General features: G+C 43.6%; 90 protein-coding genes, 5 tRNA genes and 3 rRNA genes (2 of these 98 running past the window's edge). 41 read left to right on the forward strand and 57 right to left on the reverse strand.

Annotation, left to right across the window (positions count from 1 at the left end; genetic code table 11):
- Window positions 1-865 carry the 3' end of a glutamine--fructose-6-phosphate transaminase (isomerizing) gene (gene glmS / locus MusilaSJ_RS13790; RefSeq protein ID WP_274985555.1) on the forward strand. It extends 971 nt beyond the left edge of the window, so only the last 865 of its 1,836 coding nucleotides appear in the window; its start codon lies beyond the left edge, outside the window; its stop codon occupies window positions 863-865.
- Window positions 866-959: 94 nt separating this feature from the next.
- Window positions 960-1,730, forward strand: a complete 771-nt coding sequence (locus MusilaSJ_RS13795) for a TerC family protein (protein WP_274985556.1) — start codon at window positions 960-962, stop codon at window positions 1,728-1,730.
- Between the two features lie 299 nt (window positions 1,731-2,029).
- Here MusilaSJ_RS13795 and MusilaSJ_RS13800 read toward each other — a convergent pair whose 3' ends face one another.
- Window positions 2,030-4,351 carry a glycoside hydrolase family 31 protein gene (locus MusilaSJ_RS13800; RefSeq protein ID WP_274985557.1) on the reverse strand — a complete coding sequence of 774 codons (2,322 nt, stop codon included), beginning with the start codon at window positions 4,349-4,351 and terminating at the stop codon, window positions 2,030-2,032.
- Window positions 4,352-4,950: 599 nt separating this feature from the next.
- Here MusilaSJ_RS13800 and MusilaSJ_RS13805 point away from each other — a divergent pair.
- Both MusilaSJ_RS13805 and MusilaSJ_RS13810 read left to right on the forward strand, forming a co-directional pair.
- Complete coding sequence (locus MusilaSJ_RS13805; protein WP_274985558.1) at window positions 4,951-5,307, forward strand: ISAon1 family transposase N-terminal region protein; 357 nt, start codon at window positions 4,951-4,953, stop codon at window positions 5,305-5,307.
- Window positions 5,300-6,283, forward strand: a complete 984-nt coding sequence (locus MusilaSJ_RS13810) for an ISAon1 family transposase (protein WP_446725115.1) — start codon at window positions 5,300-5,302, stop codon at window positions 6,281-6,283. Before MusilaSJ_RS13805 ends, MusilaSJ_RS13810 begins: the two co-directional genes overlap by 8 nt.
- Window positions 6,284-6,425: 142 nt before the next feature.
- On the opposite strand, the gene rrf is transcribed toward MusilaSJ_RS13810, so the two are convergent.
- The 5 genes from rrf to MusilaSJ_RS13835 form a co-directional block, all read right to left on the reverse strand.
- Window positions 6,426-6,537 (reverse strand): 5S ribosomal RNA (rrf, locus tag MusilaSJ_RS13815).
- A 245-nt stretch (window positions 6,538-6,782) separates the two neighbouring features.
- A 23S ribosomal RNA gene (locus MusilaSJ_RS13820) occupies window positions 6,783-9,662 on the reverse strand.
- A gap of 244 nt (window positions 9,663-9,906) precedes the next feature.
- Window positions 9,907-9,983, reverse strand: a tRNA-Ala gene (locus MusilaSJ_RS13825).
- A gap of 98 nt (window positions 9,984-10,081) precedes the next feature.
- Window positions 10,082-10,156 (reverse strand) — tRNA-Ile (locus MusilaSJ_RS13830).
- 213 nt (window positions 10,157-10,369) lie between these two features.
- Window positions 10,370-11,890 (reverse strand): 16S ribosomal RNA (locus MusilaSJ_RS13835).
- Together the 16S, 23S and 5S rRNA genes with 2 tRNA genes alongside form the textbook arrangement of a ribosomal RNA operon.
- Before the next feature lie 997 nt (window positions 11,891-12,887).
- Here MusilaSJ_RS13835 and MusilaSJ_RS13840 point away from each other — a divergent pair.
- The 3 genes from MusilaSJ_RS13840 (at window position 12,888) to MusilaSJ_RS13850 (ending at window position 16,220) form a co-directional block, all read left to right on the forward strand.
- Window positions 12,888-14,603 carry an IlvD/Edd family dehydratase gene (locus MusilaSJ_RS13840; protein WP_274985559.1) on the forward strand — a complete coding sequence of 572 codons (1,716 nt, stop codon included), beginning with the start codon at window positions 12,888-12,890 and terminating at the stop codon, window positions 14,601-14,603.
- A 285-nt stretch (window positions 14,604-14,888) separates the two neighbouring features.
- Window positions 14,889-15,656: an SDR family NAD(P)-dependent oxidoreductase gene (locus MusilaSJ_RS13845; RefSeq protein WP_274985560.1), complete on the forward strand. Its 768-nt coding sequence runs from the start codon at window positions 14,889-14,891 to the stop codon at window positions 15,654-15,656.
- A 105-nt stretch (window positions 15,657-15,761) separates the two neighbouring features.
- The gene (locus tag MusilaSJ_RS13850) at window positions 15,762-16,220 is read left to right on the forward strand and encodes a hypothetical protein (RefSeq protein ID WP_274985561.1); all 459 of its coding nucleotides are present in this window, start codon (window positions 15,762-15,764) and stop codon (window positions 16,218-16,220) included.
- A 54-nt stretch (window positions 16,221-16,274) separates the two neighbouring features.
- Here the strand turns inward: MusilaSJ_RS13850 and MusilaSJ_RS13855 are convergent, their stop codons facing one another.
- The 7 genes from MusilaSJ_RS13855 to MusilaSJ_RS13885 form a co-directional block, all read right to left on the reverse strand.
- Entirely contained in the window at window positions 16,275-17,126 is an 852-nt protein-coding gene (locus tag MusilaSJ_RS13855) for an NAD-dependent epimerase/dehydratase family protein (RefSeq protein ID WP_274985562.1), read from the reverse strand.
- A 3-nt stretch (window positions 17,127-17,129) separates the two neighbouring features.
- The gene (locus MusilaSJ_RS13860; RefSeq protein WP_274985563.1) at window positions 17,130-17,429 is read right to left on the reverse strand and encodes a GNAT family N-acetyltransferase; all 300 of its coding nucleotides are present in this window, start codon (window positions 17,427-17,429) and stop codon (window positions 17,130-17,132) included.
- 58 nt (window positions 17,430-17,487) lie between these two features.
- Window positions 17,488-18,975 (reverse strand): alpha-amylase, encoded by a 1,488-nt coding sequence (locus MusilaSJ_RS13865; protein WP_274985564.1) that lies wholly within the window; start codon window positions 18,973-18,975, stop codon window positions 17,488-17,490.
- Window positions 18,976-19,222: 247 nt separating this feature from the next.
- Window positions 19,223-20,056 carry a universal stress protein gene (locus MusilaSJ_RS13870; protein ID WP_274985565.1) on the reverse strand — a complete coding sequence of 278 codons (834 nt, stop codon included), beginning with the start codon at window positions 20,054-20,056 and terminating at the stop codon, window positions 19,223-19,225.
- An 86-nt stretch (window positions 20,057-20,142) separates the two neighbouring features.
- Window positions 20,143-21,102, reverse strand: a complete 960-nt coding sequence (locus MusilaSJ_RS13875; RefSeq protein ID WP_274985566.1) for a zinc-dependent alcohol dehydrogenase family protein — start codon at window positions 21,100-21,102, stop codon at window positions 20,143-20,145.
- A gap of 255 nt (window positions 21,103-21,357) precedes the next feature.
- Complete coding sequence (locus tag MusilaSJ_RS13880) at window positions 21,358-23,796, reverse strand: TonB-dependent receptor (RefSeq protein WP_274985567.1); 2,439 nt, start codon at window positions 23,794-23,796, stop codon at window positions 21,358-21,360.
- A 188-nt stretch (window positions 23,797-23,984) separates the two neighbouring features.
- Complete coding sequence (locus MusilaSJ_RS13885; RefSeq protein ID WP_274985568.1) at window positions 23,985-25,721, reverse strand: SWIM zinc finger family protein; 1,737 nt, start codon at window positions 25,719-25,721, stop codon at window positions 23,985-23,987.
- A gap of 88 nt (window positions 25,722-25,809) precedes the next feature.
- On the opposite strand from MusilaSJ_RS13885, the gene MusilaSJ_RS13890 reads away from it, so the two are divergent.
- The gene (locus tag MusilaSJ_RS13890; protein ID WP_274985569.1) at window positions 25,810-26,250 is read left to right on the forward strand and encodes a UPF0158 family protein; all 441 of its coding nucleotides are present in this window, start codon (window positions 25,810-25,812) and stop codon (window positions 26,248-26,250) included.
- Between the two features lie 15 nt (window positions 26,251-26,265).
- Here MusilaSJ_RS13890 and MusilaSJ_RS13895 read toward each other — a convergent pair whose 3' ends face one another.
- The 6 genes from MusilaSJ_RS13895 to MusilaSJ_RS13920 all read right to left on the reverse strand — a co-directional run bounded on the left by MusilaSJ_RS13895 (window position 26,266) and on the right by MusilaSJ_RS13920 (window position 29,754).
- The gene (locus tag MusilaSJ_RS13895) at window positions 26,266-26,697 is read right to left on the reverse strand and encodes a cupin domain-containing protein (protein WP_274985570.1); all 432 of its coding nucleotides are present in this window, start codon (window positions 26,695-26,697) and stop codon (window positions 26,266-26,268) included.
- A 112-nt stretch (window positions 26,698-26,809) separates the two neighbouring features.
- A complete protein-coding gene (locus tag MusilaSJ_RS13900) occupies window positions 26,810-27,136 on the reverse strand; it encodes a type II toxin-antitoxin system RelE/ParE family toxin (RefSeq protein WP_274985571.1) in 327 nt (108 codons plus the stop codon).
- Window positions 27,126-27,341 carry a hypothetical protein gene (locus MusilaSJ_RS13905; RefSeq protein WP_274985572.1) on the reverse strand — a complete coding sequence of 72 codons (216 nt, stop codon included), beginning with the start codon at window positions 27,339-27,341 and terminating at the stop codon, window positions 27,126-27,128. The genes MusilaSJ_RS13900 and MusilaSJ_RS13905 overlap by 11 nt, the downstream gene beginning before the upstream one ends.
- 173 nt (window positions 27,342-27,514) lie before the next feature.
- Window positions 27,515-28,393, reverse strand: a complete 879-nt coding sequence (locus MusilaSJ_RS13910) for a sulfotransferase (protein ID WP_274985573.1) — start codon at window positions 28,391-28,393, stop codon at window positions 27,515-27,517.
- Window positions 28,394-28,400: 7 nt separating this feature from the next.
- Window positions 28,401-28,964, reverse strand: a complete 564-nt coding sequence (locus MusilaSJ_RS13915; protein WP_274985574.1) for an adenylyl-sulfate kinase — start codon at window positions 28,962-28,964, stop codon at window positions 28,401-28,403.
- A 175-nt stretch (window positions 28,965-29,139) separates the two neighbouring features.
- Window positions 29,140-29,754 carry a class I SAM-dependent methyltransferase gene (locus MusilaSJ_RS13920; protein WP_274985575.1) on the reverse strand — a complete coding sequence of 205 codons (615 nt, stop codon included), beginning with the start codon at window positions 29,752-29,754 and terminating at the stop codon, window positions 29,140-29,142.
- Between the two features lie 104 nt (window positions 29,755-29,858).
- Here MusilaSJ_RS13920 and MusilaSJ_RS13925 point away from each other — a divergent pair, with 104 nt between their 5' ends.
- A complete protein-coding gene (locus MusilaSJ_RS13925) occupies window positions 29,859-30,185 on the forward strand; it encodes an MmcQ/YjbR family DNA-binding protein (protein ID WP_274985576.1) in 327 nt (108 codons plus the stop codon).
- 17 nt (window positions 30,186-30,202) lie between these two features.
- On the opposite strand, the gene MusilaSJ_RS13930 is transcribed toward MusilaSJ_RS13925, so the two are convergent.
- Window positions 30,203-30,388 (reverse strand): hypothetical protein, encoded by a 186-nt coding sequence (locus tag MusilaSJ_RS13930; protein ID WP_091176516.1) that lies wholly within the window; start codon window positions 30,386-30,388, stop codon window positions 30,203-30,205.
- A 121-nt stretch (window positions 30,389-30,509) separates the two neighbouring features.
- Window positions 30,510-31,511: a tRNA (adenosine(37)-N6)-threonylcarbamoyltransferase complex transferase subunit TsaD gene (tsaD, locus tag MusilaSJ_RS13935; RefSeq protein WP_274985577.1), complete on the reverse strand. Its 1,002-nt coding sequence runs from the start codon at window positions 31,509-31,511 to the stop codon at window positions 30,510-30,512.
- Between the two features lie 206 nt (window positions 31,512-31,717).
- Between tsaD and MusilaSJ_RS13940 the strand changes: the two genes are divergently transcribed.
- Window positions 31,718-36,148 carry a translocation/assembly module TamB domain-containing protein gene (locus MusilaSJ_RS13940; protein WP_274985578.1) on the forward strand — a complete coding sequence of 1,477 codons (4,431 nt, stop codon included), beginning with the start codon at window positions 31,718-31,720 and terminating at the stop codon, window positions 36,146-36,148.
- Window positions 36,149-36,293: 145 nt separating this feature from the next.
- Here the strand turns inward: MusilaSJ_RS13940 and MusilaSJ_RS13945 are convergent, their stop codons facing one another.
- From MusilaSJ_RS13945 to MusilaSJ_RS13955, 3 genes are all read right to left on the reverse strand, one after another.
- Window positions 36,294-37,499, reverse strand: coding sequence for a bifunctional 3,4-dihydroxy-2-butanone-4-phosphate synthase/GTP cyclohydrolase II (locus MusilaSJ_RS13945; protein ID WP_274985579.1), 1,206 nt, complete (start codon window positions 37,497-37,499; stop codon window positions 36,294-36,296).
- Between the two features lie 134 nt (window positions 37,500-37,633).
- Entirely contained in the window at window positions 37,634-39,088 is a 1,455-nt protein-coding gene (locus MusilaSJ_RS13950; RefSeq protein WP_274985580.1) for an LptF/LptG family permease, read from the reverse strand.
- A gap of 107 nt (window positions 39,089-39,195) precedes the next feature.
- Window positions 39,196-39,576 carry an START-like domain-containing protein gene (locus tag MusilaSJ_RS13955; RefSeq protein WP_090534561.1) on the reverse strand — a complete coding sequence of 127 codons (381 nt, stop codon included), beginning with the start codon at window positions 39,574-39,576 and terminating at the stop codon, window positions 39,196-39,198.
- A 163-nt stretch (window positions 39,577-39,739) separates the two neighbouring features.
- On the opposite strand from MusilaSJ_RS13955, the gene MusilaSJ_RS13960 reads away from it, so the two are divergent.
- Window positions 39,740-39,813: transfer RNA gene (locus MusilaSJ_RS13960), tRNA-Met, on the forward strand.
- Between the two features lie 84 nt (window positions 39,814-39,897).
- Here MusilaSJ_RS13960 and MusilaSJ_RS13965 read toward each other — a convergent pair.
- From MusilaSJ_RS13965 to MusilaSJ_RS13975, 3 genes are all read right to left on the reverse strand, one after another.
- Window positions 39,898-40,197, reverse strand: coding sequence for a helix-turn-helix transcriptional regulator (locus MusilaSJ_RS13965; protein ID WP_342457032.1), 300 nt, complete (start codon window positions 40,195-40,197; stop codon window positions 39,898-39,900).
- Window position 40,198: 1 nt separating this feature from the next.
- On the reverse strand, window positions 40,199-41,581 hold the full coding sequence (locus MusilaSJ_RS13970) for an ATP-binding response regulator (RefSeq protein WP_274985581.1): 1,383 nt from the start codon (window positions 41,579-41,581) through the stop codon (window positions 40,199-40,201).
- Between the two features lie 111 nt (window positions 41,582-41,692).
- Window positions 41,693-42,166 (reverse strand): SgcJ/EcaC family oxidoreductase, encoded by a 474-nt coding sequence (locus MusilaSJ_RS13975; RefSeq protein ID WP_274985582.1) that lies wholly within the window; start codon window positions 42,164-42,166, stop codon window positions 41,693-41,695.
- Between the two features lie 242 nt (window positions 42,167-42,408).
- Here MusilaSJ_RS13975 and MusilaSJ_RS13980 point away from each other — a divergent pair, with 242 nt between their 5' ends.
- Window positions 42,409-43,275 (forward strand): NmrA family NAD(P)-binding protein, encoded by an 867-nt coding sequence (locus tag MusilaSJ_RS13980; RefSeq protein ID WP_274985583.1) that lies wholly within the window; start codon window positions 42,409-42,411, stop codon window positions 43,273-43,275.
- On the opposite strand, the gene MusilaSJ_RS13985 is transcribed toward MusilaSJ_RS13980, so the two are convergent.
- The 7 genes from MusilaSJ_RS13985 to MusilaSJ_RS14015 form a co-directional block, all read right to left on the reverse strand.
- Window positions 43,262-43,411 (reverse strand): hypothetical protein, encoded by a 150-nt coding sequence (locus MusilaSJ_RS13985; protein WP_090534531.1) that lies wholly within the window; start codon window positions 43,409-43,411, stop codon window positions 43,262-43,264. The two genes, MusilaSJ_RS13980 and MusilaSJ_RS13985, sit on opposite strands and share 14 nt — an antisense overlap.
- A 158-nt stretch (window positions 43,412-43,569) precedes the next feature.
- Window positions 43,570-44,718, reverse strand: a complete 1,149-nt coding sequence (locus tag MusilaSJ_RS13990; RefSeq protein ID WP_274985584.1) for an FAD-dependent oxidoreductase — start codon at window positions 44,716-44,718, stop codon at window positions 43,570-43,572.
- Window positions 44,719-44,748: 30 nt separating this feature from the next.
- Complete coding sequence (locus MusilaSJ_RS13995) at window positions 44,749-45,504, reverse strand: helix-turn-helix domain-containing protein (protein ID WP_274985585.1); 756 nt, start codon at window positions 45,502-45,504, stop codon at window positions 44,749-44,751.
- A 70-nt stretch (window positions 45,505-45,574) separates the two neighbouring features.
- Entirely contained in the window at window positions 45,575-49,282 is a 3,708-nt protein-coding gene (locus MusilaSJ_RS14000; protein WP_274985586.1) for an ATP-binding protein, read from the reverse strand.
- Between the two features lie 110 nt (window positions 49,283-49,392).
- Window positions 49,393-50,280 (reverse strand): ACP S-malonyltransferase, encoded by an 888-nt coding sequence (gene fabD / locus MusilaSJ_RS14005; protein WP_274985587.1) that lies wholly within the window; start codon window positions 50,278-50,280, stop codon window positions 49,393-49,395.
- A gap of 125 nt (window positions 50,281-50,405) precedes the next feature.
- Window positions 50,406-51,047, reverse strand: coding sequence for a GTP cyclohydrolase I FolE (gene folE, locus MusilaSJ_RS14010; protein ID WP_274985588.1), 642 nt, complete (start codon window positions 51,045-51,047; stop codon window positions 50,406-50,408).
- Window positions 51,048-51,056: 9 nt separating this feature from the next.
- A complete protein-coding gene (locus MusilaSJ_RS14015) occupies window positions 51,057-51,473 on the reverse strand; it encodes a 6-pyruvoyl trahydropterin synthase family protein (RefSeq protein WP_274990455.1) in 417 nt (138 codons plus the stop codon).
- A gap of 75 nt (window positions 51,474-51,548) precedes the next feature.
- On the opposite strand from MusilaSJ_RS14015, the gene mqnB reads away from it, so the two are divergent.
- From mqnB to MusilaSJ_RS28100, 4 genes are all read left to right on the forward strand, one after another.
- A complete protein-coding gene (gene mqnB / locus MusilaSJ_RS14020; RefSeq protein ID WP_274985589.1) occupies window positions 51,549-52,169 on the forward strand; it encodes a futalosine hydrolase in 621 nt (206 codons plus the stop codon).
- A gap of 12 nt (window positions 52,170-52,181) precedes the next feature.
- Window positions 52,182-53,051: a menaquinone biosynthesis family protein gene (locus tag MusilaSJ_RS14025; RefSeq protein WP_274985590.1), complete on the forward strand. Its 870-nt coding sequence runs from the start codon at window positions 52,182-52,184 to the stop codon at window positions 53,049-53,051.
- 82 nt (window positions 53,052-53,133) lie between these two features.
- Window positions 53,134-53,367, forward strand: a complete 234-nt coding sequence (locus tag MusilaSJ_RS14030) for a hypothetical protein (protein WP_274985591.1) — start codon at window positions 53,134-53,136, stop codon at window positions 53,365-53,367.
- Window positions 53,368-53,654: 287 nt separating this feature from the next.
- Window positions 53,655-53,816 (forward strand): PIN domain-containing protein, encoded by a 162-nt coding sequence (locus MusilaSJ_RS28100; protein WP_446725145.1) that lies wholly within the window; start codon window positions 53,655-53,657, stop codon window positions 53,814-53,816.
- Between the two features lie 55 nt (window positions 53,817-53,871).
- Here MusilaSJ_RS28100 and hflX read toward each other — a convergent pair whose 3' ends face one another.
- Window positions 53,872-55,056, reverse strand: coding sequence for a GTPase HflX (gene hflX, locus MusilaSJ_RS14035; RefSeq protein WP_274985592.1), 1,185 nt, complete (start codon window positions 55,054-55,056; stop codon window positions 53,872-53,874).
- 207 nt (window positions 55,057-55,263) lie between these two features.
- Between hflX and MusilaSJ_RS14040 the strand changes: the two genes are divergently transcribed.
- From MusilaSJ_RS14040 to ruvC, 4 genes are read left to right on the forward strand one after another with little or no spacing between them, the layout of a single operon-like run.
- Entirely contained in the window at window positions 55,264-57,243 is a 1,980-nt protein-coding gene (locus MusilaSJ_RS14040; protein WP_274985593.1) for a DUF3858 domain-containing protein, read from the forward strand.
- 38 nt (window positions 57,244-57,281) lie between these two features.
- Entirely contained in the window at window positions 57,282-59,186 is a 1,905-nt protein-coding gene (locus tag MusilaSJ_RS14045; RefSeq protein WP_274985594.1) for a DUF3857 domain-containing protein, read from the forward strand.
- An 11-nt stretch (window positions 59,187-59,197) separates the two neighbouring features.
- Window positions 59,198-59,836: a leucyl/phenylalanyl-tRNA--protein transferase gene (gene aat, locus MusilaSJ_RS14050; protein WP_274985595.1), complete on the forward strand. Its 639-nt coding sequence runs from the start codon at window positions 59,198-59,200 to the stop codon at window positions 59,834-59,836.
- Window positions 59,837-59,855: 19 nt separating this feature from the next.
- Window positions 59,856-60,446 carry a crossover junction endodeoxyribonuclease RuvC gene (gene ruvC / locus MusilaSJ_RS14055; RefSeq protein WP_274985596.1) on the forward strand — a complete coding sequence of 197 codons (591 nt, stop codon included), beginning with the start codon at window positions 59,856-59,858 and terminating at the stop codon, window positions 60,444-60,446.
- 402 nt (window positions 60,447-60,848) lie between these two features.
- On the opposite strand, the gene MusilaSJ_RS14060 is transcribed toward ruvC, so the two are convergent.
- From MusilaSJ_RS14060 to MusilaSJ_RS14075, 4 genes are all read right to left on the reverse strand, one after another.
- Complete coding sequence (locus tag MusilaSJ_RS14060; RefSeq protein WP_274985597.1) at window positions 60,849-63,194, reverse strand: glycoside hydrolase family 3 protein; 2,346 nt, start codon at window positions 63,192-63,194, stop codon at window positions 60,849-60,851.
- Between the two features lie 60 nt (window positions 63,195-63,254).
- Window positions 63,255-65,639, reverse strand: a complete 2,385-nt coding sequence (locus MusilaSJ_RS14065; protein WP_274985598.1) for a glycoside hydrolase family 3 C-terminal domain-containing protein — start codon at window positions 65,637-65,639, stop codon at window positions 63,255-63,257.
- A gap of 907 nt (window positions 65,640-66,546) precedes the next feature.
- Window positions 66,547-67,272, reverse strand: a complete 726-nt coding sequence (gene recO / locus MusilaSJ_RS14070) for a DNA repair protein RecO (RefSeq protein ID WP_274985599.1) — start codon at window positions 67,270-67,272, stop codon at window positions 66,547-66,549.
- A complete protein-coding gene (locus MusilaSJ_RS14075) occupies window positions 67,262-67,630 on the reverse strand; it encodes a diacylglycerol kinase family protein (protein ID WP_274985600.1) in 369 nt (122 codons plus the stop codon). The genes recO and MusilaSJ_RS14075 overlap by 11 nt, the downstream gene beginning before the upstream one ends.
- A gap of 414 nt (window positions 67,631-68,044) precedes the next feature.
- Between MusilaSJ_RS14075 and MusilaSJ_RS14080 the strand changes: the two genes are divergently transcribed.
- The 5 genes from MusilaSJ_RS14080 to MusilaSJ_RS14100 all read left to right on the forward strand — a co-directional run bounded on the left by MusilaSJ_RS14080 (window position 68,045) and on the right by MusilaSJ_RS14100 (window position 74,594).
- The gene (locus MusilaSJ_RS14080; RefSeq protein WP_274985601.1) at window positions 68,045-70,381 is read left to right on the forward strand and encodes an efflux RND transporter permease subunit; all 2,337 of its coding nucleotides are present in this window, start codon (window positions 68,045-68,047) and stop codon (window positions 70,379-70,381) included.
- Window positions 70,382-70,444: 63 nt separating this feature from the next.
- Window positions 70,445-70,954 (forward strand): DUF1801 domain-containing protein, encoded by a 510-nt coding sequence (locus MusilaSJ_RS14085; protein ID WP_274985602.1) that lies wholly within the window; start codon window positions 70,445-70,447, stop codon window positions 70,952-70,954.
- 152 nt (window positions 70,955-71,106) lie between these two features.
- On the forward strand, window positions 71,107-72,165 hold the full coding sequence (locus MusilaSJ_RS14090; protein WP_274985603.1) for a sensor histidine kinase: 1,059 nt from the start codon (window positions 71,107-71,109) through the stop codon (window positions 72,163-72,165).
- Window positions 72,162-72,860, forward strand: coding sequence for a LytR/AlgR family response regulator transcription factor (locus tag MusilaSJ_RS14095; RefSeq protein ID WP_274985604.1), 699 nt, complete (start codon window positions 72,162-72,164; stop codon window positions 72,858-72,860). The genes MusilaSJ_RS14090 and MusilaSJ_RS14095 overlap by 4 nt, the downstream gene beginning before the upstream one ends.
- A gap of 30 nt (window positions 72,861-72,890) precedes the next feature.
- Window positions 72,891-74,594 carry a CocE/NonD family hydrolase gene (locus MusilaSJ_RS14100; RefSeq protein ID WP_274985605.1) on the forward strand — a complete coding sequence of 568 codons (1,704 nt, stop codon included), beginning with the start codon at window positions 72,891-72,893 and terminating at the stop codon, window positions 74,592-74,594.
- Between the two features lie 154 nt (window positions 74,595-74,748).
- Here MusilaSJ_RS14100 and MusilaSJ_RS14105 read toward each other — a convergent pair whose 3' ends face one another.
- From MusilaSJ_RS14105 to MusilaSJ_RS14130, 6 genes are all read right to left on the reverse strand, one after another.
- Window positions 74,749-75,507 carry a 3-keto-disaccharide hydrolase gene (locus MusilaSJ_RS14105; RefSeq protein WP_274985606.1) on the reverse strand — a complete coding sequence of 253 codons (759 nt, stop codon included), beginning with the start codon at window positions 75,505-75,507 and terminating at the stop codon, window positions 74,749-74,751.
- 25 nt (window positions 75,508-75,532) lie between these two features.
- Window positions 75,533-77,248 carry a GMC oxidoreductase gene (locus MusilaSJ_RS14110; protein WP_274985607.1) on the reverse strand — a complete coding sequence of 572 codons (1,716 nt, stop codon included), beginning with the start codon at window positions 77,246-77,248 and terminating at the stop codon, window positions 75,533-75,535.
- A gap of 151 nt (window positions 77,249-77,399) precedes the next feature.
- Window positions 77,400-78,128 (reverse strand): glucosamine-6-phosphate deaminase, encoded by a 729-nt coding sequence (locus tag MusilaSJ_RS14115; protein WP_274985608.1) that lies wholly within the window; start codon window positions 78,126-78,128, stop codon window positions 77,400-77,402.
- A 3-nt stretch (window positions 78,129-78,131) separates the two neighbouring features.
- On the reverse strand, window positions 78,132-79,217 hold the full coding sequence (locus MusilaSJ_RS14120) for a Gfo/Idh/MocA family protein (protein ID WP_274985609.1): 1,086 nt from the start codon (window positions 79,215-79,217) through the stop codon (window positions 78,132-78,134).
- 370 nt (window positions 79,218-79,587) lie between these two features.
- The gene (locus MusilaSJ_RS14125) at window positions 79,588-79,833 is read right to left on the reverse strand and encodes a hypothetical protein (RefSeq protein ID WP_274985610.1); all 246 of its coding nucleotides are present in this window, start codon (window positions 79,831-79,833) and stop codon (window positions 79,588-79,590) included.
- A 270-nt stretch (window positions 79,834-80,103) separates the two neighbouring features.
- Window positions 80,104-82,644, reverse strand: a complete 2,541-nt coding sequence (locus MusilaSJ_RS14130) for an OstA-like protein (protein WP_274985611.1) — start codon at window positions 82,642-82,644, stop codon at window positions 80,104-80,106.
- An 87-nt stretch (window positions 82,645-82,731) separates the two neighbouring features.
- On the opposite strand from MusilaSJ_RS14130, the gene tilS reads away from it, so the two are divergent.
- Window positions 82,732-84,069 (forward strand): tRNA lysidine(34) synthetase TilS, encoded by a 1,338-nt coding sequence (gene tilS / locus MusilaSJ_RS14135; protein WP_274985612.1) that lies wholly within the window; start codon window positions 82,732-82,734, stop codon window positions 84,067-84,069.
- On the forward strand, window positions 84,066-84,548 hold the full coding sequence (locus MusilaSJ_RS14140) for a hypothetical protein (RefSeq protein ID WP_274985613.1): 483 nt from the start codon (window positions 84,066-84,068) through the stop codon (window positions 84,546-84,548). Before tilS ends, MusilaSJ_RS14140 begins: the two co-directional genes overlap by 4 nt.
- 198 nt (window positions 84,549-84,746) lie before the next feature.
- Here MusilaSJ_RS14140 and MusilaSJ_RS14145 read toward each other — a convergent pair whose 3' ends face one another.
- Window positions 84,747-85,628, reverse strand: coding sequence for a LysR substrate-binding domain-containing protein (locus MusilaSJ_RS14145; protein WP_274985614.1), 882 nt, complete (start codon window positions 85,626-85,628; stop codon window positions 84,747-84,749).
- Window positions 85,629-85,770: 142 nt separating this feature from the next.
- On the opposite strand from MusilaSJ_RS14145, the gene MusilaSJ_RS14150 reads away from it, so the two are divergent.
- Complete coding sequence (locus tag MusilaSJ_RS14150) at window positions 85,771-87,009, forward strand: MFS transporter (RefSeq protein ID WP_274985615.1); 1,239 nt, start codon at window positions 85,771-85,773, stop codon at window positions 87,007-87,009.
- 445 nt (window positions 87,010-87,454) lie between these two features.
- Here MusilaSJ_RS14150 and MusilaSJ_RS14155 read toward each other — a convergent pair whose 3' ends face one another.
- Window positions 87,455-88,417: an isopenicillin N synthase family dioxygenase gene (locus MusilaSJ_RS14155; protein ID WP_274985616.1), complete on the reverse strand. Its 963-nt coding sequence runs from the start codon at window positions 88,415-88,417 to the stop codon at window positions 87,455-87,457.
- Between the two features lie 204 nt (window positions 88,418-88,621).
- Here MusilaSJ_RS14155 and MusilaSJ_RS14160 point away from each other — a divergent pair, with 204 nt between their 5' ends.
- The 5 genes from MusilaSJ_RS14160 to MusilaSJ_RS14180 all read left to right on the forward strand — a co-directional run bounded on the left by MusilaSJ_RS14160 (window position 88,622) and on the right by MusilaSJ_RS14180 (window position 92,860).
- A complete protein-coding gene (locus tag MusilaSJ_RS14160) occupies window positions 88,622-90,253 on the forward strand; it encodes a DUF6600 domain-containing protein (protein WP_274985617.1) in 1,632 nt (543 codons plus the stop codon).
- Between the two features lie 84 nt (window positions 90,254-90,337).
- Window positions 90,338-90,784 (forward strand): thioredoxin family protein, encoded by a 447-nt coding sequence (locus MusilaSJ_RS14165; protein WP_274985618.1) that lies wholly within the window; start codon window positions 90,338-90,340, stop codon window positions 90,782-90,784.
- Window positions 90,785-92,149: 1,365 nt separating this feature from the next.
- Entirely contained in the window at window positions 92,150-92,467 is a 318-nt protein-coding gene (locus MusilaSJ_RS14170) for a hypothetical protein (RefSeq protein ID WP_090535036.1), read from the forward strand.
- Window positions 92,468-92,569: 102 nt separating this feature from the next.
- Window positions 92,570-92,644 (forward strand) — tRNA-Val (locus tag MusilaSJ_RS14175).
- Window positions 92,645-92,785: 141 nt separating this feature from the next.
- Window positions 92,786-92,860 (forward strand) — tRNA-Val (locus tag MusilaSJ_RS14180).
- Window positions 92,861-92,961: 101 nt separating this feature from the next.
- Here MusilaSJ_RS14180 and MusilaSJ_RS14185 read toward each other — a convergent pair.
- From MusilaSJ_RS14185 to MusilaSJ_RS14220, 8 genes are all read right to left on the reverse strand, one after another.
- Entirely contained in the window at window positions 92,962-93,963 is a 1,002-nt protein-coding gene (locus tag MusilaSJ_RS14185; RefSeq protein WP_274985619.1) for an NADP-dependent oxidoreductase, read from the reverse strand.
- 36 nt (window positions 93,964-93,999) lie between these two features.
- Window positions 94,000-94,767, reverse strand: coding sequence for an SDR family oxidoreductase (locus MusilaSJ_RS14190; protein ID WP_274985620.1), 768 nt, complete (start codon window positions 94,765-94,767; stop codon window positions 94,000-94,002).
- Between the two features lie 213 nt (window positions 94,768-94,980).
- A complete protein-coding gene (locus MusilaSJ_RS14195; protein WP_274985621.1) occupies window positions 94,981-95,571 on the reverse strand; it encodes a TetR/AcrR family transcriptional regulator in 591 nt (196 codons plus the stop codon).
- A gap of 268 nt (window positions 95,572-95,839) precedes the next feature.
- On the reverse strand, window positions 95,840-96,679 hold the full coding sequence (locus tag MusilaSJ_RS14200; protein ID WP_274985622.1) for an endonuclease/exonuclease/phosphatase family protein: 840 nt from the start codon (window positions 96,677-96,679) through the stop codon (window positions 95,840-95,842).
- An 18-nt stretch (window positions 96,680-96,697) separates the two neighbouring features.
- Window positions 96,698-98,491, reverse strand: a complete 1,794-nt coding sequence (locus MusilaSJ_RS14205) for a RagB/SusD family nutrient uptake outer membrane protein (protein WP_274985623.1) — start codon at window positions 98,489-98,491, stop codon at window positions 96,698-96,700.
- A gap of 35 nt (window positions 98,492-98,526) precedes the next feature.
- Window positions 98,527-102,063, reverse strand: a complete 3,537-nt coding sequence (locus MusilaSJ_RS14210) for a SusC/RagA family TonB-linked outer membrane protein (RefSeq protein ID WP_274985624.1) — start codon at window positions 102,061-102,063, stop codon at window positions 98,527-98,529.
- A gap of 114 nt (window positions 102,064-102,177) precedes the next feature.
- Window positions 102,178-103,134 (reverse strand): FecR family protein, encoded by a 957-nt coding sequence (locus tag MusilaSJ_RS14215; protein ID WP_274985625.1) that lies wholly within the window; start codon window positions 103,132-103,134, stop codon window positions 102,178-102,180.
- Window positions 103,135-103,206: 72 nt separating this feature from the next.
- Window positions 103,207-103,815 carry an RNA polymerase sigma factor gene (locus tag MusilaSJ_RS14220; protein WP_274985626.1) on the reverse strand — a complete coding sequence of 203 codons (609 nt, stop codon included), beginning with the start codon at window positions 103,813-103,815 and terminating at the stop codon, window positions 103,207-103,209.
- A 221-nt stretch (window positions 103,816-104,036) separates the two neighbouring features.
- Between MusilaSJ_RS14220 and MusilaSJ_RS14225 the strand changes: the two genes are divergently transcribed.
- Window positions 104,037-105,338 carry a leucine-rich repeat-containing protein kinase family protein gene (locus MusilaSJ_RS14225; RefSeq protein ID WP_274985627.1) on the forward strand — a complete coding sequence of 434 codons (1,302 nt, stop codon included), beginning with the start codon at window positions 104,037-104,039 and terminating at the stop codon, window positions 105,336-105,338.
- 538 nt (window positions 105,339-105,876) lie between these two features.
- Here the strand turns inward: MusilaSJ_RS14225 and MusilaSJ_RS14230 are convergent.
- Window positions 105,877-106,071, reverse strand: a complete 195-nt coding sequence (locus MusilaSJ_RS14230) for a hypothetical protein (protein ID WP_091173572.1) — start codon at window positions 106,069-106,071, stop codon at window positions 105,877-105,879.
- 72 nt (window positions 106,072-106,143) lie between these two features.
- On the opposite strand from MusilaSJ_RS14230, the gene ileS reads away from it, so the two are divergent.
- Genes ileS through MusilaSJ_RS14245 form a run of 3 tightly spaced genes read left to right on the forward strand, consistent with a single transcriptional unit; the run spans window position 106,144 to window position 110,516 of the window.
- Window positions 106,144-109,527, forward strand: coding sequence for an isoleucine--tRNA ligase (ileS, locus tag MusilaSJ_RS14235; RefSeq protein ID WP_274985628.1), 3,384 nt, complete (start codon window positions 106,144-106,146; stop codon window positions 109,525-109,527).
- The gene (locus MusilaSJ_RS14240; RefSeq protein ID WP_090533802.1) at window positions 109,527-109,910 is read left to right on the forward strand and encodes a TraR/DksA family transcriptional regulator; all 384 of its coding nucleotides are present in this window, start codon (window positions 109,527-109,529) and stop codon (window positions 109,908-109,910) included. Before ileS ends, MusilaSJ_RS14240 begins: the two co-directional genes overlap by 1 nt.
- Entirely contained in the window at window positions 109,911-110,516 is a 606-nt protein-coding gene (locus MusilaSJ_RS14245; protein WP_274985629.1) for a lipoprotein signal peptidase, read from the forward strand.
- Window positions 110,517-110,757: 241 nt separating this feature from the next.
- On the opposite strand, the gene MusilaSJ_RS14250 is transcribed toward MusilaSJ_RS14245, so the two are convergent.
- Window positions 110,758-111,789 carry a hypothetical protein gene (locus MusilaSJ_RS14250; protein WP_274985630.1) on the reverse strand — a complete coding sequence of 344 codons (1,032 nt, stop codon included), beginning with the start codon at window positions 111,787-111,789 and terminating at the stop codon, window positions 110,758-110,760.
- A 419-nt stretch (window positions 111,790-112,208) separates the two neighbouring features.
- On the opposite strand from MusilaSJ_RS14250, the gene MusilaSJ_RS14255 reads away from it, so the two are divergent.
- From MusilaSJ_RS14255 to MusilaSJ_RS14270, 4 genes are all read left to right on the forward strand, one after another.
- A complete protein-coding gene (locus MusilaSJ_RS14255) occupies window positions 112,209-113,264 on the forward strand; it encodes an AAA family ATPase (RefSeq protein WP_274985631.1) in 1,056 nt (351 codons plus the stop codon).
- 106 nt (window positions 113,265-113,370) lie between these two features.
- Complete coding sequence (locus MusilaSJ_RS14260) at window positions 113,371-114,252, forward strand: DUF58 domain-containing protein (RefSeq protein ID WP_274985632.1); 882 nt, start codon at window positions 113,371-113,373, stop codon at window positions 114,250-114,252.
- 5 nt (window positions 114,253-114,257) lie between these two features.
- Complete coding sequence (locus MusilaSJ_RS14265; RefSeq protein ID WP_274985633.1) at window positions 114,258-115,220, forward strand: hypothetical protein; 963 nt, start codon at window positions 114,258-114,260, stop codon at window positions 115,218-115,220.
- A protein-coding gene (locus tag MusilaSJ_RS14270; RefSeq protein ID WP_274985634.1) for a vWA domain-containing protein crosses the window boundary here: on the forward strand, window positions 115,217-115,343 show its start. The gene runs 878 nt beyond the window's last position; 127 of the gene's 1,005 nt are visible here — the first part of the coding sequence; the start codon lies at window positions 115,217-115,219; its stop codon lies off the right edge, out of view. Before MusilaSJ_RS14265 ends, MusilaSJ_RS14270 begins: the two co-directional genes overlap by 4 nt.

Raw genomic sequence — 115,343 nt, forward strand, 5'->3', positions numbered from 1 at the left:
GGTAGAAGTTGAATATGCCTCCGAGTTCAGGTACCGCAACCCAATCATTACTGAAAAAGACCTGGTGATAGCCATTTCCCAATCGGGCGAAACAGCCGATACCATGGCCGCCATAGAACTGGCTAAGGAAAAAGGCGCTACCATTTTCGGCATTTGTAATGTGGTAGGTGCATCTATTCCGCGTTTAACACATGCGGGTGTGTATACCCATGCCGGGCCCGAAATTGGCGTAGCATCCACCAAAGCCTTCACCGCCCAGGTAAGCGTACTAACGCTGATAGCTTTTTACATAGCCCAGCAGCGGGGTAAAATCACCCAAAGCAAAATGGTTGAATATTTAACCGGCTTAAACGAGATCCCGAACCTGGTACAGGAGGCGCTGAAATCAAACGAACATATCCGGCAAATTGCAGCCCGGTTTAAAGATTCGACCAATTGCCTGTTCCTGGGCAGGGGCAGCTCATTCCCTGTAGCGCTGGAAGGCGCTTTAAAGCTCAAGGAGATCTCCTACATCCATGCCGAAGGTTATCCTGCCGCTGAGATGAAACATGGCCCTATCGCCTTAATTGATGATGAAATGCCGGTGGTGTTCATCGCCACCAAACATTCATCATACGAAAAGGTGATCAGTAACATACAGGAAGTAAAAGCCCGCAAAGGCCACGTCATTGCCATTGTTTCCGAAGGCGATACCGAAGTAAAAGGCATGGCCGATTATGTGATAGAGATCCCGCAAACCAATGAGGCATTTGTACCGTTAGTGGCAACTATCCCGCTGCAGTTACTGGCTTATCACATAGCTGTAATGCGCGGCTGTAACGTTGATCAGCCCCGTAACCTGGCCAAGTCGGTTACTGTTGAATAAGGTTTTGTTAATAATAAAATCTGATTTTTACCAGCCCCTGCCAATAACGGCAGGGGTTTTGTTATTTTTGGGCAAAAACAAATACCTGCTACCTATGAGTTTTGAAATGTTTGCCCAGGCCGAGTCCTGGATCTCCCTGATCACACTTACGCTTTTGGAGATCGTTTTAGGGATCGACAACGTGATATTTATCTCCATCCTGTCTGATAAATTGCCTGCCGCCCAGCAAAGCAAGGGCAGGCGGATTGGTTTGGGCATGGCCATGATCACCCGCATCCTGCTGTTGTTATCCATTAGCTGGGTAATGACGCTTACCGCCCCCCTGTTTAACCTGAGTTCGGTTTTGAGTATTACCAGCCCGGAATGGGTTGAAAAACTGGCTATCTCCGGCCGCGACCTGATCCTGATCATCGGCGGCCTGTTCCTGATCTATAAAAGTACTGCCGAGATCCATCATAAAATTGAGGGTGAAGAAGAAGACGGAGGAACCATAAAAAAACATTCGTTCTGGGGCACAATCATCCAGATCATGCTGCTGGATATCGTTTTCTCGCTCGACTCGGTGATCACCGCGGTAGGAATGGCCAGCCACGTGGAGATCATGATCCTGGCGGTTGTTATAGCCGTAGGCATTATGATGTGGGCATCAAACGGGGTAGCCTCATTTGTAAACAAGCACCCAACCGTAAAAATGCTGGCGCTATCATTCCTGCTGCTGATCGGCGTTTCGCTCCTGGCAGAAGCTTTTGAACAGCATATCCCTAAAGGGTATATCTATTTTGCCATGGCATTCTCTGTTTTGGTAGAGATGCTGAATTTGAAAATGAAAGCAAATAAGGGAAAGAACGTGGTGAAGAAAGGATAATAAAAAAACATCTCAATGTGAGTATTTAAAATCCGGTTACCCCTGAAGGAGAAATGACAAAGGGGTCTGTCAGTCTGAGCCCGTCGAAGACTCGCGCGCAGAGGCCTGCCCACCATGCTTCGAGAACCTCAGCATGACACCTCTTCTTTTATTATGTCATGGATAGATAACGCGTTAGCCCCCTTTAAGTCTCCCCAAAAAAGGGAGACTTAAAAAGCGGAATTTTTTAAAGTCCTCTCCTTTGGAGAGGGTTTGGGTGCGGCTAACTCGATCAATGACCCAATGACTCAAATGACGCACTATAGCGCCACTACCATCGCTTTACCTGTATATTTAACAACCTTATCAGCCTTGGCTGTTAAAGCTACATCCGAACCATGAACACCTTTAACCATCACAATATTAAACGTGCGGCTTTTCAGCTGGCCGGGGAAATGCCCCTTGGTATCTGATATGGTAAGCTTACGGGTTTTATCATTCCAGTTCAGGTTAAATGTAGCTGATTGTCCTTTCTCGTAATTGTAGTTATCGTTTTCATCTTCGTAAAACTTAAATGAAGCATCAGCGCCGGGATAGATGCGAAGCTCAATATTGCTGTTTGGTTTTTCGGTTGCGTATTCAACATCCGGGCCCATTGGTATAATTGAACCTGCTTTTACATATAACGGCAAAATCTCGATAGGTGCCGCAGCGCTAATGGTTTGGCCGCCGTCAAGCAGTTCGCCTGTCCAGAAGTTATACCATTTGCTGGCGGCAGGCAGGTAAACCTGGCGCGCCTTGGCTTTTTTATCTGCATCACTTGAAGTATATAGTTGTTCGGTTACCGGGTTAACCATAAAGGCCGGCCCGAACATATACTGGTCAGGAATGCCGTAAACCTTGCTGTCGCCGCGGTAATCAAACGCCAGCGAACGCATAATGGTATAATTATCATTAGTTACACGACCTGCCAGTGAATAAATGTATGGCATCAGGCGGTAACGGAGCTTATCAAAATTAAGCAGGATCGACCTTGTATTTTCATCCCAGTTTTTGCTGAAGATGGCTCGCTCACCTTTACCGTGGATGCGGAAAATAGGGCAAAATGTACCGAACTGGAACCAGCGGGTAAACAACTCGCGCTTATCCGGCTGCGACCAATCGGCAGGTTTCCAGTGGTAATGATAACCGCCGATGTCTGACGTCCAGTAAGGGATGCCAGAGGTACAGGCATTAATACCTTGTGGTACCTGATCTTTAAAATCATGAAAAGTACACTCAATATCGCTCGACCATAATGTAGAGGCGTTGCGCTGCTCACCGGCAAAGGACTGCCTTACCAAAAAGAAAGCACGTTTACCCGGGATATCCCTGCGCCAGCCTTCGTAAACGCCTTTTGTATGCTGTAAAGAGTAGGTATTAAAATAATCAATGCCTTTACCGATAGCAAAATTGCTTTGACGACGGGCGTCAAGTAAAGCACCATTATCCGGCTCACACTGGTCAATCCACCAGGCATCCCAGCCGTAACGTTTAATGAGGCTGTCGCGGGCCTGGTCCCAGTAAAGCTCACGGGCTTTAGGGTTATGGGCATCATAATAAGTATCAAAAGTGTGGGTAACCACGTTATCCCAGGTGATATCGGTTAAACCTCCCATTTTGTTCAGCGCGTCATAATTAGGGGTGCCTTTACCAAAAACCGGCCAGATAGAGATCATGGCGTGGATATTGGCCGCGTGCAGGGCATCAACCAGTTTTTGCGGATGCGGGTAACGTTCCGGTTTCATTACATGTGAGCCTATTGGCAATGGGTCCCAGTAGTACCAATCCTGCACAATCACGTCAACCGGGATATGGTTATTGCGGTAATTATCCTTTACGGTAAGGATCTCGTCCTCGCTCAGGTACCTGTCCTGCGACTGAAACAAGCCATAAGCCCATTTACCGAACATCGGCGCCTTACCGGTAGCGGTTCGATAAAGATCGATGATATGGTCAAAGCCCGGCCCGTAAAAAAAGAAATAATCAACCTGCTTACCGCTTTCGGATACATATTTAAATTTAGTGTTGTCCGCTTCGGCACCATAAAAATTACTGGCCGAATAGTTATCCCACATCAAGCCATAGCCTTTTGTTGACAACAGTACTGGGATAGCGCCGGTAAGATATTTAATAGCCAGGTCCTGGTTACGGCCTTTATAATTGATCGACATGGAATCTAAAGGATGGCAACCTAAACCGAACAGGGCCTCATCTTTAGGCGACGCAAATTGTGTAGTAACGTTATAAGTGCTGATCCCCGCGATGGTTGCCGGAGTAATGGATTTATTGTCGCTGTCTTCGGCAGTGATCACGTTACCCTTCAAATCGGTATAGGTGATAGCATTGGTAGCTTTATTGATCTTTACTTTCAGCTTTGCCGTAGTAATAACCACCTCGGTTTTCCCATCAGTAACCTGGTACGCTGAGTGCTGAACCCATTTATTATTTACAACCAATGATGGCTTGGTCTCAAAAGCATCAAAGATGGTATATTTTACTTCAACGATATCGTCCCTGCGGATAAGCACTTTCATCAAACCTTTGTCGAGCGTGAAAGTAACGCCATCAGCCGCCTTTTTGAAAGATTTAATAACTGCCATAGCCGGCATGGCAGACATGCCAGCCAAAAGAAAAATGAACCACGCAATCGATTGCCTAACTTTTGCGCCTTTATGAGATAACTGTTTAAACATCATGACTATCACTGATTTGGTTTATACTGAGTGTGAGATTAACACTTAATTTGACACCGTGAATATAGCGTACTTTTTTTAATTGGAGTAATTTTTTATGTCGAATTATTAGTTAGCTACTATAAGCCCCGGATATTGAAAATATCTTGAAAGTGATACAATTTACCACGCGTTTTTAAGCAAAATGGTGGTACGATATAGTTAGTGTGCCAATTTTAAAACAGGGTGCTCCGCTCACGGAATGACGTTTATAACTTGCAGTTATCAATACCAGTCTGTTAATGCCAGTTGTAAGGAGATTTTGGCAGGATTATAACCAACTGATTATCATATACAATTACCCTGCAGGGCTTAACAAGTGTTCACACCTATAAAAATGGGACCTGGGTTCCACCCGGGTCGGTGCCTGCGGCCGGGCTATTGGGCGAATAGGGATCAAGCAGAAAAATTGTGGGGGAGAAAAAAAAGTGTTTGCTTTGTGGATATAATAATCAACACGCGTCCACTTGTCATCAGCCCACGAAACCCTTGTCCATTTAATCTTACCAAAAGGCCTTTTAGACTATTTTGAACTTACCGATGTCCGTTCATCAGAGAATGGAGCGTTGAACATTTATCTGGAGGAGAAGAACCTTGCTCCATCAGGTTATGATAAGTCACAGTTAGAGTCAAAAGGCTTTTTACCAGAGACAGCTATTCAGGATTTTCCTATCCGCGGCCATAAAGTAGCCTTATGTATAAAAAGGCGCAGATGGGAAGTTAAAGCGAGTGGTGAGCTTATCACAAGAGACTGGGATTTAGTAAGAAAAGGGGCGCGAATGACAACGGAATTCGGCACTTTTTTAAAAGGAATATTTGGATAATCACCCGATCAGCAGCCATTTATTAGGCCGGTTATACCAGGTAGATGGCAAGCAGCTCGGTCAGCAATACAAAGATCACCTAAGTGATTTTCATAGCTGGAGCCAAAAGGACCATGCGGAAGACCTGATGCTGTTTGCAGATAACACAGGCCCTTATCTGAGTATAGATGAAACCGCGTTAAGCAATGGGGAACTCTATACCATTGTTACCAACAAACAAGCCAAAGGGAATAAAAAAGCCATAGTGGCGATGATCAAAGGCACACAGTCTGAACAAATCATCGCTGTACTGGAGAAAATACCCTTAAGGTCAAGGAATAAAGTAAAGGAGGTAACGATGGACATGGCGGCAAACATGATCAAAGCTATACGCAGATGTTTTAGCAATGCTGTGCGGGTCGTGGACCGATTCCATGTACAAAAGCTGGCTTATGACGCTGTTCAGGAAGCAAGAATAAAATATCGCTGGGAAGCTCTTGATGCGGAAAGTAAGCTGATTGAACAGGCCCGGAAAAACAAACAATCCTATCAGCCCGAAGTGCTCAGTAATGGCGATACTTTAAAACAATTACTCGCCGGAAGCAGATACTTGCTGTTCAAGCATCGATCTAAATGGACGCTATCACAAAAGGAAAGGGCTGATCTGCTTTTTTCAAGATATCCGGAACTGCTCAAAGCTTATAATCTTGCTATCAGCTTAGGTAATATATTCACTAATTGTAAAACCAAAGTGATCGCCTTTAAAAAACTGGCTATATGGTATAATGAGGTGGAAGACTCTGGTATTAATGCTTTTAAAACCGTTGCAAGGTCCGTTCAGCAACATTATGAATCTATCTTGAACTTCTTCGATAACAGAAGTACAAACGCATCTGCAGAATCTTTCAATGCTAAAGTTAAAGCTTTCAGAGCTACTCTCAGAGGTCTAAGAGATACTTCATTCTTTCTATTCAGACTTGCTAAAATCTATGCTTAAACTTTCATCCCCCCAACTTTTCCCCTTGATCCGCGAATAGTAGCGTGGCAGGACAGACAGGCTACTGAAAAGCCTATCAACGCAAAAAGCCTTAGTGATTAGCTAAGGCTTTTGCATTTGTAGCACTATTGAAAGTGATAAAGGGTGGCACCGACCTACTCTCCCACGTTTTACCGCAGTACCATCGGCTCTGGCGGGCTTGACTTCTCTGTTCGGAATGGGAAGAGGTAGACACCGCCGATATAGGCACCTGAATTTCTTTTGAGCTTAATGCTCAAGGCTGAAAGCTCAAAGCTTTTTTGCCAATTCTTTTATTATTTTATTTGTTTCGCATCCCCGCTTTAAGCTTTACGCCTTTAGCTTTTTGCTCAACAATGACATATTATTGAAAGAAGTGATTGAAGTTAAGAGAAAACAACAGATCATTGTTATTTATCTGTTTTTTTCGCGGATCAGAGGTAGCGACTAATCTCTTAATCTCTAACCTCTGATCTCTGATACGAAGAAAGCTTCGGGCAATTAGTATTACTCGGCTATGATGTCACCACCTTTATACCTGTAACCTATCAACGTAGTAGTCTCCTACGACCCTCTATGGAAGTCTCATCTTGTGGCTAGTTTCGCACTTAGATGCTTTCAGCGCTTATCTATTCCCAACGTAGCTACTCTGCAGTACACCTGGCGGCATAACAGATTCACCAGAGGTTAGTCCAACCCGGTCCTCTCGTACTAAGGTCAGCCCCACTCAAACTTCCTGCGCCCACAACAGATAGGGACCGAACTGTCTCGCGACGTTCTGAACCCAGCTCGCGTGCCACTTTAATGAGCGAACAGCTCAACCCTTGGGACCTTCTCCAGCCCCAGGATGTGACGAGCCGACATCGAGGTGCCAAACCTCCCCGTCGATATGAGCTCTTGGGGGAGATCAGCCTGTTATCCCCAGCGTACCTTTTATCCTTTGAGCGATGGCCCTTCCATGCAGAACCACCGGATCACTATATCCGTCTTTCGACCCAGCTCGACTTGTCTGTCTCACTGTCAAGCAAGCTTTTGCTATTGCACTCCGCGTACGGTTACCAAGCGTACTGAGCTTACCTTTGAAAGCCTCCGTTACCTTTTTGGAGGCGACCACCCCAGTCAAACTACCCGCCAAACAATGTTCTCCACATCGTAGAGTTAGACACCAAATACAGAAAGGGTGGTATTTCAACGTTGACTAACCAACTCCTAGCGAAGCTGGATCACAGTCTCCCACCTATCCTACACATCCTGTATCCGATATCAATGTTAAGCTATAGTGAAGGTGCATGGGGTCTTTCCGTCCCGTTGCGGGTAACCGGCGTCTTCACCGATACCACAATTTCACCGAGCTCATGGCTGAGACAGCGCCCAGATCGTTACACCATTCGTGCAGGTCGGAACTTACCCGACAAGGAATTTCGCTACCTTAGGACCGTTATAGTTACGGCCGCCGTTTACTGGGGCTTCGATTCAATGCTTCGCCTTGCGACTAACATCCCCTCTTAACCTTCCAGCACCGGGCAGGTGTCAGGCCATATACGTCATCTTGCGATTTTGCATAGCCATGTGTTTTTGTTAAACAGTCGCCTGGGCCTTTTCACTGCGGCTGACATTGCTGCCAGCGCCCCTTCTCCCGAAGTTACAGGGCCATTTTGCCGAGTTCCTTAGCCATGATTCACTCGAGCACCTTAGGATTCTCTCCTCGACTACCTGTGTCGGTTTACGGTACGGGTTTTTATTACCTGAAGCTTAGCGGGTTTTCTTGGAAGTCTGATTACCTGAACTATCACCTTGTCCGAAGATTCGGTGTACTATCAGCTTTCAGCAAAGTCTGCGTACTTAACTACAAACTCTATACCTACAGCCTTTAACGAACTATTCCGTCAGTTCGCGTCAGTGTCACTACTCCGTCACCGCATCGCAGTAATAAAAAGTACTGGAATATTAACCAGTTGTCCATCGGCTACGCCTGTCGGCTTCACCTTAGGCCCCGACTAACCCTGATCCGATTAGCGTTGATCAGGAAACCTTAGTCTTTCGGTGGGCGGGTTTCTCTCCCGCCTTATCGTTACTTATGCCTACATTTGCTTTTCTATTCCCTCCACAGTCAGTTACCTTCCTGCTTCTCCGACAAATAGAATGCTCCCCTACCAGTCATATTAATATGAATCCATAGCTTCGGTATACTGCTTGATGCCCGTTTATTATCCATGCCCGATCGCTCGACTAGTGAGCTGTTACGCACTCTTTAAATGAATGGCTGCTTCCAAGCCAACATCCTAGCTGTCTGTGCAATCGGACCTCGTTAGTTCAACTTAGCAATAATTTAGGGACCTTAGCTGATGGTCTGGGTTCTTTCCCTCTCGGCCATGGACCTTAGCACCCATAGCCTCACTCCAGCGTATATTATAAAGCATTCGGAGTTTATCTGGATTTGGTAGGATTTGACTCCCCCGCACCCAATTAGTAGCTCTACCTCTTTATAACTCAACCGCCAGGCTGTTCCTAAAAACATTTCGGGGAGTACGAGCTATTTCCCAGTTTGATTAGCCTTTCACCCCTACCCACAAGTCATCCGGAAACTTTTCAACGTTTATCGGTTCGGTCCTCCAGTACCTGTTACGGCACCTTCAACCTGCCCATGGGTAGATCACAAGGTTTCGCGTCTACCTCCCCTGACTATACGCCCTTTTCAGACTCGCTTTCGCTTCGGATCCGTGTCTTAAACACTTAACCTTGCCAGGGAAGAGTAACTCGTAGGCTCATTATGCAAAAGGCACGCCGTCACAGATTACTCTGCTCCGACCGCTTGTAAGTACACGGTTTCAGGTTCTATTTCACTCCCCTGTTCGGGGTTCTTTTCACCTTTCCCTCACGGTACTGGTTCACTATCGGTCTCTCAGGAGTATTTAGCCTTACCGGATGGTGCCGGCAAATTCCCACAAGGCGTCTCCGACCTCGCGGTACTCAGGATACCACTATCCTACTATTCATTACCCGTACGCAGCTCTCATGCTCTATGGCCGGGTTTCCCACCCCGTTCCGGTTCTGTTTAGTATTCATGTTGTGGTCCTACAACCCCCATACTGCCGTAACAGTATAGGTTTGGGCTTCTTCCATTTCGCTCGCCACTACTCTGGAAATCACTTTTGTTTTCTCTTCCTCTGCTTACTTAGATGTTTCAGTTCGGCAGGTTAGCGCATTTATGCAGTTAGTCTTCAACTAACTAGGTTTCCCCATTCGGAAATCTGCGGATCAAATCATATTTGCTAATCCCCGCAGCTTATCGCAGCTTATCACGTCCTTCTTCGCCTCTGAGAGCCAAGGCATCCCCCGTGTACCCTTTCTTACTTTCTTCTACTCTTGCGCCTTTTGCGCCGCAAGGTATGTCTTTATTTTAGTTAGTTGATTCGTTCATTTGTTCACTCGTTCATTTGTCCAAGCAGTATTGCTACCAATGAACTAATTTACTAATGAACCATTGAACTGAAAAAACTTCCTATCTGTTGTTTTCTCTTGTTTTCAATTACTTCTTCCAATATGTCAAAGAACGTTAGTTTTCATCTGTAGCGTAACCTATATTATAGTTACTGTAGAATACTTGGTGGAGAATAACGGATTCGAACCGTTGACCCCCTGCGTGCAAGGCAGGTGCTCTAGCCAGCTGAGCTAATCCCCCGAAGGATGCGATCAATTAGTGATTTAGTGATTTTTTGAATTAGTGATCCTTTTCAATTCACTAACTCACTCATTCTCTAATTCGCTAATTGCCTCTTGTAGTCCCGAGCAGATTTGAACTGCTGACCCCTACATTATCAGTGTAGTGCTCTAACCAAGCTGAGCTACAGGACTATTTGTTTTTAGTTGCAGTTATCAGTTGCAGTTTGCAGGACTTTTCTGCCTACTGCTGCTGCCACTGCTTACTGCCACTTGTCCTGTGCCTACTTTCGTTTGCACATTCCACAGATGGCTTCATCTTCTGGGTTTCCTTTTGTCTTTTTGTTTGTGTTTTAAGAAATTATCATGTAGCGAACAGTTCCGAGTCACTCAGAGATACTGCTCCAGAAAGGAGGTATTCCAGCCACACCTTCCGGTACGGCTACCTTGTTACGACTTAGCCCCAGTTACCGACTTTACCCTAGGACGCTCCTTGCGGTTACGCACTTCAGGCACTTCCAGCTTCCATGGCTTGACGGGCGGTGTGTACAAGGCCCGGGAACGTATTCACCGCGTCATTGCTGATACGCGATTACTAGCGAATCCAACTTCACGGGGTCGAGTTGCAGACCCCGATCCGAACTGTGAATGGCTTTAAGAGATTGGCATCCTGTTGCCAGGTAGCTGCCCTCTGTACCATCCATTGTAGCACGTGTGTAGCCCCGGACGTAAGGGCCATGATGACTTGACGTCGTCCCCTCCTTCCTCTCTATTTGCATAGGCAGTCTGTTTAGAGTCCCCACCTTAAATGCTGGCAACTAAACATAGGGGTTGCGCTCGTTGCGGGACTTAACCCAACACCTCACGGCACGAGCTGACGACAGCCATGCAGCACCTAGTTTCGTGTTCCGAAGAACTGTGACGTCTCTGTCACATTCACTAACTTTCAAGCCCGGGTAAGGTTCCTCGCGTATCATCGAATTAAACCACATGCTCCTCCGCTTGTGCGGGCCCCCGTCAATTCCTTTGAGTTTCACCCTTGCGGGCGTACTCCCCAGGTGGAACACTTAACGCTTTCGCTTAGACGCTGACCGTATATCGCCAACATCGAGTGTTCATCGTTTAGGGCGTGGACTACCAGGGTATCTAATCCTGTTTGATCCCCACGCTTTCGTGCCTCAGCGTCAATCATACTTTAGTAAGCTGCCTTCGCAATTGGTGTTCTGTGACATATCTATGCATTTCACCGCTACTTGTCACATTCCGCCTACCTCAAGTACATTCAAGCTCTTCAGTATCAAGGGCACTGCGATAGTTGAGCTACCGTCTTTCACCCCTGACTTAAAAAGCCGCCTACGCACCCTTTAAACCCAATAAATCCGGATAACGCTTGGATCCTCCGTATTACCGCGGCTGCTGGCACGGAGTTAGCCGATCCTTATTCTCAAGGTACATTCAACTTCTTACTCGTAAGAAGGTTTATTCCCCTGCAAAAGCAGTTTACAACCCGTAGGGCCGTCTTCCTGCACGCGGCATGGCTGGTTCAGACTTCCGTCCATTGACCAATATTCCTTACTGCTGCCTCCCGTAGGAGTCTGGTCCGTGTCTCAGTACCAGTGTGGGGGGTCATCCTCTCAGATCCCCTAAACATCGTCGCCTTGGTATGCCGTTACCACACCAACTAGCTAATGTTGCGCATGCCCATCTTAGTCCTATAAATATTTGATTATCCTGCGATGCCACAGCATAATGTTATGCGGTCTTAATCTCTCTTTCGAGAGGCTATCCCCCTGACTAAGGTAGGTTACATACGTGTTACGCACCCGTGCGCCACTCTCATGAAGGGCAAGCCCCTCAATCCCGTCCGACTTGCATGTATTAGGCCTGCCGCTAGCGTTCATCCTGAGCCAGGATCAAACTCTCCATTGTAAAATGTTTTGTTTAACCACTGACCCTATTATTAATTAATAGAATCTGTATTATATATCTTTATACAGTCTCTCTTCTTTTTTTGTAACTCTTCAATCTCCCTTCGCCTTAGCTTTGGTTGATCTCCCGTTACGCTACATGATTTCCATTTCTTAAAAGAACTTCCTCGCTTCCCTATCCAGTTCAGCTATTATGTTGTCGCAATTTACATCGCTTAACTTGTCAGTTTGTTTCCCCGAAAATCGCTTTCGGCTCTCTTGATTCCGATGGCCTAAAACCCTCATCCTCTTTTCTTTAGAAGCTTTTAAACTTCTCTCCCGCTTGGGGCTGCAAAGGTAGAAACCTTTTCTTTATTTCCAAAACTTTTTTTTATTTATTTTTTAAAGTTTCAGCCCCGCTTCCCTCTCGTCTTTTCCTCATTTGCGGGCTGCAAAGGTGTGGATTTTTTTTCATTCCCACAAAAAAGATTTTAATCTTTTTTTCCTTTACTTTTCTATCCTTTTAATGTACTAACCCGCTAACTCATTTCCTCGTTTGCGGGCTGCAAAGGTAGCCACTTTTATGCCCTCTCCAAATTATTTCTACCTATTTTCTCCTATCTTCCTATAACTCCCTATTCTTCAATAAGAAAAAGTTATACAAGCCTCGAAAACCAGCGTTAGGGATAGCAGCGGGTACCGGCCAACGAGCGCAAAGCCTGCAGGCGTATGAGCGAATAGCCCGGCCGAAGGCAACGCCCTCATTCAACTTGCTGTTTTGAGCACACAATTAATACTTACAAAAATCACGAGTCATCAACATCCGGGCTATAGATAACTTATCCAGTTGCAAACCTCCACTATATACTTAGGAAGACAACCGCCGGAAACTCTGCCAACGATGACTTGTCTACCTCCGGCATACTATTTCTCTAACTTTTCATTTACAATGCCTAAAACGATTTATAGAAATCTATATTTGTTAAACAACCAATTCAAAACACAACGCATCTTATATAATGGAGGAAAAACCGCTGCGGAGCCGGCAATGGTTTGGTAAAAAAGGCAAGGATGGCTTCATATACCGCGCCTGGATGAAAAACCAGGGCATCCCGGCACATCAGTTGCAGGGGAAGCCGGTGATCGGCATCTGCAATACATGGTCGGAGCTTACACCCTGCAATGCCCATTTCCGGGAATTAGCCCAATCTGTAAAAAACGGCATTTATGAAGCCGGTGGATATCCCGTTGAATTCCCGGTGATGTCATTAGGCGAAACTTTGGTTAAACCTACTGCCATGCTATACCGAAACCTGGTAAGTATGGATGTGGAAGAGAGTATCCGCGCAAATCCGCTTGATGGCGTGGTGCTGCTTTGCGGCTGTGATAAAACCACGCCTGCACTGGTAATGGGAGCCTGCAGCGTAAATATTCCAACCATAGTAGTATCGGGCGGGGCTATGTTAACAGGGAAATACCGGGGCCGGGATATCGGCACATCGGATATCTGGCGTTTTTTCGCCGATCATCAAACCGGGCAAATGAACGATGAAGACCTTTATACTGCCGAAGCCTGCATGGCCCGGAGCCAGGGACATTGTGCAGTAATGGGCACGGCATCAACCATGGCTTGCATGGTTGAATCACTGGGGCTTTCACTGGCCGAGAACGCTGCTATCCCTGCGGCCGACTCTCGTCGTAAAGTATTGGCGCACCTATCAGGCAATCGCATTGTTGATATGGTGCATGAAGATCTGAAACCTTCAGACATCCTGACCCGGCAGGCTTTTGAAAATGCCATCACCGTTAATGCGGCTATTGGCGGCTCTACCAATTTTATTATTCACCTGCTGGCCATAGCGGGCCGGATCGGGGTTGATTTAAATATGGACGATTTCAATACTTCGGCCCGTAAAATACCGCTGCTGGCCAATCTACAGCCGTCTGGTAAATATTTTATGGAGGACTTTTATTATGCAGGAGGTTTGCCGGCCTTAATGAAAGAACTTCATGAGCAATTAAACAGCGATACTATAACCGTAAGCGGGCATCCCATCTTACGCAACTATGAAAACAGCGAATGTTTTAACCGTGAGCTAATAGCATCTGTTGATAATCCCTTTAACCCGGCAGCGGGCATTACCGTACTAAAAGGTAACCTTTGCCAAAACGGGGCGGTGATCAAGCCATCGGCGGCAAGCCCCCATTTACTGCAGCATACCGGTAAGGCCGTGGTATTTGAAAATATAGAGGATTTTAACCATCGTATCAATGATCCGGAACTTGATGTGGATAAAGACAGCATGCTGGTATTAAAAAATGCAGGACCAAAAGGCTACCCCGGTATGCCCGAAGTTGGCAACATGCTTATTCCTAAAAAATTGGCGGATCAGGGTATTACCGATATGGTACGCATCTCGGACGGGCGGATGAGCGGTACCGGCTTTGGCACGGTAATACTGCATGTATCGCCCGAAGCTGCAATCGGGGGAACATTGGCTATAGTACAGGATGGCGATATAATTAAACTTGATGTACCCGCCGGTACACTGCACCTTGAGGTTAGTGATGAAGAAATTGCCGAAAGAAAATCAAAGCTGGCATTAAATAACAATATCAGCAAACGCGGATATACTTATTTATACCAAACGCATGTAGAGCAAGCACATCTGGGGGCTGATCTTGATTTTTTAAGAGGGAGCTCGGGGAGTGAGGTTTTGAGGGATTCGCATTGAGAGAGACAAAATAACAAATAAGCTTTGAGCGAGGGCTTGTCAGTCTGAGTGTTTAAATCCAGCGGCCTCTGAAGGGGAAATGACAAAAGAGGGCCTGTCAGTCTGAGCCTGTCGAAGACTCGTGCGGAGAGGCCTGCCCGCCATACTTCGACGAGCTCAGTATGACACCCGTTTGAAGTTGTCATGGGTAGCCTGTCGGAGACTCGCGCGCAGAGGCCCGCCCACCATGCTTCGACATGCTCAGCATGACAGCCAGTAATTAGTTAACCAACCATCAACCTAAAAATGATAACTGATAAATTTAACGGACAGGTAGCTGTAGTAACCGGTGCCGGGCAAGGGATAGGTTTTGAAATAGCTAAACAGCTAAGCCTTGCCGGTGCGGCTGTATTATTGAATGATTTGAGTGAGGAACTGGCTGTTCAGGCATCCGATACCATTAACGGGCTCGGCGGTAATTGTTACCAGATAGCCGGTGATGCTTCGGACATTGATTTTATACAGCAAATGGTTGATGAAGCGGTACAGCGTTATGGCAAACTTACCATTGCCGTTGCCAATGCCGGGATCACTTTGTTTGGCGATTTTTTGAATTACCCCGCCCAATCACTGCAAAGTGTAATGAATGTTAATTTGCAGGGCAGTTTCTTTTTAGCGCAAAGGGCAGCCAGGCAAATTGTTAAACAAAAAAGCGGGGGCAGTATCCTGTTCATGTCCTCGGTTACGGGGCACCAAGCCCATCAGGACCTTGCCGCTTACGGTATGACTAAAGCAGCCCTCGAAATGCTGGCCAAAAGCCTGGTGGTTGAACTATCACAACATCAAATTACCGTGAATACCGTGGCCCCCGGTGCCACCCTTACCGAGCGCACTATGGAAGATGCCGGGTATCAAAAAACCTGGGCCCGCATCACCCCCATGGGGCGTGCCGCAACTGTTGAAGATGTGGCAAACGCGGTGTTGTTTTTGGTTTCGCCAGATGCAAGGCACATTACCGGGCAAAATTTGGTAGTTGATGGCGGATGGACGGCGGTTAGTACTTCTCCCTTTTAGTGAATGGTTGATTAGGTGAGTGGTTTCATCTCTGTTAACAAAGCATTAACTGTTCCGGCCAGATTAATAAAATATCCAACCAAAAGGATTTTCGGATTAAATTTGTTGGCAAAAACCTATCACACTAAGAAATTAGATCATTTAGACGCAGCGAAAATAAAATTCACAATCCGGCAGGGAACAAACCTTGATCCCCAAAACCTGAAGGAAACTATTGTTGAGGTATTAACTAACTCAGGTTATAAAGTTATTAGGGTTACCGATTCAATGATCAAGTTTGATGATACCGGGGATAATAGATGGAGTCTCAGAGGAGAAAAAGGATTTAAAATGATGCAAGAAGGCCAGTTTGAAATTTTGACATCAGAAAAAGGGGCAACAATTCAACTGACTTATTACTTTGATGTATTTTTTGAAATTATATTGTTATCCATCTGCTTGTTAGGCGCCATTTTTGGAGCACCACCTGCACTCTTTATAGGCTCTGCTCTCTTGATTCAATTCCTGTTAAAAATTAGTATGATAAAAGGTGTTGCTAACAGTATGCTTTTAGATATCCTTTAATTAATATTGTAGCAAGAACAGACTTGCGAAGTTTTGAAAACTTCGCAAGTCTTATCACAGTTCGAGGTTATTCAGCAGATAATCAAACGTAAACTTTGGTTCATAACCAAAATATCGTTTAGCCTTATCGGTTACGTAAACCCTGTCGATACTTTTCGGAAATGTCCAGCCTTTTGATTGATAAATACTTTCTGCCTGCGGATAATGCTTTTTTATTACGTCGAGAGGATTATGTTTTAATTGTATAAGCTCATCCTTTTTAAAAGGAGAACTACTGATAATGTTAAAAATCTCGAATTCCGGGAAAGTTTGATCGAGGGCCAAACGTAATCCTTCGGCACCGTCACGTTCATCAAGGCCGCGATACAGGCGATGATTTAGTTTGAGGTTATCTGTTTCGGGCAGAAACCGGCCAACTCTGTAAACCGATGCCTGTAAACCTTCGCGGTAAAAAAAATCTTTACAAAGCTGTTCGGCCGTTTGCTTGGTGATATCGTAAATATCACGTGGTTTAATGGGCAGTTCTTCATCAACCCAAACAGCCTTTTCTTTATCTACCATTGCATCGCCATAAATAGATGTGGTGCTGGTATATAATAATTTAGATATGCCATTTGTAACGCAGGCATTGAGCAAATTGAGCGTACCATAAATATTTACGTCGATGAAAGCTTCGCGCGGATAGTTCAATTCATAATGCTTACCGTGGATAGCGGCAGTATGAATAATTGCATCGATATTTTGGGTAATAGCTAAAACAGCATCTTTATTTAAAATATCGATCAATGCATCAGTAGTTTCAGCCGGGATCAGATCTGTGCCGGTAACATCATGCCCATGAGTGCGCAAATGTTGAACCGTAACCGCCCCTAACCTGCCCGATGAACCAGTAACTAAAACCCGCATAAGTTAATGACCGGGCGCAATAGCCAATATCCGGGACCACTCGGGGTGGCGTTTCAGGTACGAAGCCACGTAAACACAAAGCGGCACCAGTTTCAGGTTATTCTGTTCGATATAGTTGAATGTTTTTTCAACAATGGCCGATGCCACGCCTTTGCCTTCCAGCTCAACCGGCACTTCGGTATGGATGAGGTAAATTTTATCGTCCTTTTTTTTGTAGTCGATAAAAGCACGGTAGCCTTCAACGGTCAATTCAAAATTGTGGATGCCCTCATTATTTACCAGGGGGATTTCTTCGTATTTCATAGTAATGTATATTACGGGGTAAACAAATGTATAAAATGTTCGCCCCGTTTAACAGAAATTACTTCTTAATTCCCCAAACCGATAACGATCCCGCTTTAACTTTAAACTCGGCCCAGCCATCGGCAGAGATCACTACCTCTTCGCCATCGTGCTTATCCAGGTAATCAACAAACACTTTGCCTGCATGCCCTGCTCCAATCTCCATCTCCTTACAACCATCCTCACTGTTTGAAATTACCACAGCGCAACCTGAATTTTCATGATTTGTATCACCTTCACGGGTCCAGCCTATACAATTTGGGTGGTCAAAATAATCTCGCTGGATTCCATAAGCCATATTTTTCCTTACATAAAGCATAGTTTCCAGTTCTTCAACAACAGGCAGTTCTATTTCATGATCTTCGCCGTCGCCGCCCTTGTCTGTATATTTTGCGCCGTACATATCGGCATAAAAAACGCATGGGTAACCGGCTTCACGCAACAGGATCAAAGCATAACCAAGCGGCTTAAACCATTGTTCAATTGGCTGCTCCAGCGATTGAAGCGGTTGGGTATCATGGTTTTCGACAAAAGAAACGGCAAGTTCGGGCCTTACCCCAACAAGTGTGTTGTTAAAAATAGTGGTAAGATCATAATCTTTTCCACCTCTTGAAGCATGATGAAAATTATCGTGCAACGGGGTATCAAAAAGCGACATCCGCCCCTCTGTGGCATCGATGTATTTCAATAGTTTAGGCAACTCATAGGACCAATACTCGCCAACGGTAAAAAATTCGTGCTTAAACTCATTGCGCATATAATCAAGCCATTCGTTGTAAAAGCCATGATCCATATGTTTAATGGCATCAAGCCTGAAGCCATTAAATTTTGCGGTTTTAAAATACCATTTGCCCCACTTTTTCAGTTCCTCCCGTACGCTTGGGTTACGGGTGTCGATGTCTGAAAGCATGAGGTAATCAAAATTGCCGTTTTCGTCGTCAAGTACATCTTCCCAGCCTTCGCCATATTGGTTCTGGATGCTGAATATGGCCGTTTCCTTTTTATAGGCATCATAATCAATACCCGAAAAGCACTGCCAGTCCCATATAAATTTGGAATATTTTCCCTTGCGGCCCGGGAAAGTGAATTTGGTATATGCACCTATTTCGTAAACCTCGCTAATAAACTCGTTCCGGTTGGCGGGGTCAACCTTGCGGGCGTTCACCTTTTCAATTTCATCAGCACCGCCCATATGGTTAAGTACCACATCAACATAAACCTTTAATTGGGCTTTTTGCGCCGCAGCTATGGCATCGAGATATTCTTGTTTGGTGCCGTATTTTGTTGCGATTGTACCTTTCTGGTCAAACTCGCCAAGATCATAAATATCGTAAACATCGTACCCGGCCGAGAGCCCTCCGCTTGCCGCTTTATAAGCCGGCGGAAGCCATACCGAATCGATCCCTTTTTTCTTCAGATTTTCTGCATCATTTTTTAACTGATTCCACAATCTGCCTCCGGCGGGGTAATACCATTCAAAAAACTGCAGCATTGTAAAATTTTCCATGCTTTTAATTAAGTAAGCTAATTATAAATGACTACTTAACTAAATATAAACAGAAAGGTTTTATCCCGGCTTAACCTCGATGTTAAATCATTATGAACCTGTTTACCGGCATGAACCTGGCGGATGTTTTGTATGGCACTATCCGGGCAATGGTTTATTACAGTCGTTTTCGTCAATAAGCACGCCGATACGGTCACTGTAATACCCCGGTTTTAACACATTTAGAGCTATTTCCGGATTAGAAATCTTATTTAAGGATCAATATCGGGTGCCTGGCATTTAAAGACAAAGCTTCGGTTATGCTGCTGTGGGTTAAATTATAAAAAAAGCTGTGTTTGCCCGGCAGGGCAATGATCAATTGTACTTGCTGTTCTGTAGCAAAATTGAGTATGCCCCGTACAATATTTTTATCCTCCGAATAGTGAAGCTTACATTCATAACAATTAACCAGTTGTTTTACCGATGCTTCAAATTCGGCCTCCCTGCCAATATGTTTTTTCTTCGGGTCGACATAAAGAAGCATCAGCTTTGGGTTAAGCCAGCTGTGTGACGTGTTAAGGCCTTTTAAAACGCCGAGCCGGGCTACGGCTTCCAAGTCACAGGGTACCAGTGCCTGCTCTATTTTCTGATAGTTACAATCAGGCGGAATAACCAACACTTTTACCGGGCTGCTTTTTGCAATTTCGATAATCTGTTCGCCAATCATACTTAACTCGTGCCCCATATCGCCGCCAACTATCATCAGGTCGGGGTGCTGATCTTCAACTACATTGTGTATAGCCCTAACGATAGGCTCAGTGCTAACTACCGTTTCTATCTCAATATTTTCGTGACAGCGGTTTTTCAGCTTTTTCATCAGCTCCTTAAGCTGAACTTCTATTTTTTGCCGCTCATTTTCAATATCATCAGCGCTTATCAGTAAAAAATCGGGCGAAGGAAGGATCTGTTCATATACCGATGTATAGTAACTTTTAAGCAGGATAATTTTCTTTACCGGCATATCACAACCCATGTCGGCTGCATATTTTATGGCGTTGGCATTGGTGTCGGAAAAATCTACGGGTATTAATATAGTTTTCATAACAAACAATTTAGGTACGTACGAGACCCGTGCGCTTAACGCTAAATTTACGATTTGTTTAACTATTTAATACAACTATTTTATAGCTAAAACGCTAATAAAACCTTCCCCCCTTTATCATAAGCGAAGGCATCTTTAAATTGTTCGGTAGGGAAAACTGCTGATGCCGCAAGCTGAAATTCGGTCCTGCCAATGGAATGTACCAAATGACTGATCATCTGTGTTTTTTCTTCGAGCGAAAGCCCTGCCACGTATCCCCTCACACCAAAACCTTTAATAACCAGGTTTTTAAAAACGACTTCGGCGTTGAGGTAGGCAGCCGGCCGTGGATTAAGCAAGCCATAAACAATCAGATGCCCTCCGGGTGATAACGAGGATATTATTTCAGTAGCCAGCTCCCCACCTACCGCGTCAAGCGCTGCTTTGATGCCTTTGCCTTTGGTAATTTTATCAATAACCTGTTTAAGTTTACCGGATTCAGGAACTATTACTTCCTCGGCTTTTAAAGCTAATAACTCTTGCTTTTGCGCCTCATCGCGTACTGTGGCTATAACACAAATACCTTTTTCGGCGGCAAGTTGTATTACTATACGCGATACTGTGGAATGGCCCGCGGTAAGCAGCAGCCAGTCGCCGCTTTTTACTTGTGCTTCTTGTATTAAACCATATGCGGTGTACGAATTGAGTAATAATTGCGCGGCTTTTGCTAACGGGAAGGTATCGGGCAATAATACTACGTCCTGCTCATCGACTACCACATATTGTGCCCACGCCCCAATTTTGCTAAAAGCTACCAGGCTTCCTTTGGGAATAAGACTGTCATGCCCGGCTTCTTCAACATAGCCGGCTCCTTCCAGTCCTGCTATTTGGGGCAGCACCGGCTGATAGCGGTATTTTCCGGCAATAAAAAGCAGGTCGGCCGGGTGTACAGGGCAGGCCTTCACCCTGATGAGCAACTGGCCGGAAGCCGGCTTAGGGTAGGCTAAATGTTTCAGTTGTATCACATCAGCGGCATTGCCTGCTTGCTCAAAAACCAATGCTTTCATAGTTGAAATACAAATTTCGGCTATGAAAGTTTTAGCAGGGTGGTTTCCAATACAGGTGATTGGGAGGCAGAGCGGAGATAATAACAACCCTGCTCTACGCAATTTAACTGATGATATCTATTAAAAGTATACCAGCCGGATATACTGCGGCTACGGTTTGGATGTGGCTCATCAGATTTTTATCTGCCAGTTGCTAACAACAATAAAGGCTTTCACCTTATTGAGAAAGCCTTTATTGTTATTGTTTATGCCCTTTTAAAACTTAATGCTCATGCTTAATGTACCACGAGTTGGATTTTGCGGCGCCAGACGGAACGACCAATATTTTTCGTTGGTCAGGTTATCCAGCTTAAAGCCTATGCGGTATTTAGGCTGATCATAAAACACAGTAGCATCAACCGTGGTATATGAGGGTATAGTGAATTTAAACGTAGCGGTATTGGTTTGGTATGAATCGCTTCCGTAGTTGCCACCCACGCCAAGACCTAAACCCTGAACTTTACCGTGGGTAATGCGATAGCTCATCCATAGGTTGGCCAACCTTGCCGGACCTGAGTTGGCAGGACGTAAACCCTGCAAGCCCGTACCCGGAGCAGCATTAGTTATTTTGCTATTGTTGTAAGCAAAGCCAGCTACAATGTTGAAACCGTTAAAAGGATTAGCAATCAATTCAGCCTCGATACCTTTGCTAAGTTGAGTACCCGCCTGAGTTGAAAAGCCGGGATGGGCAGGATCATCCATAGTAGTGTTGGTTACCGAAATATCGTAGTAACTGATAGTCGAGCTGATCTTGTGATCCCAGGCATCAACCTTTACACCGGCTTCCCACTGGTTGGCATATTGCGGTTTAAAGGGTGTGTTATCAAAACTGGTGGCGCTTACATTATTAAAACCATTCATATAATTACCAAATAATGATACCTGGTCTTTAAGTATCTGGTAAACCAAACCAAATTTGGGCGACCATGCCGTTTGGCTGAAATTGCCGGTGGTTTTGCCATCGGCGGGTGTGTAAGCGCCTTTGTTAACAAACCTGTCGATACGGATGCTGGCCATGGCGTTCAGGCGTTCGGTAATATTAAACACATCTGATACATAGGCAGCGTAAGAGCTTTGGTTGTTTTGAACATAATCGCCAGGCTTGGGAGCGGCAGCGGCCACAAGTGCCGAAACTTTATCTGCCGTAAAACTATTATAAGCTGCTCCCGGATCAAGGTAACTGATTGCCGGGGTGCTTACGGTAACATTGGTATTATTGCTTTTTTGATTATAATACTCTAAACCTGCAACAATGCGGTTACGGAACTGACCGATTTTAAAATCGCCTATAAAGTTTTGCTGTACGTTGGTGATATAGTAAGGATAATCTTCCTGGGTAACCTGCCGTTTTATCTGCTTGGAACTATCAACAAGCGTAAATGCCGTAACCATGCCCTTGGTAGTTGAAAAGGTTTTATTGAACATGGTTTGAGATTTCCAGTGATCCGAAATTTTGTAATTGATCAATGAATAAAGATCAATTTGCCTGCTCAGGTAATCAATGCTATTGTTACCGAAAGAACGTTTATAGTCGATGCCCAGATCTTTAACATTATAGGTCTTTCCTTTGATATCCGGGGCAAGCCTGTAGGCCGAAGTGGCGTTCGAGTTGCCTATTTCAGCGTCAACATCAACCGATAAACGATCATTAACGATGTAGGTTATGCTGGGAGCGACAAAAAAACCACGATTAAAACCCGCGTCCTGGAAACTATGCTCATTGTGCAATGCCGCGTTCACGCGGAACAGCACCGTATTATCCTTATTTAAAGGCATGTTAACATCAGCTGTAAGGCGATTGAGATCGAAGCTCCCTGTTTGGTAAGCAATTTCGGTACGCGGCGTTTCATTAGGTTGTTTGGTAACACGGTTAAACAAACCACCGAATGAAGCCAGGCTGCTGTTGAACAGCGTACCTGTAGGGCCTTTTATAGCTTCTATCTTTTCAATATCGGCAGGGTCGATACTATTAAAATTATACCCCGCCACGCTGTTACGGATAAAGTTGCCGGTAACAAAACCTCTTGATAGCAAGGTGGTACGCCCGTTATTATATACTAATGGCACACCTGTACCCGGGATATTTTTAAAACCATCTGCATAGCTGGTCACGATCTGCTCTTTCATCAGCTCGCTGGTAACCACACTGTATACCTGCGGGTTTTCCAGGTTTTTTAGTGGCAAACGGGCAACATCTTCAGTTTCCTTTTTTAGGAATTTGTTGTGCCTGGCACTTTTAACATAAACCTCCTGCAGGTCTTTTGCTCCTTCGGTTAAAACAAAACTTACTGTGGTGGTTTCGCCTGCACTAACAGTAACCTCTTTGGTTTGAGTTTGCAGGCCGATAAAACTTGCAACAATGGTGTATATACCAGCCGGAACATTTTTAATAGTAAAATGACCGCTTTGCCCGGCAGTAGCACCAAACTTAGTATTGGTTAAAACAATATTGACATACTCAGCAGCCTTACCATCGGCAGTTTTCACAGTACCCTTTATAGTTCCTGTGCCGGTTTGCGCAGCTGCGTTATAGTTTAAAAACAGTATCGCCAGTATAAAGCTAAAAGCTATTTTGAATATTACTTTAAGAGTTGAAGAAACATTTGTTATGGCAGGCTTGCCGGAAGCAAGAATAGGGGTAAGTGTAAAATGCATGTTTTACTAAATAAATTAATTAAAGGATCAGCGTTAATCCGGGCCACGAAGTTTTGGCAACCGCGCTAAGCCCAGGCCGGGCGCAAAGTTATATTTATTTAGATTAATTACAAATAAGGGTTTAAAATATAAAATATCAGCTAACGATAAGCCACCTATGCTATCACGAATAGGTATCTTGATGAAGCTTACAACTTACGTAGTTCATCAATCATCGCCGGGCGGCGGGCATATCTAATTTTGAGTTGCTTCACAAGGTCCATAATTTGATCCTTACCCGCCGGGATATCTGTCAGGATCATTTCTATTTTGCTGACTAATGCCGAGTACCCACTCCTTTCATTGACACGATCAGCATAGGCATCCAGCGCAGGGAGATAAATCTCTATTAATTCTGTCGGATAGTGCGGGCATAAATACTTGTGATATTGTAATATGCAGTCAAGGCCGGGTTCGTTTTTAACTAACGCAAAAAGCCGGTCAGGATAATTCTCCTCAATATAAAATGGTGCCAGGTTACTTAATAGCTCACTATTTAACGACCTCCATTTATTTTTTTTCTGATAGTTTATAGCCTCTTTGATCTTTTTTTCAATCTCTTTTTCAATTATATCGCCCCACTCATCGGCACTAAATGTATTTTTCCATTGGTTGTAGTATTGCTTATTGAACATGTTACCAAAAGCAAATTGCTTACAAAATCTCCTTATCGTTAAAATATCATTTTCAATCTCTGCAATACGTAATAACTGTTCTTCCCAATCTCTGAGGGTACCTCTCAAATTTTCCTTTTCCGCGATTTGAATACCACCAGCTATCAACATTTTTGCAGTTTCAAAATTCCGGGCACTAATCGCTTTATCCACCTGGTCCTGCCTTATTGTTTTAATATGCAGGTTTTCATTAATTAATTCCACTACCTCTTCGGCCCTGCCTGCATTTTCAAGAAAAGCGATTTTTTTTTCGAGGAAGAAATTTCGGGTATAACCACCCCCTGGCTTCCGGAGTTTGGTATCTATAAAGTCTAAAAATTCTGTGCTTTTCCCGAGATTGCCTGCAAGGATTTCAAAAGTTTCAAATAAGTTATAACCAATATCGCCATCAAAATATCGCTCGTTATGGAGTTCATCTGTAATAAATTTGAAGATAGCTTCCTTGATGTCAACGGCAGCATCTTCATCGGCAACTATATCATCTATCAGTTCAACCACATCAAAAATGATTCCGCCTATGTCTCCGCTTGAGTCATCGGCTGAAAGCGAGATCCATAACACTTCCTTCAATAAAACCGATGCGATGGAGAAAGCGTCTTTATAATTCCCTTTTTTGATAAAGCTATTGGCATCGCCAATAAATTTGTCTATTTCCCTGGCAAAACCTGTTGCCGAACGATATTCAATAAACCCATGGGGTGCGTGTTTCTTAAATAACTTTTGAATAAGCTCTGTGTATTTTTCGCCTACGTTTAACCTGTCATCTTTGTCGGCAAAAAACACTTCAAATGCGATTTTGAAATCTTTGTTTTTACCTGCAAAGTGCTTTACGAAAGTACGGTATTCATCTGCACTAATTTTTGACAGCAACGCATCAAACTGATTTTTCTTCTTTTCGTTTTCAGGAATATTGACAACTTCTTTAAATTCGTCGCGAATGGTAAAAAGTACGGCGGCAATATGCTTACAGGTATCCCCATCATAAGGGCAATCGCAGTAATAATCGCCAATCTCTTCACCTGCCAATATTGTTATCGTTACCTGATAACAATCAGAGCCTTCTACTTCGGCAGTCCAATCTCCCTCATCTTCTTCAATGCTTAAAACAGCACCATCCTTATAGTACTTTTTCCCTCTTTGGAGTATTGCTGGATTAATCCACCTTTCAAAGTTTTTTAACGTGAGCTTTTCTTCGTTATAAATTATTTGCACCTTACGATTAATTATTTTGATCCTTACCTTTATATAAGTTATAGCTTATTTTACTTTTATACCCTATTTCGAAAATTAAGATTAAGATATGGCAATAGAAATAAAACCCGAAATAATAAAAGAAATTGCAGGCTGGCTTGATACCGGCATGCTTTGTTTTTATCATAAAACCACAGGTGAGCTTGAATCTTACCCGGAAAATTTAGAATACTCTGGGATGGAAGACATGTGGACTGAAGTTACCGAAAAAATAGACGCAAACCCGGATGACTATATAGCGTTTGAGCCGATGCCCAGTTCCGAAGCGTTCAGGGTAATGGAAGACTTTGCAGGTACAATTGAAGACTCATTTACATATACCAGGTTTAGAGACGCACTTTCACACAAGGGGTCATTCAGAAATTTCAACAATTTACTGCATGAATATCCCGAACTGAGGCAGCAATGGTTTGAGTATAAAAACGAAAGCTATATTACCTACGTAAAAACCCTGATAGCGCTGGAAAATGATTTTGAGTCAGATATGTAAGAGAGCCTGGCTACTTTAATTCTCATAAGTGATCAGTACCGCCAGGTCCTCATTACCGGCAGGCTTTAATCCGTGGCTGCTGCCTGGTTTGGTAAGCACAGCATCACCGGTTTTCATAGAAATCTCTTTGCCGTTCATTGTTAATATGCCGTTGCCCGACAGGATATAGTAGATCTCCTGCTTTTTCTGAAGGTGGTACCCTATAGATGACCCGGGATGCAGGATCCTTTTACGGAAAGCAAATTTTACACTTTTATCATTACCAAAATAAGAGAAAGCTGTAGTATTGCCCCCTCCGTTATGTGAGCCGGGCTCTTCTTTTCGCAAGTCGTTTTCATGCTCCGGAATGTAGCCGCCATCCTGTGGCTTTATAAGGGTAAATGCCAATAATCCGGTTATCAACAGCATTATGCTGCTGCCTAAAATTGCTTTAATCCTGCTGCTCATGAATTTAAGGTTATACACAAATATATTAAAACGGGTTAATATGCCCTTTTAATGTTTGTAACAAACGCAGGATAGAGGGGTAAATTAAAAATGAAGATAGAGCGGAGAAAATTTATTTAACTAATTCCAGCAACCTGATCAATTCTTTGTCGCCAATATCTTCTTGTTCAGATTTATCATAAATAGATAAGAGGAATATTTCTTTGTCAGTTATTGCAACATAGGTGATGACCCTTGCTCCCCCTGATTTTCCTTTCCCTTTGGAAGCAATAGCTAATCTTATTTTATAACATTCATTGCCAAGGGCAAAGCCGTTCGTGGGTTCAGTTTTTAGTGAAGTTATTAAGTCAATCAGCTCTTTCTTTAATGAAGGATATTTTTTTACGAGGCGCTTAAATTGCTTATCGAAAGGAGCAATAGTTAAGATTTTATAACTCATTTAACAAATCTTCAACAGGACGAGTTTTAAGCTTACCCGCTTTAATTCTTTCTACATCGTTAAATGCTTCTTTTATCCTTTTAATTTCGTCAAGAATTTCTGCATCAGGTGTAGAAATAGGTGTTGCCTTAACCTTTGCATAAGATTTAATCATCTCCATAAAGCCGGCGGCCTTATCGTCTGCAATGTCAATCAACAATTTCATTTCTATTATTTTTACTACAAAAATACTATTTTAAAATTAAGAAATGAACGCTTTACGATTACTGTATTAGCGGCTCTTACACACCCGGTTTAAACCAGAACTCCGGACGATACTGCATAATTCTCTTACTATATTAGATCAATATCAAGCATACGTTTTGTGCAACTAATAAACTACTCCTCCTTCCCCGGAAAGCTTTCGCTGCCCCGCATATAGCTGCCCAAACGTTTAAGCAGGTAGGTTGCTTTTATCAGTAATGTTTTATCGGTAATAAAATCGCTGATATCTTCTGCTTTGTTCATCAGCTCCTGCTTATACACGTCCTTAAAATCGAAATAATTGAGCGCAAACTTCCATTTGCCGGTTAAAAACGAAAAAACTTCGCTGTCGTTTTCAAGCAACTGCGAATAGTTAATTACCAGGTAATCATCGGGCTGCAGCTTTTTAAGCATTTTCAATATTGCTTCATTGTAATTGATCCATACTTTTAAATAGCTTTCGGCATGGTCATGGTAAAATGCTTTCAACCTGCGTGGCCGTCTGAAATGAGTCCATACCTGGCGCTGAATATATTTGCGGGCCATATACTTTTGATCAACGGATACAAAATCGCGCCTGAGCAATGAGCTAACCACCGATTGGTAATTACGCAAAACCACCAGGTACCTGGCGCCCGGCAACAGCTTTGCATAAGTATCCAAAAAAAGGCAGGTACGCGGATCTTTCCAGGCCCATTGCTCATAAAGCTGCTGCTTAATACCAATTACGGCTTTCATCTTTTCAAGCTGGTAAAGCGGCACCTCAATATCACGGGTATCGGTTAGCCCCGATACTTCCAAACTGTTACGATCAAGGATCTCTTCATGCAGCTTCAAAAACTCCAGATCTTCAAAGTGGCCATCAACATTGCCTGTACCGCTGCCGCATAAGCGCTCGCCGATTTGCAGGCCGCAGCGGTTTAACCAGTTGGTTATAAGCGATGTACCCGAACGGTGCATCCCTGCAATAATTAACGTTTGCCGGGGCGTGAATTTAACTGTTGTATTGATCATAGCTTGGTTAATAACGGCCGGCTGGCTGTAGTTGCTTAATTTGCACCTGCGGATAGTTGTCAAGAATAAAACCTGCCAACATTTCGGTAGCTTCAATCTGCCTGGTAATATGTGTATTGATATACAGATCAGGCGACGACGGGATTTGGAAAGGGTCATTAACACCGCTTAGATTAGTTACCTTGTCCGGATGGCCTTCGGGCAATAACGCGCGCTTGTAAAGCCCTTTGGTATCCCTTTGCAACAGCGTTTTAACCGGGCAATCAATATGGATCAGCTTCACATCAGGGTAAGTCGCTATCAGTTCACGGCGGATCACGTCGTAGGGGTTTATAGCGCTGATAATAGTCACCACGCCATGCCCTGATAATTTGCCGGCAATAAAACCGAGCCTGCGGATATTTTCAAAACGGTCTTCCCTGGTGTAACCCAGGTTTGGGAACAGCTTTTGACGGTATACATCAGCATCAATAATTTCAACAGGGATATCAGCATCAGATAACCTCATTTTAACATTTTGAGCAAGGGTTGTTTTACCCGATCCGGATAACCCGCAAAGCAGAATAATCATAAGGTGGTGTGTTAAGCGTTAATAATAATTGCTGTGTAAACCGTTATTGAAAGCTTAACGCAAATATTTCGGGCGAAATTGTTATTAACACTTACTGTATCGATACATAGCGATATTGTATCGATGAACAGCAAAATGATGTAGACGGAGAGAAAACTTCAGCAATTAATTATGATTACTGCTTCTGCATGCACCAGGTTGTCATACAGCGCAGGTTTTGCACGTTGGTGGTTTTTATAGGTTCATAAAGCTGTGCGCCCAGCTCACGGGTATATTCAAGCAGGATCTCTTCATTTACCAAAAACCGTTCGGACCCGTCGGGCAGCAGGTAACGGTAATTACCCAAAGGCTGTACCAATGTTTCGATGCCGATATCAGATGCAAGCCTTGCAAAGAAATAACCTCCTGGTTTCAGTACGCGCCATAGTGAGCGTACCATATTGTCAAAATGTTCGGCATCATTAGCAAAATGCAGCACGGCACTGCAAACTACCAGGTCAAACTGCCCATCATCAAAAGGCAGGTCCTCAACAGTAGCTCGCTTAAAATTATCGGGTGAATGATCAGGGCACAGATCGGCAGATAGCCGTTTGGCCAGTTCAACAGCATGCTCGCTTTGATCAATGCCATAAACCTTGAAGCCGTTTTGCAAAAAATAAGCTATGTTTCGCCCGTTGCCGCAGCCTGCGTCAAGTATGGTGCGGCAATCATCAAAGCGTCCTTTCAATAACTGATCGAACAAATAGATATCGATATTGCCGTATAATTTCCGGAGGTTATTGCTGTTCATGGCCAATGCTGTTTTGCACCCGAAATTACTGTTTTATTGGATGCCATGAAGAAAACTTATTAACTTTAAGTATGGCTACCGATATGCATATTTTTTTTCAGTTTATGAAAAGCACCTTGTTGCCGCTGCCGGGTGTTACCCATAAAATGCACTTTGAGCATCCTGCATTTTATGTTAACGATAAGATCTTCGCCAACATACATGAAAAGGATGAGCAACTGGCCATTTACACCACCGAGCGCGAAAAATGGATAGCGCTTGATCCGCATACCTTTTTCATTACCCCGCATTATCAAAATTACAAATACATGCTGGTGAGCCTCGAAACCGTATCACCTGGCGACCTGAAGCAACTGTTAATAACAGCGTACCTTGCAAGGGCCACCAAAAAGCTGATCAGGGAATATGAAAAGATGATAGCAAATGGTTAGCCCGCTGCGCTTTAAGCTTACGGCCGTACGCCATTCAAAGCGTCGCGGTTAAGATAAACGTAAATCAACACCCCTACTACTAAAACCGCCAGTACTACAAGCCCGATCTTCCCTTTTTTCTTATCCTGGCGCATAAGCCAAACCATCGCTGCTATTAGCGGGATAACAAAAACAATGTAAAAAATATATCCTGATGCGTTCATTTTAATTAGTGAATTATTGAGTTAGTGAATTAGTGATTTAGCCTGTATATATTGTTTTGTTGAGCCAGCGCATCAGAATTTAAAATTCAATAATTCGCTAACTCACTAAATCAATAATTGCTTAAAAGGCCATCCGCGCCATCGGGGCAACGTCCTGTCCTATAAACTCGCCTTTAAGGTATTTGTGATACCCGGCTATGGCAATCATGGCGGCGTTATCAGTACAGTATTCCATTTTAGGGATAAAGCTGTTCCACCCGTTTTTTTCGGCCATGGCCTGCAGGCCTAACCTTAAACCCGTATTTGCTGATACGCCACCCGCCAAAGCTATATCTTTTATGCCGTATGCCTGCGCTGCTTTTTGCAGTTTGTTAAGCAAGATCGTAGCGATCCGTTTTTCTACAGATGCACAAATATCGGCCATGTTCTGGTTGATAAAATCAGGTTTTTGAGCTACGTTATCGCGGATAAAATACAGAATGGAGGTTTTCAGGCCGCTAAAGCTAAAATCATACCCCGGGATCTGCGGTTCGGGGAACTTGTATGCGTCGGGGTTCCCCTGGCGTGCGTACTTATCAATGAGCGGTCCGCCGGGATAAGGCAAGCCTAAAATTTTACTGGTTTTATCCATGGCTTCGCCGGCGGCGTCATCAAGGGTTTGCCCTATGATCTCCATATCAAAATAATCCTTCACCAGCACAATTTGCGTATGACCGCCCGATACGGTAAGGCAAAGGAAAGGGAACGACGGATTTTTATCGCCTATAAAATGCGCCAGGATATGGGCTTGCATATGGTTGATATCAATAAGCGGGATGCCTTTTGCTAAGGCAAAAGCTTTGGCAAATGATACCCCCACTAAAAGAGAACCTAAAAGTCCGGGACCGCGTGTAAAAGCTACCGCATCAATATCATTTTTGCTTACTTTTGCGTTTAATAATGCCTGCTGAACAGCCGGAACAATATTTTGCTGATGAACCCTTGAGGCTAACTCCGGGACCACGCCTCCATAGGCCTCGTGTATGGTTTGATTGGCAATAACATTGCTCATGATCACGCCATCAACACAAACCGAAGCTGAGGTTTCATCACATGATGATTCGATTCCTAAAATTACGGGCACGTGTTTAATTAATTATTGAGTTATTGAATTAGCGAATTAGTGATTTATCATTTAGCGGCAAACCATCTTTCTGCAAAATTGTAGAGGAATAGTAATGAATTCGCTAAATCACTAATTCACTAAATCATTAATTTATTTAAAGGTGCAAAGTTATTAAAAAAGTACTCAAAATATTCCTGGGCCTGGTATTGTTCATTTTATTGACATTGAGCATACTTTTGCTCACGTTTCAATTTAAGCCAGTACAAACCTGGGCTGCTAAAAAAGCGGCAGCTTACATTGCCGGCGAATTGAAAACCAAGGTTGGGATTAAAAGCCTTTACCTCAGGCCATTTCGTTCGGTGGTAATTGAGGGACTTTATATTTTGGATAAGAAGCAGGATACTTTACTAAGCACACCCCGATTAGCTGTTGATATTGAGGGTTTTTATCTTTTCAGAAGTATTAAACGCCGTACCATCAACTTTTCCAATATCGAACTGGATAATGGTTCCTTCTATCTCAAAAAACAAAAAGACAGTACTACCAACCTGCAATTTGTTATAGATTATTTTAATTCGGCCGATACCACCAAAAAAATCCAAAACAAACCCTGGACGCTAAATTTTGGCACTATTGCTATCAATAATTTTCATTTCAGGTATAAGAATAGCCTGCGCGATACGGTAATAGCCGGGGTCAACTTTAACGACCTGGATGTGCAGCATTTCAGCACGCTGATACAGGGTATGGATTTAAAGAACCACCTGTTTAAAGCCAATATAAAAAGTTTAAGCCTGCATGAAAAAAGCGGGTTCACCGTAAAACACTTCGCATCGGATGCTACGATTGATACTAACCAGATCATACTGAAGCACCTCGCTATCCAAACACCCCGATCAGACCTGAAGGATTATTTCAGGATGAAGTTTAAATCGTTTGATGATTTTGACGATTTTGAAAATAAGGTACACATGGATGCCAGCTTTAAATCGTCACGCATTTCGTCATCAGATATTTCCTACTTTACCAGTTCATTAGAAAAAGTGAGTTTTGATTTGGGTATTGACGGGCAAGCCAAAGGTTATGTGAACAACCTCAAAGCAAAAAAAGTGACCATTACCGGCGGGCAGGCCACTTTTGTTAAAGGCGATTTTAACCTGCATAACCTTACCGATTGGGATAACGCATTCCTGGAGCTAAAATTTGACCAGGTGGCCTCCAACAAAAAAGACCTTGATTACCTGATCAGCCATTTTTCGGGGACGCCTACAGAAAGGGCTCCGGCCATACTTTCCAAATTCGGCAACTTTAATTTTACCGGCAGGTTTACCGGCTCGCAGAATGATTTTGTTGCTTATGGTGTTTTTAAAACTGCTCTCGGTCGTTTTGATTCAGATATCAACCTTAAAATTGATAAAAATGACCGCCCAAGCTATAGCGGCAGGGTTAACGCCTATGCCTTTGACCTGGGCACCCTGCTTGATCAAAGCGATTTGGGCAGGGCCACCTTTACTTCAAACATACAGGGCAGCGGCGACGCGCTGAAAAGCCTTACTGAAAAAGTGGATGCAAAAATCGCATCCATCACTTATAATAACTACACCTATAACAGGCTTACACTTAACGGCAGTTTTATAAACAGGCTGGCCAACGCTCATATTACCATAAACGACAGGAACATAAAGCTTGACCTTAAAGGCAAGGTTAACCTTAACCCTGCTTTGCCAACTTATGATTTAACTGCCGATATCAGGGACGCTAACCTGAACAAGCTTGGTTTTACCAAAGATACTTTAACTGTAAGCACACTGCTTAAAACCCAGTTTAAAGGCGATGATCTGGCCAATTTGCAGGGCAACATCCTGTTCTCGCCGGCAAGAGTAATAGATCCGCGGAATAATTACGCGGTTGACTCACTTTACTTGTCAGCAGAAGGAATGGGCAATAACCGCACCATCGCTTTAAAATCTGACTTTGCCGATGGTAGTATCAAGGGCAAATACGATCTTGCAACCCTGCCTTCGTATTTTAAAACCATCGTTAAAAAGTATATCCCTTCCATAAAAACAACTATAGTGCTGCCTAAGCCCGAGGAGTTTGATTTTACGCTGAACCTTAAAAACCTCGATCCGCTTACAGCAATCTTCCTGCCCGATCTGAAAATCCCTGAGCAAGGAACTTTTGTTGGGCAGTTTAACTCGGAAAAGAAAACAGCTACGCTATCGGGCTATATCAAAACGCTTAAATACGGCAAAACTGTTTTCCATGATTTTATTATTGACGAAAACACTACCGACAGCTTGCTGGGGCTCAACGTATCCCTGAGACGGGTTGATTTAACCGACAGCCTTTTTATCAAGGATATCAACATTACGAACTTCCTGAAAAACGACAGCCTTAATTTTAACGTTAAGCTCTCCGACAAAAACGCTGTTAACCAACTGGACCTTTATGGCCTGGTTGAATTTGGCCGCGATACTACGGCCAAGCTTAAACTGCTGCCATCAGACATCATACTGGAAAAAGAGAAATGGAAGATCCAGGAGCAGGTACGCATCCGTTTACTGGACGGCAAAACACAGGTATCAGGCTTTGAGCTTTCAAACGGGCCGCAAAAAGTATTTATCGACGGATTTATATCTGATAACCCTGCCGATGAATTAAAGCTCTCGTTCCAGAAGTTTAACATGCGTACGTTTAACCAGCTCACGCGCACTTCGGGGGTAAACTTAAAGGGCTACCTGGATGGCGATGTTAAAATGACCTCGGTGCTCAAATCTCCGGGCATCGATTCGCATTTAACCATCGATTCACTTGCCATGAATAAAACACTGGTGGGCAATGTGAAACTGGTTACCACGCTTGGCAACGACCGTAAACAAGCGGATGTTAATATGAATATCATTAACCGCGGCCTGGAAACCATGAACATTGGCGGCACCTACTCGTTTGGCAAAGAAACTGATGACAAGCTTGATTTTGATATCAAGATGAACCAAACCGAAGCCATCATATTTGAGCCTTTCATTAACGACCTTGTTTCGGATGTAAAAGGACATGTTTCAACCGATCTGAAACTTACCGGCAAGCCCTCAAACCCGCAACTTAATGGCAGCGTTACTCTTGTTAATACCGGCCTTACCGTTAACTATTTAAAAACGGCTTATACGGTTAATAACAAGCTGGATGTTAATAACAGCATTATCAGCATTAAGGATATGGTTTTGAAGGACATTCACAACGGTACAGGAACCGCCAATGGTACCGTAAACCTCAATAACCTATCTAACCCGGATATTGATGTAACCCTTAAAGCCAATAACCTGATGGCCCTGAATACAACATTCAAAGACAATCACCTTTATTATGGCACGGCTTATGGCACAGGCACTTTCAGCTTTAATGGCCCGGTTGATAACATGAAAATTGATATTACTGCCAGCACCAATGCGGGTACTGTTTTCAATATCCCGCTCAATACCTCGTCTACCGCCAGTGATTACGATTTCATCAAATTTGTAAGCCATAGTGACACCGCAAAAGTAGTTGCCAAAGAGCGTGCTTTTAATGGTGTTACCCTAAACTTTGATTTGAGCGCCGACGAAAAAACCATTGTTAAAATAGCTACGGATTACGGCCAGCTGGAAGGTAGCGGCGTTGCCCGTAATTTAAAATTGAATATTAACAGCCTGGGCGATTTTGAGATGTACGGTGACTTTTTAATATCATCGGGCAAGTTTGAGTTTACTGCCAAAAACTTTATCAGTAAAAACTTTACGGTAAGTCAGGGCGGTACCATCAGGTGGACAGGTAACCCATCAAATGCCGAGATCAACCTTAAGGCCCTGTATGAGGTGCGTACCAGTAAGGCACCGTTATATACTGCGGCAGGCCTGCAAACTCCTACATCGGGGCAGCAAACTTTGGTACAGGCCGAACTGATCCTGACCAAGTCACTGTTACAACCTAATATTGATTTCGACTTTAACTTTCCTACCGATCCATCTGTTAAGGACGATCTGGCAACCTATCTTGCCGACGCCAATAACCGGAGCCAGCAGGCTATCAGTATTATTGTTCGACGTAACTTTACATCAAACAGCAATAACTTAACCAACCAGGTGCTGGGCACAGCCGGCGAGGCGGTGAGCGAATTTGCGTTTAACAAGCTTAACAGCCTGATTTCGCAATCAAACATTAAAAACTTCGACTTAAATATTCGCTCTTTTAATGAGGCAAGTGCTTCGCTGCGCTTTTTTGATAGCAGGCTATCATTTAACGGAAGCTTATTCAGCAACAACGGCTCAAATGATATTTTTAATAACAACAACAGCAACCTGTTTAACCAGCGGTTTAACAGCCTCACCAAAGACTTTGAGGCCTTATATAAGATACGCCGCGATGGTAACCTAACTGCAAGATATTCATACCGTGCGTTAAACAACGTAACACTAAGCAGCCTTACAGACGTGCTGGCACCACAGTATGTAAACGGGTTAGGTTTGGTATACCAACGTGATTTTGACACTTTTGGCGAGTTTATCCGGAACATATTCAGGCAGGGACGTCGCAAAAACGCACCGGTTAACCCGGCTCCTATCCCAACATCCATTACTACTCCGGCAGCCAGGCCCGATGAAGATGAGGACCAATAAAAGCTAAAGGCAGAAAGCTTAAAGCAAAAAGCTTCTTCGCAAATACATTAAAAAATAAAGGCTTAAAGCAGATGCTAAAAGCCTTTAATATGGGTTAAAATAAAAATCATGCGCGGCTTTTTGCTTTCGGCCTTCGGGTTTTAGCTTAATGATCGCGCATAATGGCATGGTCCATCTTGTCGCGTTTAGTGCGCAGGTAAGTTTCGTTATGTGGGTTTGACGCTATTTCGATAGGTACATTTTCAACAACTTCCAAACCGTAACCGATAAGGCCTGCCCGTTTTTTGGGGTTGTTGCTCATTAAACGCATTTTGGTAATACCCAGGCTGCGCAGGATCTGTGCGCCGATACCATAATCGCGCTGATCCATTTTAAAGCCCAATTTCAGGTTAGCATCCACAGTATCATAACCGTTTTCCTGCAAATGATAGGCCCTTAATTTATTGATCAGGCCAATGCCGCGACCTTCCTGGTTCATATAAACAATAGCACCCTTACCTTCCCTACTGATCATCTCCATCGCTTTATGCAACTGCGGACCGCAATCGCAACGGCATGAGCCAAAAATATCGCCGGTCATGCATGAGCTATGTACGCGGACCAAAATAGGCTCACCGGGCTCCCAGGTACCTTTTACCAGGGCAAGGTGGTTTTCGCCGGTATCAACCTGGGTGTAGGCTATCATATCAAAATCACCCCATTCGGTAGGCATTTTAACAGCCACTTCACGTTTCACCATCGACTCATGCTCCAGGCGGTAGGCGATCAGGTCTTTGATCGATACTATTTTAAGGTTAAATTCTTTGGCAATCTCCAGCAGATCGGGCAGGCGGGCCATTTCGCCGTCTTCCTTCATAATCTCGCAGATAACACCGGCTGGTTCCATTCCGGCTAAAACAGCCAGGTCAATAGCAGCTTCGGTATGCCCGGTACGACGCAGCACGCCGCCATCCTTGGCTATCAGCGGGAAAATATGCCCCGGGCGACCAAGATCTTCGGGTTTAATTGCCGGATCGATAAGCGCAAGCGTAGTTTTTGACCTGTCGCTCGCAGAGATCCCTGTAGTACAGCCATGCCCAAGCAAATCGACAGAAACCGTAAAATTAGTTTCGTGCGATGTGGTATTGTGGCTTACCATAGGCATCAGGTCAAGCTCGCGCGCCCTTTGCGCTGTAATTGGAGCACAAACCAAGCCGCGGCCATGGCGGACCATAAAATTAATTGTTTCGGGAGTGGCATTGCGGGCGGCCGTTAAAAAGTCGCCTTCGTTTTCACGATCTTCGTCATCAACTACGATAATTGTTTTACCTGCTTTGATTTCTTCAATCGCTTCCTGTATGGTGTTTAACATTCTATACTTACTTGTTGGGTAGCGCCTAAACGCTTGTTTAATCTAAATCAAATTTAACGCATATTACCATGACTTGGGTCGGCCTTGTGTAAAATGATAATGCTTTTATAATATGGCGTTTATTAAATATACCGTTAATGACCGTGGCGGGTTGCCTTGGGCTTAAACTTTGCTGCCACGCGGTTTACAAAGCGTTTATAAATTTCCATATCAAACAGGGCGGAGTCTGTAGCCGCTTTATAAGAAAGGAACAAACCGATAGGCAGCAGCGTGATAATAGAAATCCACATGCCCAGGTACTTGTTAATATCGCCGCCCTTAACCGATTTTTCGCCAATAGTGGTAATGATATAGTAAATGAGGAAAAATACCACCGAAACTACAACCGGCAAGCCCAAACCACCTTTGCGGATAATGGAGCCCAGCGGCGCACCGATTAAAAACAATACCAAACAAGCTACCGAAAGGTTATATTTTTTTTGATACTCTACGAAATACCTGCGGATGCCTTCCGAATCGCCTTTATACCTGTCGCTCCGGTTCTTGATCACATCCTTGATCGACCTTATTTCGGAAGCCGCACTGTTGAGGCTCATTTGCTGTTCGGATAAGGTAAGGCCCTGAAAGGCATCTTTTTTTGGATCAAACGCTTTATAATTTTTAACAGCCTTTGATTGCGCAGGTATTGAATAGTATTTAATGTACGGTGTAACCAGTTTATAATTTACCATCACATTGCTATCCACAGAACGCTGCGACGAATCGAGATAATGCCTCAGCTGTTTAATGTTCATCATTTGAGATGCGGACTTAAACTCGCTTTCACTGGTACGGGTAAGCTTAAATGCCGACAGATCAAACTTGGTTTCGGTTTCCTTAAACCGTTGGCGTAAAAGGCGCTGCCGGGTATTATATGTGGCATTTTCGGAAGCGGTTTCTTCGTATCGCACCCCGTCTTTTAAACGCAATACCAGGTATTTATCGCCCATGGTACGGAACATGGTGCCTTCGCGGGCCAGGATCACCGAATTATTATTATCACCATTCGGGCTTTTTTGATAGATCATGATATCATACAAACGCTGACCATCGGGATCCTTACGTTTTACCCGGATTGTATAGCCGGGAAAACTGGTACTGAACACTCCCTCGGGCAATAAATCGGCCGATTTTTGTTTCCGGGCATCATACAACAGCGAATAATATTTAAGGTTGGCCACCGGCAGCATATAATCAGAAAAAAAGAACGCCGCGATACTAAGTATGGAAATGATCACGATCATTGGATACATGGCCCGGCGCAACGAAATGCCCGCCGCTTTGATGGCAACAAGCTCGTAATTTTCGCCAAGGGAGCCATAGGTCATGATGGTAGAGAGCAGGATGGATAACGGGAGGGCCATTTGAACATTGGTGGCCGAATTATACAACATGAGCTCCAGGATGGTATACCAGGCAAAGCCCTTGCCAATAAGGTCGTCAATGTATTTAAACAAAAACAACATCAGCAACACAAACATCACGATGAAAAGCGTAACCAAAAAAGGCCTTATAAATGATTTAAGGAGTAAAAGGTGGATCTTCTTCATTAGTGCTATTTGCAATTAACAGGGGCAAAACCGGTTAGCCGCACAGTTAAAACCCATTAACGTGCAAAACCAGTTCAGCGTACAAAATTAGCTAAAATAAAGTTTTATCAGGCGCCCAATACACTTATGAGGTAATCGATAGAGTTATCCCAGATCTGCTTTCGTTCTGTAATGGCATCTTCGGTGGCAAAATCAGTAATGGCCAGGGCTACATCATTGGTAAGCTCATCCTGCATTATTTCCATTTCAAAATAATACTGGGCATCATCATCGAGCCATTTAAAACGTACGGATCTGTTTTCCTTAACTGAGCAAAGTTTGGCTTTTTGCGATTCGTCATCCCATGTAAAAGTATAAACATGGTCACGAATATTAACCTCATCGGCAAACCATTGAGACAAGCCATTAGGCTCGCTTAAGAAGCTGAACAGGATACGCGGAGATGACTTAATCTCGTACTCAATGGTAAATTTTTTCTTTTCGGACATTCGGTTTACACTTAAAAAAACAGGAACAAAAGTAAATGTGAAACATTTTTTCTAAAGAAAACGAATTTCTACTATATTTGCAAACCTTTTTAGGGACGGCTACTTGTTTTATAGCAAGGCCACTCTTTTTATTAACCACAAAAGGAGCCATAAAAATAAAAACGGCGGGGTAGCTCAGATGGTTAGAGCGTAGGATTCATAACCCTAAGGTCGGCAGTTCGATCCTGCTCCCCGCTACTTGAAGATGAAGCAGTTACAGTAAAACGTAGCTGCTTTCGTTTTTTCTGGTCATGCAGTGTTCGTGCCCCCTTAATAATGGAGTTAATGCAATGAATTTACTTGTTTGGGCGAAAACCCGAAATGCCGTGAAAAACTTGCTGAAAAACTTGCCGGACTGCTGAAACCCACCTGGTAAGCCACTTCCGCAATGGTGGCTGTGCGGCGCGCCAGGAGATCGTGTGCATGTTGTAACCGTATTTCGCGTACCAGTTCGCCAGGGACCCGGCCAGTTATTGCCTTTAATTTTCGATGCAATTGAATTCTGCTCATATCAATATCCCCAGCCAGCTGATCGGTCCCATAGCTGTTGTCATCCAGGTTATTTTCAACCGCGGCTTTTATCTTATTTAAAAAAAGCCTGCTCTATCGTCGGCATATTGGGCAACTCTATCAGCCATCTCTTGTGCATTGCGACATGTTGTTTCAAAATATTGCGCGTGCCGATCAGGGCCAGCAGTTCGCGCTTCTCAAAGGGTTTGGCAAGATAAGCATCAGCTCCTGTTTGAATACCTTTTACACGGCTATCTACGTCGGCCTTTGCTGTCAGCATGATGACCGGGATTTGGCTTGTCCGTTCGTCTTTCTTCAATATCCCGCATAACTCGTAACCATCTGTATCGGGCATCATCACATCGGTAATAATGAGTGCCGGGATTTGTTCTATACCCATTGTGATTCCTGCCTTGCCGTCCGAAGCGGTAATCACCCGGTACTGCTCCGCAAGCTGACGTTCAATAAAGTCACGGAGTTCCCGGTGATCCTCTACCAGCAAAATCAAGTCCATATCGGTCTCTGTTTTCTCGGGTTTTGCTTCTTCGCTTTCAGCGGCTGCTTTCATGGTCTTAAATTCCACTACACCCTCATGAGTGCCTACAGCTTCGTCTAAAGGCAACTGGATCACCACTTCGGTAAATGCCCCTTCCCAGCTATTTGCCGCAATACTGCCGCCCATTAGCTCAATCAATTCTTTACAAAGCGCCAAACCGATACCGCTTCCTTCTGCAGCCTGGCTGCCCGGCGAATTGACCTGGTAAAAACGACTGAAAATATAGGGAAGCTTTGATCTGGGTATCCCTTTACCTGTATCGCGAACGCGAACTACATATTGATTCCCGGGCATCCCATCGTCGTGATAAAGAAAAATCTCCACCCTGCCGATCGCCGTGAATTTTACCGCATTCCCGATAACGTTCAGCATGACCTTATCCAATTTATCCCGGTCTGCCATTACCCAAAGTTCGCGATAGTTTGACCGGAAATGCAGTGTGATGCCTTTTTGCAATGCAAGCGGCTCGAAACTTTGGACATGGCCTAATAATAATGCGTTTAAATCGAGCGGTTCGTACAACAATTCCATTAATCCCTGCTCCAGCTTACTCAGATCAAGCAACTGGTTGATGAGCCTCAGCAAGCGCTCGGCATTATTCAGGATCATCCGGTAATCCCGCAGCAATGATGGATCGGAGGTCTTGCCGGCAAGTTCCTTAACCGGATTGAGGATAAGCGTCAACGGCGTCCGGAATTCGTGCGCAATAGAACGGACATCAGGTGGTGTATTTGCGTTATTTATTTCAGGATGAAAGAACCAGTGTTTATCACGCAGTGATATTTCATTGTAGGCGCCGAAATCTTTTTGATGCAGAATTACCGTGTCTTGCGCATTGGCCGTACCGTACAAAGCCAAAAGCAAAAGCAACAAGACGAAGGTACATTTAGCTGGATGCATGTGAGATTAAGTTTGCGTAAAACTGCCGGGATTTTATAATCAAAAATATATTATATTTATTATAATATACAGATACTGAAGGGCTTTATTCATAACAGAGCGGCCTTAATATTAGTTAATGCCTTTTTCCAGCCTGGCGTTTTGACCCGCAAATATCTTCCATTCACCGTCCCGTTTTACCACTACGATCATCCGGCGAAACTCAAACGTTTGACCCGGATATCGTTCGTCGCCGGCAAGACCCGTTCGTACGTGTACAACCGCAAGGTCCTGATTCAGATAGGTAATATCTTCAACAGCCCGGGTATAGTACCGGGTGTTTTTAAAATAAGTATTATGAACCTGCTTATAATGCCTAAAAATATCATCCCGACCTTTATAGTAGGCGCCAAACCAGTTTACCCAAGTAGCATCAGAGGTGTAGTTGGCCGCCAGTTTTTCCGGGTTATGGCTATTCCATGCATCTTCATAACTTTTGATCATCTGCCGTATCGCAGCGTTGTTCGATGCAGTGTCAGGCTGCTGGGCCAGTACGCTGGTACTGCATAGCCATATCAGAAGTATCAGGCTTGTTATCTTTTTCATAGGTATTATATACAGGTGGACAAACATCCATAGCGGATACTACAAATAAAGGTGATACTTCATGATGTTACTTATGTTTATGTTACAAATCCTTTATCTTTTGTTACATACAGCTAAACCTGCCCGATTCATCCTTGCGGATGCATGTAGAAATGGCCGGCGGTTGGGATGAAGAAAAACAAAAAAATCTTTGCCGACTTCTGGCAAGTTTTTACGGCATGAATATTGAAATTAATAGCGTTATGAAATACACACACGCTATTTTAGGAGGAACCGGCCATATCGGTGCCGCGCTTTCGACCGCTTTGCTACAAAAACAACAAAAGGTGATGATCATTGGCCATGATCCGGCTAAAGCTGTCGAATGGACTGTTAAGGGGGCAGCCTATGAGGTTGCAGACATCCGGGACACAACCCGTTTAAAAGAATTGTTCGGACAGGAGGAGCGCCTGTTTGTGCTGAACCCGAATGCGGCTCCCGATAAAGATATCGACGCGGTGGAAAGGGAACAGATCGGCAGTATCCTAAACGCGCTTGAAGGGGCCGAACTGAAAAAGATCGTCGCCGCTTCTACTTATGGCGCACAGCCCGGAGATCATATTTTTGACCTCGGTGCACTGTATGAATTAGAGCAGGGCTTAGCCAAATTGGACATCCCGCTGGCTGTGATCCGCAGCGCTTATTACATGAGCAATTTTGACCAGGCAATACCAGCCGTCCGGGAAAAGGGAGAATTGACCACTTTGTTTCCGGCGGACTTTAAGCTGCCCATGGTCGCGCCGGCAGATATCGGTGCATTTGCAGCCAAATTAATGCTGGATGACCAGACCGGGCTGTTCTTCCTGGAAGGGCCTGAAACCTATTCTAATCAGGATGTGGCTGAAACATTCGGTAAGCTATTGCACAAAACGGTAAACGTGGTGACTATCCCGGAAGCTGGTTGGAAAGACTTTATGATAAAGGGCGGCTTTTCCGAAAAAGCGGCGGCATCTTTCGCTAATATGACGAGACTTACCATTAGCCAGCAATCGGAAATTCCAACCGCCCAACACGGGCCTACCACCTTGTTTCACTACCTGGAAAAGCAATTGCAGGTTAATGGTGCTTAAAATACTGTATCTCTTTTTCGTGTTTCATCGCGGCTTCTTTTGAATCGAAAGTGCCGAGATTTTTACGCTTGTGGGTTTCAGGATCAACCTTTTTGGAGTAGATCCTGTATTGCCCTGATTTTAATTTCCTGATCATTATTTATTAACATACCGCGAGCGGCAATGTTTACGCAAACAAACAATAGAACGTATTAGCCGTGATACCCCGGCAATATTGACAAATGGCCACGAGGTAAAAGTTGTGACATGGCAACAGAATACCGCAGCCTTTTTATTCTAATCGACTTAATATATTCAGTGCTGGTCAAAGAATTCAGCCATTTGTGCTAAACCAGTTTTTGAAAACATTCTCTCTGAATTTTCCAGCGTGTCTTTTGTGGCCTTAGCTCCTCTTGCAACCATTTCTTTTTCAAAATGGGCAATCGCCGCTTTGATATCAGTAAATTGATTTCCGGTTAAACATTCGGCCAGTTCAAACGAATCCTGCAATGCTACATTAGCACCTTCGCCCGCATACGGTGGCATTCGGTGTGCGGCATCTCCAATCATTGTAAGGCTCTCATCCGTTTCCCAGCTTTGATTTAAAGGGAAATAATATTGCGGACGGGGAATGAAACAAACCACGTCATTTGTAAAAAACTCATGCCATTCATCGCTCCAGCTGGCAAAATCTTTCTTAAACCATTCAAAAACTTCCTCTTTGTTATTGAAATTAATGCCGCTTTGTTCCAGCCAGTTTTCGGGCGTTTTAAAATTCACCACAAACATAATTGAACCATCGGCTTTTGTGCCATAACCTACAAATCGCCCGTCATCAAACGCCATTACTTTTCCTCCTTTTGCAAAGGAAAAAAGTTTTGGAGTGTATTTTTCAGCGTTGTAAATATTGCCTTCAATCAGCGTGATACCAGAGTAAACCGGTTCAACATCACTTAAATAAGGCCGCACTTTTGAATTGGCCCCGTCAGCCGCAATTACCAGATCGGCATAGGCGTTCGATCCGTTTTTAAAAAACAAACGCCAGCCTTTTCTTTCTCTTTCCATTGAAATGAAATGGCTGTCCCATACCACGGTATCGTGCTGCAAGGAGTTCAATAAAATATCACGCAAAGGCGCACGGTCTATTTCGGGGCGGGTTTCCGCGGTAATAGTCGCGAAATTGTGGTCATCAAATGTAATATTGAGCATCCTGTCCACAAGCAGCATTTTACTTGCTACAGGACGGTGGTATTTATAAAATTCATCCAGCAAACCGCTCCGTTTCAGCGCTTCCAGTCCTGTGCCTTCGTGCAGGTCGAGCGTGGCGCCCTGCACCCGTACATTTCTGTCTATATCCCGTTCATATACTTTTACATCTGCACCTTTAAGTTGTAAAAGTCTTGCTAAGGCCAACCCCGCCGGTCCGCCGCCTACTATGGCAACCTGTTTATTATTTAATAACATAATTTTTCATCGTTTAATTACGATGCAAAATTATTTCTGCCTGATGGCCGATAATAGTATAAATCGGTCGTTTTTGTTTTTGGATAATTCTTTTGGTACAACGCCCGAAAACTTTTTCACTTCTTTGATAAAATGGTTCTGGTCAAAAAAGTTCTCCTCCGGAAACAGCCGGCCGTCTGCAATATGCTCCAACGAGGCGCGGAAACGAAGAATATTGCAATAGGCTTTAAGTGAGATCCCGAATTGCTGATTAAAGTAGCGATTTATCTGCCGGCTGCTCCAAAACACTTTTTCGGAAAGCTCTTTAACCGTGATCCTCCCTTTCGTTAGATAAATCAGTTCAAACAATTTTCGTTTACGTTCATCTATTTCTTCCGGAATAAGTGATCTGATCTTCTGCGTTGCTTTTTCAACAAAGCAGTCAAAATCCAGCAAATCGTTTTCTGTAAACCCCCAATAGCCTTCCGGTAAAAATCTGCCACCGTTTACTATATCGGCAATGGCCTCTCCAAAAATATACTCAACGGCAAGCAATTTGAAGCTAATGCAGAATATTACACTATTGGCCGAAACTTTGGCCTGTTCAAACTGGGTTAGCCCCCCAAGCTGTGCAATACTAAAAGGCTGTGTAGCGGATTTAAAAAGCAATATATCAATAAGTCCGTCGGGTAACCCCGTTGTATCTTTATCGGCGTCCGACAGGTTACGTAAAAACCAAAAGCTATCAACAAAATCCGAAAGTGGTTTACCGGGCCTAACAATTCTGTATTCCAGGTTATTGCTCATAGCTTTTGTTAATTTACTCTATTGCACTTCAAATCAGCTGGTTACCATTAATTTACCGGCGGTTTAATTATTAAGCAGCAGGTAAACTTAAATAAAATGTGGTTCCTGTGCCCATAGTTGTTTCAAACCAAATTTTGCCGTTGGCATTTTCAATAGAGTTTTTGATGAATGCAAGGCCTAAACCCGTTCCGGAGCTTTTGGTGGTAAAGTTTGGCTCAAAGATCTTTTCACGCATCTCTTCCGGAATCCCATTACCGTTATCTTTGATGGTAAGCAGGATATTTTTGCTGGTTACCAGGTAATTGATATCTATGATGCACTTCCTATCCTGAGGGGTGGCTTCAATAGCATTTTTCAACAGGTTATTAAAACAGCGCAAGAGCTGGTCGCGGTCGGCATTGATAATGAACGAGTTTTCTGGTTGCAGATACGTAATCTGCACGTTATCCATCTGTTTAAAAATGGTAACTGCCTGGTTTAACATATCAAAAATATTGATCTGCTCAATGCGGGTATCCGGCATCTTGGCAAACGCCGAAAACTCCGACGCTATCGACGACAGGCTTTCAATCTGCTCCACAAATGACTTGCTGAAACGTTCAAATTTTTGATCAAACCTGGGATCTTTGTCCTTCCATGATTTATCAAGCAGTTGTAAGCCCAGTTTTAGCGGCGTTAGCGGGTTTTTAATTTCATGAGCCACCTGCTTGGCCATTTCGCGCCAGGCGCTTTCGCGTTCGGATTGTGCCAGCCGCTGGGCACTGTTTTCCAGGGCCGATATCATTTTGTTATACTCCTTAACCAATGCGCCGATCTCGTCATCGCGCGACCATTTGATATGTTCGTTCTTTTTACCGTAGATGGTTTTGCTGAGGCTTTGTTGTATAAAGTTTAACGGCGCGGTTATCTGTCTTGCTATAATGATGGCAAATAAGCCTATTGCTATAAAAACAATGGCGTAAACGTTTATCATCACATTAAGCAATGAGCTTATGCGCTCGCGGTAGTCGGTTTCATTACTAAAATAAGGCAACTGGATATAGGCAACCGTTTTGTTTGATGCAGTAAGTGTTACCGGGGCATAGGCCGCTTTATAGCTCAGTTCGCCAATTTTTTCGTCATTTACAAACTCGGTTTTTTGCAATTTGCTCAAAAAGATGAATGCACGGGCGTTCATCCGTTTTGCCACGAGGCCGTTTTCATAAATTTTAGGCTGAGTGGTTAGCAAGGGAACCCCATTGGTATCAAACAAAGTAAGGTCGGTTGCGTAGGTATTGGCCAGCTCATTAAAATGAACCTGGCTCTCCTCATTGAGATGCTCAACGTACTGGGTAAAAAGGCCGTTTTCAAATGCCGATGCTATACGGGTTATTTTATCCCTGATCATTTTTTCCTGCTGGGTATAGTACTGGTTACTGATGGATAAAAAAGTAATAAAGCCAACAAGTACCAGGGTAACCACTACGGCCAGTATCATCGAGATCTGGATGCGGGTTTTATACAATACCTTATCAAAATTTATCCTGAAGTTTATCTTCAGCCCGTCTTCGGCTATATTAAAGATCTTAATGCGGGCCCATGACCATTTTAAAGTGATGATAACCGCGCTGAATATCAGTATGACCACTAAAAAGAAGGTAAGCGAAGTAACCGCATAGTAAAGTGAGTTTTCTTCCCTGCTAACAACAATCAGGTTTCTTTCGCTGGGCCTGTATATCAGGTGATTGTATGTTGTAAAGCTTTCGTACCAGGCAGTGCTGTGGTTTTGAGTGGTTTTTTCGGTGTATTTTTTCAGGTCGCCTTTAAACTCCCTGTTATCGAGCGAGTAAACATAGGTACCGCGCTGGCTCAGCAATTTGTTATCGCTATAAAAGGCGTATGAATAATCTTTAAAGTCATTTTCAGGGCTTATGTTGCCGTCGATCAATAATTCGGGGAAAGCACCTGATAATTGCAGCGGTTTTGATTTAAGCTCAATTACAATAGTGCCCAATTGCTTATTACTGGTATTTACAGGCAGTATGGCAAAGTAATTCTGGTATCCAAACGATTCATTTTCGCGGTAAAAATAGTCGGACACCTTAAATGAACTATATAGCACGAGGTCTTTAAACACACTCAGCGAGTAGTTTTTATCTGCCGAGGTAGGTTCATCATTGGCATCAAATTCATGAACTTTAAACTCGTACTTTGACAGGTAGCCATCAAAATAAAGTTTTTGGAAACGGGTTTTAAGATAATCGCCGTTGTGCAGGCCGTTAGTAAAATAGCGTACTATGGCAGTATCCGTTATAATTTGATTTTCTATCCTTTTAAAAATATAATCGGCCGTAGCATCATCCGGGATCTCCAGTTTTTGCACCAGGGCTTTCCGGGTTTCGTGCTCTTTCAGATCTTCAAAATGATTAAGCTTAATGGCCGCTATCAGGGCGCAAACAAACACGATACCCAAAAATGAAGTGGCAAAAAGCTGTTCTTTATAATAAATAAAACTATATGCCCTTATCAGTACCAACAGTGCCCACAATATGTAAAACAGCGTAAATTCATGAAAATAGGTAAACACGATGGTTGCTATGATAATTCCGGACAAAAACAGGAATAACTGGTGCGTTCGGGGTACGTTAAGCTTCAGACATATAGTTAAAATGATTTCATTGAGCAGGTAAAATATCAAAAAGCTAAAGCACAGCATTAATACCCCCAATATGCTGAACCCCGTTAAGCTGAGCACATTGTTTACATCAAAATTGATTTTTGAGTTGATAACCAGGCCATGAAACAAACGCAATAATGATGTTGACGCCCCAATAAGCGTTAAAATAGCAATAACCACGATAACATAGCCGGCAGTTTTGTTTTGTACATTGGTTAAAAACCTGCGGCGCTGCCTGTACACATAGGCTACAAGCCAAAAAATGACCAGGATATTGATACAAAAATCGCCCAGCGAAGGATAAACCAGGCTTGAGCCATAAAATACCGGATTGAAAATGCTAAGCTTATAAGTAAAATCGGGCAGGTTATAATGCAGGTTAACAAACCTGAACAGCACAATGTACAAAGCAAGGAATATGATGGATAATACCACATACCCTTTTGATGCCACATAATTGCAAATATTATGCATCAGTACACAAAGCGTAATGGCGGTGAGGATCCAAAATGAAAGTTCATAGTAAACAAAATCATTATTGGCGTCATTATTTTTAAGCTTTACCGAAAACAGGTAATCATTATCGCTGCTATGAACCTCATAAACGTTGACATCTGTAAAATCGGCTATATCAATGTTATCATCATCGAGAAGATCCCTGGCAAATTTGTTTTGAAGGTATTTGTTCTGGAACGCGTAATTGATCTTAACCGGAATAAAGAAGATAACGGAAAAATTTCCCTCCGTTTTCCGGAACGTTTCATAATACCCGTTGGGCTGCTTAATAAAGGAATAGCCATCTTTAATGGTATTGGTACTATCGGGCAATACTTTTATGCCACTCCAAAAGCTTAATTTATTATTGGTTAAGGTTATAAACCAAATGTTGTTTTGGGTGGTAAAATTTTCAATAGCATTAATAGCATCCTGCTCATTATTGCGCAGGTTCATCATCTTTTTAAAACGGTCGGTACCGTTAAGCTGCTTATTTATAAACGCTTCTTTGTTATGGAGGTTGTCTTCCAGTATCCGGGCAGACTGCACAAGGCTATTTACGGGCGTATATGTTTTTTGAACAATAACGGCCGTAAGCAGCAAACTAAGCCCCAAAAGGGCAAGCAATAGGCGTATTTTTCCGGAAGTAGTCAAGATGTTGCTATACTATGGATTTTTTGTTTAATACAAGCCTATAACAAAAATAAAAGCCACATGTTGTATGTGGCTTTTAAAAATTATTGCGGTAACGCGGCGCTTGCAGTTTCAACGGTTTTATCAACCTTTTTAACAAGGCCCTGCAGTACGTTGCCCGGCCCCACTTCGGTAAATGAGGTAGCACCATCTTCAAGCATATGCATTACGGTTTGTGTCCACCTAACGGCACCGGTAAGCTGGGCTATCAGATTGTGTTTAATCAGCTCAGGGTCGGTATATGGCTTGGCATCTATATTTTGGTAGATGGGGCATACCGGGGCTTTGATCTCGGTAGCCACAATCGCGGCCTCCAGTTCAACCCTCGCGGCTTCCATTAACGGTGAATGGAACGCTCCGCCTACTTTGAGCTTTAGCGCACGTTTTGCACCGGCTTCGGTCATTTTCATACAAGCCTCGTCAATACCGGCAATGGAGCCCGATATCACCAGCTGACCCGGGCAGTTGTAATTTGCAGGCACAACAACCTCGCTTATGCGCTGGCAAATATCTTCTACGGTAAAATCATCCAGGCCTAAAATAGCGGCCATAGTTGATGGTTGTATTTCACAAGCCTTTTGCATAGCGTTGGCACGTGCTGCTACCAAACGTAAGCCATCTTCAAATGACAAAGCCCCTGCGGCTACCAGGGCCGAAAATTCACCCAATGAGTGGCCCGCAACCATTTCGGGCTTAAAATCATCACCCAAAACCGTGGCCAAAATGGTTGAATGTAAGTAAATAGCAGGCTGGGTAACGCTGGTTTGCACCAGGTCATCGGCAGTGCCTTCAAACATTACATCAGTAATGCGGAAACCCAGGATTTCGTTAGCTTTTTCAAACAGCTCACGTGCTTTTTCTGATTGATTGTACAGGTCCTTGCCCATACCCGGAAACTGGGCGCCCTGGCCCGGGAAAATATATGCTTTCATAGTTTTGGTTTATTGGTTGACTAATTAAGTGAATGGTTGATTGGGTTGATTAGGAGAGTGGTTGTTTTTTGAATGAGCTAAATTTTCACTCAGTCAACTACTCACCTAATCAACCATTCACCCAATCAACTCAGCTTAGATGAAATCAAATTCAAAAACTCGGTCCTGGTTTTTTCTTTCAGGAACTCACCCGTAAAGGCCGACGTGGTGGTTACCGAGTTTTGTTTTTGTACGCCGCGCATGCTCATGCACAGGTGACGGCATTCAATTACCACACCAACGCCTACAGGGTTCAGTGTTTGCTGAATACAATCGCGGATTTCGTTTGTTAAACGTTCCTGCACCTGCAAACGGCGGGCGAAAACATCAACCACACGCGGGATCTTACTTAAACCAACCACATGCCCGTTAGGGATGTAGGCCACGTGAGCCTTGCCAAAAAATGGCAGCATATGGTGCTCGCACATCGAATAAACTTCAATGTCTTTTACTACTACCATCTGGCTGTAATCTTCCCTGAATTTGGCCGAGTTCAGGATCTCTTCTGCATTAAGTTCGTAACCGTGGGTTAAATAAAGCATGGCTTTGGCAACGCGTTCGGGGGTTTTTAACAAACCTTCGCGCTGGGCGTCTTCGCCTATCTGCTTTAACACGTTATGATAGTTACCTTTCAAACTATCAATCCGCTCCTGGTTATAACGATCTATTTTAATATATCCGCCGAAATCGTCATCGTCGGTATCCTGGCTAAATTGTGAGTCGCTCATTTTATAAAATTAACCGCCAAAATACTCGGCAGAATTATTTTCGGTTTCGTACAGCCTCACCGAGTGCAAAAATACGCCTTCGTAAGCCTCAATAGGTCCTTTTAACTGGTTAAAGATCTCAATGCAGAGCAACTCGGTCGATGCCATTTTGCCGGCCATAAAATCAACATCTTTATTGATGTTTTTATGGTCAAGCTTTTCGATAACGTACTCGTTAATAATTATCTTCAGCTCTTTTAAATCGATAAGATAGCCTGTAGCGTGCGTGACCTCTCCCTTTACAGTTACAAACAGGTTGTAATTGTGTCCATGCCAGTTGGGGTTGGCGCATTTGCCAAACACCTCAAAGTTTTTTTCAGCGCTCCATTCCTCACGGTACATCCGGTGAGCGGCATTAAAATGTTCCTTGCGCGTTATATGTATCATCATAACAAATTGGGTGCAAATATACAAAACAAAAACAGGGTAGTTGTTTTATATTAGCCGTCAAAATAATGCAATATGCTTATACTCATTGTTGCAGCTACCAAATTTGAGGTTGAGCCCCTGGTAAACCAATTGGGCAATAAGGTTGATGTATTAATAACCGGTGCAGGCATGGTGCCAACAGCCTTTGGCCTGGCCCGGCAATTAAGCAATCATACGTACGATCTTGTTTTAAATCTCGGCATAGCAGGCAGTTTCGACCGTAATTTCCATTTAGGCGATGTGCTGGAAATAACCGAAGATACCTTTGCCGAACTTGGCGCCCAGGATGATGAAGCTTTTATCCCGATAGATACCCTTGGCTTTGGCGAAAGCGTTTTTTTGCCCACAACATCGCTTGAGCAGGTTTATCCCAACTTTTTCCTAAAAAAGGCAAAGGCTATAACCGTTAATACGGTGCACGGCCACGAGACATCCATCCAAAAAGTACAGCAACGGCTAAGCCCGCAACTGGAAAGCATGGAGGGCGCGGCCTTTTTTTACGCCTGCCGGCAGATGAACATACCGGGCCTACAGATCAGGGCAGTGTCAAATTACGTAGAAAAACGCAACCGAGAGGCCTGGAATATCGGGCTGGCCATTAAAAATCTGAATACATTTGCCATCGACCTGGTGAACCAGATCATTAACAATTAATCTGCTACCCGTATGAAACTAACCCTCGGATTTTCGCCCTGTCCTAACGATACTTTTATTTTTGATGCGCTAATCCACCATAAAATTGACACCGAAGGCCTGGAGTTTGAAGTATTTTATGATGATGTAGAAACACTTAACCAAAAAGCTTTTCGTGGCGAACTGGATATTACCAAACTGAGCTATCACGCGTTTGCTTACGTAACAGATAAGTATGTACTGCTTGACTCGGGCAGCGCGCTGGGCTTTGGGGTAGGACCATTGTTGATTTCGGATCAGGAAATTTCGATTTCGGATTTGGAAAAAGGAGAAATCCGAAATCGAAATTTCGAAATCAAAAATCCTTTGATCGGTATCCCGGGTAAATATACTACAGCCAACTTTTTATTAGGCCTTGCCTTTCCCGAAGCTGCCAACAAACAGGTACTGGTATTTTCGGATATTGAAGATGCCGTGCTTGATGGCCGGATTGATATCGGCCTTATCATTCATGAAAACCGCTTTACCTACCAGGATAAAGGCCTCAAAAAGATCATCGACCTTGGCGATTACTGGGAAAAACGCACAGGCTGTGCTATCCCCCTTGGCGGCATTGTAGCTAACCGTAATTTACCGCTGGATATTCAGCATAAAATAAACCGGGTACTGCGTAAATCCGTGGAGTTTGCTTTTGCTAACCCCAAATCAGGCTTAGAGTTTATCCGCCAACATGCCCAGGAAATGAGCGAAGAAGTGATGTACAAGCACATTGAACTTTATGTAAATCAATACTCAATTGAGCTGGGGGAAGAAGGGCGTAAAGCTATTAACCTGATGTTTGATACCGCATTGGAGAAGGGCATTATACCGGAGGTGAAGGATGGGATATATTTGACTGATTGATTAGGTACAGCAGTAAAGTATGAAGCTATAATGATAAATATTCTACTTGTTTTAATTATATTTGTGTAGCAGGGAGGATTAAATGAAGACAACAAAAATTAAAATAGAGGAACTCAAAACTCCATACATGCCACCAATACCTAAATCATATTCGGTAGAAGAGATTCTGGCCGCTGGCGGTGCTACAGCCTTCGCAAATAAAATGGGTAAAAATCCCGAGAATATCGAAACCGTTCTTGAGGCTTTGCCCGATGATGGCTTTTTAACTGATGAAGATGTCAAAGCCGCACTTGAAATTTTGAGAGAGAAAAGATGAATTTATTGTTTGATACCAACATTTTCATTTTTATATCAAGATATCCCAAACTGAAACTTTTAAGTACAGTCATCAACCCCAATAACCGAAAATTGTATGTTTCTGTTGTTACTATTGCCGAATTACGATCTATTGCACTTCAAAACAATTGGGCAAAAGAAAAATGAGACTTTATTCAACCAATAATAGATGAAAGCTATCAGGTAGAGGCCTCACAAACGCTTGTTAATTCTTATTCACAAATTGACGCCTACTCATAACGTCGCAACCTCATTTCAAGATTATCAATTTGCTACCCCTCGCAATATGGCAAAAATGATTTGTGGATAGCGGCAACCGCCGCACTGCTTGGGTTAACATTAGTAACCACCGATAAAGATTTTGACCATCTTCACCAAATTTTTATGGAGGTAAAACATATTTCACCCCAAACACTTATGCCAAAATAAAAAGGGACGCACCAAAATGTATCCCTGTTTTGTTCATGTTGATTTCAATCAGCTCTCAATACAACAAAGCGTCATACGGATACCTTTCGGTGTGTATAGCCTTCACTTCCTTATAAAGCAAGGCCCTGAACTCCTCCACATTTTCCTTTTTCGTTGCCGAGATAAATATGGCCGGCGCGTTATTCTTGGCCATCCAGCTTTGTTTAAAGTCTTCCAGGGTCAATGGCTCTTCCTGCTGCGGCACATGGTGGTCTTCGGGTTTAAAGGCATCTATTTTGTTAAATACCGTAATGATGCGTTTATCGATAGCACCGATATCTTTCAGGGTTTCGTTAACCGTACGGATCTGATCTTCAAAATTAGGGTGCGAAATATCTACTACATGGATCAGGATATCCGCCTCGCGGGTTTCATCAAGCGTTGATTTAAAGCATTCAACCAAATGGTGGGGCAGCTTACGGATAAAACCTACCGTGTCCGACATCAGGAAGGGCAGGTTCTCGATCACAACTTTCCTCACCGTAGTATCCAGTGTGGCAAACAGCTTATTCTCCGCAAACACTTCCGATTTGGCTATCATGTTCATGATAGTCGATTTACCTACGTTGGTATAACCAACCAGGGCGGTACGCACCAGTTGATGGCGGTTTTTGCGCTGGGTTTCGTTCTGCTTATCTATCTGCTTCAGTTTATCCTTTAGTAAGGAGATCTTATTCAGGATCAAACGGCGGTCGGTTTCAATTTGCGACTCACCCGGGCCGCGCATACCAATACCACCCTTCTGGCGTTCCAGGTGGGTCCAGAGGCGGGTAAGGCGGGGCAGCAGGTATTGTAGCTGAGCCAACTCAACCTGGGTTTTAGCTTGTGCTGTTTGTGCACGACTGGCGAAAATATCCAGGATGAGGTTATTCCGATCCAGGATCTTTACCTGTAGTTCGTTCTCAATATTTCGTAATTGTGAAGGCGAAAGCCCATCATCAAAAATAACTATATCAATTTCTTCTTCTTTAACGTAGGCTTTAATATCTTCCAGCTTGCCCGAGCCAACAAAGGTTGCCCTGTCCGGGCGCTGTAGTTTTTGAGTGAAATGGCTCACCGTTAACGCTCCCGCGGTGCTGGCTAAAAACTCCAGCTCTTCCAGGTGTTCCTTCTCAATCTCGTCGGTTTCATTGGGCGTTATTACGCCCACAAGTACAGCTTTTTCCTGCTTCACAGCAGTATCATAAAATTTTTGTTTCATTAATTACAGTATATCAATCCGAATGCCAGTTAAATAAATGTACGTAAATGGGGCTATGAAATAAAATTTTAATGTCAAAATAACATAAGCGGAGGTAAATTTATGACAGGAGGTTTCATTAAAAAAAATTAAATTAAAATGACTAAAAAAATTTGTTTTTAAATATTCCGGTAATTGTTATTTTTGATTCGATTAAACCTCATCACGATGAACAGGCTTTTATTACTGCTTGGAGCAGCCCTATTTGCGTTACCGGTTACCGCTCAAAAAACCGCCCTTCCCACTAAAATTTTACCCTTTGGCAAAATTGAAATCGCCGACCTTGAAATGGCCAAATGCGATTTTGAGCCCGATGCCAATGCCGAAGTCCTTTTTAACAAAGGCGATGTTTATTACGATAGTTCATTTGACATTAGCGGCGAGTATCACAAACGGATCAAGATTTTTAACGATAATGGTAAAGATGAAGCCAACATCCGTATTGAATATTACGGCGGTAACCGGCTGGAATATATTACCGATGTGCAAGCCGAAACCATTAACCTGGTTAACGGAAAGCCCGAAATAACCAAACTGGATAAAAAACTTATCTATACCCAAGCCATTGATAAGGTACGCAGCGCTATTGTTTTTTCAATGCCAAACGTTAAAGCGGGGTCGGTAATTGAATACAAGTATAAATATCATACCGCTTCGATAAGCAATTTTCCGTCGTGGGATTTTCAGCAAAAAATCCCGGTGCGGTACAGCGAGTTGGATACATCTATTCCCGATCTGCTATATTTCCGCACGGTGAACCACGTTTGGATGCCTTATTCAAAAGAAACCCATAAATCAGATGCCCGCACCATGCCCGGTACAAATCCTTTATCATATAATGATGAAAAAGATTTCAGGGTTATGGAAAACATCCCGTCGCTGCATGATGAGCCATACATGCGCTCATATACTGACAATATCATGTCGTTACAGTTTAATCTTACTTCTGTAAAATCAAGCTATGGCTTTTACAAGTCATATTCAGATACCTGGGCTAAAGTGGGCGGTCTTATTGCCGATGATGAAGATTTTGGCGGCCAGTTAAAACGTAAATTAAAAGATGAAGAGCCAATTATCACCAAAGCCAAAACATTTAAAACTGATGATGAAAAAATAGCTTATGTTTTTAACCAGGTAAAAACCCTTATGAAATGGGATGGTGTTGACCGCTGGTATACAAACGATGGTACTTACCGGGCCTGGGAAAAGAAAACGGGCAACTCGGCCGAGGTTAATATTATTTTATACCACCTGCTTAAGCAATCGGGCATTAAGGAAATCTACCCTATGATTGTGAGCACCCGTGAACACGGAAAAGTGAACCGCTTCAACACTTCGCTTTCGCAGTTTAACCGCGCAGTGGTTTACATTCCGGTGGATAGCACAAAAGAGTATATCCTTGATGCTACAAACAAATACAATTTATATAACGAAACACCCGATATGTTACTGAATTCATCGGGTTTGTATATTGATAAGCAGGCCAACACTTATGATATGCTTTATATTACAAAAGAAAGCCCGGCCAGGCAGGTGGTTATGATCAATGCCGACATTAAGGCGGACAGCAAAATGACCGGAACTGCAGATATCAGCAGCTTCAGCTATCACAAAATAAGCAGTGTTGAACGTTATAAAACCGATGGTGAAAAAAAATATATCGACTATATAAAGGCCAACGACAACAACCTTAAAATATCATCATTAAAAATGAGGGATATGGAGTCAGATACCCTGCCACTGGTACAAAATATAGCTTTTGACCTGGAGCTCACCGGTTCCGACGGAACATATATTTATTTTAACCCCAACCTTTTTACACCTATACGTACCAACCCTTTCCTGAGCGAAAAGCGCGCTACTGATATCGACTTTGGGCACCGTAACAGGTATGAGATAAACGGCACCTACAAAATTCCGGCAGGTTACAAAATTGATGCCCTGCCTAAAAGCATTCGCATGGTTATGCCCGATCAAAGCATAAGCCTTAAACGTTTTATTGCCGAACAGGACGGAATGATTGTAGTGCGATATGTTATTTCATACGAAAAGGCTTTTTACGAAAAGGAAAGTTATCCCGAGTTAAGAGAATTTTACAAACAAATGCAGGATATGCTTACCGAGCAAATAGTACTTAAAAAAGCCTGATCGATAACATGTGTACCCAATATTTTAACAGGCTGCTAATGGTTGCAGCTATACTCATTTTAGCGGCCAAAAGTTATAGCCAGGATAAGAACCTTCCGAAAGAATTTTATATAGCATCAACCATTCCCGATTCATTGAAAGAGGAAGCAAATTCGGTTGTGCGGTATTCTTCAGACGAGGTTACAGTAAAAGCAGCTGGTAAAATGACCATAAAGCATCACGCCATCATCACCGTTTTAAATGAAAAAGGTGATGCCGCTGCCCAACTTGGCCTCGGTTATGATAAAAAATTCAGCAGTGTTGATGATGTACAAATGCTGGTTTATAACGCCGGTGGAACGATGATAAAAAAATACCACAAAAGTGATTTTTATGACCACGCTGCTACTGATGGGATCTCTATTGTAACCGACGACAGGGTGCTGGTCATGGAGCATCCCATATCTGCATATCCCACTACTATTGAGGTAATTTTTGAGGAGGACATGAACAGTTACCTCGATTTGGGCGAATGGGAAATTCAACGGCCCGAGCGGGCAGTCCAAAACGCGGAGTATACCGTCCTGGTCAATCCTTCGGTAGGTTTCAGGTACATGAATAAAAATACTGCCATCAAGCCCGAAAAAACACCTGCCGGAGAGTTTGAAAAATACACCTGGCATGTAAAAAATTTAAAAGCTGTAAAGCCCGAAGACGACGCTGAATCATGGCAGGTTATGCCGCGGATCATGTTTGCAGCAAACTCATTCCAGTTTGGTGGTATTCCCGGCGATATCAGCACCTGGCAAAATTTTGGCAAATGGCTGCAGGCCCTCAATGCAGACGTATGCTCGCTTAGTCCGGAGCGGATAGCCGAGGTTAAAAAAATGACGGCCGACTTTAAAACCGACAAAGAGAAAACGAAGTTCTTATACCAATACATGCAGCAAAACATGCGTTATGTAAGTATCCAGCTCGGCATTGGAGGTTTAAAGCCATTCCCGGCTACATTTGTCGACCAGAAAAAGTATGGCGATTGCAAGGCATTATCAAACTACATGTATGCCTTATTAAAGGCAGCTGATATTCCATCGTATTATGCCATAATAAACGCAGGCTCAAACGGAGAGCCAGCTGATCCTGCATTTCCAAGCGATCCCTTTAATCACATTATTTTATGTGTACCTTTTAAAGGTGATACTACCTGGCTTGAGTGTACCAATATGCAAAAGCCATTTGGCAAGCTTGGCCCATTTACCGAAAACAGGTATGCATTGCTGGTTACCGAAGATGGAGGCAAACTGGTTAAAACTCCGCGCAGCAGAGATATTGACAACCAATTTAATAGCGAGGCGCATGTGGTACTTGACGCGGATGGCGGCGCAAAGGCAACACTTAAAATTTTAAGCACAGGCGAATATCGCGATGATTACCTGGGTATAGCCGCCTTAAAAACCGACGAGCAAAAACAGGTACTGATTAAGATGCTGAACATGAAGCAGCCATCACTTTTTGAGTTCAAGCCATCAACAGATAAAGATGGTACAAAAGAACTGGACATTGAGCTGGAGTACGATAAATTTTGCGATGTATCGGCGGGCAACAAGCAATTTTACAAACCCCGTGTTTTTGATCTGTGGAAAACAACCGTACCCATACTTGAAAAACGGAAAAGCGATTTTTTCTTTGAAATCCCCATGCTAAAAACCTGCGTTACCACTATTGATCTGCCTGCCGGCTTTGAAATTGACGCCCTGCCAACCGATCAAAGCCTTAAATTTACTTACGGTACTTATGATGTTAAGTATGTTTATGACGCAACTAAAAACCAGGTGGTAAGCACTACCAAATTCAATTTAAAAAACCACGTGATTCCGGCTGCCAAATACACCGAGATGCAGGTTTATATGGATGCTATAGCCAAAGCCCAAAATAAAAAGCTGGTGATCCGCCGTAAAGCATAAATTTGCGCCTGATGATATTCAGGCTCGACGAACGTTTAATATTTCCAAAGCCCGATCTGGCCGAACCAGACGGGCTTTTGGCTGTTGGCGGTGATCTGAGCACAGACCGTTTGTTGCTGGCCTATCAAAACGGCATTTTTCCATGGTATAGTGATGATACGCCTATCCTATGGTATTCGCCGCACGAGCGGTTTGTTTTATTTCCGGATGAGTTAAAAATATCCAAATCTATGAGGCAGGTATTACGTTCCGGCAAACAGAAGGTTACTGTTGACACCTGCTTTAACGATGTTATAACAGCCTGCTCAACCGCTCCGCGTGAAGGGCAGGACGGCACCTGGATAGTGCCCGATATGATATCCGCTTATAACCGCCTGCATTTGGAAGGCTATGCCCATTCGGTTGAAGTATGGCAGGATGACAAGCTGGTCGGCGGCCTTTACGGTGTACACGTAGGTGATGTTTTTTGTGGTGAGAGTATGTTTAGCCGCGTCAGCAACGCTTCAAAAACAGCGCTCATCTATCTGTGCAATACAGGCCCGTACAAGCTTATCGATTGCCAGGTACACACCGGTCATCTCGAATCGCTTGGAGCAAGGATGATAAGCCGGGAGCAATATATGGATGTATTGCTAAATAATTTAGTTTGATTAGTTACCTTTGAGCCATATGCAGCAGGTGGTAAATTTAAAGGAAAGGATCATTTTAGGTATCGACCCCGGCACAGCCGTTATGGGTTACGGACTGCTAAAGGAAACCGGCCCTAAAATTGAGCTGCTTGCTATGGGGGTAGTAAAAATGCCCGTTACCGACGATCATATGCTTAAGCTGCAGCGCATCTTTGAAAAAACCGTTGCCCTCATTGATAACTACCACCCCGATTGCCTGGCTATTGAAGCTCCTTTTTACGGCAAAAATATACAGGTGATGCTGAAACTCGGTCGCGCGCAGGGAATGGCCATAGCAGCGGCATTATCGCGCAATGTAGACATCACCGAATATGCTCCCCGTAAAATAAAACAATCTATAACCGGTAATGGCAATGCTACCAAAGAACAGGTAGCCGCCATGCTGCAAAGCCTGCTAAAATTTAAAGAAACCCCCGATTTTCTGGATGCTACCGATGGTTTGGCTGTAGCTGTTTGTCATTCATTTCAGCGGATCCCTACGGGTTCGGGTTCCGGAAACCAAGGCTCTAAAAAATCATATTCAGGTTGGGATACTTTTGTGAAGGATAATGCTAAGCGGATTGTGAAGTGAGACCATCTGATTTTTCCACCTTATTATTCCAAATAAAAAGCAGAAGACTTAAGAAGTTTTGAAAACTTCGTAAGTCTGAATTATAACGAACATTTGTCATGCTGAGTGTTTAAACCCGTGGACTCTGAAGGTGACAAAAGACGGCCTGTCAGTCTGAGCCTGTCGAAGACTCGCGCGCAGAGGCCTGCCCACTATGCTTCGACGGGCTCAGCATGACCCATTTTTTATTTTTGTCATGGGTAACTTGTTTCAGCACCCCACTCGCTAAGCAGCCATGCTAAGCAAAGCGACTACCTGTCCTGTGGGATGCCGAAATAAATTCGGCATGACGATGGAGCATGTTATTTCTCCTTCAGAGACCCGTATTTTAACTCCTACCCATGACGCAGTGGAGACGCGCCTTTACGGCTTCACCACACTCTTCACATACTTATCCACACGTCCATCTTTAATCACCCCTTTCCAGTTTAGGCCGAAACCAAAATCATACTTATTGCCCTGCTCGTCAACATAGCATTTCATATCGTGCGGCACATCCTCAAACTGGGCTTCAACGGCTTTCATATCAACCGGCATTTGTAACGGTAACAACGCGGATGGCTCAGCTTTACCGGTCATGATATCAAGCGAAGCCTGGCCCTGCACACCAAAATCAACAATGATGGCATTGGCATCCTTTTCAAATTCAGCAAAAACCATCGGGTTACTCATATTAACCGATACAATAACCGGTTTGCCTTTCATTTTGGCGTAAGCATCGGTAACCATAGCCAAATCGGTAACATTAATAGCAGTGCTTGATTTACCCTTGTAAGTACGGTTGGTAAACTTTTCCAGTGGATCGCCACCTGCTATACTGGTTGCGCGGGCATCGGTAGCAGTATAGGCACCGTATTGCAGGTTAACCGGTACATATCCTGTTCCGCCATTTTTGGCATCGGCACTGTTATAACCGCCGCCGCTGTTGGGGCTGGCAATAAACACCAATGCATAGTCGGCTTCATCGGGGTTATCAGTCAGTTTAAAATACTTTTTAACAGTTTCCATATTTACAGGATATTCGAATTTTTCAGGTGTCTCCATTCCTAAAAAATTCCTGCCTGCCGGCGTGAATTTTTTAGGAACATACACCGTTTTGCCGCTTTGTAAAGGCAAAATGTTAGCCTTGTTTTTCAACATCACTATCGATTTAAGCTGGGCCTGGTAACCGGCATCCATAAACTCGGGCTTACCAACAACTTGTTTGGAAACTTCAGATTCCAGGTAAGGGTTTTCGAACAACCCTGTCCTGAAAATATTGCGCAATAACCTCACTGCCGATTGCTCAAACCTTGCCCGCATAAATGCTTCGCCATGTTCTTTTATACCAATCTGGTAAGCTTCAACAACCGGGGCAACCTCATTATTACCACCAAACTGATCAACACCCGCCATCAGCACCTTGTAATGGCGTTGAGCAATGGAAAGGCCCTCCACGCCCCATGATTTGCCCGAAAGGAAGGAATCAACCGTAGTTTCATCGCCGGTAACCAGCCAATCGGTACAAACCACGCCATCATATTTGTATTTTTTGCGGAGCAGGTCGTTAATAATATAGGAGTTATAATTGTTGGCCACGTTTTCGTGGTTTTTGATATCCTGGTTGTATGAGATGGTATAATAAGGCATCACGGCCGCAGCCATGCCTGTTTTACCTTGCAGCTTAAATGCGCCCTCAGTAAAAGGGATCAAATGCTGCTTAAAATTGTTGCCCGGATAAACCGCATATTTACCATAAGCGTAGTGCGCATCCCTGCCACCCTCTCCTGCTCCACCACCGGGCCAGTGTTTAACCATAGCGTTTACGCTGTTATAACCCCAGCCATTTTTAATTTCCTTTTCGGCAGCCGAAGTCTGGAAGCCATCGATATATGCACGGGCCATATCAGCAGCTAATTGAGGGTCTTCGCCAAAAGTACCGCTCACGCGCGCCCATCGCGGATCGGTAGCGATATCTACCTGCGGTGAAAGTGCCGTTGAAATACCCAAAGCCCGATACTCCTGCGCAGCTATATGCCCAAAGTTTTTCACCACTTCAGGATCAAAGGTAGCAGCCAATCCAAGCGAACCCGGCCACATGGAAATAGCCCCTCCTGCCCCGGCATTGTATTCGGCTGTTGCCACGGTGCCATGGCGGGGATCGGAACTGTTATTGTTGGGAATGCCCAAACCCAGGCCTTCTACAAAAGCCTGCGCGTTATTATTCCATTGCGCGGCTATTTCCGGGCTTTGTACCGAGGTTACCAGCACATGCCTTACGTTGTCCTTTGCTAAAAATTGTTTTTGCTGATCGGAAAGATCAGACGCTTTGGCACCGCTTTCAGCAAAAACTTTATTGTTATAAGTACCGGCGAATGGCCCGCCCGCTGCCGCCGGGATTGGTTGATGACGGCTGTACAACATCAATCCCGCTATTTGCTCAACATTCATTTTTGAGGCGAGGTCTTTAGCGCGTTCATCCACAGGCAAGCGCCAGTCTTCATACTTATCCAGCTTGCCGTTCTTGTTCAGATCTTTAAAAGCAAAGCCATCGACGGTTAATATTTTTACGCCTGATGTAGTGGAATAGCCCAGGTTTTGTCCGCCGGTATTCGTTACAAAAGCAACATCACCAGCTTTTCTTTCAGCCCACTTATTTTGTGCTATTGCAGCCGTAGCGGGCAGCAGGGCCAGCAGGGTTATCAGTTTAATTGGTTTGGCCATGATCATTCATGATTCGGGTTAAAGAAAAAAGCCCCTGCAAAAAATATTGCAGAGGCCGGGTTGGTTTTACTTTAGTTTTAGTTCTTTTATAGTTTGTTCGGGCAGCAGTGCCTTATTTACCTTTTCAACAGTGATATCTTTGGCCAGGCTAAAAGATGCCGTTTCCTCTATTTTGCGCGATGATGAACCTATTTTCACTTTATAGTCCCCTTCATCAGCTATCCAGGCCTGCCTGTCGGTATAAAATGAAGCCAGATCAGCTGCTTTAATCGCAAACGTTAGTGTTTGAGATTGGCCCGGTGCCAGCAGTTTGGTTTTGCCAAAAGCCTTCAGTTCATCTTCCGGTTTATCCAAATCTTTTTTAGGAGCAGCGAGATATAGTTGCACCACCTCTTTACCGGCAACATCACCGGTATTTTTAACAGTAACCGAGGCAGTGATCATGTTTTTGAAAACCTTTGAGCTTAGTTTCAGATCGCTGAATTTAAAGTTGGTGTATGACAAGCCATAGCCAAACTCATAGGCCGGGCTAACTTTGGCAGCGTCATAATAACGATAACCCACGTAAATACCTTCCTCATAGATAACCTGGGTTGGTTTACCTTCGGGCGTACCGGGGAAGTTATTAGCCGATGGCACATCTTTATAGTCGGCAGGGAAAGTGGTTGCCAGTTTACCAGAGGGGTTTACTTTACCGCTCAGCACATCGGCAATGGCGTTACCTGCTTCCAGCCCAGGCTGCCATGCCAGCAAAATACCGTCAACTTTATCACGCCAGGCGGTAACATCAACCACGCCGCCAATGTTTAATACAACAATCACCTTTTTGCCTTTAGCATGAAATGCATTGGCAACACCGCTAATCAGGCCTTTTTCAGCATCGTTCAAGTAATAATCACTTTCCAGTTTACGGTCGGCGCCTTCGCCCGCGTTACGACCTATCGTGATCAGCGCTTCATCAGCACCGTTAGCTTCGTCGCCCACGATTGCGTTCACATCCATTTCGGGTATTGGGGCAGGATGATCAAAAAAGTTCTTAGGTTTTGGCTGTTTGGCCTTCATATCAGTCAGGTACGCTTTGTAATTATTTGACAGCGTTTCCTGTAATTTGAAGTTTGCGTTCGCCAGGCCCTGCATTAACGAAATGGTATAGGCTTTATTCACATCGCCGCTGCCGGTACCACCTGCAATAATATCATATGAGGTATTGCCGAAAACAGCTATCCTTTTACCTGCACCAAACGGCAGCGCGTGATCGTCATTTTTTAAAAGCACCATACCCTGCGCGGCGGCCTCGCGGGCTACAGCAGCATGACCGGCCAGATCAGGTGCATCAGAATATTTATATTTTTTAAACGTTGGCGATTGAACTATCACATTCAGGATGCGCTCAACGTTGGCATTAAGCTGCTGAGCGCTAAGCTTACCGCTTTTTACAGCGGCTACTATATCTTCTGATTGAGTTGGATTACCCGGCATCAGCAGGTCGTTGCCGGCTTTCATCTGCGCAACGGCATCTTTACCACCAAACCAATCGGTCATGACAAAACCTTTAAAACCCCACTCCTTTTTTAGGATTGTGGTAAGCAGGTCGCGCCTTTCGGATGTAAAAGTGCCGTTCAGTTTATTGTATGATGACATCACCGTCCAGGGTTGTGCTTTTTTTACCGCAATCTCAAAACCACGCAGATATATTTCGCGCATAGCACGCTCACTTACTATAGTGCTGATGGAGTTACGGTTGGTTTCCTGGTTATTGGCGGCGTAATGTTTAATAGAAGTACCTACCCCGTTTGATTCGATACCGTTAACAATGGCAGCGGTCATACTGCCGGCCACTAAGGGGTCTTCAGAATAATATTCAAAATTTCGGCCGCCGAGCGGGTTACGATGGATGTTCAAACCCGGTGCAAGTAATATATCCACACCGTATTCGCGCACTTCGTTACCGAAGGCAACACCTACTTTATTTACAAGCTGTGTATCCCAGGTTGAGGCCAGCAAGGTGGCAACCGGGAACGCCGTAGCATAATAGGTTTTTGATTTATCGCCATTGCGGATAGGCTCGATCCTTAATCCCGCCGGACCATCAGATACCGTGATAGAAGGGATGCCCAAACGTGGAATAGCATGCGTGCGACCGGCAGCTCCGGGTACTTTTTCGGGGATATTATAAGCATCCGGATCAGACGGAGGCAGTTTAAAACCACCTATATCAATAGCTTCGGGCTTTTTACCCTTTACCGGCGGCGGTACCCCAGGCATCTTAAAACCCATCCCTACAACCAGCTTCGATTTTTCTTCGAGTGTCATGGCGGCAACAATCTGTTTTACGTTTGTTGCACTTAGCTGCGGCGCGGAATTTTTGCTTTGAGCATGTGCTGCCTGGTGAATGCCACCGGCAAATAAAACGCATGCTAAAGCAACGTGTAGTTTGTAGCTCGTTCTCATTTTTTAAAATTAAATAGGTTAAAGGGCACTAATTGGCGGTACCACAAGAGTAAAAATCACACTCTTTGTGTCATTATTACACAATAGTAAAAATTAAGTTTTACAATAGCAAGTTTTATCGATGAATAGATAAAGAATACGGGTGGAGAGGAGGAAATGAGACGATGGAGCCTTTCTACCCGTCATTGTGAGCGCAGCGCGGCAATCCCCGACTTTACAGGGCGAATGTGTAAAGCGGCTCTGCTTATTGGGGATTGCTTCGTGCCCACCCATGACAACTTAAAACGGGTGTCATGCTGAGCCCGTCGAAGCATGGTGGGTAGGCCTCTGCGCGCGAGTCTTCGACAGGCTCAGACTGACAGGCCCTCTTTTTTCATTTCACCTTCAGCGTCCATGGATTTAATCACTCAACATGACAAGTTTGAGAAATCAAGCTTCCCGCAGCAGATTAGCTTCGGGTGAAAACGAGCAGAACATGTTGGGAGTGTGCAGTTGCGGGGGCATAGCAAGTTTTTGCAGAAGCATGGGACGAGTGCGAATCGGGGCAAAATAATTGCAGCCCGTGGTTCTGCTGGTTTTGCAGGGCAAAGGCAATGCGGTGGACTTAGGGGAGGGACGTGCGCAAAGAAGCCTTTCTGCTGCAAGCCTTTTTGGTTACTTTTGTAGCGACAAAAGTAACTGGCCCAGCGCGGCCAAGAGCGCTACGATATAGTTCATTACAACAATAGCCTATTACATGCCTGTGGTGGATTGCGTCGTTCCTTATAATGACATATTTGATCTGTTTTGTAATATGGGCGTTGCCTGTGGCCCGCGCTATCCGCTCATACTGCTCCAGGCCTTAGCCACGTTGGCCTGTATCCGCTACTATCGCTAACGCAAAAAAGAGAAAATTTGAACTTTAGACCTACACCAACACCTCTTCCAATACATCTGCCGATTTGATATTGCCGAAGCCCTCGATATGCATAGCGTAATATTCCAGCAGCTTTTGCACCAGGTAGCGGCGTTCATCATTGCTTAGTTTAAGCAGGTGCATATCTTCAAAGCCGGTTTGGAGTACAAGAGCAAAATTCTGAGTATGCGGGGGCGAGAGGTAGGAAATGCTTTCGGGCTTATAGCGCGTGAACTGTCCGTTTTTAATATCGAAATAATCAGCTTCACCCGCCATGTAGCGGTCGGGGTAAAAGCCAAGGTAACGGGTAAGCCGGGTTAAAAATATTAGGTGAAAGTTAGCAACACTTTCGGTTTGATGATCGAGCCATTCAATAGCGCTGAAAATAAAGTCGAACAGGTTCTCATCCGGCGATTGCTGTTTTATCGCTTTGTACAACACTTCGTTCAAAAATATGGCTATACAGCTCTTAATCACATCGTAAGGGATACTGAGCAATACCGGCGCATTCTTTAATTCGGAAATGCGCTGCACGCTGCCTGTATTTTTGTGATAAACCACCAGATCTAACAAATGAAGGGGTTGCAGCATGTTCCTGCCTATTTTAGCCTTGGGCTTTTTAGCACCATTAATGATGTACGATTGCAGGCCAAATCTCTCAGTAAAGATCTGTACGATCACACTGCTTTCGCCGTAATCAGTAGCCCTGAATATGATGCCCCGGGTTTTATGCAGCATGCCTTATCAATAAAATGATCTTCGGTAAAAAAATAACTATCCCCGTTATCAGTGCAAATAAGGCAGCCACAACAACAGCGCCGGCAGCTATATCTTTTACATGCCCCGCTTTTTCGTTATAAGTAGGCGAAACCAGGTCGGTCAATGTTTCGAGCGAAGTATTGAGTAATTCGGTGATAAGCACTACTGCAATGCAGGCCGCAAGCCAAAGCCACTCGGCAGTTGAGATCTGAAAAAGTAAGCCCAGGATTACGGCGATCGTTCCGGCCACCAAATGAAACCTGAAGTTAGGCTGGGTTTTAGCAGCATACCCCAAACCCTTAAACGCAAAACCAAAACTGCGTACCAACCTTTTCATGTTCAAAAATACAAAGTTTAGGCACAAAACCGGATAGCGCATTTACAGCGCTCCTGCCATAGGTATGGCACCAATAGCAAAGGGCATAATACAAGTGTTCAACTTTTAAAAAAACCGGTGTTCAACTTTTTCTTTTACCAAAACGCAAAACCCTGATTATCAACACTAAGTTGTTCAAATACTCAAAAACAGTCAATCCAACAAAACATAACTAACTGATTATCAAGGCCAATATTTTATAAAACAACAACAAGTGTTCAGCCCTAAAAAAATTGAACACTAAACGCCGCAAGTAGATCAGGCGATAACGTACAATCCTTTACCCGTTAACTCATTGTCACATTATCACTATCATTAATAGGCAGATAACGCATTTTTTGTAGTTTTGCGCCTCTCTCTTATATATTGTTAATAATGTTCTGGAAACATATAGCTTCTGCAATTCTTAAAAACAGGCTGATAATTTTTATTTGCGTTTTAGCGCTGAGTGCCTTTATGGGCTATGAAGCGTCGAAAGTAAAAATCACCTTCAATGGCGGCAAAGTGCTTCCGGTTACCGATTCGGCTTTTATCCGCTACGCCGAGTTTAAGAAAACCTTCGGGCAGGATGCTTCATCGATGGTTATCGGGATTAAATCACCCGATATTTTTGATAAAGATGTTTTTAATGACTGGTACCAGATTGGCGAACAGTTAAAGAAAATAAAAGGGATCAAAGCTGTGATCTCGGCTGCTAATATCTACAACCTGCAAAAGGACACCCTGCAGCATAAATTTGTACTGAAGCCTTTGGTTACCGGTCCGCTGCCAACCACCGCGGCAGTTGATAGTGTAAAACAACAACTTGCTTCCATGCCATTTTACAAAGGCTTAGTTGTAAGTGAAGATGGCCAAAGTACCTTAATGGCCATCACTTTTGACGATAAGATCATCAATACCCCTTTCCGCGTGCCTATCATTAAAAAGATCGACCAGCTTGGGCAGGCATTTGAAAAGAAACATAATATTAAAGTACACTATTCGGGTTTACCACTGATCCGCACCGTGGTTGGCGACCTGGTAGCTCACGAGTTTTCATTATTCCTGAGCCTTTCGGTAGCCATTACCGGCCTTATCCTTTTGCTTTTTTTCCGGTCGGTATTCCCGGTTATTTTCCCGGTGATGATCGTGATATTGGGTGTGATATTTAGCCTGGGCGTATTGCGGCTAATGCATTATGAAATGACCATTCTTACGGGCATCATTCCCCCGCTTATTGTGGTGATCGGCATCCCTAACTGTGTGTTCATCCTCAATAAATATTTTCATGAGTACGGCATCAGCGGTAATAAAATGGCTGCTTTGGAAGTAGCTGTTGAGCGTGCAGGCATTACCACTTTTATCGCCAATGTTACAACAGCCATAGGTTTCGGTGTATTATGCTTTACTAACAGCGAATTGCTTACCCAGTTTGGCCTGGTAGCTTCAATCGGCATCCTGGGTACTTTTGCATTGAGCCTTATTTTGGTACCTATTATTTTCAGTTTCCTGCCAGCGCCAAGGGCAAGCCAAACTGGCATTAAAGACAGCAAACTGATGGACGGCCTGCTGGCCACTTTAGATAAACTGGTGCATACTAAACGTAAAACTATTTATTTAGCTACAGCTATATTGGTTATCATCTCCATTGCTGGTATGATCAGGATTAATATCAATGGATATGTGGTTGACGATTTGCCGCAAAGCAATAATACCCTGCATGATCTTAAATTTTTTGAATCGAATTTTAAAGGGGTGCTACCCCTGGAGGTTAGTATCGATACCAAACGCAAAAACGGCGTAATGAACTTAGCTACCATCCGTAAGGTAGAGAAGCTGGAAAAACTAATTTCATCATATCCTGAGTTCAGCCGTTCAGTATCGTTGATCCAGGTGTTGAAATTCAGCACACAGGCGTTTTATGGCGGCAACCCGGAGTACTACCGATTGCCCGACGGACTGGAGCAAAACTTTATCCTCAACTATGCCGGAAACTCAGGCAAAGGTACAAGCGGCCTGCTGAAAACCTATCTCGACAGCACCCATCGCGTTACCCGGGTTACCTTTGAAATGGTTGATGCCGGCTCAAAAAAGATGAATACCGTACTGGCCGAATTACAACCCAGGATCGATTCTATTTTCAATCCGAAGAAGTTTCATGTTGAACTAACGGGTTCAAGTATCATATTTATAAAAGGCACCAACTACCTGTTGACAAACCTTTATGAAAGCCTGGCCTGGGCTATAGCGCTGATAGCTGGTGTTATGTGGATCCTCTTCCGTGGCATAAAAATGATTGCCATATCGCTGGTGCCGAACCTTGTTCCGCTTGTTATCACAGCCGGCATTATGGGTTTTTTTGGTATCCCGCTTAAGCCGTCGACTATATTGATATTCAGCATAGCCATGGGCATCTCGTCCGATCAGACCATCTATTTCATTACCCGTTACCGTCATGAATTACGTCACAGCAAAAAGAGCATCTCGCAAATAGTTTCAGATACCATCCGCGAAACCGGGGTGAGCATGATCTTTATCGCTACCGTGTTATTTTTCGGTTTCGGGATCTTTGCGGTATCAAAATTTGGAGGTACTGCGGCACTGGGGATCCTGTTATCTATAACTCTTCTTGTGGCCATGATCAGTAACCTTACTTTGCTACCTGCGTTTTTACTATCGCTTGAAGGCGGCGTTGACCGGAAGAAGATTAAGGGACCGGATATTGAGGAATAGAATCAGGAATTAATTTTTCTGCCGGTCATCCCGGTTCAGGCGAATTCTTTGTACATTTATATAATGCCGAAAGAAGAGGTTACCGATCTGCTTTTCTTTTTGAGGACCTTCCCATCCGAAGTGCGGGAGTGTGCTTTATGGCTGCGCGATTTCATATGGGATCTGTACCCGCAGGCCAATGAGCTTATTTATGATAATTACAATGCTTTGGCCGTGGGCTGGTCGCCTACCAAAAAAATGAGCCATATCTTTTGCTCATTTGCCCTGTACCGTGGGGGTAATTACAATACCCATTTCGGCTTTTACTGGGGCGCTGAACTTTCCGATCCGCACAAAATACTTATTGGCGAAGGCAAGCAGTACCGCTATTTGCTGGTGAACGATATTGAAGCTTTTCCGCAGCAGGAAATAAAAAAACTGGTTGATGAGGCCTGGCAGAATTCACTGGCAAAAGTTAAAGATGCCAAACAACTAACCCAAGGCAAAACTATTGTAAAAATGGTATCAATAAGCGCGAAAAGAAACTCAAAGCGCCTAAGAATTAGCGCCGTTAAAGTCTATAAATCATTATGAATATAAGCTATAACACTCCTGACTCCTGCATCTAAAAGTCTTGATTCTTCCCCCCGCCTGCGCTTATCCCCTAAATTCCTGCACTCATGTACTTTATCTTTTAACTGTATAATAGTTTTTGTTGTTTTGATAATAATTCGGCAACAGGCAAATTGAAACAGCAGGTAACTATATCACTTTATTGGAAATGCCAGCTTATTGGCTGGTCGGTTGCGGCGCTTTACTGGGGGTATACCGGCTACAATCAGCCGGGCTTTAACTTGTGGTTGGGCATTCTTCAATTTACTACCGATGTTGCCGTTTATATTACCATAACCCACGTTTACCGTCGCTTTGCAGTAAAGTTGGGCTGGCAAAACCTCGGATTAAACAAATTAATACCCCGGTTGGTACCCACAGTTATAGTATTGGGGTTGGTTTACCTGTTTGTAACTGTTGCAAAGGTTTACCTTTTCAGAGTGTGGTTTAAACCGGGGTTCTCGGAAGCGTTCGGTGATTTTTTTGATTTCTACCGTGATAGCATTTTTGTAGCCGGAGTACGCCTGATGTCCATCTGGCTGCTTGCCTATCACATGTACCACTATTCAAAACGCGAGATTGGCATTGCTAAGGAAAACGCCCGGCTGGCGGTTATTACCCGCGATGCACAGCTTAATAACCTTTCGGCGCAGCTTAATCCTCATTTTCTGTTCAACTCTTTAAATAACATCAAAGCTTTGGTTATTGATGATCCCAAATCGGCAAGGCGGGCAATTGACCTGCTGGCCGATCTGCTGCGGGACTCCCTTTACAGCGGCGACAAACAAATGATCTCCATAAAAGAAGAGCTGGAACTTGTTAAAGATTACCTCGAACTGGAAAAACTCCGGCTTGAAGAGCGTTTGCAGTATCACATTGAAGCGGGCGATGAGTATCATAGTATACTTATTCCCCGCTTGTGTATTCAAACGCTTGTTGAAAATGCTATTAAGCACGGCATCGGCCAGCAGAAGCAAGGGGGGCTTATCAGCATAAAACTCACTAATAACCATAGCGGTTTAACGATATGTATAACCAATCCGGGCAGCTTAAAGCCTGTTGAAGAAAGCAGCGGATTAGGCATTAAAAATTTGAGCGAACGTTTGCGATTACAGTACAAAGGCGCAGCCTATTTTATCATCAGCGAAGCTAATGACATGGTAACAGCAACTATTAAAATCCCTTTAGCATGAAAAAGGTAAGGGTTTTGATTATTGATGATGAACGTGCCGCCCGAAGTGAAATAAGGCGCCTGCTTGGCAATAACCCTGACTTTGAAATTATGGGAGAGGCTGTCAATGCCGACGATGCCCTGAAAATGATAGGCGAGCAAATGCCAGACCTCCTTTTTTTAGACATCCAGATGCCCGAAAAATCAGGCTTCGACTTACTGGAGTCATTAGAGCAGGTTCCGCCGGTGATATTTACAACGGCTTATGACCAGTATGCCGTTAAAGCTTTCGAAGTAAGTGCGCTTGATTACCTCGTAAAACCCATCCGCGATGAAAGATTTGAAAAAGCTATAGCACAGGCAAGGCAGCGGTTAAGCAAGGCAGATCCCGCCGGACAGATCTTTGTGAAAGACCGTCAGCAATACCATTTTATTCAATGGAGCTCGGTACATCTTATCGAATCGATGGATAACTATGTCCGGATCTTTTTTGGCGATAAAAACGTGTTCCTGAAAAGCTCGCTCAACCATTTAGAAGATAAATTGAACAGCAGCATATTTTTCAGGATCAACCGTGCACAGATCATTAACAGGCAATACATACAAACCATAACAACCCTGGATGGCCGCTTAAAAATAACCATTAGCACCGGCGCGCAACTGGAAGTTTCCGAACGGCAATCGGCAAAGTTCAGGCATTGGGCGGCAAATAAGTAGATCAACCATTACATATTACAACAATTAAAAATGATTAGAAAATTAATCTCTCTGCTCTTGCTATGCCTTGTTTTTGGCAAAATGGCATCGGCACAAAACAAAAAAACTACGGGAATTTATCTTCAGGATAGCGTACTGTTAAAAACCCGTAAGGGTGCATTTATAACAGTAATGATAACCCGTAAAAAAAGTGTAACCGAAAAGCTGCCAACCATTTTTCAATTCACCATATATGCCCGCCGTACCGATACATTAAAAACACAGGAAGCTGCAGATAGGGGTTATGTTGGCGTATTTGCCTATACCCGCGGCAAATGGAACAGTCCCGGTAAGCCGCTGGCTTATGAAACCGATGGCCGCGATGCATACGATGTGATTGACTGGATCAGCAAACAACCCTGGAGCGATGGCCGGGTTGGCATGTACGGAGGCAGTTATAACGGCTTTACCCAATGGGCAGCTACCAAAAAGCTTCACCCGGCGCTTAAAACCATTGTACCATCGGCCGCGGTAGCACCAGGACTTGATGTACCCATGACCAATAATGTGCAAATGAGCTTCGTTTTTTCGTGGACCTATTACACCGGTAACAATAAATTCCTGGATGAAAAAGATTACAACAGTCCGCAGTGGAACCAGCTGTACTGGAAATGGTATAATACAGGATTAGCATATCACACGCTCGACAGCCTTACTGGCAGAGGGCCCAATAACATGTTCAGGCACTGGGTAGCACACCCCACTTATGATCAATATTGGCAGGATATGATCCCTTATAAAAAAGAATTTGCAGATATCAACATACCCGTGTTAACAACTACCGGCTACTACGATGGCGGACAAATTGGCGGCATGTATTACTATCGCGAACATCTTAAATATAATTATAACGCCAATCACTATGTCATCATCGGCCCCTACGGGCATTTCGGTTCACAGGGGCATCCCGATTCGGTTTTTAACGGTTACCGCATTGATGATGCGGCGCGGATCAACATCCACCAAATTATTTACCAGTGGTTTGACTATATCTTCAAAAACAAACCCAAACCTGCTATCCTAAAGAATAAATTCAACTTTGAAGTTATGGGTAGCAACGAGTGGAAACATGTGCCTTCATTAAAGCAAATGAGTAACGATACCCTGAAATTTTACCTGGATAATTCCCGGTTATCTCCGGTTAAACCATTGAAGAAAGCTTTCACATCTCAACGTGTAGATTTTGCCAACCGAGATAGTATCAGCAGTTATTATTTTTTAAATCAGCTTATTTACGACACGCTGAATACCGGCAGCAGCCTCGTTTTTAAAAGTGATCCGCTCGAAAAGCCTTTAACTTTAAGCGGAGCTTTTTCGGGCGTTTTAAAAACCATCATCAATAAAAAAGATATGGACTACCACGTGGTGATGTTTGAAGAAATGCCAAACGGTAAATACTTTTATCTCACTTACTTTATGGGCAGGGCGAGTTATGCCGGCAACCCGGAGAAAAGGCATTTATTAAAACCGGGACAAATGGAAAACATTCCCTTTACCAACAGCTATATCACCAGCAAGCAATTTAGCAAAGGCAGCCGTATCGTGATCCTGCTCAATATCAACAAGAGCCCTTTTGAGCAAATCAACTACGGAACAGGTAAGAATGTAAGTGACGAAACTATCAGTGATGCTAAAGTGCCGCTGCAAATAAAATGGTTTAATGACAGTTATATTAATATTCCGGTGCTCAGGTGAGGAAAGACGCAAGACGCCAGGAAACAAGAGGCAGGAATATAAAATATATCGTCACATTGTAGAATCCAGACTTGCGAAGTTTTTTAAACTTCGCAAGTCTTCATATGTTAAATTTTTCAATTCACAATAATGACGATTTTGTCATGGACAAGCCTTACAGCTTCTTAATCTCAATATTCCTGTACCAAACATCTGCACCGTGGTCCTGCAGTACGATGTGACCGGTTTTAAAGGTGCCGAAATCGGGCCATTGTTTAAATTTACTACCAGCTACAAGTTTTTTCCAGTTATCATCCCATAGCGTAGTTGACAATACATGCTCACCATTGATGGTAAAATCAAGCATGCTGTTATTGCAAACTATCTCCACCTGGTTCCATTCGCCGGCCGGTTTAATTACTTCTTTTGATATCGAGATCAGGTCATACAGATCACCTGCGCGATGTTTGATGAGTTTGCCATCCTCGTTTTCTTTGTTATCAACTACCTGGCATTCGGGGCCGGTAAAATAGCTGTACTTATACTTAGTAGTATCTTCCTTAACATGGAACAGGATACCACTATTACCGCCTTTGGAAATCTTCCATTCCAGTTTAAGGTCAAAATTGCCGTATTCCTCATTGCTTACCATGTCACCGCCGTTTTTGCTTTGCCAGTCGCCTTTTTGCGATGCGTCGAGGTGCAATATGCCATCTTCCGCTTTCCAGGCCAAACCCGGTGCCGGTTTACCATAGGCATGCCAGCCATTGGTGGTTTTGCCATCAAACAAAGGTTCAAATGCCGCAGCAGTGCTATCCTTTTTTTGATTGGTATCAGCAACACTGGTGCTGTCATTATTATAGTTTTTGGGGGTGGACGAATGGCAGCCGCTTACTGCTATGGCTGTTAGTGCTATTAAGAATAACTTGTTCATTGGTGTTCTGTTTAATTAGTAAGTTTTAAAGATTTCCCTTTTTAAATTCGCCTGCGGCATATGTAGCTGCACGGGCGGTTAATGCCATATACAATATCGATGGGCTCTGGTTTCCTGTAGTGGTCATGCAGGCGCCGTCGGTAACAAATACGTTTTTACACAGATGCAACTGGTTCCACTGGTTAAGCAGCGACGTTTTAGGGTCTTTACCCATACGTACGCCACCCATTTCATGGATATCGAGACCTGGGGCCTGCTTGTTTTCATGCTTTTGGATATTAGTGCAGCCTGCCTTCTCAAACATATCAGCAGTCTGGGTTAAAAAGTCCTGGATCATGCGCTCGTCGTTATCATCATACTCAACCGAAGTGATCAGCAGCGGAATATCCCACTGGTCTTTTTTATCCGGACTTAAGCGTACATGATTGCTGGCCTTGGGTATGGTTTCGCCCTGCAGGTACATATAAGCACTCCAGCCGCCCGGTTCCGTAAGGGAATCTTTGTAAGCGCTCCCTATTTTGTCTTCAGCAGTTTCCTTTGGTCCCCGGTTGCGGTATGCGCCCATAAAAGTGGTGAAACCGCCTTTATAATCGGTTTCCTGTTTGTGCAGGTTTCGATAATTAGCCAGAATGAGCTCTGTTGGGTTTCGGCCGAAATAATAACGATCTAAAAAGCCATCCATATCGGCCGTTACCGATGCCCGGTAATTCTGGAAGGCAATGTATTTGCCTAACAAGCCATTATCATTGCCAAGCCCGTTCGGGAACCTTTCTGATTTTGAATTGAGCAGGATGAGGTTAGTATTCAATGCCGAAGCATTCATAAAAATGATCCGGGCCTTATACACAAACTCCTCTTTGGTATTGGTGTCAATAACTTTTACCCCGGTAGCTTTGCCAAGCTTTTCGTCATAAATAATTGAATGCGCTACCGAAAACGGACGTATAGTAAGGTTACCCGTTTTTTTGGCCCATGGCAGCGTTGAACTTACCGAGCTAAAATAACCACCGAAAGGACAGCCGCGCATACACAGATTACGTGCCATGCATTTAACCCGGCCCTGATCTATATGGATCTGCTCGGGCTTGGTAATGTGCGCCCAGCGGGCATGTACCAGGTGCCTGTCGGGATAGTTTTCTTTTATCTTTTTGCTGATATGTTCCTGCACCGCGTTCATATCAAAAGGAGGCAAAAACTCACCATCAGGCATAGCTTCAATGCCATCTTTGTTACCGCAAACGCCTATAAATTTCTCTACATGTGAATACCATGGCGCTACATCATCATAACCAATAGGCCACTCAATGCCGTAACCAAAACGTGCAGGGTTTTCAAACTCATACCTACTCCAGCGCTGGCAAGCTCTCCCCCACGTAAGCGACTTACCCCCAACCTGGTAACCGCGGATCCAGTCGAACGGCTTTTCCTGTATATAAGGATGATCTTTATCTTTTACAAAGAAATGGGCATCATCTTCACCATAACCTGCCGCCCTGCTAATCAGTGGATTTTCTTTCAAAAAATCCTTCGTCATTTCGCCGCGGTGCTTAAACTCCCAGGGATCCATGGTTGCTGTTGGATAATCCTTGATGTGTTGCACATCCCGGCCACGCTCAAGCACAAGGGTTTTTAAACCCTGTTCGCAAAGCTCCTTAGCCGCCCATCCACCACTAATGCCAGAGCCTATTACAATGGCATCAAAAGTAAACTGACCGGCAGTATTTTTAGGTTCGTCAGGCATAGCTACAATTGGTTATGGTTAATAAACTATTTAATTGTCAATAGGTTTTAGTTAAGCTGAAAGCGGAAGGCGGAAAGCTTAAAGCTTTAAATTTTCGGCTTTTTGCCTTAAGCTTTCAGCTCATCACACCAGTCTAACAGCTTTTATACTGCTAAGCTTCCAGTTGCGCTGCGGCGGCATCATCCATAAATATCTGCGCATTTTGCAGCGTTTTAAATATTGAGGCCGGGACATCATTAGTAACACATCCTTGCAAAGCCTCCGCAATAATAGGTGCTTTTTTATCTCCACTGGCAATAAGCACCGGCACAGCGGCTTCGGCCAAATGCCGTAAGCCAAGGGTTATGCCTTCGGTTAAAACAGTATCGGTAGTAAAGTATTTTTGTGCAACCTCTATAGTAATAGGAGCTAATGGCGAATGATGCGCATAAGAACGAAAATCGGCACCAGGCTCATTAAGGCCAATGTGACCATTAAGCCCCACGCCAACTACCATCATATCTAATCCTCCAAGTTTATCAATATGTTTATTCATGGCCTGGCATTCGGCATCCAGATCATCAGTCACAGCATTAAAAAATTTAACTTTTTTGGGTGAAATGTTAAGCGGCGTAAAAAAATGCTTTTCGAGGAAGTAAGTACAGCTGCCGTCATTAGTACGATCGAGGCCAACCCATTCATCCAGTCCCACAAAGTTGGTTTGGCTAAAATCAACCCGACCGAGGTTTGCATATTGAACCAGGTAGCTGAACATGCCGGTTGGCGAATCTCCGGATGGAAAACAGATCAGCGCATCGGGCTTTTGGTTAACCAGGGTAACTACCAAATCGGCCGCAGCTTTCGACATGGTATTATAATCAGGATATATATGTAGTTTCATTTTCTATTTATTATCGAGCCAAAGATTTACAGGTTTATCAATCTTTGCCGAAAATGGCAGCTCAATTTTTTTACCCGCTCCTGCCGATGCATAGGCAGCATAGATGAGTTCGAGCACAGCCCTGCCATCCTCGCCCGTTACAAGTGGAGTCTTATCGTTTTGTACACAATCAATAAAATGTTTTAGCTCATGCGGATAACCCTGGTTAAAAGCCTCTTCAAAAATGGTAAAGCTCCATCCCTGCGTAGTATCCGATTTTTCCATGGCATAACCATAGCCGTCGCGGCTATATGTTACCGCTGCATTGCCCATAAACAAATCGGCATAAATAACGCCGCCAAGACCATGGATTTCACACCTGTCATCCATGCCTCCGTGTTTGGCCCAGCTATTTTCGGCAACTGCGGTTACGCCGTTTTCAAACTCAACAATAATTACCGAATTATCTTCGCCTTTGGTGCGGCCTTTATGCAATACGGTGCTCATGCTGGCGTAAACACTTTTAGGTTTGGCATTATTCAGCATCCACCTAAACCAGCCTAACGCATGGCAACCCATATCCATGATCACCCCACCGCCGGAAAAATTGATATCATAAAACCAATCCGAATGCGGGCCCGAATGTTTTTCGCCCTGTTTCAGCATATAGATTTCGCCAACAGCCCCTTCCTTTACCAAATGCCTTGCCCGCTCATACTTTGGTGCGAAGCAAAGCTCTTCTGCATACATCAGTTTTACATTGTTAGCCTTGCATACGGCTATCATTTCATCAGCTTCTTCAAGGGTTACGGCCAGCGGCTTTTCGATGATAACATGCTTGCCTGCTTTGGCTGCCTTAATAGTAGCTTCGGCGTGCAGGTAATTGGGCAGACAAATATCTACCACCTCACAGCCCGACTCGGCAAGTAGTTTATCAATATCATCAAACCATTGGGCTATATGATATTTTTCGGCAAAGGTTTTGGCTTTTTCGGAGTTGCGGGCATAGCAGGCTACAACATCGGCTTCGGGGATAAAACGATGGTATGATTCCATGTGGATATCGGTAATAAAACCGGCACCCAGGATGGCTACTTTAGTTTTGTTCATAAAACGTATATATAATTAAGCGCCGATAATTGGAACAGCGCACAGGATTTACCGGGTTAAGAATACCGTTCAAGATTAATGAATAATATTTAGAAATTGAAAATTTTTAGAAGATGTATAAAGGCAACTTAGGATGATTTTATAATATACTTCGTTCCTCCTATGGATAATAAAATTGCCGTCATGTTGAACTTGTTTCAACACCTCATTTGCTCAGCCGCGTACTAATCCAAGCGCCTACCTTTCTTGTGGGGTGCTGAAACAAGTTCAGCATGACGGATGGCAGAGACGTAAATTCGCACAAAGGGCAGCAGATTCAAAAACAAGTTTAACGAAACAGAAATCTTATTCTGTATACGATTAAACTCATTTACTGCTCCAGCACGTGCTTTTTTATAAACTCAATTGTTGATTCGGGCAGGGCGTTGCCGCTGACCTGGGTAAGGCTGCCGTCGGGCTGTAACTCGAGCTCGGCATTGATATTGTTATCAATAAAAACATGCAGCTTATTTTGCTCTTTTTCAACACGGCAGGTAAGCTCACGTTCTGAGTAATTGATCAGGAATTCGTATTTCCCATCTTTAGGGGCCGGTGTGGTATCTTTTTGGTCAATCATGGCGGTAGCGTTTATGAAGATAACACACCGGATTGCATGATGTTTACTTTACAGGCAAATAAAACAGTTGTTTAAACATGTTTTAAAAAGAGGCAGAAAAAAAGAGATAGCCCGCCGGCTGTCTCTTTTAAATTTAAGTTGACTGACCTCATTATTTATCATAAAGAACTAATTGGTTAGAACGATAATAACAATTAGTCAAATATAAGCACTATAGAATTAGTAGACTAATTTTTTTGATAAAAAATGTTACTTTTTTTTCATTTTGAGTCAGTTTTTCTTAACAGATGGCGTTTTGTTAACAATACTGTCCTTTTTCTGCCCGTTTTCGGGTAGTTTTGGTGCAAAATTTCTGATTATCGTATCCTTTTTAAATTTTATCGCATTATTCTTCCCTGTATCAACTTTTAGGGTACTATCCTGCATATTTTTTGATCCGGGACCTTTCAGGCTATCCGTCTTGAGGTCTGTTCCCCGCTTAACAGTTCCGGGTTTAGCAGGAGCATTTTTTGCCGGCGACTTGGTCGGCGCCGCTTTTTTATTGTGCTTTTTAATGATATCTTCTTTTGAAGCTGGACGCTCTTTAGGCTTCCATAAAAAGCCTTTCAATATCTTATCGTCTTCCTTTACTTTATCAATAGGGATGTACCTGTTTTCGGGCTTGGTTAAAAAGTAAATATCTGTAGCCTGGTTCTTTTTAAAAATGGTACGGATCCGGCTGCTCAATGACCGTTGCATCCCCGAAACTTTGCCACTGTCGCGCTGAAAATATATAGTTTCGGCATTGCCAAACGTATACATCTGGTCAAGCTTATCATCTTTAAAATATCCCCGCATTTTTTTACCCGATACCTGGTTAAAATGCGTTGAATCATCCTTTTCAATATTTACGATAAATGCCGAGGGGAACAGTTCAATATTGTCCAGCTTTTTATGGCGCATTTGCATATACACGGTATCCCCGCTCAACTGCGAACCCTGTGTCCAGATAATAGGGTTCACATACATGCGCATGGTAGAGTCGCTGTTGCTGTAAAATACCGAATCGGATTTAGCCTGCAAGTCGGATTTAAAGATCTTGACATGGTGGTGCCCGATAAGCATCCTCACCCGTGCTGTATCCTTCAGGTTAACAGGGTATTGTTTAAAAACCGGGTCCCGCTGCATCTGCTCACGGGCTATACTATCCTGCTTTGCTTTTTTAATAGCCGCAAGCGCGTCCTTTTTTCGTTGTAATGAATCATTTACCGGTTTAGGCTTTCCAAAAAAGTCGCGGTGAAAATAGCTGGTATCTTTAGGTACCTTTATATAATATGCAGTAAGGAATTTCGACGATTTTTTATCAGCCGCCAGTTTCCGCTGTTTCAGTGTAGTATCGCGTAAAGTACGCTGGCGTTCCTGGTAAATTTTTTGATTTTTATAGGTCATGATCTGCGTTTCGATGGTATCAGCAGTCATGTATATCGAATCGCGTTTGATGTGGCTCGTGTCTTTTGAGGTCACAGTTGCTTTTACAGGTACAAGCTTTCCTGCTACTTTAGCAATTCCAGGCTTAATAGCATCAGCTACCCCGGCCAGGCTGCCTATGTTTTTTATATTCGCTTTATCCTTATTATTTTTTAATGCCGGGGCCGCCGCCTTCAACGCCGAGTCAATCAGTTTTTCGTTCCCTTTTTTGGCCTGCGTTGTCGCTTTTATCAAAGCATCGGCATTGGCATCTTTATTATTTTGTAAAGCGCCCTGTACCAGCTTAGTTGCCATATCAACATTGGCGCTATCTTTTTTTTCTATGGCAAATGGCTGTTTAATAGGGACAGTATTAGCCGGGGCTTTGCGGTTGCTATCGGGCTTTATGGCATTGGCAATTTTGGTGAGGTCGGTAACATTTTTTGCCGATGCTTTGGCATTTTTATTTCCGGCAGGCAATTGCTTAACCGTAGTGTCGGTTTTACTGGTATCCCTTTGCTCGGAGATCAATACCACATAAGCATTTTCGGTAACAACGGTTTTTTCCTCTGCCCTATAGTAAGTACCCAGATCGCCTTTAATGGTTACTTTCTGTTCACGATCTTCAAAGGTGATGTTCTTTACCGCGCGGCCGTATCCTTTTAACTTATCATAAAAAAGGCTATCCCCTTTTAATGATTTGGTTCCTTGCCTGTATGAGTTTTTTTTACCAAAATATGCCTGCTCGGTAACAGTGTTATACAAACCGTTTTCAGTATATAGGGTATCCTTGTCCTTAGTACCATAAATATTGGTTGGGCCGAAAAAATAGGCAATACGTGTACCTGTATTATACTTAAGGGTATCGTTTTTTATAAGGGCATCGGGTGTGGTTAGCACTACGTCGTACCGGAAATAAGAGTCGCGGCTGAAAGCAAAATAGTAGCCGTTTTTACTGGTAAGCACATTATCCTTATTCACCAGTTTTCCGCCGCCGGTATAGGTGCCTATGCGGCTGGCTGTGTTGTAGGTAAGATAATTAGTGGTTAGCGTAGCATCGCGGTCAACCATCTTAACATTATTGGTAAGGATGGCTGTTTTGGTATTGCCATTATAGTTCAGCTTATCCGAAAATATATTCAGCGTATCGCCCTGGTTTATGTTTACGTTACCAAAGGCGTCAAAAGCGTTTTCGTTGGGGTAAAAGTAAGCACTATCCGACCGGAGGAGGGAATAATCCTGCTTAAATACACCTTTATACACCTTGATCAGCTGCCTGCCGCTAGCCGTTTTTCCGCCGGTGCTTCGTTCAGATTGTATCAGGTTTACAATTGATTTTTTTTGAGCCATAGCTGCAGTTGCCATCGCCAAAAACAAAAAGCATAAAACGTATTTCCTCACAATGGCAAAATTAGTTTTTTGTTGGGGTTATTAAATTAATAATTTTGATGAATGCTGCCAGTTAATCAGTTTGTTAATTTTATTGAGCAAAATGCTTTGTTTACACCTGCTGCCAAAATACTGGCAGCTGTAAGCGGCGGCATCGATTCGGTTTTAATGGTACACCTGCTTAAAACCGCGGGTTATGATTTTGGCATAGCCCATTGTAACTTTCAGCTGCGCGACGATGAAGCCCTGCGCGATCAGGCTTTTTGCCGCAACCTCGCCACTACCCTCGGCGTACCTTTCCATACCATCAATTTTGATACAGAACAATATGCTGCCGAAAACAAGATCTCGATCCAAATGGCAGCCCGCGATCTGCGTTATCAATGGTTTGATACCATCAGTCAGCACTCAGATTATGAAGTTGTTGCGCTTGCTCACCACCAAAACGATACTATTGAAACAATATTGTTAAACCTTACACGCGGCACCGGTATTGCCGGTCTGCATGGCATCTTGCCTAAAAATGGCAAGCTGGTGCGCCCCCTGTTGTTTTTGACCCGTGCAGAAATACAGACCATTGTTACTACCGAAGGTTTAACTTTTGTAGAGGACAGCTCCAACGCTTCGGCAAAATATGCCCGCAATAAGATCAGGCTGGAAGTTGTGCCCAAGTTGAAAGAACTAAACCCATCGCTCGAAAAAACGTTTGAAAACAACCTGCTTCATTTCCGCGAACTGGAACAGTTGCTGGAAATCAAGCTCGACGAATTAAGGCAAACGCTGCCGCAGATCCATGATGGCGTCACATACCTGCCCATTACCAAAGTAAAAAAACTAAACCCCAAACGGCTGCTTCTTTTTAAACTGCTGGGTAAATACGGTTTTAATGAAACTACCATCGACGATCTTATTGCCTCACTTGACAAACATCCGGGCCGGGTATTTGAGTCCGGAACACATACCTTATTGCTTGACAGGGAAAATATCATTCTCAAACAAAAAACAGCGACCCACCTGTCCGAGGTTATTATCAATGCCACAGACCATGAAGCAAATTTTGGCGTTTATAAGCTTAACCTGCTGCATGATGATAGTCCGCTGATTATAAAAGATAATCCTTTGGCAGTATCCATTGATGCTGATAAGCTGGTTTATCCGCTCAGGATGCGTTGCTGGCATGAGGGCGATCATTTTTTCCCTTTGGGGATGAAGGGCAAAAAAAAATTAAGCGACTTTTTCATTAATCAAAAAGTGCCGCTGCACCAAAAGGAAGAAATCCCTGTCCTTGTAAACGGCAACGGCGAAATTATGTGGGTTGGCGGCTATCGCCCCGACGAAAGGTATAAAGTGAGTGATAACACTAAAAAAGTTACTATCTTCGAACTGTTTAAACTAACATGAGCGATAAATCCGTTTTTACTGAAAAACAATACCTTGGTCGGGAATTTATACCGCTAACCATACGCCTGGTTTTAGCCATGTTTTGTTTTGCGGCCTACTTTTTTACCGACGAACGCGAACGCAACGGCGATTTGCTGGTTGTAGTGGGCTTCTCTATCATCATTATTTCTATCATCCTGGGCTTCCTGCTGCATTTTCGCACCCGTGTTGAAAACAAAAGTGTTATGCTTGACGGGCTGTGGACAACCAAACTGGTAAAAATTGATTTGAACAGCATTGTCAAGGCTGAAAAAGGTACCTATAGCCGCTATCTTTTCAACAACCCTGTTTATAATCTGCATACCAAAGGGACCATCCGTTTTTTTACCTCAGGCAATGAAGCCATCCACCTTACCGATCGTGATGGTCTGCTTTATATCATCGGCTCCAAACACCCTAATGAATTTTTGAGGGCGATAAAGGAAGAGATGAAGAAGTAATTAACCGTATAACAATATATATTCCTGTCATTTCGACGAACAAGTGCGGGCATTGAGCGGTAGCGTGAGGAGAAATCTTATACAGCCTGCTTGCAAATTTGCGTGGCACACCTGCATAGCGTATAAGATTTCTCTTTCGCTCCGGCACTCTATCCCACCCTTGCTCTATCGAAATGACATTTTTTGATTTTTTATCATCTACTCACTCCCCATCACCTTCATCAATTCCTCAATAAATAAAATTGCGGCCCTTTTACGGTAAACACCTTTTTGCCAAAGGATGTATGATTGCCGTTTGATCTCTTTTGATTCGATGGGTATGGCGATCACTTTATTCCAGCCTATTATCGCTTTTTCGTTCAGGATAGTTGCCCAATGCCCGTTCTCAACCAAAGCCAGCAATGAATGCACATCATTCAGCTCTATTTTGATATTAGGCACTATTTTTTTGCGATTAAAAAGCTCGTTGATAAACTCGCGCGAGCTGAAACCTTTGCCCGGTAAAATAAGATCCTGCTTAGCCAGTTCTCCGAGACTTATTTTGTTAAGTTTAGCCAGGGGATTATTTTTTGAAACTACCATTACCACGCTCGAGCTAAACAGCTCCTGCATTTCCAGGTCTTCGTCATCGCTTTCGTTGTGAAACGCCAGGATCATGTCCAGCTCGGCCAGGCGAAGCTTCTTTTCCAGTTCTTCGGGGTTACCGTAGCTGATAAAGATCTTAATGCCTGGATATTTGGTGCTGAACGGGGCCAGCGCCGGTAGTAACAAGGAGGTAAAAGCATATGAAACGCCAAGGTTCAGTTCGCCCGTAGTTGCGTTCTGCAATTCGCTTATGGCTTGCCTGCTCCGTTGTACATCGTTAAGGATTTTGCGGGCATGGGTTAAGAATATATGCCCGGCTTCGGTAATGCGTACGTGCTTGCCTATCCTATCGAACAATAGCATCCCCAGTTCCTCTTCCAGTTGTTTGATTTGTTGTGATAACGTGCTTTGTGTAATAAACACAGCGGCTGCAGCCTCAGTGAAGTTCATGGTTTCGGCAGCCTTAACAAAGTACTGCAATTGACGCAATTCCATAATTAATCGTTTTTACCTATCAATTCTATTAAAACAATCTATTTTACAAATGTATTGATATGGGCGATATTTGCAGCATAAAACAATTCAACAGTCTTGCATTAAGTACTCCCCTGAATTTGCTTTTGTTATGAATTGAACAATGAATGTGTTTCGCTCTTTAAAGTACCGTAATTTTAAGCTGTTTTTTTACGGTCAGTCAATATCCCTCATTGGCACATGGATGCAAAAAACAGCAGTGAGCTGGCTGGTTTATCGCCTCACCGGCTCAGCCCTTTTATTAGGAATAGTAAGTTTTGTAAGCCTGATCCCTTCACTGATCCTGGCTCCTTACGCAGGCAGCATTGTCGACAGGCATAACCGTTACCGCATTTTAGTTATTACCCAGGTAGTATCTATGCTGCAGGCCGGCGCCTTTGCGTTCATGATCTTTTTCAAGATCTATAATATTCCCGCTATCATTGGCCTTAGCCTGTTGCAGGGTATTGTAAACGCCTTTGACGTTACCTGTCGCCAATCATTAATGGTGGATATGGTTGATGACAAGGCCGATCTGCCTAATGCCATCGCCTTAAACTCAACCATGACCAATCTGGCACGTATTGCAGGCCCGGCAATTGCAGGTATCGTATTAAGTGCTTTTGGTGAGGATGTTTGTTTCTTCGGCAACTTTTTGAGCTATATCCCTGTGCTCACCTGTTTATTTATGATGAAGCTAAACACCATAGTGCCTGTCCGTTCAGAAAAAAGCATCTGGACAGAATTGCAGGAAGGTTTCAGATACGTATCTGGCGACAGCGACCTGAGCAGCATGATCCTGATGCTTACTGCAAGCAGTTTGTTTGTGATACCATTTAATACACTGATGCCAATATTCGCCAAAGATCTTTTTAACGGCGATGCAAAAACCTTCAGCTGGTTTGAGAGCGCAGCTGGTTTAGGCTCAGTAATTAGTGCTGTATATCTGGCTAACCTGAAGAGTGATAAAAACCTTGTAAAGATCATGTCGATAGCAAGTCTTATTTTTGGTACAAGCGTGCTGATGGTGGCCTATGCAGGCAAACTACCTTTTGCTTTAATATTTATGGTATTTACCGGCGTTGGTATGATGGCGCAAACATCGGCCATCAACACCTATATCCAAACCCATGCTATCCCCGCTATGCGGGCAAGGGCCATCAGCTATTATGTGATGGCTTACCAGGGCATGATTCCGGTAGGCAGTTTGATGGCCGGTTGGTTGGCCAATGAACTTGGGCCGCGCAGGGCTGTTTGTATCGAGGGAATTATTGGGGTATTGGCCACTGCATTGTTTGTATTATATAAAAGAAGACAGGCAGCAGGTGAAGCCGTTGAAGGCAAAGCGATGTTCGTTAAGTAAATCTATTTCATCTACCTCTTTAAATAAATAAAGAAGCCCTTTCAAGTTTTGGAAGGGCTTTGTTATGATAAAAATGTCATTGCAAGGAGCAAAACGGGAATGAGCTTAGGCGCGACGTAGCAATCGCATGCTATACAGGGTGACCATGCTTCCGTGCGATTGCTTTGTATCTTATAATGACGTGATTGTAAATCATTGACTATTAAAGGTAAATTTTTGTTTTTAATTATAATGTGGGCATTGCCTCCGGCCCGGGCTATCCGCTACAAGTCCTCGCCTTGCCCACACACAAGGCCTCCGCACGCTGTGGGCTTTCCGCTACTATCCCTAACGCTGCCCTACACACCATAGCTTAAATATATCAAATCGGAGACGTCATTTAATTTTTTTTCAGGGTTTTCCTGATGGTTATTCACAATGACGCTTTTTTTGACCTCTTTATCTTTTACATCTTCAAACCAATCTCCCTCAAGCGTTCATCCAGATATTCGCCTGCGGTAATGTCGGTATATAGCTTAGGATGCTGTTCATCAATACACGAATCAAGACTGGTTAAATCCATATTCGATTTTGGGTGCAGGAAAAATGGCACCGAAAAACGGGAGAACTTCATCAGCTCGCGCGGTGGGTTTACTACGCGGTGAGTTGTCGATTTTAACTTGTTATTGGTTAACCGCTGCAGCATATCGCCAACGTTAACAACCAAATCTTCGCCATAAGCTTTTACCGGGAACCAGGCATTATCGCGGGTTAACAGTTCGAGGCCATCGGCACTGGCGCCAATTAATAAGGTGATCAGGTTGATATCCTCATGTGCACCAGCACGCACAGCATCATCTGGTACCGAGTCGGGGTCGGTTATCGGGAAATAATGCAGGGTGCGAAGTATGGAATTACCATTATGGACTTTATCATCAAAATAGTTTTCGGGCAGTTCGAGGTAAACGGCAATTGCGCGGAGTAAATGTTTACCGGCTGCTTCCAGTTTTTTGTAAACTTCGATGGTGGTTGGATTAAATTCGGGCAGCTCATTAACGGTAACATTATCCGGGTACTGTGCTTTCAGCGCCTCATCGTCGATTACAGTTTGGCCAATCTGCCAAAATTCTTTCAGGTCGGGGGTTTTAAACCCTTTTGCCGTTTCCTTGCCTTTACCGGTATACCCGCGCTGGCCTGCTAAGCCAGGGATTTCATATTGCTGTTTTACCTCATCGGACAGGGAAAACAGCGTTTTGACCTGATCGTAAAGCCTATCTATCAACTCTTTACTGAGGCCGTGATTAGTAATGGTAACAAATCCTGTTTCGTTAAAAGCTTTGCCAATATCGTTCGAAAATTGCTTGCGTTCTTCGGCACTGCCGTTTATATAGGTGTTCAGGTCCAGGCGTGGAATGTTTACTGTGCTCATAGTTATAGTTTATAAAACAGGTAGCAAAATTATTTAATTTTTAAGCGCGGAACACAAGATAGTAATAAAATTTTATCCCCATAATTACACTGACCTTGTTCGCATTAACTCTTTAAAACAATTCTTGCTTTAAACGTTTTATACTTCTGCTTGTCATACATTAAGCAACACCAACATGACAGGCTATCTTAAACATACATTATTATGAAATTTATTAATAAAATATGCGGTATTAGCTTAATAGCATTTTTAATGATGCTTGCCGCACCAAACATGAGTAAAGCCCAGGAAGGAGGCTATGTATCCGACCAGGAGTTTTACGACGAACTTGATCCATACGGTACCTGGGTTAACGACCCTCAATACGGCAACGTTTGGATCCCGGACGCCGGTGACGATTTCAGACCATACGCTACCCGGGGCCACTGGGTTGTAACCGACTATGGCAATACCTGGGTATCCGATTATGAATGGGGCTGGGCTCCGTTTCACTATGGTCGCTGGCGCTATGATGATTATTATGGATGGGAATGGATTCCGGGCCATGAATGGGCCCCGGCATGGGTAAGCTGGAGACATGGCGGCGGTTATTATGGCTGGGCGCCTTTACAGCCAGGCATCAGCATCAGCATATCTTTTGGTAATAGTTACCGTGTACCTGATAATTACTGGGTTTGTGCTCCGCAGGCTTATATTAACAGGCCCAATATTTACAACTATTATGTACCGCAAACCCGTGTGGTAAACATCATTAACCGTACAACTATTATTAACAACACTTATGTTAATAACAACCGTACTTATATAACCGGCCCAAGAGTTAATGAGATCAGGCAGGTTACCAACAACCGTAACGTGCGTGTTTACAACATCAACAACGTTAACCGGCCAAACGGCGGCGGCAGAGTAGTTAATAATACAGTAAACATTTATCGCCCTGAAGTAAGGAAAACACCCGATGCACGCCCGGCAAGAGTTGTGAACGCAGCAGCTTACAGGCAGCAAAACCCTAATAATGGCATAGCCAACAGGCGGGCGGGTAACGCTGGCATCAACCGGAACAACGCTGCCCGCTTAAGGGAAGTGGCCCGAAATGCACAGCCAGACAACAAGGTAGTACAGGTAAATCATGAAAGGCCTGCTAACCGGCCAAATTCTGCTGCTAACGCCCGCGCTAATCAACCCAATGCAAGGCCGACAGATGATAACCAGCAGGCACAGCGTCAGCAGCAGGCACAACAACGCCAGCAGCAACAGCAAGTGCAAAGGCAACAACAGCTTAATCAAAGACAAAAGGATCAAAACCAACGCCAGCAACAACAGCAGGCACAGCGTCAACAGCAACTGCAACAACGGCCTCAAAACCAACAGGAACAGCAAGTGCAAAGACAACAGCAACGCCAGCAGCAGCAAGCTCAGCGCCAGCAGCAGCAGGAACAGCAACGCCAGCAGCAACAAGCTCAGCGCCAGCAACAGCAGGAACAGCAACGTCAGCAGCAACAAGCTCAGCGCCAACAACAGCAGGAACAGCAACGTCAGCAGCAACAAGCTCAGCGCCAACAACAGCAGGAACAACAACGCCAGCGGCAACAAGCTCAACGCCAACAACAGCAGGAACAGCAACGTCAGCAGCAACAAGCTCAGCGCCAACAACAACAGGAACAGCAACGTCAGCAGCAACAAGCTCAGCGCCAGCAGCAGCAGGAACAGCAACGTCAGCAGCAACAAGCTCAGCGCCAACAACAGCAGGAACAACAACGTCAGCAGCAACAGGCCCAGCGCCAACAACAGCAGGAACAGCAACGCCAACGTCAGCAACAGCAACACCGTCCCTAAAACAATTAAATTATAACCGCTACAATAAACAGCACGTATAACGCATTATATACGTGCTGTTTTTATTACAAATCATCTGTTAAAATGAAGAAACTCCTGCATATAAGTTATTTTATCGCCTTAATTGCGCTTGTGTCCGGCTCTGCTGCAAAAGCACAGGAAACCATCAGCAAGTCGTCCGCTCAAATCAACTTTATTGAAAACTCCTGGAATGAAGCCTTAAAACAGGCAGCCCGGCAAAACAAATATATTTTTGTTGATGCTTATGCCAGTTGGTGCGGCCCTTGCAAAATGCTTAAGGCTACCACATTTAAAAACAATAAGGTAGCAGACTTTTACAATGATAATTTTGTAAACGTAGCCATCGACATGGAAAAAGGACAAGGTCCGGCCCTGGCTGCCGAATGGGGGCTGCAGGCCTACCCTACCATGATTATATTTACCAGCAAAGGCAAACCCGTATCAGGGACCGTAGGCTATATCAGGGCAAATGACCTGATTAAATTTGGCAGGCAGGCATTGAATAAATAGCTTTTTATATGAAAGCTAAAAGCAGAATACACAAAGCCTAAAGCTAAATTCAATTGCTTTATGTGAAACTAATTAATAGAGCCTATATAAAACCAAGAACCGATAGTAAATTGCTATCGGTTTTTTGTTTATGGTAACTTTATTTAGTTATATATAAGTACATGGCCTATAAAAGATCGTTCTTTTGTGCTATAATCAATTGCGGCTTAAAAGACGTCTCCAAAAATTGGGAATAATAAAAAAGGCCGAAACACTCTCGCAGTTTTTCGGCCCTACATCTACCTATGAAAACAACCCTTTGAGAAGGGTATTAATACTTATCCAAACCTGGTGCCAAATCACAAAACCGCTTTTAAACTTCTATAAGCTTTTTGAAGCTAACAGACACCCCCATGTGGAAAGCAATCCCAAAATCGGGGATTATAAACTACTGTCATTAAAATATTCTTAATTAAAAAGCAATCAGATCAGAGAGAGATTGAAATTTCCGTTAAATAAAAAAGGCCGGACAACTCTCGCAGTTATTCCGGCCCTACATCTACCTATGAAAAACAACCCTTTGAGAAGGGTATTAAACTATATTCAAACCTGATGCCAATGTTTAAAAATGGCCTTAAATGCCTAATTGGCAGCTTTTTAAAACACAAACACTCCTCAATGTGTAGAAATGACACCCAAAACCGGGAATTAATTTCCCAATGGTTAATTTTAGGCAGCCACCATTTTAATTATCAGGCAACATAACGCCGTAATAAAAAAGGCCGGACAACTCTCGCAGTTGATCCGGCCCTACATCTACCTATGAAAAACAACCCTTTTTAGTAAGGGTATTAACTTTAATTCAAACCAGGTGCCAAATGCGAAAATGCACTTTCAACATTCAGAACGCACTTTCACAGCATAGTTGAATATAAAGTGTGTAAATACTTTCCGAGGAATGGTGGTATAATTTTCCCAGAAGTTAAAATTTGCAAACTGCCAGCTAAACCACCTTGCCGGTCATCACATACTTAGGATGACATATCCAGTTACATAAACCTGTTTGGGGAGGAAACCGGCATGAAACATCGGATAATAAAAAAGGTCGAAATACTCTCGCAGTATTTCGACCCTACATCTACCTATGAAAAACAACCCTTTGAGAAGGGTAATAACATTTATTCAAACGAAATGCCAATTGATAAAAATGCGCTTATATACCTTAAAAACAGCTTTTTAATATTACTTAAATATTAAACTGTAGATTTTTTCCCCAAACGAGGGTGCAATTTCCACACCCGGGGAAACAGATTAAAAGATCAAACAATTTTTAACATTAAATATTTAATAAAGAAACCATCCCGTATAAACTTTGTTAAACCGATTATGGACTATAACGTATATTTACTGGCAACCGATCCCCAAAACCCCTGCAGGGATGTGATCCACTCCAGGGATACACGTCTCAAGGTAAAAGTTTACTGCCTTGACGAAGAACAATTTAGTCCGGATGATAACGAGATCCAGCTTTATGGTTATGCCGACCAGAAGCTTTACGCTTTTGAAACGGTTAGTGTAGCTGCCGAAGACGCGCTGGATTTGGTAGGCGCCATACAATGGTATGCCCACTATATCGAGTTTCCAGAAATGGAAATACTCCCGGAAGACCCCCGTCCACGCGCCCAATACAGGGATGTGAAGTGAATTATTAAAACACATCTTGCTAAATATCAACCCCGTACAAAAAATGTAAAATATTTTTTGAAGAATAAATATCAACCCCTATATTTGCAGTCCCAAAAGCAAGGGAGCTTAGCTCAGCTGGTTCAGAGCATCTGCCTTACAAGCAGAGGGTCACTGGTTCGAACCCAGTAGCTCCCACAAAAGCCTAACAGAAATGTTAGGCTTTTTTATACTTGCACTCTTCGCTAAATACTTCATAAAAGTATTTGCATTATATGGCAAAGTGATTTAACTTCGCCACTCGGTTTTACCAATTATAACGGTAAAATTAAAAACAAAGGGAGCTTAGCTCAGCTGGTTCAGAGCATCTGCCTTACAAGCAGAGGGTCACTGGTTCGAACCCAGTAGTTCCCACAGGAAAAGCCTAACAGAAAATGTTGGGTTTTTTTATTTTTCACCAATCTTGTTTTTTTATATAAAAGGGCTGATCCCTTGTATTTCCATAAATAAAACCATTATTTTATCCTGACAACTACTTTCCCTTTAGCCCGCCCGCTTTCAACATAAGTGATCGCTTCATGGATCGCCCCGAAGGGGAAAACTTTATCTATAACTGGTATAATAGTACCAGAATTTATGAGTGAGGTTATTTCCTTTAACTGAAGTCCGTTTGCTTTCATGAATAGAAAAGAAAAGCCGACATTAAGCCGCCTGGCTTTTTTTCTCACTCCCGCGCTTAAAAGACGCGTAATTAATTTCACAAACCACGGCGCCCCGATTTCGGCCGCGAAATCAGGATCAGGCGGACCAGAGATCGAAATAAGTTTCCCTTCGGGCTTTAACACGCGCAACGACTTTTCAAGTGTCTTTCCATCCTGACTATTCAAAACCAGGTCGTAACCATGCAAAACTTTCCCAAACTCCTCTTTCTTGTAGTCAATTACAACATCTGCACCGAGTTTTTTCACTAACTCCGTGTTGGCTGTACTTGTAGTTGTAGCCACAGTAGCACCCAGATATTTCGCCAGCTGAATGGCAATTGTACCTACACCACCTGATCCGGCCTGAATGAATACTTTCTGCCCTTTCTTCAGGTTCCCTTTTTCAATCAGCGCCTGCCAGGCGGTCAAACCCACAAGGGGAATGGATGCAGCTTCTTCCATGCTCAACTTCGCGGGCTTGAGTGCCACATCAGCTTCGTTAACAGCAATAAGTTCTGCAAATGTTCCAATCCGATGATCTGCCGGGCGTGCATAAACCTCGTCCCCTACTTTAAATTGATGCACACGCGCGCCAACTTTAGTTATAACACCAGCTACATCATGTCCTAAAACAAACGGTGTTTTATATGGCAAAATAAGTTTAAACTCGCCGCTTCTCATTTTGGAATCGAGCAGATTTATACCGGCAGCGTGCACTTCTATCAAAACTTCATCACCCTGCGGCTCAGGATCCGGCATTTGCCCAATGCGCCCGCCATCCTTGCTTTTGTATTTATCTATAATGAATGCTTTCATTTTTTTTTAATGTTTTAAATATATGATCAGACTAATTTATGATGCTAAAACCGCGTAAGTTTTCCTGGGGTTAATCAAGCCAAAAGTCATTTTTGGAAAAAACCGGTTGAGTATATAAACAGCCTTGGTATCACCTGCACGGATGGTAAACTGATCTTTTTTGAGACCTGCAATAAGGGCTTTTACAAGACCTTCTGTCGTCATTTTTTTGTCGTTCCTGCCAGCAGTCATTTCTGTTGCAACCAGAGGAGGTAAAAGTTCGAAGACTTTTACACTGCTGTTCAGGATTTGCAGGTGCTTTCTCAATGTTTTTGTATAAAATTGCAACGCTACTTTAGACGCTGAATAAGTTGCTTCCAGTAATGCAGGAACATAACTGAGTATTGACGTTGTATTGATAATTGCGCTTTCGTTCCTTGATTTCAGCATTTCTATGAACAAGTTATTAAGCCGGATCACCCCCAGGTAGTTGACATTCATTTCGTACGCAGCGTCTTCAAAATGTTGATTATTGGCCATTCCAAGGTTTGCCGGCTCAGTTAGCACTCCCGCGTTATTGTATAAAATATCTATACTACCTAATTGCTTTATCTGGTTAAAAAGCGTTTGTGCATCACCTGCATCAGATACATCACTTCTAATAGCTATAATCGAGGGGTACAGCTTCTTTGCTTCATCTAATTTTACCTGGTTCCTGCCGGTGATGATCACACTGGCGCCATTGGCTAAAAATTGTTTTGCTGCTTCCAGCCCGATACCTGATGCACCTCCTGTGATCAATACCGTTTTTCCTTTTACTTGCATGATTTTTATTTCTTTTCAATTCGATTTTAAGACGTTAACAGACGATATCATTTTTATACCTTTTAGTATATTCTAATACAAACTCAAACGATGCAGTTTCTTTGCCGCAACCTTTAATTTAACTTCCTGATATATTATTTTTCACTACTTAATTAAGGGTGCTCCCAGGCTTCATAAAATATACTAAAAAGTATATTTTCTTACAAAAGAAACTCAAAGAGCATAGCTTTCCAATTCTTCTTTCAAACTCTTAATCAAACCTTGCATTGGCTTTGCAGTGTTCATCGTTCTGCACAATACAACTGCTCCTTCTACCGCAGCTACAGCTTTAAAAGCGTATCCCACTGCGTCAAGTTTATCAGTAAATTCCCCCGTCTCAATCCCTTGCTTTAATATACTCACAAACAATTCCTGTCCCTGGCGAAGTATACCCGCTACCCTTTCTTTAATAACAGGATTATTATCATCAGCTTCAACCGCCATATTGAATATCGGGCACCCACCTTTAATATGTGTTTCAAGGGGGTCTTTATAATAGTCAAGATAAGCAAAGACTTTTGTTTTGGCTGTTTTGCCCTTGCTGATATTTATCATCAACTTTTCTGCATTATTTTGCAGCATGTAATCAACAACTTGAAAAGCCAGATCCTCCTTACCTTCAAAATGCCCGTACAAACACCCCTTGGTTAATTTAGTAGCCTCCAGCACATCGTCGATATTAGCGCCGGCTACACCTTTTTTATTAAAGATAGGGGCCGCTGTTTCCAAGATAAATTGCTTTGTTCTTTCTGCCTTTGTGAGCATCTCATATAAATTAACGCAGCAAAAATATACTAAAAAGTTTATTTTATACCCAAAAACATTAACCACCTGTAGTTTATGACCGGAAGATGATATTTACTATAAAGGTGATTTACAAAGAATTATTGGGAAGCATTGAATATATAAGCCATCTGTACCTACACCAATGTAAAAGTATTTAACTGGTAACTTCCCTAACAAATGCCGTTACAACCTCCCAATAAAAAAGGGGCTGCCTCCGGCAGCCCCTAATAAAACTCAAAAGCTTACTCTACAAATTCATCTCCGCTAATACCGGAAAATGATCTGACGGGAATTTGCCATGATAGCTATCGCTTAAAATCCCCCACCTTTTAACATCTACTTTACCGGTGGTAAAAATATGGTCTATGATTCCATTCGATTTTAAAGCTCTTCCAAACGAATTAAAAGAGGCGTTAAACTCATACGGCTGGGCCGCCTGGCTGTAGGTATCAACCAAATAGTTTGAAGTGGCCAAACGCTGATACCATGTGCTGTTATGATCGCCGTTCAGGTCGCCAGTAAAAATTGCTTTTTCGTTGCCTGCAATTTCTTTGATCTTCTTAAGGATCAATTTGCCGCTTTCTTCGCGGGCAATTTTTCCCTGGTGATCAAAGTGCGCATTAAAAAAATAGAATTTCTTTTTGCTTTCTTTATCCTGCAGGTATACCCATGAGCATATGCGGTTGCAACAGGTTGCATCCCAGCCTAAGCCCGGTTTATCCGGCGTTTCTGACAGCCAGAAATCACCTTTTTTCAAAAGCACAAAACGGCTCTTTTTAAAGAAGATGGCCGAATGTTCACCGGCATCTTTGCCATCGTCGCGTCCTAAACCATAACGCTCATATTCGGGCAATGCATTATTCAAATCATCAAGCTGATTTTTCAAGCCTTCCTGCGTACCAAAAATATCAAACTGGTGAAAGCGGACCAGCGCCGCAGCAACCGGTGCGCGGTTCACCCATAAATTACCGGTATCCCGCGGGTTGTCGAAACGTAAATTAAAAGTTCCGGCAATTACATGCTGTGCATGGCTTTGCATGCCTACCAACACAAATAACGCGGCAAATAAATACTGTTTTATTTTCATGACTGTTATATGTTATGATTATTGTTCCCAACCTGGATTTTGACCTAATTTAGGGTTCTGAAGCCTGTCGGTTTCAGGGATTGGATACAGGTAAAATTTACTATCCCACTTACGCTGAACGGTTGTTAACCAGGTAAGCTCATTATCGCTGTTAAGCCTTTGCGGGTTTAGTGTACCGCCGGTTAGGGTTTGAGCCACGCTTACATAAGTTACACCTGCAACCTGAGTTGCCGGAAGCGTAGTGTAAAAACATACATCGGGTTTACCATCTTCATTCAAATCAAGAGGTACATCCAGGGCCGGTACATAAAAGCCATTCCATGTTTGGTCCATCAGCTCACCACGTTTCCATCTTACAATGTCATTGAACCTGAAGCCCTCAAAGGCAAGCTCAATACCGCGCTCACGCCTGATCTCCAGCAAAGCAGGATCTGATATCGCCGGGAAATAATTTGTTTGCAGGTATTTATCAGCAACAACAGGCTTGATAGCAGTATTACCGGTTATACCTGCTCTGCGGCGTAAAGCACCGATGGTCAGGTTCCAGTCGGCGTCGGTAAACGTACCAAGCTCGGCCTTTGCTTCGGCGAAGTTTAGCAATACCTCAGCATAGCGCATAATGGGTATTGAGTTGGTATTACGTGACCCACCATCCATCGAGGCATCATCCTGCGTTAATTTGATTGGCTGATAACCCGTGTAGGTATATGAAAATACCGGAGGAGCAGCTTGCTGAGTAGCGCCGTTTAAGCGGGTATAATTGCCCATACGGATGGTTTGCTGCAAACGCATATCGCGGCCTTTTACCTCCTGTGCAAAAGGCATTGTTTTATAACCCGGCTTATCGGTAAACGGCGTACCATCGATATTTAAATAAGTGTTTACAAACGTGCGGATAAAGCTTAATCTATCACCATAGGTAGCACTGGTCCAGTACCAGTTGGAGTCGTTGAAAACACCCAATGCAGGATCAGAAATTGCGGCAAGGATCACTTCAGATGCCACCGGCGCCTGGCTTGTAAACAGCTGCCTGTATGCTTTATCAGTTCCGCCTGCTGTATTAAGACTAAAACCACCTTCGCTGATCACCTTTTGCGCTGCATCAACAGCCTGGGTAAGTAAGCTATTAACCGATGATTGCAAACCGTACTCATCATGATATTTCCTGAATGTGCCTTCAAATAAACAAACCCTCGATTTGAACGCATATGCAGTATATTTAGTGATAAGACTGCGTGTATTATCGGTGGTGTTAATGTGCAAGCCGGCATAGTCAAGGTCGGCAAGTATCGAGTCAACTACAAGGGTCCTTTTATCCCTACCGTTATATAAGGCAGGATCATCAACCTTCATAGTTTTGCCGTACCATGGCACATCGCCAAAACGCTTCAGCTTATCAAAATAAAACCAGGCCCTGAAAAAGCGCGCAAGGCCGATAAAATGCTGACGTTGCTCAAGCGATATCTTGGGGTTATTACAATTTTCAATAAAGTAATTAATATTACGCAGGCCTGTCCATGTCCAGCCGCTGCTTTGCCTCGGACCATAGGCACCCGGCCTTAAAAAATCCGGAACCGATGTTTTTGCCGCGTAATCAGCCATCGCATCACTGCGCACAGCATCGCCCGCGGTTGGCAGGATATCATAAAACGAATTGACATAAAGCTGCAAGCCGTTTATGCTTCCAAAAACAGCGCTGTTGGTGGCAGTGTCTTTTGGTACCTGGTCTAATTTTTTACAGCTAACTATAATCAAGCTTGCAAAAAGCATTGCTATGGCTAACTTAATGTGTGTTGCTTTTATGGGAAACATATGGAATGTTTTTAAAATTTTCGTACTGCTATTAATTAAAAGGTTGCGGTTAAGCCTAAGGTCACGCTCTTCAGTATCGGGTAGTTGTTGCCGTTACCACTATTACCATCGGTAAGTACCCTATCTGAACCGTTGATGCTTTCAGGATCGATATCTTTGGTGATCTTGTAAAGCGGCGACCAGGTTAACAGGTTCTCGCCAGAAAGGAATACGCGAAGATTGTTCAGCTTGATCTTCTGGATCAAATGCAACGGCAGGTTGTAACCTATCTGCACGTTCTTCATACGCAGGTAAGCAGCATTTTGCAGGTATTTGGTTTGCGCCTGAGTTAACTCACCCGATCCGTTTTGTGCCGAGTAGCCACGATATCTTGGGAAATAAGCATTAGGATTATCCTCCGACCATATTTTACCCAGTTGGGATTGAGGCACCTTATTGTAAGGCCTGTTATACTGTCCCCAGAAAACGCTTGCTTCTGAGCCCGGGTACCAATCGCGTTTAGCAACACCCTGGAAAAATGCAGAGAAGAAGAAATTGTTCCAGTCGGCATCAACACCAATACCGTAAGTATATCTTGGAGTGGTATTACCAATGATGCGCTTATCGCCCGGTTTGTTTACGGTTTGGTCGCCGTAATCAATTACACCGTCGCCGTTAAGATCTTTAAATTTGATATCACCCGGCAAAAGCTGACCGGTGGTAGAGGCTTTGATAAGCGTTTGCTTAGGCGAGTTGGCAATATCCTGTGCAGAGGTAAAATAACCTGCTGTTTCAAAGCCCCAGATCTCGCCTACGGTTTGACCTGCATAATAGTCGCTTAAACGTTTATCTGGGTTATTATATTTGGTAATTTTAGAAGTATAATCGGCCAGTGTTAACCTTAAACCATAGTTAAACGGTTTGGCTCCGGCATTAAATTTATCGCGCCATGCTACGGTTACCTCCCAGCCTTTTGTTTTTAGGTCGGCGTAGTTACCTTTAGGTACATCGGTACCAAAAACAGCAGGGAGTGTCATACCCACAGTAAACATGTTTGTTGTTCTTCGGATATAGGCATCTCCCGAAATGGTTAAGCGGTTTGATAACATGCCCAAATCCAAACCAAGGTTTTGCGTGTTTGAGGTTTCCCAGGTTAAACCATCCGGCAATACACCCGGCTGACTTGTTTTTTGAGGCAATACCCCATTCAGGATCCTTCCTGATTTAGAAATACCGAATTTTTCCTGGAACGCGTATGAACCAATGCTCCCGTTACCCAATGAACCGTATGAAGCCCTTACCTTTAAATTGGTGATCAGCTCTTTCGATACTTTCCAGAATGGCTCGTTTGAGATTTTCCAACCGGCAGAAACTGAAGGGAAGAAAGCATAGCGCTGATCGGCAGGAAATTTTGATGAACCATCATAACGACCATCTGCCTCAACCAGGTACCTGTCTTTAAAGGAGTAATTTAAACGGTAAAATCCGCCTACTATATCCCACTGGTCCCAGCCGCCCGAAGTGCTGATTGCCTGTCCCAATGCCAGGTTAATATCGGTAGCATCTTCAAAAATTAAACCGTTGCGTGTAACATCAAGCGTCTTTTTTGTCGACTGCTCAAAGTTGAAACCAGCTAATGCTTTGAAGTAATGGCCGCCATTCAGCTTGGGTTCAAACTCGCCGTAAGTGTTTGTAGCTATATATTGCGTGCTCTGGCTGTAAACTTCAAGATCGTTATAAGCGGTACCCACATATTCAATTACCCCCGGTTTGCGGCTGTAAGGAACAGGCACACGTTTGCGGTTTTGGCTATTATCGGTATTTTGAAAGGTAAAATCGCCTTTAACACGGAATGTGTTATCAAAAAACTGGGCTACAAAACCGGTGGTATTTCTGAATACCCTGTTATCAAAGTTGATCCCGTTTTTGCCGTAATAATAATCACCTACAGAATATGCGGCAGAATAAGTAAGCGTACCATCAGGGTTAAATAAAGGTACCATAGTATGTCCTTCGTCCTGCAGGTTTCTCCAGATACTTCCCCCTTCGCCCACATTGAGCGGGTTGTGGTATTTCATATTTGAGTAATCGGCATTGTTATAAAGGCTTAACCACGGGTAAACCTGTAATGAACCTTTAGCCCTCAGGTTGTACATCTTATAATCGTCAGAATTATAGCGGAACAAACCATCCTGTGAATAGTAACGCCCGGTGATCAGGAAGTCGGCTTTACCACTGTTGCCTGAAATAGCGAGGTTATGCTCACGTGCTTCGTTATGATCTTTGTACAGCAGCTTGTACCAATCGGTATTGCCATAGTATTCATATTCGCCGGCACTGTTAACTATTGTTGAAGGCAAAGATGGATCAAGGGAATGCTTCCTAAGCTCTTCCAAATAAGCCGGAGAAAACTTAACCGTTTTGTTGATATTCTGCGGCGTTTGTGAATAATCGTTCCAGGCGCTCCAGGCATCGTTAAACATTTTAGCGAATGTGTAGCCATCAGTAACAAACTTAGGCACAGCAGTTGGGCTTTTAACCGAGTGATTAAATGAATAAGTAACGCTGGTTTTTTCTTTCGATGGATTTTTGGTGGTGATGAGGATAACACCAAAGGCACCCCTTGCACCATATATAGAGGCAGAAGCCGCATCTTTTAGTACCGATACTGAAGCCACGTCATTAGGATTGATCCTGCTCGGATCGCCTTCAACACCATCAACCAAAACCAATGCATTTCCACCCTGACCGATTGAGGTAGTACCCCTTACATTATAAGTTGGCGACTGGATAGGTTTACCATCAAGCGGCACCAGGTTTAAATTGGGAATAACACCCTGTAAGCCCTGGGTTAAGTTAGGCAACGATCTGTTTTCAAACACTTTTGAAGTAACCTGCTCAACAGCGCCGGTCAGGTTTTGCTTTTTCTGCGTACCGTAACCAACAACCAGTACCTCGTTCAGCGTGCCTGATTGTGCTACAAGCGTTATAGGGTTAAGCTGCGTGACTTCACCCGATTTTATTTTAACTCCCGGCACGCGTTTCGACTCGAACGAAATAAAGCTTACCATCAGGGTGTAATTTCCTTCGTCGGCACTTATGGTGAACTCGCCGTTAATATCTGCCTGCACCCCTTTACTGGCTTCAAGCAACATTATGGTGGCCCCTGTTAGCGGTACACCTTTTTCGTCGATGATTTTTCCGGTTATTTTACCGGGAGCAGCCTTTGGCAAATCTTTTTTGTACAAGGTTACAGTACCAGATATCTCTTCTTTATAACCAATATCGGTGTTAGCCAAAAGTCTTTTTAATACATCAGCCAAACGCTCGTTATTAAACGTTTGATTTTTCACCTGCATATCGGCCAAACCAAGCAATTTGGGGTCGTACGCAAATTCGATATTACCGGCAGCTTCAATTTTTTTAACAGAACTTAACAGGGTTTCTTTTGAAAGGGAAACGCTAACGCGTTTCTCAAAAACCTGTCCTGTGCTGGGGGCGGCTATCAATACACCTGCGCCCGCGATAATGATGGTGTAAATCAGAAAAGTGATACGCATAGCTTTACTTAAGCAACGTAAGTTTTTTTTCATACTTTTGAGTTCTTAGTGGATTTTTAACGGAGAAACTAAGGGCATAAGCAAATAGGGCTCAATCTATTAGCTTTGCGAACTATGGCCGGATCTGCTACAGACCGGCTTTTTTTATTAATACATGGTTACATCATTGTTTTGCCTCCTGCAACTGTTTTTATGGATGGAACATATTAGCCTCATGGTTTCATCAACCGTGCGCGACTGGCTGATGATGACATTGTATTTATAGGTATCTGTTTGCTTGTTTTTACTGGTGAGTTTTACACCGTAAATATTGTTAACGGTTAAGGCCAGTTCCTGGAAGGAAGCATTGCTGAGTGCCGATCGCCCTTCAACCCAGCCTTTACTTTTTTCGCCGTTATAGACGCTCACGTGATAGATCTGCTCCGGTGTTGAATAGACAGCCCTTTGATTAGGCATCAAAACAGCCGTTTTACCCTGTTTATCGCTTACCTCAACATGGCCGGTACGCAGGGTTACCGCAACATAGTTCAATTGTTTGTAGGCTTTTACATTGAATGATGTACCCAGCACTTTAGTAGTTATGCTATTGGTGATCACCAGGAATGGATGGGCGGTGTCGTGCGTTACTTCAAAATAAGCCTCTCCTTCATCCAAATAAACGCTGCGGGTTGCTTTTTTTTCAAAACCATCCATGATCCGGAGGCTCGACATGGCATTAAGCCAAACTGTTGAGCCATCGGGCAAATCAAGTTTTTTTACCTGGCCAACACCTGTTTTAAAAATAGTATACGTTGTTTTTTGCTGTTCCTGCTGCTGCGCGATTTCCCGATGCAAAAACAGTGCGGCAGTAGCCAGTACAATGATTGCCGCGGCCGCTGCGTATCTGAAGATATTTAACCTCCGTATTTTAGTAGACGGGGTGTTTATACGTGCGCTTGCATAGTTATAGATCTCGTTTTTTAACTGCTGTTCTTTTGCGGCAGGTAACGATTCATCAATATCATCATACGATTGATACCATTCATCAACCAGTTTCTGCTCCTGCCCGGTAGCTTTATTTTTAAGGTAGCGGTCTATTAATTTTTTAAGCTCCGACGAGTCCATCCAGTTTTGTGCTTTTTATTGAGATGTTGCACAAAACCGCTTTTACTACTTCTATTTTACATCAACTTTCTGTTAACTTTGTGTAAACAGGATCACGAGGCAAATAAAGCAGTTCATATAACGATCAGGGTATTCAATTTTGAGGCGGCGCTTTAAACGTTTTAGCGCTTCGGTAATGTTATTCGATACGGTTTGCTCGGCAAGGTTGAGGTTTTCGGCTATTTCCTTTACCGAGTAGCTATCGCTCCGCAACAGGAAAGCACGCCTCATATTGGCCGGCATATCTTCCACTTCCTCACTAACAATTTTTTCAAGATCAAAGTATGAAGACAGGTTTTCTTCTTTATAGATAATATCATTCATGCGGGAAAGCGCATTTTCCATAGCGTTTTGCCTGATGCCTTCCGAACGGAAATGATTTAACACTTTCCGTTTAACAGCGCCAAATAAAAACTGATCAAGCGAGGTGTTTATCTGCAGTTCGGCTCTTTTTTGCCAAACATCAATCAACAAATTTTGCACAATGTCTTTGGCCGCCTCATCATCACCCAACCTTACCTGCGCAGCTATAAAAAGCGATTTCCAATAGCGATTGAACAAAACATCAAAAGCACTGATATTATCATCTTTAAGCATTTCCAACAGTTCATGATCAGCAGGAGGAGTGTCAAATTGTTGCATCCGCCAAAATTAAACAACCTACGTAAAGTAAAAGTTAAATAAAACATAATTGGATAAGCGCAATTGGCTGCTAAGCTTTTTTAGGGGAAAATGATTAAATTTTTTACATATTAATCGAATTAAATAAATGCTATGATTTCCCTGGATACTTAGCGTAAATAACCTCCGCCCACTAAACTTAACATAAATGTTAAGCCTTTTTTGTTCCTTTGCACCAACCCATGCAAACATTAAAACAGTTACAAAATGGAGAATTAAAAGGCGCCATATCACTTAAGCTATCCGAACAGCTTTCCTATTTTCCGGTTGAAATTTTTGATCTTGCAGATACACTGGAATATCTCGACCTTTCGTTCAATAACCTTAGCTCGTTACCTGCAGATTTTGGCCGCCTCCAAAAGCTGAAAACCTTTTTCTGTTCAGAAAACTGCTTTACGGTTTTGCCTGAAGTACTCGCCGATTGCCCCTTTTTGGATATTGCAGGATTTAAATCAAACCGGATAGCGAAGGTACCACCGGCATCGCTTAATTCAAATCTTCGCTGGCTCATCCTTACCAACAACATAATTACTGAATTACCCGCTCAAATAGGCAACTGCAGCAGGATGCAGAAACTAATGCTTGCGGGTAACCGGTTAACGGAGTTGCCGGCGTCACTTGCTAATTGCCGCAACCTGGAACTCCTCCGGATCTCGGCCAATCAATTAAATGAATTCCCTGAATGGCTCCTATCCATGCCTAAACTATCATGGCTGGCTTTTTCGGGCAACCCTTTTAGCTATAAACCAACAGTGCAATCGCTTACACCAATTGATAGCCAGGAGTTGGAGATCAGGCACCTGCTTGGCGAAGGTGCATCAGGCATCATCTCCAAAGCTGTATGGCGAAAAGCCAGTGAAACCAGCGACGTTGCCGTTAAAATTTTCAAAGGGGCAGTAACCAGCGATGGCTTGCCTGAAGATGAAATGAACGCCTGCATCACTGCGGGCAATCATAACGGGCTTGTACAATTGATAGGCCGGGTAGCCAATCATCCCGAAGACAAAAAGGGACTGGTAATGAAACTAATACCTGAAAATTTTGACAACCTGGGCCTGCCACCCAGCCTGGATAGCTGCACGCGCGATGTTTTCAAACCTGACCTGAGCCTGACTCCCGGGCAGGTATTAAAAATTGCAGGCAGCATTGCATCCGTAGCAGAGCATCTGCACTGCAAGGGGATTATGCACAGCGACCTGTATGCGCACAATATTTTGATTGATGATGAAGCAAACACACTGTTCAGCGATTTTGGGGCCGCCTGTTTTTATGATACAGCCGATACAACAATAGCCGGCAAACTTGAACGGCTTGAAGTAAGGGCTTTTGGTTATTTATTGGACGATTTGATAAGGCTATGTAATGATACAGAACATCCTGATCTCAAAAAATTATTGGTTCTGAAAGAAAGCTGCCTGAGCGAACAACTAACGAACAGACCTACATTTCAATATTTAAACGCCAAATTTTCCGGATTAAAATAACCAGGCAAAGCTGCAATACTCATCCGAAACCCCACGGCGAATTTCATTTCCCTGATGACCTGTTTTATTTTGGAAAAACAAGTTATACGCCCGCAATATTTTTAATTTTTTAGAAAAATTTAAACAAAAAACGATAGTTTTTAATAATCCGTCGATTCATTTAATCTATTCGTCGGTTTTTTTTTGATTTTAATAATTCTTATAGTAGATTTGTAGCTATTTCAATACAAGGTTACCACCTTGATTTGTGATAAGGTTTAGGTTTAAAGCCTCCAAGCAGCGAGTGCAAGGAGGCTTTTATTTTTAGCCTTATCCATAACGCATCAACTAAGGTTTTAGTGTTCAAACAAGCATAAAAAGTCTTAAGCACGAAGTTTTTAGTCATAGGTCTTGTTCACCCTGAATTAACCATTAACTATCAGAAACTTACAAGACAGTAGCATAACCGCAACGTCGAGTTGAACAATTAACAGTATATCCAATTCGACCTTGAGACTTACGACTTACAATTCAGGACTTGAGACTAAGAACTTGCGACTTACTTATTTTCCTTCACCACATCAATAAGCCAGGTCACCAAGCCGATAAAGCCGGCAATAAATAAACCAGCTCCGGCACCGCGCGCATAATCATCCCATTTTTCATTGGGGCCGCTGGGAATGGCCATCCCTGCCGAAAACAGGATTATCCCGATTAATAAAAGATAAACAGAGCGTTTTGCTTTATTTTTCATCGGCGTAAATTAAAAAAATCATTTTTAAATTCTGTATTTTTGCAACCTCTTAAAAACGAGGTGAAATTATAGATGTACAAGGAATATAAGCAGTTAAACTTATCGCAAACCGGCAAAGAGATACTGGACTTCTGGAAACAGAAAAATATTTTCGAAAAAAGCATTACCAGCCGTCCGGCAGGTAACCCTTATACTTTTTATGAAGGGCCGCCGAGCGCTAACGGTATGCCCGGTATTCACCACGTAATGGCGCGCTCAATTAAAGATATTTTTTGCCGCTACAAAACCCTTAAAGGTTACCAGGTAAAACGTAAAGGCGGCTGGGACACCCACGGTTTGCCTATTGAGCTTGCCGTTGAAAAAGCTCTGGGCATTACTAAAGATGATATTGGCAAAAAAATAAGCGTAAAAGATTATAACGACGCCTGCCGCAAGGAGGTAATGCGCTATACCGACGTTTGGAACGACCTGACCGAGAAAATGGGTTACTGGGTCGACCTGAACGATCCGTATATCACCTACAAAAATGAATACATTGAAAGCCTTTGGTGGATCCTGAAGCAGCTGCATAATAAAGATATGCTGTACAAGGGTTATACCGTACAGCCATATTCACCAAAATCGGGTACCGGTTTGAGCTCACATGAGCTTAACCAGCCGGGCACATACAAAATGGTGAAGGATACTACCATAGTAGCCCAGTTCAAGGTAAAAAAAGATTCTGATTCAGCATTTTTATTCGATGGCATAGATACCGAAGTATTTATCCTCGCCTGGACTACTACTCCTTGGACACTACCTTCAAACTGCGCCCTTGCCGTTGGCGAAGACATTACCTACGTTAAGATCAACACCTTCAATCCGTACACTTACCTGCCGGTTTGTGTGGTTTTGGCTAAAGACCTGGTTAAAAAATATTTCAAAGCCGAAGGACAGAACGCTTCGTTTGCCGATTACAAAGGCGGCGACAAGATCATCCCCTGGAAAATTGAGGCAGAAGTAAAAGGCAGTCAGTTGGTGGGCATCCACTACGAGCAGCTACTGCCTTACGTAACCAACGAGGATCTGGAGAAAAATGCATTTCGCGTTATCCCTGCCGATTTTGTTACTACCGAAGACGGTACAGGTATAGTACACACCGCGTCTGTTTTTGGCGCGGATGACTTCAGGGCCTGTAAAGAAAACAACGTACCATCGGTAATGGTGAAAGACGAAACCGGCAAAGATGTTCCGTTGGTGAACAAGCAAGGCCGTTTTGTTGATGAAGTTACCGATTATGCCGGCCGTTACGTTAAGGAAGAATATTACACCGATGCCGAGCGTACCGAAGAAGGTTTTAAACCAACCGACGTACTCATCTCTATCAAATTAAAAACCGAGAACCGCGCGTTCGATGTAAAAAAATACGAGCACAGCTACCCGCACTCATGGCGCAGCGATGAGCCGATATTATATTATCCGCTCGATAGCTGGTTTATCCGTACCACCGCGGTTAAGGATAAAATGGTGGAGCTTAACAAAACCATCAACTGGAAACCGGAATCAACCGGTACAGGCCGTTTTGGTAACTGGCTGGAAAATTTGGTTGACTGGAACCTTTCGCGTTCACGTTACTGGGGCACCCCCTTGCCTATCTGGCGGGAGGAAAACGGTGTCGAAGAAATCTGCATCGGTTCAATTGCGGAGCTTAATGCCGAGATCGCGAAATCGATCAAAGCCGGTTTTATGCCCGAAGGTTTTGTGCTGGAAGACATGCACCGTCCTTATGTTGATGATGTTGTTTTAGTGTCATCAACCGGCAATAAAATGCTGCGCGAGCCAGATCTGATTGACGTTTGGTTTGATTCGGGCGCTATGCCTTATGCACAATGGCACTTCCCGTTTGAAGGCCAGGAAGAATTTAAGAGCGCCTACCCGGCTGATTTCATCGCCGAAGGTGTTGACCAAACCCGCGGCTGGTTCTTCACCTTGCATGCAATTGCTGTAATGCTAAGCGAAGCAAGTGACGAAGTTAAGGCCATCAACGAGCAGGTAGGCAATAAAGGTATCGCCTTTAAAAACGTGGTATCAAACGGCCTGGTACTTGATAAAAACGGCAACAAAATGTCTAAACGATTAGGCAATGCCGTTGACCCGTTCGAGACCATAGAAAAATATGGTGCCGATGCTGCACGTTGGTACATGATCAGCAATGCATCGCCATGGGATAACCTTAAATTTAACGAGGAAGGTATAGATGAAGTTAGGCGTAAGTTTTTTGGTACACTGTATAACACCTATTCGTTCTTCACCCTGTACGCCAACATTGATAAGTTCACTTACAGCGAAGCCGAAATTGAGATCAGCAAACGCCCGGAGATAGACCGCTGGATTATATCGCTGTTAAACACCCTGGGCAAAGAGGTTGACGGTTATTATGCCGATTTTGAACCAACTAAAGCCGCCCGCGCTATCCAGGAGTTTGTAGATGTGCATTTCAGCAACTGGTTTATCCGTTTAAGCCGCCGCCGTTTCTGGAAATCTGATAACACAGAAGACAAGCTTTCCGCTTACCAAACATTGTATACCTGTCTCATCGCTATCAGCAAGCTGATGTCGCCCATTGCGCCGTTCTTTGCCGATAGATTATATTGCGATCTGAACGCTGTTACCGGCAAGGAAGAGTTTGAATCGGTGCATTTAGCTTACTTCCCCGAGTACAACAGCGCGCTGGTTGATGCCGAACTGGAAGAACGGATGCAACTTGCACAGGATGTTTCGTCATTAACCTTGTCACTTCGTAAAAAGGTGAATATCAACGTGCGCCAGCCATTGAGCAAAATTTTATTGCCAATACTGGATAAAAGCTTTAAATTACACGTTGAGCAGGTTAAAGACCTTATTTTGTCTGAAACCAACATTAAGGATATCGAATACATTACCGATACCGCAGGTTTCATCAAAAAGAAAATAAAGCCAAACTTTAAGGCCTTAGGCCAAAAAGTAGGTAAGGATATGAAAGTTGTAGCCGAAGCCATCACAAACTTCTCCCAGGATGACATCGCCGCGTTAGAAACTAACGGCAACATCCTGGTTCTTGATGGCAAATACGAAGTATTGGCTACCGACGTAGAGATCATAGCCGAAGATGTACCCGGATGGCAGGTAGCAAATTTGGGAAAACTAACCGTGGCTTTAGATGTTACCATAACCAACGAATTAAAACAGGAAGGTATCTCGCGCGAGTTTATCAACCGTGTGCAGAATATACGTAAGACCAAAGGATTTGAAGTAACTGACAGGATAAACGTGCAGGTAAGCAGCACCCCGGCGATCAGAGAGGCCGTGGAAAACAATCTATCCTACATTTGCGCCGAAATTTTGGCCAACAGCATTACGTTTGTGGATAACCTTACCGGGGGCGAACCTGTTACAATTGACGAACAAGAAATATTGATTGCTATTAGTAAAGTATAATGAAACAAGAACAAGAAAAAACCAGATATTCTGAAGCTGACCTGCAGGAATTTAAAGGGATTATCCTGGATAAAATGCGCATAGCCCGCGAGGAATTAAACTCATTGGCTACCTCATTGAGTTCGCCTAATGCCAACGGCACCGATGATACTGCCGGTACTTACAAAACATTAGAAGATGGTTCGGCCACGCTTGAAAAAGAGCAGATAAACCAGTTGGCCGCACGTCAGAAAAAATTTATTGAGCAGCTTGAAGCCGCGCTTGTACGTATCGAAAATAAAACTTACGGTGTTTGCCGCGAAACAGGCAAGCTGATCCCGAAAGAGCGTTTACGTGCTGTTCCGCACACAACCCTCTCTATGGAAGCTAAATTAAAGCAATAAATGAAGGCAGCTTATACCAAACCTTTTTTAACTGCTGCCTTCATCATCCTTGCCGACCAGATCATCAAGACCTGGGTTCGCGCCCACATGCAGCTCCAGGACGAAATTCGCTTCCTGGGAAGCAGGGGGATGCTGCACTATACCGAAAACAACGGTATGGCATTTGGTATGGAATGGGGCGGCGATGCGGGCAAACTGGCCTTAACGCTGTTTCGCATAGTTGCGGTTTGCGGTATAATTTACACCCTTATTTATTTAATTAAACACAAATACCACCGCGGGCTCATCATGAACGTAGCGCTGATTTTAGCCGGCGCCACGGGTAATATTATCGACTCAACGTTTTATGGTATAATGTATAAATATGCGCCCCTATTTCATGGCCGTGTGGTTGATATGTTTTACTTCCCGCTATTGCGTGGCACCTATCCATCTTGGTTCCCGTTTTGGGCAGGCGAGTCGTTCGAGTTTTTCAGGCCGGTTTTTAACCTGGCCGATGCCTCTATCTGCGTAGGCGTAATTATGATCCTCCTGTACCAAAAACGCTATTTTAAACACGAAAAACCTGAAGTTGCCAGCCCCAACAGCGAAATGGTTGAAGAATAAAATTATTATTAAAACTAATATATTAAAAGCCGCAATGAGCGGCTTTTTTGGGTTCATCGCCTGTCGCCCAGGGTTAGTCGAAGGGTTACGGAGGCCCGTCCACTATGCTTCGAGAACCTAAGCATAACATCCTTCTTCTTTACGTGCCGGCCTGTCACCCTGGGCTTGTCGAAGGGTCGCGCGCAGAGGCCTGCCCACCATGCCTCGAGAACCTCAGCATGACATCCTCTTTTTAGTTTCGTCAAAAATCCACATAAACCAACCTGCAAACCTGCTTGCTGCTCCTGTTGGCATCGGTAACAATCAATGCCCCCTTCTTAAACAGGGCTATGCCTTCCCAGTTATTTTTTACACCATCAAATGAGCGCACATATCTCCACTGCTTACTTTTACGGGTATCAAGCATCACAATTGATGCGTAGGGGTTATTGTGCAGATAGTCAGGATCAGCGCTCAACCTACTACCAAGCTCCGGTATTAGTTTACCTATAACCGCTTCAGGCTTTTTCACCCAATCGTTATTTAGATAGGCATCATAATCACCATTCCAAAAATAGTTGACACCATAAATCTTCCCATCATTGGCTGCTGCTATGTCCGTGATCCTGAAATACAGGAATGGTGTTGTAATTTGCTGAGGCGCCTTACTAAACGAAGTATCTATCAAATAGCCGCAGCCGCCTTTAGGCATGGTATTAAACTCATAATAAGCCAGCAATTTGTTTTCTTTAGGAAGATAAGTAACACTTTCAAACCCGGCATTGCTGATGGATGGATATCTTCGCAGCGAAATAAAATGCTCCGGGTCAATTATCACTTCTCCTTTAGCGGTATCTAATTTCCCCTTCAGTATAAAACAGTAAGCGTATTTATCGTCCGTTTCGATAGAAAGGAATACCGTATGATTAGCGATGCTGATAGCTTCAAAGCCTTCATAGTTTGTCTTTACAGAATCAGGCAGCAAATTCAGCCCTTTTACGCTGACGGTTTTATAGAATGATAATGCTGTGTCCTGTCCGCCAATAACCCTGTTAATACTATCTGCAAGGACACTATACAGGTTAAATGTACCATCCAATTTTGTTTCTTTATGATCGCCGTATTGCGGTTCGAGGTAAAGACGGCCGCCATAAATGGTCATACCCGAAAATTCTTCGTTCACACTGTTAATGGCTTTTGGCAGAGGAATGTTTTTATACACATGTTGTGCCCTTGCAGCCATTGCCGAAAGGACGGTTATAACCAGCATAAATAACGATCTTCTCTTTTTCATATCGCCCGGATTATGTTGATTAAAAGTAGATAATAAAGTCGAAAAAAATTTAAACCTTGCCCCCGTTTGTAAACGAGTGCTAATATGGTTTGCGGCCGCATTGCCATTAGCGTTACAAACACACCCAGGATACACGCCCGTTTGCAAACCAGCGCGAGTTAGCATTTATAAATGTAAACCCTACGCCAATCAATAAAACCCACTTTAACACGTTATATATTACCACAAGCAACTAAATAGTGTATATTGGGACTTAACAGGGCCGGATTTAACAATTATCAGCAAACATTGTGAGTGTTAAACAGATATATCCGCCGCTATATATAACGATTTAACACTTTTTAACATTTAAGCATGGATTTTAGTTGGCGAAAAATTGAGCGGGTGTTTAAGTTTGCCTACCGAAACGAAAAAAATTAATGGAAGAACAAAATAGTTACACAGGAAATGTTTCATCAGCAGCTCCGGCAGCTCCAACATCGTATTCAACCGATATCAGGGCGCTGAATGAAATGATACAAAGGGAAAGCGCGTTTATCGACCTGCTGCTTATGGAGATGGATAAAGTGATCGTTGGTCAGCGTTATATGGTTGAGCGTTTGCTGATCGGTTTACTGGCCAACGGGCATATTTTATTGGAAGGAGTACCCGGATTGGCAAAAACCTTAGCCATCAATACACTGTCAAGAGCTATTCAGGCTGATTTTAGCCGGATCCAGTTTACACCGGATCTACTCCCTGCCGACGTATTGGGTACCATGATCTACAACCAAAAGAAAGAAGAGTTCATTGTGCGCAAAGGACCAATCTTCTCCAACTTTGTTTTGGCCGATGAGATCAACCGTGCGCCTGCCAAAGTGCAAAGCGCGCTGCTTGAGGCCATGCAGGAACGCCAGGTAACTATCGGCGATACCACCTATAAACTGCCCGATCCGTTCCTGGTACTGGCAACCCAAAACCCTATTGAGCAGGAAGGCACTTATCCCCTGCCCGAGGCACAGGTTGACCGTTTTATGCTGAAAGTGGTAATCAAATATCCCAACAAGGAGGATGAGAAAAAGATCATGCGTGCCAATATTTCACCAAGCGGCATGGCAAAACCAAACGCTATCATCAAGCCGGAAGAGATCATTAAAGCCCGCCAGATTGTGCGCGAGGTTTACATGGATGAAAAGATAGAGCAATACATCATCGATATTGTTTTCGCTACCCGTTTCCCTGATCAGTTTAAGCTTGCTAAATACAAAACGTTGATCACCTTTGGTGCGTCGCCAAGGGCAAGTATCAGTTTGGCACTGGCAGCAAAGGCATATGCCTTTATTAAACGCCGTGGCTATGTGATCCCTGAGGATGTACGTGCAGTTTGTCATGATGTGTTAAGGCACCGTGTGGGCTTAAGCTACGAGGCCGAAGCAGAAAACATCACCAGTGAGGATATTATCACAGGCATCCTGAACGTGGTTGAGGTACCGTAGGCCTCACCCCGGCCCTCTCCAAAGGAGAGGGAGTTAAAAGTTAAACTAAATTAAAATAGACTTTTCAAGTCCTCTCCTTTGGAGAGGATTTAGGTGAGGCATCATTATGGCTAAAGACACCAAGGATCTGCTAAAAAAGGTAAGGAAGATAGAGATCAAAACCCGTGGCTTAAGTAACCACTTATTTTCGGGCGAGTATCACTCGGCTTTCAAGGGGCGTGGTATGGCCTTTAGCGAGGTGCGCGAATACCAGATCGGCGACGAGATCCGTACTATAGACTGGAACGTAACGGCCCGCTTCAATGCGCCATACGTAAAAGTATTTGAAGAGGAGCGCGAGCTTACCGTGATGTTATTGATGGATGTGAGCGGTTCCGAAAACTTCGGTACACAAAATCAGCAAAAACAAGATCTCGCTACCGAACTTTGCGCGGTACTGGCATTTTCGGCCATACAGAACAACGATAAAGTGGGCGTGATCTTTTTCAGCGATAAGATCGAAAAGTTTATTCCACCTAAAAAGGGCCGTAGCCATATCCTGATGATCATCCGTGAGCTGATTGCTTTCCAGCCCGAAAACAAGGGCACCAATATGGCCGAGGCGCTGAAATACTTCACAAGCGTTATCAAAAAGAAATGTACGGCGTTTGTGATCTCTGATTTTATTACGCCCGAATTTGAAAGTGAGCTCAAGATCGCCAATAAAAAACACGATATCATCGCTTTAAAACTGTACGATAAACACGAAGAAGAGTTCCCGAACCTGGGCCTCATCCCGGTTAAAGACGAAGAAAGCGGCCACATCATGTGGGTAAATACAGGTGATAAAGCCGTCCGCGACGCCTTTAAATGGGATGCAGTGAAACGCAACGCCGCCCTGCAGGATGCCTTTCGCCGTTCGGGGGTTGATTATACCACCATTGGCACACATGAATCATACGTTAAACCATTAATGACATTATTTAAAAAGCGGGAAGGCCGGCGGTAAAATATATGAACAGGTACATGAAATTCACCCTGGTTATGTTGGTATTGCTTGCAGGCTTTTACCAAACAGGCAGGGCACAAAACTTTGGGGCTAAGGCTACACTGGATAAAAAATCCATCGCAATAGGCGAACAAACACAGTTCAATTTAAGCATCCGTTTTCATGCTAAGGATAGCATCGGGTTTCCTAAACTGGCCGACAGTATAGGAAAAATCCAGCTCGTTAAATTTAAGGCCGATACTGCTTTTGACCCGGGCGATAAATCCATCAAAACCATAACCCGGCATTATACTATCACTGCTTTCGACAGTGGTATGTATGTAATCCCGTCGTACGTATTTAAATCGCCGGTAGGTGATTTACCAACGGATACATTAAACCTTGATGTAAGAACTGTTGCGGTTGATACAACTAAAGCATTTTATGATATTAAACAGCCGCTTACCATTAAATATACTTTTTGGGATTGGCTGCGTGATAACTGGAAGCTGATTGCAGGTATACTGGCAGGCTTAATTGTTGGTGGAGGTTCGATATTTTATCTGCTCAAAAAGCCTAAAAAAGAAGTTGTTGTTGAAGAGGTTAAACCCGACATTCCGCTGCATATCCAGGCACTTCAAAAGCTTGAGGAGATCAAAAGCAAACAGCTCTGGCAGCACGATCAGGTTAAGCAATATTACATTGAACTGAGCGACGTGGTGCGCGAGTACCTTGAAAAACGGTACAACATCCAAGCCCTGGAGCAAACATCCGAAGAGATTTTTGCCAGCCTACGGCACATGGACATAGCCAGTGAAGACAGGAACCTGCTAAGGCAATTGCTTGTGCTATCAGACATGGTGAAGTTTGCCAAAGAGAAACCTTCGGCAAACGAAAATGAAAAGAGCATGGAAAACGCTGTTACTTTTATTAAAGACACGCAAGCCCATGCCCGGCCAACAGATGTGAAGGGAGATGAGGCAAAATGATTTGGTTTAAAGGAATAGAATTTGCTCATCCGGGCTTTTTCTGGCTGTTCATCAGCATTCCGCTTATGGTGGGCTGGTACATCTGGAAACAAAAGCAACTACAGGGTAACCTGGCCATGCCTA

Source organism: Mucilaginibacter sp. SJ (genome assembly GCF_028993635.1).
Classification (GTDB): domain Bacteria; phylum Bacteroidota; class Bacteroidia; order Sphingobacteriales; family Sphingobacteriaceae; genus Mucilaginibacter.

Excerpts from the sequence above, each read along its gene's own strand:
- MusilaSJ_RS13915 (WP_274985574.1), bottom strand. The coding sequence starts at position 28,964 with ATGATTATTCTGCTTTGCGGGTTATCCGGATCGGGTAAAACAACCCTT.
- MusilaSJ_RS14095 (WP_274985604.1), top strand. The coding sequence starts at position 72,162 with ATGAAAAAGGTAAGGGTTTTGATTATTGATGATGAACGTGCCGCCCGA.
- MusilaSJ_RS14075 (WP_274985600.1), bottom strand. The coding sequence starts at position 67,630 with ATGAAAAGGTTGGTACGCAGTTTTGGTTTTGCGTTTAAGGGTTTGGGG.
- MusilaSJ_RS14105 (WP_274985606.1), bottom strand. The coding sequence starts at position 75,507 with ATGAACAAGTTATTCTTAATAGCACTAACAGCCATAGCAGTAAGCGGC.
- MusilaSJ_RS14160 (WP_274985617.1), top strand. The coding sequence starts at position 88,622 with ATGAAATTTATTAATAAAATATGCGGTATTAGCTTAATAGCATTTTTA.
- MusilaSJ_RS14250 (WP_274985630.1), bottom strand. The coding sequence starts at position 111,789 with ATGAAAAAGAGAAGATCGTTATTTATGCTGGTTATAACCGTCCTTTCG.
- MusilaSJ_RS14125 (WP_274985610.1), bottom strand. The coding sequence starts at position 79,833 with ATGATTGACCAAAAAGATACCACACCGGCCCCTAAAGATGGGAAATAC.
- MusilaSJ_RS14040 (WP_274985593.1), top strand. The coding sequence starts at position 55,264 with ATGAACAGGCTTTTATTACTGCTTGGAGCAGCCCTATTTGCGTTACCG.
- MusilaSJ_RS14145 (WP_274985614.1), bottom strand. The coding sequence starts at position 85,628 with ATGGAATTGCGTCAATTGCAGTACTTTGTTAAGGCTGCCGAAACCATG.
- MusilaSJ_RS14110 (WP_274985607.1), bottom strand. The coding sequence starts at position 77,248 with ATGCCTGACGAACCTAAAAATACTGCCGGTCAGTTTACTTTTGATGCC.
- MusilaSJ_RS13930 (WP_091176516.1), bottom strand. The coding sequence starts at position 30,388 with ATGAACGCATCAGGATATATTTTTTACATTGTTTTTGTTATCCCGCTA.
- folE (WP_274985588.1), bottom strand. The coding sequence starts at position 51,047 with ATGAGCGACTCACAATTTAGCCAGGATACCGACGATGACGATTTCGGC.
- MusilaSJ_RS14065 (WP_274985598.1), bottom strand. The coding sequence starts at position 65,639 with ATGAGAACGAGCTACAAACTACACGTTGCTTTAGCATGCGTTTTATTT.
- MusilaSJ_RS14120 (WP_274985609.1), bottom strand. The coding sequence starts at position 79,217 with ATGAACAAAACTAAAGTAGCCATCCTGGGTGCCGGTTTTATTACCGAT.
- MusilaSJ_RS13925 (WP_274985576.1), top strand. The coding sequence starts at position 29,859 with ATGAAAAGCACCTTGTTGCCGCTGCCGGGTGTTACCCATAAAATGCAC.
- MusilaSJ_RS13970 (WP_274985581.1), bottom strand. The coding sequence starts at position 41,581 with ATGCATCCAGCTAAATGTACCTTCGTCTTGTTGCTTTTGCTTTTGGCT.
- MusilaSJ_RS14205 (WP_274985623.1), bottom strand. The coding sequence starts at position 98,491 with ATGTTTCCCATAAAAGCAACACACATTAAGTTAGCCATAGCAATGCTT.
- MusilaSJ_RS14265 (WP_274985633.1), top strand. The coding sequence starts at position 114,258 with ATGAACAGGTACATGAAATTCACCCTGGTTATGTTGGTATTGCTTGCA.
- ileS (WP_274985628.1), top strand. The coding sequence starts at position 106,144 with ATGTACAAGGAATATAAGCAGTTAAACTTATCGCAAACCGGCAAAGAG.
- MusilaSJ_RS13910 (WP_274985573.1), bottom strand. The coding sequence starts at position 28,393 with ATGATCAATACAACAGTTAAATTCACGCCCCGGCAAACGTTAATTATT.
- MusilaSJ_RS14080 (WP_274985601.1), top strand. The coding sequence starts at position 68,045 with ATGTTCTGGAAACATATAGCTTCTGCAATTCTTAAAAACAGGCTGATA.
- MusilaSJ_RS14085 (WP_274985602.1), top strand. The coding sequence starts at position 70,445 with ATGCCGAAAGAAGAGGTTACCGATCTGCTTTTCTTTTTGAGGACCTTC.
- MusilaSJ_RS14230 (WP_091173572.1), bottom strand. The coding sequence starts at position 106,071 with ATGAAAAATAAAGCAAAACGCTCTGTTTATCTTTTATTAATCGGGATA.
- MusilaSJ_RS13880 (WP_274985567.1), bottom strand. The coding sequence starts at position 23,796 with ATGCATTTTACACTTACCCCTATTCTTGCTTCCGGCAAGCCTGCCATA.
- MusilaSJ_RS14155 (WP_274985616.1), bottom strand. The coding sequence starts at position 88,417 with ATGAGCACAGTAAACATTCCACGCCTGGACCTGAACACCTATATAAAC.
- aat (WP_274985595.1), top strand. The coding sequence starts at position 59,198 with ATGATATTCAGGCTCGACGAACGTTTAATATTTCCAAAGCCCGATCTG.
- MusilaSJ_RS14015 (WP_274990455.1), bottom strand. The coding sequence starts at position 51,473 with ATGATACATATAACGCGCAAGGAACATTTTAATGCCGCTCACCGGATG.
- MusilaSJ_RS13795 (WP_274985556.1), top strand. The coding sequence starts at position 960 with ATGAGTTTTGAAATGTTTGCCCAGGCCGAGTCCTGGATCTCCCTGATC.
- ruvC (WP_274985596.1), top strand. The coding sequence starts at position 59,856 with ATGCAGCAGGTGGTAAATTTAAAGGAAAGGATCATTTTAGGTATCGAC.
- MusilaSJ_RS14100 (WP_274985605.1), top strand. The coding sequence starts at position 72,891 with ATGATTAGAAAATTAATCTCTCTGCTCTTGCTATGCCTTGTTTTTGGC.
- MusilaSJ_RS14150 (WP_274985615.1), top strand. The coding sequence starts at position 85,771 with ATGAATGTGTTTCGCTCTTTAAAGTACCGTAATTTTAAGCTGTTTTTT.
- MusilaSJ_RS13875 (WP_274985566.1), bottom strand. The coding sequence starts at position 21,102 with ATGAAAGCATTGGTTTTTGAGCAAGCAGGCAATGCCGCTGATGTGATA.
- MusilaSJ_RS13895 (WP_274985570.1), bottom strand. The coding sequence starts at position 26,697 with ATGAGCAGCAGGATTAAAGCAATTTTAGGCAGCAGCATAATGCTGTTG.
- MusilaSJ_RS14240 (WP_090533802.1), top strand. The coding sequence starts at position 109,527 with ATGAAACAAGAACAAGAAAAAACCAGATATTCTGAAGCTGACCTGCAG.
- fabD (WP_274985587.1), bottom strand. The coding sequence starts at position 50,280 with ATGAAAGCATATATTTTCCCGGGCCAGGGCGCCCAGTTTCCGGGTATG.
- MusilaSJ_RS14170 (WP_090535036.1), top strand. The coding sequence starts at position 92,150 with ATGGACTATAACGTATATTTACTGGCAACCGATCCCCAAAACCCCTGC.
- MusilaSJ_RS14245 (WP_274985629.1), top strand. The coding sequence starts at position 109,911 with ATGAAGGCAGCTTATACCAAACCTTTTTTAACTGCTGCCTTCATCATC.
- recO (WP_274985599.1), bottom strand. The coding sequence starts at position 67,272 with ATGCTGCATAAAACCCGGGGCATCATATTCAGGGCTACTGATTACGGC.
- MusilaSJ_RS13840 (WP_274985559.1), top strand. The coding sequence starts at position 12,888 with ATGGAGGAAAAACCGCTGCGGAGCCGGCAATGGTTTGGTAAAAAAGGC.
- MusilaSJ_RS14140 (WP_274985613.1), top strand. The coding sequence starts at position 84,066 with ATGAGCGATAAATCCGTTTTTACTGAAAAACAATACCTTGGTCGGGAA.
- MusilaSJ_RS14195 (WP_274985621.1), bottom strand. The coding sequence starts at position 95,571 with ATGCTCACAAAGGCAGAAAGAACAAAGCAATTTATCTTGGAAACAGCG.
- MusilaSJ_RS14220 (WP_274985626.1), bottom strand. The coding sequence starts at position 103,815 with ATGCAACAATTTGACACTCCTCCTGCTGATCATGAACTGTTGGAAATG.
- MusilaSJ_RS13985 (WP_090534531.1), bottom strand. The coding sequence starts at position 43,411 with ATGATCAGGAAATTAAAATCAGGGCAATACAGGATCTACTCCAAAAAG.
- MusilaSJ_RS13945 (WP_274985579.1), bottom strand. The coding sequence starts at position 37,499 with ATGTTAAACACCATACAGGAAGCGATTGAAGAAATCAAAGCAGGTAAA.
- MusilaSJ_RS13975 (WP_274985582.1), bottom strand. The coding sequence starts at position 42,166 with ATGAAAAAGATAACAAGCCTGATACTTCTGATATGGCTATGCAGTACC.
- MusilaSJ_RS14030 (WP_274985591.1), top strand. The coding sequence starts at position 53,134 with ATGAAGACAACAAAAATTAAAATAGAGGAACTCAAAACTCCATACATG.
- MusilaSJ_RS14260 (WP_274985632.1), top strand. The coding sequence starts at position 113,371 with ATGGCTAAAGACACCAAGGATCTGCTAAAAAAGGTAAGGAAGATAGAG.
- MusilaSJ_RS13865 (WP_274985564.1), bottom strand. The coding sequence starts at position 18,975 with ATGGAAAATTTTACAATGCTGCAGTTTTTTGAATGGTATTACCCCGCC.
- MusilaSJ_RS13950 (WP_274985580.1), bottom strand. The coding sequence starts at position 39,088 with ATGAAGAAGATCCACCTTTTACTCCTTAAATCATTTATAAGGCCTTTT.
- MusilaSJ_RS13920 (WP_274985575.1), bottom strand. The coding sequence starts at position 29,754 with ATGAACAGCAATAACCTCCGGAAATTATACGGCAATATCGATATCTAT.
- MusilaSJ_RS14225 (WP_274985627.1), top strand. The coding sequence starts at position 104,037 with ATGCAAACATTAAAACAGTTACAAAATGGAGAATTAAAAGGCGCCATA.
- MusilaSJ_RS13905 (WP_274985572.1), bottom strand. The coding sequence starts at position 27,341 with ATGAAATTGTTGATTGACATTGCAGACGATAAGGCCGCCGGCTTTATG.
- MusilaSJ_RS14200 (WP_274985622.1), bottom strand. The coding sequence starts at position 96,679 with ATGAAAATAAAACAGTATTTATTTGCCGCGTTATTTGTGTTGGTAGGC.
- MusilaSJ_RS14060 (WP_274985597.1), bottom strand. The coding sequence starts at position 63,194 with ATGATCATGGCCAAACCAATTAAACTGATAACCCTGCTGGCCCTGCTG.
- MusilaSJ_RS13845 (WP_274985560.1), top strand. The coding sequence starts at position 14,889 with ATGATAACTGATAAATTTAACGGACAGGTAGCTGTAGTAACCGGTGCC.
- MusilaSJ_RS14215 (WP_274985625.1), bottom strand. The coding sequence starts at position 103,134 with ATGGACTCGTCGGAGCTTAAAAAATTAATAGACCGCTACCTTAAAAAT.
- MusilaSJ_RS13955 (WP_090534561.1), bottom strand. The coding sequence starts at position 39,576 with ATGTCCGAAAAGAAAAAATTTACCATTGAGTACGAGATTAAGTCATCT.
- tilS (WP_274985612.1), top strand. The coding sequence starts at position 82,732 with ATGCTGCCAGTTAATCAGTTTGTTAATTTTATTGAGCAAAATGCTTTG.
- MusilaSJ_RS14165 (WP_274985618.1), top strand. The coding sequence starts at position 90,338 with ATGAAGAAACTCCTGCATATAAGTTATTTTATCGCCTTAATTGCGCTT.
- MusilaSJ_RS14115 (WP_274985608.1), bottom strand. The coding sequence starts at position 78,128 with ATGAAACTACATATATATCCTGATTATAATACCATGTCGAAAGCTGCG.
- MusilaSJ_RS13855 (WP_274985562.1), bottom strand. The coding sequence starts at position 17,126 with ATGCGGGTTTTAGTTACTGGTTCATCGGGCAGGTTAGGGGCGGTTACG.
- MusilaSJ_RS14210 (WP_274985624.1), bottom strand. The coding sequence starts at position 102,063 with ATGAAAAAAAACTTACGTTGCTTAAGTAAAGCTATGCGTATCACTTTT.
- MusilaSJ_RS14190 (WP_274985620.1), bottom strand. The coding sequence starts at position 94,767 with ATGCAAGTAAAAGGAAAAACGGTATTGATCACAGGAGGTGCATCAGGT.
- MusilaSJ_RS13870 (WP_274985565.1), bottom strand. The coding sequence starts at position 20,056 with ATGAAAACTATATTAATACCCGTAGATTTTTCCGACACCAATGCCAAC.
- MusilaSJ_RS14185 (WP_274985619.1), bottom strand. The coding sequence starts at position 93,963 with ATGAAAGCATTCATTATAGATAAATACAAAAGCAAGGATGGCGGGCGC.
- MusilaSJ_RS13980 (WP_274985583.1), top strand. The coding sequence starts at position 42,409 with ATGAAATACACACACGCTATTTTAGGAGGAACCGGCCATATCGGTGCC.
- hflX (WP_274985592.1), bottom strand. The coding sequence starts at position 55,056 with ATGAAACAAAAATTTTATGATACTGCTGTGAAGCAGGAAAAAGCTGTA.
- MusilaSJ_RS14255 (WP_274985631.1), top strand. The coding sequence starts at position 112,209 with ATGGAAGAACAAAATAGTTACACAGGAAATGTTTCATCAGCAGCTCCG.
- MusilaSJ_RS14130 (WP_274985611.1), bottom strand. The coding sequence starts at position 82,644 with ATGGCAACTGCAGCTATGGCTCAAAAAAAATCAATTGTAAACCTGATA.
- MusilaSJ_RS13800 (WP_274985557.1), bottom strand. The coding sequence starts at position 4,351 with ATGGCAGTTATTAAATCTTTCAAAAAGGCGGCTGATGGCGTTACTTTC.
- MusilaSJ_RS14045 (WP_274985594.1), top strand. The coding sequence starts at position 57,282 with ATGGTTGCAGCTATACTCATTTTAGCGGCCAAAAGTTATAGCCAGGAT.
- MusilaSJ_RS13860 (WP_274985563.1), bottom strand. The coding sequence starts at position 17,429 with ATGAAATACGAAGAAATCCCCCTGGTAAATAATGAGGGCATCCACAAT.
- MusilaSJ_RS13990 (WP_274985584.1), bottom strand. The coding sequence starts at position 44,718 with ATGTTATTAAATAATAAACAGGTTGCCATAGTAGGCGGCGGACCGGCG.
- MusilaSJ_RS13995 (WP_274985585.1), bottom strand. The coding sequence starts at position 45,504 with ATGAGCAATAACCTGGAATACAGAATTGTTAGGCCCGGTAAACCACTT.
- mqnB (WP_274985589.1), top strand. The coding sequence starts at position 51,549 with ATGCTTATACTCATTGTTGCAGCTACCAAATTTGAGGTTGAGCCCCTG.
- MusilaSJ_RS13890 (WP_274985569.1), top strand. The coding sequence starts at position 25,810 with ATGGCAATAGAAATAAAACCCGAAATAATAAAAGAAATTGCAGGCTGG.
- MusilaSJ_RS13900 (WP_274985571.1), bottom strand. The coding sequence starts at position 27,136 with ATGAGTTATAAAATCTTAACTATTGCTCCTTTCGATAAGCAATTTAAG.
- MusilaSJ_RS14025 (WP_274985590.1), top strand. The coding sequence starts at position 52,182 with ATGAAACTAACCCTCGGATTTTCGCCCTGTCCTAACGATACTTTTATT.